The 112,108-nt window shown below is 67.2% G+C and carries 103 protein-coding genes and 2 pseudogenes (1 of these 105 cut by a window edge); 54 read left to right on the top strand and 51 right to left on the bottom strand.

All coding sequences use genetic code 11. The features are described 5' to 3' along the window. The 3 genes from DXK93_RS22320 to DXK93_RS22310 all read right to left on the bottom strand — a co-directional run. A protein-coding gene (locus DXK93_RS22320; protein ID WP_054454785.1) for a tripartite tricarboxylate transporter substrate binding protein crosses the window boundary here: on the bottom strand, positions 1 to 86 show its beginning. 901 nt of this gene lie to the left of the window's left edge; the window shows 86 of its 987 coding nt (coding positions 1–86); the start codon lies at positions 84 to 86; the stop codon falls past the left edge of the window. A gap of 2 nt (positions 87 to 88) precedes the next feature. Next, a complete protein-coding gene (locus DXK93_RS22315) occupies positions 89 to 1,285 on the bottom strand; it encodes a CaiB/BaiF CoA-transferase family protein (protein ID WP_119451138.1) in 1,197 nt (398 codons plus the stop codon). An 89-nt stretch (positions 1,286 to 1,374) separates the two neighbouring features. Continuing rightward, a complete protein-coding gene (locus DXK93_RS22310; RefSeq protein WP_119451137.1) occupies positions 1,375 to 2,313 on the bottom strand; it encodes a hydroxymethylglutaryl-CoA lyase in 939 nt (312 codons plus the stop codon). Between the two features lie 200 nt (positions 2,314 to 2,513). Here DXK93_RS22310 and DXK93_RS22305 point away from each other — a divergent pair, with 200 nt between their 5' ends. Then, a complete protein-coding gene (locus DXK93_RS22305; protein WP_119451136.1) occupies positions 2,514 to 3,242 on the top strand; it encodes an IclR family transcriptional regulator in 729 nt (242 codons plus the stop codon). A gap of 750 nt (positions 3,243 to 3,992) precedes the next feature. Here DXK93_RS22305 and DXK93_RS22300 read toward each other — a convergent pair. After that, positions 3,993 to 4,703: a TetR/AcrR family transcriptional regulator gene (locus tag DXK93_RS22300; protein WP_119451135.1), complete on the bottom strand. Its 711-nt coding sequence runs from the start codon at positions 4,701 to 4,703 to the stop codon at positions 3,993 to 3,995. A 219-nt stretch (positions 4,704 to 4,922) separates the two neighbouring features. Between DXK93_RS22300 and DXK93_RS22295 the strand changes: the two genes are divergently transcribed. From DXK93_RS22295 to DXK93_RS22270, 6 genes are all read left to right on the top strand, one after another. Beyond that, entirely contained in the window at positions 4,923 to 6,182 is a 1,260-nt protein-coding gene (locus DXK93_RS22295; protein WP_119451134.1) for an alpha/beta hydrolase, read from the top strand. Between the two features lie 23 nt (positions 6,183 to 6,205). Next, positions 6,206 to 7,105 (top strand): VOC family protein, encoded by a 900-nt coding sequence (locus DXK93_RS22290; RefSeq protein WP_119451133.1) that lies wholly within the window; start codon positions 6,206 to 6,208, stop codon positions 7,103 to 7,105. Between the two features lie 24 nt (positions 7,106 to 7,129). After that, complete coding sequence (locus DXK93_RS22285; RefSeq protein WP_054456831.1) at positions 7,130 to 8,818, top strand: AMP-binding protein; 1,689 nt, start codon at positions 7,130 to 7,132, stop codon at positions 8,816 to 8,818. Next, entirely contained in the window at positions 8,805 to 9,281 is a 477-nt protein-coding gene (locus DXK93_RS22280; RefSeq protein ID WP_054456830.1) for a thioesterase family protein, read from the top strand. Before DXK93_RS22285 ends, DXK93_RS22280 begins: the two co-directional genes overlap by 14 nt. Continuing rightward, positions 9,278 to 10,426, top strand: a complete 1,149-nt coding sequence (locus DXK93_RS22275) for an FAD-dependent monooxygenase (RefSeq protein ID WP_119451132.1) — start codon at positions 9,278 to 9,280, stop codon at positions 10,424 to 10,426. Before DXK93_RS22280 ends, DXK93_RS22275 begins: the two co-directional genes overlap by 4 nt. A gap of 114 nt (positions 10,427 to 10,540) precedes the next feature. Then, positions 10,541 to 11,515, top strand: coding sequence for a tripartite tricarboxylate transporter substrate binding protein (locus DXK93_RS22270; protein WP_119451131.1), 975 nt, complete (start codon positions 10,541 to 10,543; stop codon positions 11,513 to 11,515). 33 nt (positions 11,516 to 11,548) lie between these two features. Here DXK93_RS22270 and DXK93_RS22265 read toward each other — a convergent pair whose 3' ends face one another. Beyond that, positions 11,549 to 12,460, bottom strand: coding sequence for a LysR family transcriptional regulator (locus tag DXK93_RS22265; protein WP_054456827.1), 912 nt, complete (start codon positions 12,458 to 12,460; stop codon positions 11,549 to 11,551). 118 nt (positions 12,461 to 12,578) lie between these two features. Between DXK93_RS22265 and DXK93_RS22260 the strand changes: the two genes are divergently transcribed. Next, positions 12,579 to 14,000: a M20 family metallopeptidase gene (locus DXK93_RS22260; RefSeq protein WP_119451130.1), complete on the top strand. Its 1,422-nt coding sequence runs from the start codon at positions 12,579 to 12,581 to the stop codon at positions 13,998 to 14,000. A 14-nt stretch (positions 14,001 to 14,014) separates the two neighbouring features. Continuing rightward, on the top strand, positions 14,015 to 14,995 hold the full coding sequence (locus DXK93_RS22255) for a tripartite tricarboxylate transporter substrate binding protein (RefSeq protein ID WP_119451129.1): 981 nt from the start codon (positions 14,015 to 14,017) through the stop codon (positions 14,993 to 14,995). Between the two features lie 23 nt (positions 14,996 to 15,018). Here DXK93_RS22255 and DXK93_RS22250 read toward each other — a convergent pair whose 3' ends face one another. The 3 genes from DXK93_RS22250 to DXK93_RS22240 all read right to left on the bottom strand — a co-directional run bounded on the left by DXK93_RS22250 (position 15,019) and on the right by DXK93_RS22240 (position 18,743). Next, positions 15,019 to 15,573, bottom strand: a complete 555-nt coding sequence (locus tag DXK93_RS22250) for a lipid-binding SYLF domain-containing protein (protein ID WP_233564586.1) — start codon at positions 15,571 to 15,573, stop codon at positions 15,019 to 15,021. A gap of 152 nt (positions 15,574 to 15,725) precedes the next feature. Continuing rightward, entirely contained in the window at positions 15,726 to 18,119 is a 2,394-nt protein-coding gene (locus DXK93_RS22245; protein ID WP_119451127.1) for a catalase, read from the bottom strand. Positions 18,120 to 18,128: 9 nt separating this feature from the next. Then, a complete protein-coding gene (locus DXK93_RS22240; protein WP_054456822.1) occupies positions 18,129 to 18,743 on the bottom strand; it encodes a hypothetical protein in 615 nt (204 codons plus the stop codon). A 288-nt stretch (positions 18,744 to 19,031) separates the two neighbouring features. Between DXK93_RS22240 and DXK93_RS22235 the strand changes: the two genes are divergently transcribed. From DXK93_RS22235 to DXK93_RS22215, 5 genes are all read left to right on the top strand, one after another. Beyond that, a complete protein-coding gene (locus DXK93_RS22235) occupies positions 19,032 to 20,639 on the top strand; it encodes a PepSY domain-containing protein (RefSeq protein ID WP_119451126.1) in 1,608 nt (535 codons plus the stop codon). Beyond that, the gene (locus DXK93_RS22230) at positions 20,636 to 20,986 is read left to right on the top strand and encodes a DUF3325 domain-containing protein (RefSeq protein ID WP_042793406.1); all 351 of its coding nucleotides are present in this window, start codon (positions 20,636 to 20,638) and stop codon (positions 20,984 to 20,986) included. The genes DXK93_RS22235 and DXK93_RS22230 overlap by 4 nt, the downstream gene beginning before the upstream one ends. Before the next feature lie 111 nt (positions 20,987 to 21,097). After that, positions 21,098 to 23,092: a ribonucleoside triphosphate reductase gene (locus DXK93_RS22225; RefSeq protein WP_119451191.1), complete on the top strand. Its 1,995-nt coding sequence runs from the start codon at positions 21,098 to 21,100 to the stop codon at positions 23,090 to 23,092. A 71-nt stretch (positions 23,093 to 23,163) separates the two neighbouring features. Beyond that, positions 23,164 to 23,346 carry an anaerobic ribonucleoside-triphosphate reductase gene (gene nrdD, locus DXK93_RS22220; protein ID WP_054456820.1) on the top strand — a complete coding sequence of 61 codons (183 nt, stop codon included), beginning with the start codon at positions 23,164 to 23,166 and terminating at the stop codon, positions 23,344 to 23,346. Further along, positions 23,312 to 24,124, top strand: a complete 813-nt coding sequence (locus DXK93_RS22215; RefSeq protein ID WP_175160615.1) for an anaerobic ribonucleoside-triphosphate reductase activating protein — start codon at positions 23,312 to 23,314, stop codon at positions 24,122 to 24,124. The genes nrdD and DXK93_RS22215 overlap by 35 nt, the downstream gene beginning before the upstream one ends. Here the strand turns inward: DXK93_RS22215 and DXK93_RS22210 are convergent. Next, positions 24,115 to 25,533: a PLP-dependent aminotransferase family protein gene (locus tag DXK93_RS22210; protein WP_119451125.1), complete on the bottom strand. Its 1,419-nt coding sequence runs from the start codon at positions 25,531 to 25,533 to the stop codon at positions 24,115 to 24,117. The two genes, DXK93_RS22215 and DXK93_RS22210, sit on opposite strands and share 10 nt — an antisense overlap. A 131-nt stretch (positions 25,534 to 25,664) precedes the next feature. Between DXK93_RS22210 and DXK93_RS22205 the strand changes: the two genes are divergently transcribed. The 6 genes from DXK93_RS22205 (at position 25,665) to DXK93_RS22175 (ending at position 33,697) form a co-directional block, all read left to right on the top strand. Further along, positions 25,665 to 26,954, top strand: coding sequence for a hydroxymethylglutaryl-CoA reductase, degradative (locus tag DXK93_RS22205; RefSeq protein ID WP_119451189.1), 1,290 nt, complete (start codon positions 25,665 to 25,667; stop codon positions 26,952 to 26,954). 121 nt (positions 26,955 to 27,075) lie between these two features. Then, positions 27,076 to 27,561, top strand: a complete 486-nt coding sequence (locus DXK93_RS22200; protein ID WP_054456818.1) for a hypothetical protein — start codon at positions 27,076 to 27,078, stop codon at positions 27,559 to 27,561. Continuing rightward, on the top strand, positions 27,558 to 28,946 hold the full coding sequence (locus DXK93_RS22195) for a tripartite tricarboxylate transporter permease (protein WP_119451124.1): 1,389 nt from the start codon (positions 27,558 to 27,560) through the stop codon (positions 28,944 to 28,946). Before DXK93_RS22200 ends, DXK93_RS22195 begins: the two co-directional genes overlap by 4 nt. Before the next feature lie 276 nt (positions 28,947 to 29,222). Then, complete coding sequence (locus tag DXK93_RS22185) at positions 29,223 to 30,380, top strand: nitronate monooxygenase family protein (RefSeq protein WP_054456816.1); 1,158 nt, start codon at positions 29,223 to 29,225, stop codon at positions 30,378 to 30,380. Between the two features lie 81 nt (positions 30,381 to 30,461). Further along, positions 30,462 to 31,127, top strand: a complete 666-nt coding sequence (locus tag DXK93_RS22180) for a TetR/AcrR family transcriptional regulator (protein WP_119451123.1) — start codon at positions 30,462 to 30,464, stop codon at positions 31,125 to 31,127. After that, the gene (locus tag DXK93_RS22175; RefSeq protein ID WP_119451122.1) at positions 31,124 to 33,697 is read left to right on the top strand and encodes a PEP/pyruvate-binding domain-containing protein; all 2,574 of its coding nucleotides are present in this window, start codon (positions 31,124 to 31,126) and stop codon (positions 33,695 to 33,697) included. Before DXK93_RS22180 ends, DXK93_RS22175 begins: the two co-directional genes overlap by 4 nt. 7 nt (positions 33,698 to 33,704) lie before the next feature. Here the strand turns inward: DXK93_RS22175 and DXK93_RS22170 are convergent, their stop codons facing one another. Both DXK93_RS22170 and DXK93_RS22165 read right to left on the bottom strand, forming a co-directional pair. After that, positions 33,705 to 35,177 carry a HAMP domain-containing sensor histidine kinase gene (locus DXK93_RS22170; RefSeq protein WP_119451121.1) on the bottom strand — a complete coding sequence of 491 codons (1,473 nt, stop codon included), beginning with the start codon at positions 35,175 to 35,177 and terminating at the stop codon, positions 33,705 to 33,707. Next, entirely contained in the window at positions 35,174 to 35,902 is a 729-nt protein-coding gene (locus DXK93_RS22165; RefSeq protein WP_054456812.1) for a response regulator transcription factor, read from the bottom strand. Before DXK93_RS22165 ends, DXK93_RS22170 begins: the two co-directional genes overlap by 4 nt. 150 nt (positions 35,903 to 36,052) lie before the next feature. Between DXK93_RS22165 and DXK93_RS22160 the strand changes: the two genes are divergently transcribed. The 5 genes from DXK93_RS22160 to msrA are packed head-to-tail and all read left to right on the top strand — an operon-like array spanning position 36,053 to position 39,116. Then, complete coding sequence (locus DXK93_RS22160) at positions 36,053 to 36,682, top strand: cytochrome b/b6 domain-containing protein (RefSeq protein WP_119451120.1); 630 nt, start codon at positions 36,053 to 36,055, stop codon at positions 36,680 to 36,682. Positions 36,683 to 36,692: 10 nt separating this feature from the next. Next, positions 36,693 to 37,484: a molybdopterin-binding protein gene (locus DXK93_RS22155; RefSeq protein WP_119451119.1), complete on the top strand. Its 792-nt coding sequence runs from the start codon at positions 36,693 to 36,695 to the stop codon at positions 37,482 to 37,484. 42 nt (positions 37,485 to 37,526) lie between these two features. Then, positions 37,527 to 37,856, top strand: coding sequence for a pentapeptide MXKDX repeat protein (locus DXK93_RS22150; protein ID WP_119451118.1), 330 nt, complete (start codon positions 37,527 to 37,529; stop codon positions 37,854 to 37,856). A 35-nt stretch (positions 37,857 to 37,891) separates the two neighbouring features. Further along, complete coding sequence (msrB, locus tag DXK93_RS22145) at positions 37,892 to 38,392, top strand: peptide-methionine (R)-S-oxide reductase MsrB (protein ID WP_119451117.1); 501 nt, start codon at positions 37,892 to 37,894, stop codon at positions 38,390 to 38,392. Between the two features lie 31 nt (positions 38,393 to 38,423). Next, a complete protein-coding gene (msrA, locus tag DXK93_RS22140) occupies positions 38,424 to 39,116 on the top strand; it encodes a peptide-methionine (S)-S-oxide reductase MsrA (protein WP_119451116.1) in 693 nt (230 codons plus the stop codon). A 75-nt stretch (positions 39,117 to 39,191) separates the two neighbouring features. On the opposite strand, the gene DXK93_RS32180 is transcribed toward msrA, so the two are convergent. After that, positions 39,192 to 39,362: a hypothetical protein gene (locus DXK93_RS32180; protein WP_175163740.1), complete on the bottom strand. Its 171-nt coding sequence runs from the start codon at positions 39,360 to 39,362 to the stop codon at positions 39,192 to 39,194. A gap of 265 nt (positions 39,363 to 39,627) precedes the next feature. Beyond that, a pseudogene (locus DXK93_RS22135) lies at positions 39,628 to 39,792 on the bottom strand (nitrilase-related carbon-nitrogen hydrolase); the annotation flags it as partial. Positions 39,793 to 39,976: 184 nt separating this feature from the next. On the opposite strand from DXK93_RS22135, the gene DXK93_RS22130 reads away from it, so the two are divergent. Beyond that, positions 39,977 to 40,984: a LysR family transcriptional regulator gene (locus tag DXK93_RS22130; RefSeq protein ID WP_119451115.1), complete on the top strand. Its 1,008-nt coding sequence runs from the start codon at positions 39,977 to 39,979 to the stop codon at positions 40,982 to 40,984. On the opposite strand, the gene DXK93_RS22125 is transcribed toward DXK93_RS22130, so the two are convergent. Beyond that, a complete protein-coding gene (locus DXK93_RS22125; RefSeq protein WP_119451114.1) occupies positions 40,865 to 41,599 on the bottom strand; it encodes an SDR family oxidoreductase in 735 nt (244 codons plus the stop codon). The two genes, DXK93_RS22130 and DXK93_RS22125, sit on opposite strands and share 120 nt — an antisense overlap. A 200-nt stretch (positions 41,600 to 41,799) precedes the next feature. On the opposite strand from DXK93_RS22125, the gene DXK93_RS32015 reads away from it, so the two are divergent. Both DXK93_RS32015 and DXK93_RS22120 read left to right on the top strand, forming a co-directional pair. Then, positions 41,800 to 41,967 (top strand): hypothetical protein, encoded by a 168-nt coding sequence (locus DXK93_RS32015; RefSeq protein ID WP_156337416.1) that lies wholly within the window; start codon positions 41,800 to 41,802, stop codon positions 41,965 to 41,967. Then, positions 41,964 to 42,464, top strand: coding sequence for a hypothetical protein (locus tag DXK93_RS22120; protein ID WP_054456804.1), 501 nt, complete (start codon positions 41,964 to 41,966; stop codon positions 42,462 to 42,464). Before DXK93_RS32015 ends, DXK93_RS22120 begins: the two co-directional genes overlap by 4 nt. A gap of 26 nt (positions 42,465 to 42,490) precedes the next feature. Here the strand turns inward: DXK93_RS22120 and DXK93_RS22115 are convergent, their stop codons facing one another. Further along, the gene (locus DXK93_RS22115) at positions 42,491 to 43,357 is read right to left on the bottom strand and encodes an AraC family transcriptional regulator (RefSeq protein WP_119451188.1); all 867 of its coding nucleotides are present in this window, start codon (positions 43,355 to 43,357) and stop codon (positions 42,491 to 42,493) included. A 325-nt stretch (positions 43,358 to 43,682) separates the two neighbouring features. Between DXK93_RS22115 and DXK93_RS22110 the strand changes: the two genes are divergently transcribed. Then, complete coding sequence (locus tag DXK93_RS22110) at positions 43,683 to 45,887, top strand: TonB-dependent siderophore receptor (RefSeq protein ID WP_119451187.1); 2,205 nt, start codon at positions 43,683 to 43,685, stop codon at positions 45,885 to 45,887. Between the two features lie 58 nt (positions 45,888 to 45,945). Here DXK93_RS22110 and DXK93_RS22105 read toward each other — a convergent pair whose 3' ends face one another. Further along, positions 45,946 to 46,497: a Dps family protein gene (locus DXK93_RS22105; protein ID WP_013393536.1), complete on the bottom strand. Its 552-nt coding sequence runs from the start codon at positions 46,495 to 46,497 to the stop codon at positions 45,946 to 45,948. A 192-nt stretch (positions 46,498 to 46,689) separates the two neighbouring features. Here DXK93_RS22105 and DXK93_RS22100 point away from each other — a divergent pair, with 192 nt between their 5' ends. After that, entirely contained in the window at positions 46,690 to 47,865 is a 1,176-nt protein-coding gene (locus tag DXK93_RS22100) for an MFS transporter (RefSeq protein ID WP_119451113.1), read from the top strand. A gap of 55 nt (positions 47,866 to 47,920) precedes the next feature. Here DXK93_RS22100 and DXK93_RS22095 read toward each other — a convergent pair whose 3' ends face one another. Both DXK93_RS22095 and DXK93_RS22090 read right to left on the bottom strand, forming a co-directional pair. Continuing rightward, positions 47,921 to 48,133, bottom strand: a complete 213-nt coding sequence (locus DXK93_RS22095) for a YbdD/YjiX family protein (RefSeq protein WP_013393534.1) — start codon at positions 48,131 to 48,133, stop codon at positions 47,921 to 47,923. A gap of 20 nt (positions 48,134 to 48,153) precedes the next feature. Further along, positions 48,154 to 50,235, bottom strand: coding sequence for a carbon starvation CstA family protein (locus tag DXK93_RS22090; protein WP_119451112.1), 2,082 nt, complete (start codon positions 50,233 to 50,235; stop codon positions 48,154 to 48,156). Between the two features lie 315 nt (positions 50,236 to 50,550). Here DXK93_RS22090 and DXK93_RS22085 point away from each other — a divergent pair, with 315 nt between their 5' ends. From DXK93_RS22085 to DXK93_RS22055, 7 genes are all read left to right on the top strand, one after another. After that, positions 50,551 to 51,969, top strand: a complete 1,419-nt coding sequence (locus DXK93_RS22085) for a cache domain-containing protein (protein WP_054456801.1) — start codon at positions 50,551 to 50,553, stop codon at positions 51,967 to 51,969. Further along, positions 51,966 to 52,622 carry a response regulator transcription factor gene (locus DXK93_RS22080; protein ID WP_119451111.1) on the top strand — a complete coding sequence of 219 codons (657 nt, stop codon included), beginning with the start codon at positions 51,966 to 51,968 and terminating at the stop codon, positions 52,620 to 52,622. Before DXK93_RS22085 ends, DXK93_RS22080 begins: the two co-directional genes overlap by 4 nt. Before the next feature lie 161 nt (positions 52,623 to 52,783). Beyond that, entirely contained in the window at positions 52,784 to 53,329 is a 546-nt protein-coding gene (gene folE / locus DXK93_RS22075; RefSeq protein ID WP_119451110.1) for a GTP cyclohydrolase I FolE, read from the top strand. A 229-nt stretch (positions 53,330 to 53,558) separates the two neighbouring features. Continuing rightward, entirely contained in the window at positions 53,559 to 54,587 is a 1,029-nt protein-coding gene (tauA, locus tag DXK93_RS22070) for a taurine ABC transporter substrate-binding protein (RefSeq protein WP_119451109.1), read from the top strand. Positions 54,588 to 54,678: 91 nt separating this feature from the next. Further along, positions 54,679 to 55,512, top strand: a complete 834-nt coding sequence (locus tag DXK93_RS22065; protein ID WP_054456797.1) for a taurine ABC transporter ATP-binding protein — start codon at positions 54,679 to 54,681, stop codon at positions 55,510 to 55,512. Beyond that, the gene (locus DXK93_RS22060; protein WP_054456796.1) at positions 55,505 to 56,332 is read left to right on the top strand and encodes an ABC transporter permease subunit; all 828 of its coding nucleotides are present in this window, start codon (positions 55,505 to 55,507) and stop codon (positions 56,330 to 56,332) included. The genes DXK93_RS22065 and DXK93_RS22060 overlap by 8 nt, the downstream gene beginning before the upstream one ends. 107 nt (positions 56,333 to 56,439) lie before the next feature. Continuing rightward, the gene (locus tag DXK93_RS22055; protein WP_119451108.1) at positions 56,440 to 58,017 is read left to right on the top strand and encodes a PLP-dependent aminotransferase family protein; all 1,578 of its coding nucleotides are present in this window, start codon (positions 56,440 to 56,442) and stop codon (positions 58,015 to 58,017) included. Here DXK93_RS22055 and DXK93_RS22050 read toward each other — a convergent pair. The 11 genes from DXK93_RS22050 to xsc all read right to left on the bottom strand — a co-directional run bounded on the left by DXK93_RS22050 (position 57,997) and on the right by xsc (position 71,047). After that, complete coding sequence (locus DXK93_RS22050) at positions 57,997 to 59,400, bottom strand: FAD-binding oxidoreductase (protein WP_199728321.1); 1,404 nt, start codon at positions 59,398 to 59,400, stop codon at positions 57,997 to 57,999. The genes DXK93_RS22055 and DXK93_RS22050 overlap by 21 nt on opposite strands. A gap of 45 nt (positions 59,401 to 59,445) precedes the next feature. Further along, positions 59,446 to 59,838, bottom strand: coding sequence for a nuclear transport factor 2 family protein (locus DXK93_RS22045; protein ID WP_119451107.1), 393 nt, complete (start codon positions 59,836 to 59,838; stop codon positions 59,446 to 59,448). Between the two features lie 124 nt (positions 59,839 to 59,962). Next, positions 59,963 to 60,934 (bottom strand): GTP-binding protein, encoded by a 972-nt coding sequence (locus DXK93_RS22040; RefSeq protein WP_119451106.1) that lies wholly within the window; start codon positions 60,932 to 60,934, stop codon positions 59,963 to 59,965. 1 nt (position 60,935) lies between these two features. After that, positions 60,936 to 62,591 (bottom strand): amidohydrolase, encoded by a 1,656-nt coding sequence (locus DXK93_RS22035; RefSeq protein ID WP_119451105.1) that lies wholly within the window; start codon positions 62,589 to 62,591, stop codon positions 60,936 to 60,938. A gap of 28 nt (positions 62,592 to 62,619) precedes the next feature. Next, entirely contained in the window at positions 62,620 to 63,642 is a 1,023-nt protein-coding gene (locus DXK93_RS22030) for an ABC transporter ATP-binding protein (protein ID WP_054456790.1), read from the bottom strand. Continuing rightward, entirely contained in the window at positions 63,639 to 64,640 is a 1,002-nt protein-coding gene (locus DXK93_RS22025; RefSeq protein WP_054456789.1) for an ABC transporter ATP-binding protein, read from the bottom strand. The genes DXK93_RS22030 and DXK93_RS22025 overlap by 4 nt, the downstream gene beginning before the upstream one ends. Then, positions 64,637 to 65,539 carry an ABC transporter permease gene (locus DXK93_RS22020; protein ID WP_119451104.1) on the bottom strand — a complete coding sequence of 301 codons (903 nt, stop codon included), beginning with the start codon at positions 65,537 to 65,539 and terminating at the stop codon, positions 64,637 to 64,639. The genes DXK93_RS22025 and DXK93_RS22020 overlap by 4 nt, the downstream gene beginning before the upstream one ends. Further along, positions 65,536 to 66,504 carry an ABC transporter permease gene (locus DXK93_RS22015; protein ID WP_054456787.1) on the bottom strand — a complete coding sequence of 323 codons (969 nt, stop codon included), beginning with the start codon at positions 66,502 to 66,504 and terminating at the stop codon, positions 65,536 to 65,538. Before DXK93_RS22015 ends, DXK93_RS22020 begins: the two co-directional genes overlap by 4 nt. Before the next feature lie 12 nt (positions 66,505 to 66,516). Then, on the bottom strand, positions 66,517 to 68,094 hold the full coding sequence (locus DXK93_RS22010; protein ID WP_054456786.1) for an ABC transporter substrate-binding protein: 1,578 nt from the start codon (positions 68,092 to 68,094) through the stop codon (positions 66,517 to 66,519). 133 nt (positions 68,095 to 68,227) lie between these two features. Then, the gene (locus tag DXK93_RS22005) at positions 68,228 to 69,148 is read right to left on the bottom strand and encodes a bifunctional enoyl-CoA hydratase/phosphate acetyltransferase (protein WP_119451103.1); all 921 of its coding nucleotides are present in this window, start codon (positions 69,146 to 69,148) and stop codon (positions 68,228 to 68,230) included. Between the two features lie 87 nt (positions 69,149 to 69,235). Further along, complete coding sequence (xsc, locus tag DXK93_RS22000) at positions 69,236 to 71,047, bottom strand: sulfoacetaldehyde acetyltransferase (protein ID WP_054456784.1); 1,812 nt, start codon at positions 71,045 to 71,047, stop codon at positions 69,236 to 69,238. A gap of 160 nt (positions 71,048 to 71,207) precedes the next feature. On the opposite strand from xsc, the gene DXK93_RS21995 reads away from it, so the two are divergent. The 6 genes from DXK93_RS21995 to DXK93_RS21975 all read left to right on the top strand — a co-directional run bounded on the left by DXK93_RS21995 (position 71,208) and on the right by DXK93_RS21975 (position 76,514). After that, positions 71,208 to 71,966: an IclR family transcriptional regulator gene (locus DXK93_RS21995; protein ID WP_054456783.1), complete on the top strand. Its 759-nt coding sequence runs from the start codon at positions 71,208 to 71,210 to the stop codon at positions 71,964 to 71,966. A 179-nt stretch (positions 71,967 to 72,145) separates the two neighbouring features. Further along, positions 72,146 to 73,534, top strand: coding sequence for an ATP-dependent RNA helicase DbpA (gene dbpA, locus DXK93_RS21990; RefSeq protein ID WP_119451102.1), 1,389 nt, complete (start codon positions 72,146 to 72,148; stop codon positions 73,532 to 73,534). Between the two features lie 167 nt (positions 73,535 to 73,701). Next, positions 73,702 to 74,109, top strand: a complete 408-nt coding sequence (locus tag DXK93_RS21985; RefSeq protein ID WP_054456781.1) for a DoxX family protein — start codon at positions 73,702 to 73,704, stop codon at positions 74,107 to 74,109. Positions 74,110 to 74,340: 231 nt separating this feature from the next. Further along, positions 74,341 to 74,505: a hypothetical protein gene (locus DXK93_RS32175; RefSeq protein ID WP_166738291.1), complete on the top strand. Its 165-nt coding sequence runs from the start codon at positions 74,341 to 74,343 to the stop codon at positions 74,503 to 74,505. Positions 74,506 to 74,535: 30 nt separating this feature from the next. Then, positions 74,536 to 75,879 carry a BcpO-related WXXGXW repeat protein gene (locus DXK93_RS21980; RefSeq protein ID WP_119451101.1) on the top strand — a complete coding sequence of 448 codons (1,344 nt, stop codon included), beginning with the start codon at positions 74,536 to 74,538 and terminating at the stop codon, positions 75,877 to 75,879. 98 nt (positions 75,880 to 75,977) lie between these two features. After that, positions 75,978 to 76,514 carry a peroxiredoxin gene (locus DXK93_RS21975; protein WP_119451100.1) on the top strand — a complete coding sequence of 179 codons (537 nt, stop codon included), beginning with the start codon at positions 75,978 to 75,980 and terminating at the stop codon, positions 76,512 to 76,514. Between the two features lie 86 nt (positions 76,515 to 76,600). On the opposite strand, the gene DXK93_RS21970 is transcribed toward DXK93_RS21975, so the two are convergent. Beyond that, the gene (locus DXK93_RS21970; protein WP_158598568.1) at positions 76,601 to 81,322 is read right to left on the bottom strand and encodes an Ig-like domain-containing protein; all 4,722 of its coding nucleotides are present in this window, start codon (positions 81,320 to 81,322) and stop codon (positions 76,601 to 76,603) included. A 548-nt stretch (positions 81,323 to 81,870) separates the two neighbouring features. Beyond that, positions 81,871 to 83,319 (bottom strand): CoA transferase, encoded by a 1,449-nt coding sequence (locus DXK93_RS21965; protein WP_119451098.1) that lies wholly within the window; start codon positions 83,317 to 83,319, stop codon positions 81,871 to 81,873. 281 nt (positions 83,320 to 83,600) lie between these two features. Between DXK93_RS21965 and phrB the strand changes: the two genes are divergently transcribed. Further along, positions 83,601 to 85,019, top strand: a complete 1,419-nt coding sequence (phrB, locus tag DXK93_RS21960; RefSeq protein WP_119451097.1) for a deoxyribodipyrimidine photo-lyase — start codon at positions 83,601 to 83,603, stop codon at positions 85,017 to 85,019. Between the two features lie 123 nt (positions 85,020 to 85,142). Further along, positions 85,143 to 86,102 (top strand): PAS domain-containing protein, encoded by a 960-nt coding sequence (locus DXK93_RS21955; protein ID WP_119451096.1) that lies wholly within the window; start codon positions 85,143 to 85,145, stop codon positions 86,100 to 86,102. On the opposite strand, the gene DXK93_RS21950 is transcribed toward DXK93_RS21955, so the two are convergent. Further along, positions 86,062 to 86,397 carry a tetratricopeptide repeat protein gene (locus DXK93_RS21950; protein WP_082401201.1) on the bottom strand — a complete coding sequence of 112 codons (336 nt, stop codon included), beginning with the start codon at positions 86,395 to 86,397 and terminating at the stop codon, positions 86,062 to 86,064. The genes DXK93_RS21955 and DXK93_RS21950 overlap by 41 nt on opposite strands. A 264-nt stretch (positions 86,398 to 86,661) precedes the next feature. Between DXK93_RS21950 and DXK93_RS21945 the strand changes: the two genes are divergently transcribed. Further along, positions 86,662 to 87,867 carry an MFS transporter gene (locus tag DXK93_RS21945; RefSeq protein WP_054456775.1) on the top strand — a complete coding sequence of 402 codons (1,206 nt, stop codon included), beginning with the start codon at positions 86,662 to 86,664 and terminating at the stop codon, positions 87,865 to 87,867. A gap of 9 nt (positions 87,868 to 87,876) precedes the next feature. Next, entirely contained in the window at positions 87,877 to 88,368 is a 492-nt protein-coding gene (locus tag DXK93_RS21940) for a glutathione peroxidase (protein WP_059380299.1), read from the top strand. A gap of 8 nt (positions 88,369 to 88,376) precedes the next feature. Here DXK93_RS21940 and DXK93_RS21935 read toward each other — a convergent pair whose 3' ends face one another. Further along, positions 88,377 to 88,844 carry an Lrp/AsnC family transcriptional regulator gene (locus DXK93_RS21935; protein WP_054456773.1) on the bottom strand — a complete coding sequence of 156 codons (468 nt, stop codon included), beginning with the start codon at positions 88,842 to 88,844 and terminating at the stop codon, positions 88,377 to 88,379. 122 nt (positions 88,845 to 88,966) lie between these two features. On the opposite strand from DXK93_RS21935, the gene DXK93_RS21930 reads away from it, so the two are divergent. The 6 genes from DXK93_RS21930 to DXK93_RS21905 all read left to right on the top strand — a co-directional run bounded on the left by DXK93_RS21930 (position 88,967) and on the right by DXK93_RS21905 (position 93,119). Further along, a complete protein-coding gene (locus DXK93_RS21930) occupies positions 88,967 to 89,872 on the top strand; it encodes a DMT family transporter (protein ID WP_054456772.1) in 906 nt (301 codons plus the stop codon). Positions 89,873 to 90,010: 138 nt separating this feature from the next. Then, entirely contained in the window at positions 90,011 to 90,712 is a 702-nt protein-coding gene (locus DXK93_RS21925) for a glutathione binding-like protein (protein ID WP_119451095.1), read from the top strand. Positions 90,713 to 90,722: 10 nt separating this feature from the next. Continuing rightward, positions 90,723 to 91,187 (top strand): GNAT family N-acetyltransferase, encoded by a 465-nt coding sequence (locus tag DXK93_RS21920; RefSeq protein ID WP_054456770.1) that lies wholly within the window; start codon positions 90,723 to 90,725, stop codon positions 91,185 to 91,187. A 30-nt stretch (positions 91,188 to 91,217) separates the two neighbouring features. Next, on the top strand, positions 91,218 to 91,493 hold the full coding sequence (locus DXK93_RS21915) for a lipoate protein ligase C-terminal domain-containing protein (protein ID WP_013393496.1): 276 nt from the start codon (positions 91,218 to 91,220) through the stop codon (positions 91,491 to 91,493). Further along, positions 91,490 to 92,266, top strand: a complete 777-nt coding sequence (locus DXK93_RS21910; protein ID WP_054456769.1) for a biotin/lipoate A/B protein ligase family protein — start codon at positions 91,490 to 91,492, stop codon at positions 92,264 to 92,266. Before DXK93_RS21915 ends, DXK93_RS21910 begins: the two co-directional genes overlap by 4 nt. Positions 92,267 to 92,300: 34 nt before the next feature. Further along, entirely contained in the window at positions 92,301 to 93,119 is an 819-nt protein-coding gene (locus DXK93_RS21905; protein WP_119451094.1) for an RsiV family protein, read from the top strand. 197 nt (positions 93,120 to 93,316) lie between these two features. Here the strand turns inward: DXK93_RS21905 and DXK93_RS21900 are convergent, their stop codons facing one another. The 17 genes from DXK93_RS21900 to gabT form a co-directional block, all read right to left on the bottom strand. Beyond that, on the bottom strand, positions 93,317 to 94,426 hold the full coding sequence (locus DXK93_RS21900) for a porin (RefSeq protein ID WP_054456767.1): 1,110 nt from the start codon (positions 94,424 to 94,426) through the stop codon (positions 93,317 to 93,319). 351 nt (positions 94,427 to 94,777) lie between these two features. After that, positions 94,778 to 96,067: a Glu/Leu/Phe/Val dehydrogenase gene (locus tag DXK93_RS21895; RefSeq protein ID WP_054456766.1), complete on the bottom strand. Its 1,290-nt coding sequence runs from the start codon at positions 96,065 to 96,067 to the stop codon at positions 94,778 to 94,780. Between the two features lie 297 nt (positions 96,068 to 96,364). Continuing rightward, positions 96,365 to 97,312 carry a formimidoylglutamase gene (hutG, locus tag DXK93_RS21890; protein WP_054456765.1) on the bottom strand — a complete coding sequence of 316 codons (948 nt, stop codon included), beginning with the start codon at positions 97,310 to 97,312 and terminating at the stop codon, positions 96,365 to 96,367. Then, positions 97,309 to 98,067, bottom strand: coding sequence for an amino acid ABC transporter ATP-binding protein (locus tag DXK93_RS21885; protein ID WP_175162966.1), 759 nt, complete (start codon positions 98,065 to 98,067; stop codon positions 97,309 to 97,311). Before DXK93_RS21885 ends, hutG begins: the two co-directional genes overlap by 4 nt. A 47-nt stretch (positions 98,068 to 98,114) precedes the next feature. Next, entirely contained in the window at positions 98,115 to 98,783 is a 669-nt protein-coding gene (locus DXK93_RS21880; RefSeq protein WP_013393489.1) for an amino acid ABC transporter permease, read from the bottom strand. After that, the gene (locus DXK93_RS21875) at positions 98,780 to 99,523 is read right to left on the bottom strand and encodes a transporter substrate-binding domain-containing protein (RefSeq protein WP_119451092.1); all 744 of its coding nucleotides are present in this window, start codon (positions 99,521 to 99,523) and stop codon (positions 98,780 to 98,782) included. Before DXK93_RS21875 ends, DXK93_RS21880 begins: the two co-directional genes overlap by 4 nt. A 74-nt stretch (positions 99,524 to 99,597) precedes the next feature. Beyond that, entirely contained in the window at positions 99,598 to 100,344 is a 747-nt protein-coding gene (locus DXK93_RS21870) for an IclR family transcriptional regulator (protein WP_054456762.1), read from the bottom strand. A gap of 184 nt (positions 100,345 to 100,528) precedes the next feature. Continuing rightward, the gene (locus tag DXK93_RS21865; protein ID WP_233564585.1) at positions 100,529 to 101,881 is read right to left on the bottom strand and encodes an amidase; all 1,353 of its coding nucleotides are present in this window, start codon (positions 101,879 to 101,881) and stop codon (positions 100,529 to 100,531) included. 80 nt (positions 101,882 to 101,961) lie between these two features. Next, positions 101,962 to 102,708: an ABC transporter ATP-binding protein gene (locus DXK93_RS21860; RefSeq protein WP_119451090.1), complete on the bottom strand. Its 747-nt coding sequence runs from the start codon at positions 102,706 to 102,708 to the stop codon at positions 101,962 to 101,964. After that, positions 102,705 to 103,466, bottom strand: coding sequence for an ABC transporter ATP-binding protein (locus DXK93_RS21855; protein ID WP_119451089.1), 762 nt, complete (start codon positions 103,464 to 103,466; stop codon positions 102,705 to 102,707). Before DXK93_RS21855 ends, DXK93_RS21860 begins: the two co-directional genes overlap by 4 nt. After that, the gene (locus DXK93_RS21850; protein ID WP_054456758.1) at positions 103,463 to 104,365 is read right to left on the bottom strand and encodes a branched-chain amino acid ABC transporter permease; all 903 of its coding nucleotides are present in this window, start codon (positions 104,363 to 104,365) and stop codon (positions 103,463 to 103,465) included. The genes DXK93_RS21855 and DXK93_RS21850 overlap by 4 nt, the downstream gene beginning before the upstream one ends. Positions 104,366 to 104,369: 4 nt before the next feature. Then, positions 104,370 to 105,245 (bottom strand): branched-chain amino acid ABC transporter permease, encoded by an 876-nt coding sequence (locus tag DXK93_RS21845; RefSeq protein WP_054456757.1) that lies wholly within the window; start codon positions 105,243 to 105,245, stop codon positions 104,370 to 104,372. 27 nt (positions 105,246 to 105,272) lie between these two features. Further along, positions 105,273 to 106,508 carry an ABC transporter substrate-binding protein gene (locus tag DXK93_RS21840; RefSeq protein ID WP_225588714.1) on the bottom strand — a complete coding sequence of 412 codons (1,236 nt, stop codon included), beginning with the start codon at positions 106,506 to 106,508 and terminating at the stop codon, positions 105,273 to 105,275. Between the two features lie 119 nt (positions 106,509 to 106,627). Next, complete coding sequence (locus tag DXK93_RS21835; protein ID WP_054456755.1) at positions 106,628 to 107,827, bottom strand: CaiB/BaiF CoA-transferase family protein; 1,200 nt, start codon at positions 107,825 to 107,827, stop codon at positions 106,628 to 106,630. Positions 107,828 to 107,856: 29 nt separating this feature from the next. Further along, the gene (locus tag DXK93_RS21830; protein WP_119451088.1) at positions 107,857 to 108,630 is read right to left on the bottom strand and encodes an enoyl-CoA hydratase/isomerase family protein; all 774 of its coding nucleotides are present in this window, start codon (positions 108,628 to 108,630) and stop codon (positions 107,857 to 107,859) included. After that, positions 108,627 to 109,607: an aminopeptidase gene (locus tag DXK93_RS21825; RefSeq protein ID WP_119451087.1), complete on the bottom strand. Its 981-nt coding sequence runs from the start codon at positions 109,605 to 109,607 to the stop codon at positions 108,627 to 108,629. The genes DXK93_RS21830 and DXK93_RS21825 overlap by 4 nt, the downstream gene beginning before the upstream one ends. Positions 109,608 to 109,617: 10 nt before the next feature. Continuing rightward, positions 109,618 to 110,976: a 4-aminobutyrate--2-oxoglutarate transaminase gene (gene gabT, locus DXK93_RS21820; protein ID WP_119451086.1), complete on the bottom strand. Its 1,359-nt coding sequence runs from the start codon at positions 110,974 to 110,976 to the stop codon at positions 109,618 to 109,620. A gap of 164 nt (positions 110,977 to 111,140) precedes the next feature. Between gabT and DXK93_RS21815 the strand changes: the two genes are divergently transcribed. Further along, positions 111,141 to 111,839: a GntR family transcriptional regulator gene (locus DXK93_RS21815; protein WP_054456751.1), complete on the top strand. Its 699-nt coding sequence runs from the start codon at positions 111,141 to 111,143 to the stop codon at positions 111,837 to 111,839. Between the two features lie 44 nt (positions 111,840 to 111,883). Here the strand turns inward: DXK93_RS21815 and DXK93_RS21810 are convergent. Continuing rightward, a pseudogene (locus tag DXK93_RS21810) lies at positions 111,884 to 112,108 on the bottom strand (ankyrin repeat domain-containing protein); the annotation flags it as partial.

The raw sequence follows: 112,108 nt of genomic DNA, 5'->3' as shown, positions 1-112,108 counted from the left end.
TAGGCGGCTGCGGTCTGGGCGCGCAGCGGCAAGGCCGCAGCGCACATCGCCGCGCCCAGGAAAGCGCGGCGGGATAGCGTGATCATGATTAGTCTCCTTGTGTGATTTGCCTTGCTTTCAAGGCTGCGATTTCGTCGTCGCGATAGCCGACGCCGCGCAGCAGCGCGTCGGTGTGTTCGCCCACCGCAGGCGGCTGCAGGCGTATTCCGGGCTGGGCGCCGCCCAGCGTGAAGGGCGCGAGCGGCGCCAGGGACTCGCGCCCGTCCTCCAGGGTGATGGGCGCGAGGCCGCCGGTAGCCGCCAGATGCGGATCGTCGAACAGTTGCTCAGGCCGCGTGATCGGCGCGAAGGGCAACCCTTCATGCTCGAACACCGCCGCCAACTCGGCCGCGCTGCGGTCCGCCAAGTGCGAGCGCAGCTGCGGCATCAGCCAGTCGCGCGCCTGCACGCGGTCGTTGTTGCTGGCCAGGCGCGGATCGGCCAGCAGCTCGGCCAAGCCGAAGGCGCGACAGAAGATGCCCCATTGCTTGTCGCTGACCACGGCCAGGAAGATCTGTTCGCCGCCCTTGACGGTGAACACGTCATAGATGGCCCAGGCCGAGATGCGGCCGGGCATGGGCGCGGCAGCGCGTCCGGTGACGGCGTACTGCATCATGTGCTGCCCCACCAGGAAGACGTTGTTCTCGAACAGCGAGGCCTGCACTTCCGTGCCCTCTCCCGTCTGCTCGCGCTGCGCCAGGGCCGCCATGGCGCCGATGGCGCCGAACATGCCGCCCATGATGTCGTTGACGCTGGCGCCCGCACGCAGCGGATCGCCGGGACGCCCCGTCATATAGGCCAGACCGCCCATCATCTGCACGACTTCATCCAGCGCCGTCCGGTGTTCGTAGGGTCCGGGCAGGAAGCCCTTGTGGCTCACGTAGATCAGGCGGGGATTGCGTTGCTTGAGCGTGGCGTAGTCCAGGCCCAGCTTCTGCATGACGCCGGCCTTGAAGTTCTCGCTCACGATGTCGGCCGAGTCGATCAGGCGCAACGCGGCCTCTATGCCCTCGGGCTGCTTCAGGTCCAGGGCGATGCTCTTCTTGTTGCGGTTGAACATGGGGAAGAAGCCCGCGCCCGAACCCAGCAGCCGGCGCGTGCTGTCGCCGCCTACCGGTTCGACCTTGATGACTTCGGCACCAAGGTCCGCCAGCAGCATGCCGCAGGTAGGACCCATGACCATGTGGGTGAATTCGACGACGCGGATGTTTTCATACGGAAGGCGCGGATGGGCGTGGCTGGACATGGGTGTGGATCTTCTGCAAGTAAGGGCCATTACGGCAAAGGCCGGCCTGGCCGCGTGTATCTAGGTCGTAGGCCTGCGGGAATGGCCGATCAGGCCCGCTGGACGAATCCCTTGGGCAAGCCGGCGTCGGGGGTCATGCCATACAACGGCTCGCCGGGCAGGCCGGCCGCCAGCGGCGCGCGTGCGGCAAGGATTCCATCCAGGTCAATGCCGGTGCGCACGCCCATGGCCTCGAACATGAAGACCAGGTCTTCGGTGACGACGTTGCCGGACGCGCCCGGCGCATAGGGGCATCCGCCCAGGCCGCCCAGCGAACTGTCGAAGGTGCGCACGCCTTCCTCCCAGGCAGCCAGGCAGTTGGCCAGGCCCAGGCCACGCGTGTTGTGCATGTGGGCGGCGCCCGCCTTCTCGCCGATTTCCGCGCGCAGACGGCGGAACAGCCGCCGCACTTGCGCGGGATTGGCATAGCCGACGGTGTCCGACAGCCCCGATTCGTCGGCGCCCGCAGCCACGCATAGCGCCGCCAGGCGGATGACCTCGTCTTCGGGCACCACGCCCTGCAAGGTGCAGCCGAAGGCCGTTGAAATGCCGGCCTCCAGCTTGACCGCGGGAGCCAGTTCATCACGCAGCCTTGCGATCGCCCGGACCTCCTCCACCATTTCCTTGGGCGTCTTGCGCACATTGGCCAGCGAATGCTCACGGCTGGCGGAGACCGGCATCGTCAGCTTGTGGACGCCGGCCCGCAACGCCGCCTCGGCGCCGCGCAGGTTGGGCACCAGCGCCATGACGGTAAGCGCCGGATGGCGCGCCGCATGCCGCACCACCTCGGCAGCATCCGCCATCTGCGGCAGCAGGCGCGCCGGCACGAAGGAAGCCACTTCGATTTCGCGCACGCCAGCCGCGACCAGCGCGTCGATCCAGCGCAGCTTGTCGGCGGTGGGCATGGTCGCCTTGACCGACTGCAAGCCATCGCGCGGACCGACCTCGCTGATCAGGACGTCGGGTTTGCGGTCGTTGGGCTGGGCCATGGTTTTGATATCTCCAATATTCTATCTAATAGAACCACGTTTCTTTAGATAGAATTATTGGATTCACCGACCGTAGCTGTCAAGCGCCAGGTCGTACAGGAAAACCACGAGGCGGGCACCAGGCAGCGCCTACAATGCCGTCATTCGTTCTAAAGGATGGAATATGGTCCCGCCCCGGAATCAACCCCACGGAGCCGCACATGCCGCGTAAAGCCGCCACGGAATCACTGGCCGATACCGATGCCGCCCAAGGCGGCGTGGCTGCGGTAGACCGCGCGCTCAGCCTGATGTCGGTTTATGCGGCCGGCGACAAAGCTCTGTCACTGGGCGAACTGGCCGAGCGCACGCGTCTGTACAAGAGCACGGTCCTGCGACTGCTGGCGTCGCTGGAGCATGCCGGATGGATCCAGCGCCTGGACGATGGCCGCTATGCCCTGGGCGGAGAAATCGCCCGTCTGCACGGCATCTACGCAGCCTCGTTTTCATTGGAAGAGGTGGTCATGCCGGTATTGCGCGACCTGGTCGCGGCAACCGGCGAAAGCGCGGCCTATCACGTCCGCCAGGGCGATGCGCGTCTGTGCCTTTACCGCGTGGATTCGCCGCATCCTGTAAGAGACCACATCCGCGCGGGCGATCTGCTGCCGCTGGACCGCGGCAGCGGCGGACGCGTCCTGACGGCCTACGATCCCCTGCTGGGGCGGGCGCCGGGACCGGACCAGGAACTGCATGCGCGCATCCGCGCCGACGGTTATTTCGCAGCCATGGGCGATCGCCTGGCGGAAGTGGCGGGTATTTCCGCGCCCGTCTTTCTGCTCAATGGCGAAATCGCGGCGGCAGTGACGCTGACCGCGCCCGTCCATCGTTACGTTGCCGCCCATCTGGCAGCGGTACAGGAGGCGGCGCGGCGCCTGACGGGGAAAGTCGGTTAGCGGACCCGGAGCCGGGGCCCCACTGAGGAAGGGTTCTTGAGTCGCCGGCGTCCGGACTGCGGGATTCCGATGCTCGGCCCCGGTGGGGCTGCGCTTCGGATCCCTCCGCCCGGCCACCGGCTCACAGTATCTGCCCATGAACGGGGTTCGAAACTACCGCATTAGACGACTACCAGCCGAGGTGGCCCGGAGCCATCCGAAGCGCAGCCCCATTGGGGCGAGCATCGGAATGGCGCAGGGCTGCCTCGGCGGCGAAAGAACCCTGACACCCGCAAGCTCGAAGCCCTGTCGCTTCGACTTTGTGAGGCTGGGTTCTTGAGTCGCCGGCGTCCGGGCTGCGGGATTCCGATGCTCGCCCCGATGGGGCTGCGCTTCGGATCCCTCCGCCCGGCCACCGGCTCACAGTATCTGCCCATGAACGGGGTTCGAAACCACCGCATTAGGCGACTACAGCCGAGGTGGCCCGGAGCCATCCGAAGCGCAGCCCCATTGGGGCGAGCATCGGAATGGCGCAGGGCTGCCTCGGCGGCTTAAGAACCCCGACATCCGCAAGCTCGAAGCCCGGTCGCTTCGATTTAGTGAGGCGGGGTTCTTGAGTCGCCGGAGTCCGGACTGCGGGATTCCGATGCTCACCCCGGTGGGGCTGCGCTTCGGATCCCTCCGCCCGGCCACCGGCTCACGGCATCTGCCTATGAACGGGGGCTGAAACCAACGCATTAGGCAACTCCCAGCCCGCAGCGGCCACGGCGATCAAGACTGCGGCCCGCCAGGCAGCACCAGCTTTTCCAGGTAGTCCAGATCCTCGCGCACCAACCGCAAGGACTCGCTCACGTCCGGCGAGCGCGGCCGACGGGCAGCGTCGCGCAACAGCGATTGCACCGCCATGTCGGCCATGATGGCCGCGACTTCGGCACGGCTCAGGCGGCCATCGGGCTTGTACCACCACGCCGACCAGTTGCACATACCGATGAGGCTGAAGGCGGCGACGTGCGGATCGACCATGCGGAACTGGCCGTCGCGGATGCCGTTTTCGATGACGCGGCTGAAGTTCTCCAGCACGTTGCGACGCGACGCCTGCACGGCGGCGCGCTGCTTGGGCGTCATGTCGGCTTCGGTCCGGTCGGCCACGCGGAACTCGGCGGTGCGCGACAGGATCAGGTCGGCATGCCGCGTGACCAGCGCGCGCAGCGCCTCGACCGGATCCAGGTCCTCGCGGGTGGCGGTTTCGCCGGCCATTTTCTTGGCCGCGCTCAGCACATCCTCAGTGAGCGAACGCAGGATCTCGTCCTTGCTCTTGAAGTAGTAATAGACCGCGGTGCGGCTCAGGCCCAGCGATTCGGCGATGTCCTGGATGCTGGTGCCACCGCTGCCGCGCTTGATGAATAGCGTGGCCGCGGCGTCGAGTATGGCGGTGCGCAGCGCTTCGCCCTTCAGCGCTCCCTTGGTGCTTGCGTCGTTCACGTTGCGATGTTCCTCGAATGGACCGTCCGGGACGGCCCCGTCCCGAAATTATGGCATGCGCGTTTACGTCTCCAAGCCGCGCCGGCCGGCGTTTTCCCGCGACTGAGTCCCCAATTTTTGACGCGACTGTCAGTTTTTTAAATTTAATTGACACTAAAGTCAAATATTCGTCTAATACGTCAAACCGAGGTCCCAGGACCATCGCCACAGGAGACGAATGTGACTACCGCCGCCCCCTCCAGCCAGATCACCGCAGGCTTTCTCAACACCGATTGGAATCCGCGCGACCTGCCCGCCGGCGCCTCGACCCGCAACGTCGTGCTGCGCACCGCCGACGGCGCCGCCACTTCCGGATCGCTGTACCAGCCGGCCGGCCCCCGTCCCGACACCGTGGTCTGCGTGATGCATCCACGCGAGTTCATGGCCTGCCACTACCTGATCCCCGACATCGTCGGCGCCGGTCTTGCGGCGTGGTCGCAAGGGGCGCGCTCGGTCGGCAACGATCTCAGGCTGGAACACGAACAGGCGCTGCAGGATGTGGCCGCCGGCCTGCGCTTCCTGCGCGAACAGGGCTTCAAGAAAATCGTGCTGCTGGGCAATTCCGGCGGCGCCGGCCTGTATGCGTTCTATGCGCAGCAGGCCGGCCTGCCCGCCGGCGAGCGCGTCGCCCGCACGCCGGGCGGCAAGTCCAGCGGGCTGGATGAACTGGACATGCCCGAAGTACACGGCCTGGTGCTGGTGGGCCCGCACCCGGGCCAGGGCTCGCTGCTGCTGAACTGCATCGATCCGTCCGTCGCCGACGAGAACGACGCGCTGTCGGTAACGCCGGACCTGGATCCGCTGGCGCCCGAGAACGGTTATCGGCCCAAGGGCCAGGCGCGCTATGCGCCGGAGTTCGTCGCCCGCTACCGCCAGGCGCAGCGCGACCGCGTGGCGCGCCTGGACGCGCAGGCGCGGCAGATGATCGCCGACCGCCTCGCGGCCCGCGCCGACGTCAAGAGCGGCGCCGACGCCTCGGCCGAACGCCGGCGCCAGGCCGCGCACACGCCGGTGCTGGTGGTCTGGCGCACCGACGCCGACCTGCGTTGCCTGGACCTCAGCCTGGATCCTTCGGACCGCCACCCGGGCTCGCTCTGGGGCAAGGATCCGTACGCGTCGAACTACGGCGCCGTCGGCTTCGCCCGCTTCTGCACGCCCGAGAGCTGGCTGTCGACCTGGTCCGGCCTGTCTTCCCACGCCAGCATGGCGCGCACCGCCGGCGGCATCAGTCAGCCCACCCTGATCGTCGAATACACGGGCGACCAGGCCTGTTTCCCTTCCGACGTGCGCGCCATCCACGACGCCATCCCCGCGCCGGACAAGACCCACCTGCGCATCCGCGGCGATCACCACGGCCGCGCGCTGGTTGAAGGCGAAGAACCCGGGCGCTACGCGGCCGGCCGCGAACTGGCCGCCTGGCTGCGCCAACGTTTCCTGTAATCCGAATGCCGACGGAGCAAGTCATGACTGCAACTCCCAAGACCCCCGCCCCCCTGCGCCTGCACGGCGTGGACCATACGGCGCGGCCCACCTGGCGCCTGCGCGAAACCGTCGCCTTCTATCGCGACATCCTCGGCCTGCCGCTGGTGCATGTGATCTCGGCGCGCGGCTGGGGTCCCGCCACGCACCCGGACTTCCTGCATTTCTTCTTCGACAGCGGCCAGGGCAGCACCATCGCCTTCTTCTACTACCTGGGTTCCGACGAACCCGAGGCGCTGCGCGGACGCAGCCGCATGCGGCCGCTGCCGGAAGACCACGTGTTCGACGCCACGCATACCGCCTGGCTGGTGGAAAGCGAGGACGAGCTCAAGGCCTGGAAGCAGAAGTTGCAGGATGCCGGGCTGGAAGTCTCGGTCGAAACCCGCCATGAAGTGATCGAATCCATCTACGTGCGCGATCCGAACGGCTATTTCATCGAATTCACGCGCAAGCTGCGGCCGCTGGGCGAAGTCGACTCGATCGACGCCGCCCTGACGCTGCAGGCGGCCATGCAGGCCGAAGCCGATGCGGAATCAGCCGGCGGGCGCATCCAGCACATCGACGACGTCTGGGCGCGCAAGGCGGCGCTGCTGGAAGAGCGGCTGGAGCTGGCGGATGGCGGCGTCGAACCGTCCGTGCGGATCTTCGTGCCGCGCGTCGAAGAGTTTTCATCCCTGGTCGAGGACGCCTCGGGTCGCGAAAACTGCACCGTGGTGCCGGGCGAGCATTTCGACTGCATCGTCTCCGACGGCCCGGTGGAATTCCAGCGCAAGGCCCTGGGACTCAAGCCCGCCGTCTGGTATGGCTTGTTCACCGGCGGCGTCAGCGGCACGATCGACGTACTGGACCGGGACCGCGTGCGGATCTCGGCCGCGCGGCACTGAGACACGGGCCTGGAGGAGACCATCATGCGAGATATACGCCACCCCATAGAGGGCGTGATCTACCACCACCCCGAGCGGGCGCGCCAGTACTTCGCCAGCGGCGCCTGGGAACCTTCGACCGTCGGCGCGGCGCTGCACGCCACCGCCCAGCGCTGCCCCGAGCGCACCGCGCTGATCATCGACGAAGGCAGCCTGAGCTTTCGCGAGCTGGACGAACAGACCGACCGGCTGGCCGCCGCGCTGCTGAAGCTGGGCCTCGCGCCCGCGGACCGCGCCATCTTCCAGATGGGCACCACGCTGGAAACGGCGCTGGCCCTGCTTGCCTGCTACAAGGCGGGGATCGTCCCCGTCTGTTCCCTGCCGCAGCACCGCGAACTGGAGATCGGCCAGTTGTCGCGCCAGACCCGCGCCCGCGGCTATTTCGTGCAGGCCGACTTCGGCAAGTTCGATCTGCCCGCCTTCGCCGCCGGCATGCTGGCCGCCAGCGACACGCTGGAGCACCTGGTCGTGGCGCGCGGCGACTCGCCGCATGGCGTGTCCCTGCACGCGCTGCTGGATGCGATGCCGCTGGCCGAGGCCCGCCTCATCCTCGCCGAGCAAGGACCCGGCTGCGAAGACGTGCTGAGCTTCCAGCTGTCGGGCGGCACGACCGGCATGCCCAAGATCATCCCGCGCTTCCATGCCGAGTACCTGGGCCATTCACTGGCCTGCGCCCGGCGCTACAAGATGCAGGACGACGACCGCATCATCTGGGCCCTGCCCTTGCTGCACAACGCGGCCCAGGTCTATGTGCTGATTCCCGTCATCGCCATGGGCGTTTCCGCGGTGCTGATGCCGCGGGTCGACGTGCCACGCATGCTGGAACTGATCGAGCGCCACCGCGTCACCCGCGCCATGTCCATCGGGCCGATAGCGCCGCAGATCATGGCCTTCGCCGACCTGGCGAACTACGACCTGTCGTCCCTGCGCCTGTTCATCACCATGAGCGCCGCGGACCGGCTTGAAGCGCACCTGAACGTGCCCTGCTCCAACCTGTTCGGCATCACGGAAGGATTGCTGCTGGGCTCGCCCGCCGACGCGTCCGAGTACGAACGGCACCATACGCAAGGCCGCTCGGGCTGTCCCGAGGACGACATCCGCCTGCTCGCGCCCGGCACCGAGGAACCAGTGGCCGAAGGCCAGATGGGCGAACTCTGCTTCCGCGGCCCCGCCACGCTGCCCGGGTTCTTCGACGCTCCCGCGGCCAACGCCTCCGCGTACACCTCGGACGGCTATTACCGCACCGGAGACATGATGACGGCGCGCGTGGTCGATGGCGCAACCTGCTACGCCTTCGAAGGCCGCCTGCGCGACAACATCAACCGCGGCGGCGAGAAGATCGGCTGCGAGGAAGTCGAGGCGCTGGTGGGCGCGCATCCGGCCATTTCCGAAGCGCGCCTGGTGGCCATGCCCGACCCCTTCTATGGCGAAAAAGGCTGCATCTTCATCATCGTCCGGCCCGGCCACACGGCGCCCGGCCTGACGGAGCTGGCGGACTTCCTCACCGGCCAGGGGCTCGCCAAATACAAGTGTCCGGAACGCATCGAGCAGATCGAAGCCTTCCCCGTCACCAAGGTCGGCAAGCTCGACAAGGCGGCCCTGCGCCATAGCGTCGCGGAAATGCTCAACCAGGAAGCCGCCAAGGCCCGGGAGAACGGCAATGACCAGCACTGAATACGTCCTGAGCGAAACGCCTTTCATCGTGCGCCGCCGCGTCAAATGGGGCGACTGCGATCCCGCGGGCGTGGTCTACACCGTCACGTTCGGCGAATACGTGCTGTCGGCCGCCGAACTGTTCTACGGCCACCTGTTCAATGGCACGCCGCAGCGCATCAAGGATGAGCACGGCTTCGGCACGCCGACGCGCGCGCTGTCGTTCGACTTCCAGGCCTCGCTGTGGCCGGACGAGGAATTCGACATGTGCGTCAGGGTCGAGGAAATCCGCACCCGCACCTACACCCTGCACGTCGCCGGCAGCGTGCGGGGCCAGCCCGCGTTCGACGCCAGGCTGACCCCGATCTGCGTGGCGCGCGGCGAACGGCGCGCCATCGAAGTACCCGCCGCGCTGCGCGGCGCGCTGCAGTCATATCGGCAAGCCTGCGCGCAGGCCGAAGCAAACAGGAGTGAAGCCAAATGAAGATCGCTGTCATCGGAGCGGGCCCCGCCGGCCTGTACTTTTCGCTGCTTGCCAAGAAGCATGCGCCGCAGCATGAAATCACCGTTTACGAACGGAACCCGCGCGGCGCCACCTACGGCTGGGGCGTGGTGTTCTCGGACATCGGCCTGGCCTTCCTGCGCGAAGCCGACCCCGAATTCTTCAAGGCCTTCGTCGCGCACCACGAACGCTGCGACTACATGGAGATCATCCACCAAGGCGCCCGCGTCCAGGTCCAGGGCAACCATTTCTCGCGCACGGCCCGCATCGACATGCTGGAAGTCCTGGAAAAAGCCTGCCTGGAGGCCGGCGTCCAGATCCTGCACGAACAGCAGATCGACGACGTGGAGCGGCTGGCCGCGGAAGTGGACATGGTCGTGGCCGCGGACGGCAGCAACAGCGCCGTGCGCAAGCAGTACGCCGAACACTTCCGGCCCAGCTTCGAACGCCGCCGCAACAAGTTCGCCTGGTACGGCACACGCCAGCGCTTTCATCCGGTATCGCTGATCTTCCGCGAAACGGACCACGGTATCTTCATCGCGCACAGCTACCAGTACAGCAAGGACCTCAGCACCTTCCTGGTGGAAGTGGACCCGGACACCTGGCAGCGCGCCGGCCTGGACACGGCCAGCGAGGACGCAAGCCGCCAATATTGCGCCGAGGTGTTCCGCGCCGACCTGGGCGCCAACGAACTGCTGGGCAACCGTTCCCTCTGGTTCGAGGCCAACATCGTGCGCAACGAACGCTGGTCGCATCGCAACATCGTCCTGCTGGGCGATGCGCTGCGCACCGTGCATTTCTCGCTCGGCTCCGGCACCCGCATGGCGATGCAGGATGCGATCGCGCTGCACCATGGGCTCACGCAACATCCCGACGACACGCAGGCCGCGTTCGCGCACTTCGAGGCGCAGCGCCGTCCGGCATCGGCCAACTTCCAGACCGCCGCCGCGCGCAGCCTGGACTGGTACGAGAACGTGGCCGACAAGATGCACCTGGACCCCGTGTCCTTCGCCTACGACTACATGCGCCGCACGGGCCAGGTCAGCCACGACGACCTGCGCCAGCGCGACCCCGGCTTCGCCGCCGCCTACGAGGCGCTGCACCCGGAGGCGGCAGCGGTGTCCTGAGCCACGCACCCTTTTGCTGTAAGTACCCGGCCGCGGCGCATCCGCGCATGCGGCCCCGACGATAAGCGGCGCGGGGAAGCGCCGCAAAAACCATCCATGGAAAGTGGAGGAGACATGAAAAATACTCTCTGGTGCATGGCGCTGACCGGCGCCCTGGCCTGCGCCTCGGCACAGGCCCAATCCGACAAGTACCCCGAACGGCCGGTGCGCATCGTGCTGCCGTATTCGGTGGGCAGCGGCCCCGACGCCGTCGCCCGCATGCTGGGCGAACAGCTCACGGCGGCCTGGAAGCAGCCGCTTATCGTGGAGAACAAGCCCGGCGCCAACGGCTGGCTGGCGATAGGCGAGGTCAAGCGCGCCACGCCCGACGGCTACTCGCTGGCCGTGGTGGACAACACCCACATGACGCTGCAGCCGCAGCTCTACCGCAATCTGCCCTTCGATCCGGTCAAGGATTTCGTCCCTGTGGCGCCGATCTACACCACGCATTTCTTCATGGTGGTGTCGGCCTCGTCCCCCTGGAACAACGTCACCGACCTGATCGCCGCAGCCAAGGCCCAGCCCGGCAAGCTGACCTACGGCACCTGGGGCATGGGCAGCGTGGCGCATGTGGGCACCTCCATGTTCCAGACCGCCACGCAGACCAGCATGACGCACGTGCCTTTCAAGGACCTGGCCCAGCTCTACACGGCGGTGGCCAATGGCGAGGTCGACTGGGCTTTCGGCACGGCCGCCACCGTGCAGAACCTGTACCAGGCCAAGCGGGTCAAGCTGCTGGCGCTGGCGGCGCCGTCCCGCCTCGGTTCCTACGCCGACGTGCCCACGGTCAGCGAGGCCGGCGGCCCCAAGGACTTCGAGTTGAAGACCTGGGTCGCGGCCTTCGCGCCCAAAGGCACGCCGGATGCCGTGGTCAAGCGCATCAACGCCGCCATTGCCCAGGCCGTGGTCACGCCCGCGGTGCGCAAGCGCTTCGAGACCTATGGCTTCGACGCCTGGCCGCAGGATGCCGCCGCGCTGGCCCAGGCCCGCGACGCGGATTCGGCGCGCTTCGCGGCCGTGGTCAAAGAGGCCAATATCTCGCTGGACTGAAGCGCAGTCCCGGGGCCGCCCGCGGCGGCCCCGCTACCCTTCCGGCGCCTTGGGCGTGGCCGTCAGCCGCTGCGCCATGAACTCCAGGAACTCGCGCGCCAGCGCCGGCAAGGTCCGGCCCTGCAAGGTCAGGACCTGGATGCTCCGCTGCCGCATTTCGGGATTGCTGAACGGCACCGCGACCAGGCCTTCGCCGTCGCGCTGTCCGAGCACCGTCAGGTAGCCCGACAGCGCCACGATGTCGCTGCCCGGCAGCATGGGCAGGAAGGCCGCGGAATGATTGGACACGTAGGCCGGCTCGATGTGCAGCCCGGCGTTGGCGCAGGCCGCGTCAAACAGCTGCCGCACCGTAGTGCCATGGTCGCCCAGCGACAGCGGCACCTTGGTCAGGTCGCGCACGCCAAGGCTGCGGCGGCTGGCCAGCGGATGGTTGCGGCACATGACCGCATAGACCGGCGCGCGCACCAGCAGTTCGGTCTTGAGCCGGTCGTCCTGCGCGGTGGTGTAGCGCAGCGCCAGCTGCGACAGGCCCTCCAGGATCTGGCGGCTGACCTCCTCGGGGCGCTCCACGTGCAAATGGAAACGGGCCTCGGGCCTGACCCGCTTGAACTCGGCCATGCACATGGGCAGGAAGCGGTGGGCGAAACCCTCGGTGCAGGCCAGGCGTATGGTCACGTCGCCCAAGTGGCCGCGCTGGCGGATCTCGGTGGTGACGCGCTCGGCTTCCAGGGCGGCGGCATTGGCGTAGGCCGCCAATTGGCGGCCGGCTTCGCTCAGTTCCATGCCGCGCGCCTGCCGCTCGAACAGCGCGATGCCCAGCCCGTCCTCCAGCTTGGCGATCTGCCGGCTGACGGCAGAAGCCGCCACGTGCTGTGCCGCCGCGGCGCCCGCGATGGAACCGCAGCGCGCGACCTCCAGAAAATACCTCAAGCCCAGCGAAATCATGGCGGCCCCTCTTATCCATGCCTTTATGGCAATGAAAGAATGCTAATTATCTAATTGTGGCATGTAGTGAAGCGTAATAACTTTGTGCCTCCCTCTGCATCCCATCCCAGGCACCGAAGTGACACGCGAACAAGCCCTGCTCCAAGCCGTTCAAGCCTACGACAACGGCGACCTGCATGCCGCGCTGGCCCGCCGCGTCGCCTACGCGACGGAAAGCGAAGTGCCCGACCAGGCGCCGGCCCAGCATGCCTACCTGAACGAAGAACTGGTTCCGCTGCTCCAGCAACTGGGCTTCGCCTGTGAGGTGCACCCCAACCCCTCGGGCGCCGACCTGCCCATCCTGGTGGCGCGCCGCAACGAGCAGGCCGGTCTGCCCACGGTGCTGATGTACGGCCACGGCGACGTGGTGCGCGGCAACGCCGCCAAGTGGGAAGCCGGCCGCGATCCCTGGCGCCTGCAGGTCGAAGGCGACCGCTGGTACGGACGCGGCACCGCCGACAACAAGGGCCAGCACAGCATCAATCTGGAAGCCTTGCGCCAGGTCATCGCCGCGCGCGGCGGCAGGCTCGGTTTCAACACGACCTGGCTGATCGAGACCGGCGAGGAAGCGGGCTCCCCCGGACTGGCCGCCTTCTGCGAGGCACAGCGCGAGGCGCTGGCGGCGGATGTCTTCATCGCCAGCGACGGCCCGCGGCTGAGCGCGCAGCGTCCCACCCTGTTCATGGGCTCGCGCGGCGCGGTGAACTTCGAACTGAAACTGCGCGCGCGCGAACGCGGCTACCACTCGGGCAACTGGGGCGGCCTGCTGGCCAACCCCGCCATCGTGCTGGCGCACGCCATCGCCACGCTGGTCGATGCGCGCGGCCGAATCACGGTGCCCGGCCTGCGCCCGCCCCCCATCCCGGAGGCGGTGGCCGGGGCGCTGGCCGACCTGGAAGTCGGCGGCGGCGAAGACGACCCCGACATCAACGCGTGGTGGGGCGAACCCGGGCTGAGCGCGCCCGAAAAAGTGTTCGGCTGGAACAGCCTGGACGTCCTGACCTTTGGCGCCGGCGATCCGGCCAAGCCGGTCAACGCCATACCGCCCGAGGCCGTGGCCTGGTGCCAGCTGCGTTTCGTGGTCGGTACGGACTGGCGCGCGCTGGAAACGCACGTGCGGGAACACCTGCGCGCGGCGGGCTTCGAGGACGTGCAGGTGCGCATCGGCATGCAGGCCGGCGCCACCCGCCTGTCGCCCGACAATCCCTGGGTGCGCTGGGCCGCGGCCTCGCTGGAACGCAGCACCGGCAAGCGGCCGGCGCTGCTGCCCAACCTGGGCGGCTCGCTGCCCAACGACATCTTCGCCGACCAATTGGGACTGCCTACATTGTGGGTGCCGCATTCCTATCCCGCTTGCGCCCAGCACGCGCCCAACGAACACCTGCTGGGCAGCGTCGCCCGCGAGGGGCTGGCCATCATGGCTGGCCTGTACTGGGACCTGGGCGATCAGGGCAGCGCCCCGCGCCAGGCGGCTGCGCGCCCGTCTTCCAACGCCAACTGACCGGAATCTCCGACATGAACGTCAAACTCCGCGCCGCCCTGGCCGCCGCAAGCCTTGCCGCCGCCGCGCATGCGGGCGGCGTCCAAGCCGCCTATCCTGAACAGGCAATCAAGATCGTCGTACCCTTCACGCCGGGCGGAGCGACCGACGCCGTGGCGCGTCTGCTGGCCAACAAGCTGTCCGGCAAGTTCGGCCAGCCGGTCATCGTGGAGAACCGCCCCGGCGCATCCACCGTGATCGGCGCGGAAGCGGCGGCGCGCGCGCAGCCTGACGGCTACACCCTGATGCTGTCGGGCAGCACCACCTATACCGTGCTGCCGGCGCTCAAGCCCGGGCTGCCCTATGACCCGCAAAAGAGCTATGAACACATCGCCATCGTCGCCATGGCGCCCGTGGTGCTGCTGGCCAAGAACGGCCTTGCGGCCAGCACTGCGCAGGAAGCGGCGGCGCTGGCCCGGCAGCAAAGCGCCAAGGGCGGCCTGATGTACGGCACCTTCGGTCCCGGATCCGCGCCACACCTGGCGGGCGAGATGTACGCCGAGGCCGCGGGCGCCAAGATGTTGCCGGTGCCCTACAAGGGCAGCGCGCAGCTGGTCACGGCCATGATAGGCGGCGAGGTCGACCTGGGCGTGGACACCGTGTCTTCCGCCGCGCCGCAGGTCCGCGCCGGCAAGATCCGCGCGCTGGCCGTGACGGGCGAACGCCGCATGCCGCAACTGCCCGACGTGCCGACCTTCGCGGAAGCCGGCATGGCGGACGTTTCTTTCGTGGGCTGGTACGCGCTGGTGGCGCCGGCGCGCACGCCGGCCCCTGTGGTGGATACCCTGAGCCGCGCCGTGGCGGAAATCATGGAGGATCCGCAGGTCCGCAAATCGGTGGCGGACCTGGCGCTGGATCCGGTCTATCTGCCCGGGCCGGCATTCAAGGCGCAGATCACGAAGGAACTGCACACCTTTTCCGAAGTAGCGGCCCGCGCCGGCATCACGCTGGACTAACCGCGGCAGCTTGACGCCTGGCCTCAGTCCGGTTGGGTGCGGGTGATCTTGGACCCTTCCAGGCCCATGCCCGCCATCAGCCCCTGTCCGCCGAATGGCACGGCATAGACATCCTGGCTCAGGGTGGTGGTGGTAATGCTGGCGGCATAGCTGTCATCCACCACGACCAGGCTGGGGCCGGCGCCAAGCGACCAGCCGTCGCTCTGGTCCAGGTATCGCATCGCCGGCTCGTTCATGAAGAACAGCGCATAGCTGAACTCCTGCGCGCCGGCCTGAAGACCGAACGATACGGCCGATATGTTGTAGTAGGCCTGGACCTTGCCGCGACGGATGAGCGCGCCGTCGCCAGTTTCCGCGCCGACCAGCAGGCCGCCCTTCAGAATGCGGGGAAACACCAGCACGCCCACCGCCTTGTTGCCCAGTACACGCGTCTTGGGTTCCTGCTGGTACAGGCGATCCAGCGCACTCTGCGCTTCACGGCTGAGCTCGGCCGCGGACTCCGCCCTGGCCTGCGGCGCCAGGCAGATACAGGCGACCCACAAAAAAAGGCTGGCCCAAAGCCAGCCGCGGATACTCATAGGCAAAACGGACGCGCGACGCATACAGCCCCCTGATCTCGAAAGGAAAAGGACGGCAAGCGCCCGACGCGCTCGCCCCGACTTGCCGGATCAGTATTGGCAGGCGCCGATGCCTTGTCAAGATACACATGCACCTGGCCGCAGCGGCGGCATCAAACCCTGGGCGGCGTGGTCTCCCTTTCCGGGTGGCGATGCCGGCCCAGGGCTTCGATGAAGGCGGTCACGCTCTTAGCGGCGGCCGCCGCGTCCATCCTTAGCAGTCCGCCATCCGCCGTATCGGCGGACAGGCCCGCCGCGGCAAGCAGCTGCACGCCCTCGCCCATGCCCATCAAAGTCTTCCCGTGGCGATAGGCGTCGCGCAGGAACTCCAGCGCGCGTCCGTCCGATTCCAGGCGGGCCACCGCAGCCTCGCCGCCCGCCGCAACCACGCCATCGAACAGCGCCGAAGGATGGTTGTCCAGGGAAGCATCGGCATCCAGCGTGCCGCCCCCGGCAGCCGGGACGGGCCCGATGCGCTGCCCGACGAGCCGCACGATGGCGCCCGCCGCGATCAGCCCCTGGGCTACGGCGGACACGCTCTTGCCATCCGCGCCCTCCGCCACCAGGATTGCGACCTTGCGCGTGGCGATGCCGCCATCCCCAGGGCGCGCGGCCAATGACAATGCCGGCGACACCTCGACTTCCGGCTTGGGCGGACGCTCGATCGCCCGCGGCAAGGGCGCGGGCAAGGCCATGCCCAGCTGGTCGGCCACGCCCTGCGCCAGTTCTTCGGACACGTTGCGCAGCGACGCGACCATGCGCTGGCGCACCGCCGGCACCGTGACCTTGCTTAATTCAAAGGCATAGGCGTCGGCGATGTGGCGTTTTTCCCAGTCTGCCTGACTGTCGTAGAACAGCGTCGCCTGGTTGTAATGCTCGGCGAATTTTTCAGGATGCCCTCGCAGTTCGTCGCCCGTCTCCGGCTCCGGAAACGACACGAAGCCATCCATGCCGGCCTGGAACGGACAGCCGCCGGCAAGCGAGTTGGGCTCGTAGGCCACGCGGCCGCGATGGATGGCCTGGCGATGCATGCCGTCGCGCTGGTTGTTATGCACGGGCGCAAGCGGCGCATTGATCGGGATTTCATGGAAGTTGGGGCCGCCCAGCCGCGAAATCTGCGTGTCCACGTAGGAATGGATGCGCCCGGCCAATAGCGGGTCATTGGTGAAGTCCAGGCCCGGCACGATGTGGGCAGCGCAAAAGGCGACCTGCTCGGTCTCGGCGAAGAAGTTGTCGGGATTGCGGTCCAGCACCATCCGCCCCACCGGCACGACGGGCACCAGTTCCTCCGGCACGATCTTGGTGGCGTCCAGCACGTCGAAGCTGAATCCTTCGGCCTGCTCCTCGGTGAATACCTGCACGCCCAGCTCCCACTGCGGGCCATTGCCGGCGTCGATCGCCTCCCAAAGATCGCGGCGGTGGAAGTCAGGGTCCGCGCCGGATACCTTCACGGCTTCATTCCAGACCTGCGAATGCGTGCCAAGTAGCGGATTCCAATGGAATTTCACCAGCCGCGACTCGCCCGCGGCGTTGACGAAGCGGAAGGTGTGCACGCCAAAGCCCTGCATCATCCGGTAGCTGCGCGGGATGGCACGGTCCGACATCAGCCACATCAGCATGTGGGTGGATTCCGGCATCAGCGACACGAAGTCCCAGAAGGTGTCGTGCGCGGACGCGGCCTGGGGCATGCCATGATGCGGCTCGGGCTTGACGGCGTGCACCAGGTCCGGGAACTTCATCGCGTCCTGGATGAAGAAGACCGGCATGTTGTTGCCGACCAGATCCCAGTTGCCCTCGTCGGTATAGAACTTCACGGCGAAACCGCGCACGTCCCGCGCCGTGTCCTTGGAGCCGCGCTCGCCTGCCACCGTCGAAAAACGCACGAACACCGGCGTGCGCTTGCCGGCTTCGGCGAACAAAGAGGCCGCGGTCAGGTCGGTCAGCGGCTTGTAGCATTCGAAGTAGCCGTGGGCCGCCGAACCGCGCGCATGCACGATGCGCTCGGGAATCCGCTCGTGGTCGAAATGCGTGATCTTCTCGCGCAGGATGAAGTCCTTGAGCAGCGCCGGCCCGCGCAAACCCGCCTTCAGCGAGTGCTGGTTGTCGCTGACGCGCACGCCCTGGTTGGTGGTCAGCATCTGTCCGCTTGAATCCGCACGCACGCGTTCCAGCCGGCCGTCGGCCGCGTTGATGCCGGCCGCGGCCGCGCCCCCGGTCTTGGCCGAGGTCTCGGCTTCGGACAGCGAACTGGCCGTCGCGGAAGGATCCGCTGCCGCGACGTGCGCGCCGGCATAGGGGCACCGCGCCCCTGCTTCACCGTACTCCGCCGCCTTGCCGGCATTGTGGGGAATCGCGGCGGCCGTATCACCCACGGCCGCGGCGCGCTTGAGCGCCGGATGGCTGGGCTTGCCAGCGGGTCCGGACGCGGGGCCGCTGTCCGTATTCAGGTAGGCCGTGTCCACGGCCGCGCCTGCGCCGCCCTTGCCTGCTGCTTTCTTGGCTGGCATCGCAATCTCCTAGTGGCTCAACATCTTGCCGCGCGCCTGTTCGGCCCGCGATGCGCCGATGGCGGTCTCCACCTGCTTGACCTCTTCGGGCGGCGGCAGCACCGCCGGCAATCCCAGCGACTGGATCCACAATTCGCGCGACCAGCCCTGCGTGTGATAAAGGTGGTGGTCCTCGTCGGTGGCCACGGCGTCATACGCCTGCTTCAATACCTTGGCCTCGTCGCCGCTGTGCTGCTCGGCAATCACGCCGATCAGGGACCAGTTCGCGTGGTCCTTGGTCTCGGCCAGCACCACGCATTCGGTGGCGACCAGTTGGGCCGCGTCCGGATCGCCCGCGCTGATCGCCATCTTCATGGCCTTGACCAATGCCTCGCCGATATGGCGCACGACCTGGCGGCCCGGCGGCTGCGCCTGCGGATCCAGCCGCAGCTGCTCGAATACGGTCAATAGCACCCGGCGATGCGTGCGGGTTTCTTCCAGGTAGCCGAGCCATTCCTTTTTCAGGTCCTCGTTCACCGCGCAGGACACGGCGGTTTCATACACGGCCAGGCCGCCTATTTCGGTTTCCAGGGCCTGGTACAGCAATTCCTCGATCTGCGAGGCGTTTGCAGCTTTGCGTTTCATGTGGCGCTCCTCTTTCATGTCTTGCGGGCATCCGCGCATGCCCGCGGCGGATATGCGGATGGAGCGCCTACCCAGCAATCGCCGTGCCCGGCCCGCGCGATGGCAATTGCCTGCGGCAGCTCGGAGCGGATGCCGCTTGCGCGGCAAAAAATACAAGGCCGACGGCAGGGACAACCTCGTCCCCATTTAGACTAGAATTGGAACCATTCTCAATAAAATCAGACCGCCCGGCTCGCGGCGGCGCCAACAAGAAAGAGGCTCGTCCTGAAATCCGGTTTCCGCCTATCCATGGCCTGGCTCCATACCTGGGTCGGCCTGTGGTTTTCCTGGCTGCTGTTCGCCATCTTCCTGACGGGATCGCTGGCCGTCTTCTCCGAACCCATCACGCACTGGATGACGCCCGAGCACCAGGAGGCGGAAGCGCAGGCTGCGCAAAAGGAAAGCGTTCCGGTGGACCGCGCGCGCCGGCTGGAACTGGCGGTGGACTATATGGCGCGCAACCATGCGGGCGCCGGCATGTGGGAAATCTGGCCGGTGGACCGCTTTCACGACAACGGCCTGACGGCCTATTGGTTCGACCAGAACGGCCAGTACGCGGATGCCGAACTCGATCCCGACACGGGCGCCGAACTGGCGGACCACCACGACGCCGAAGGCCGCGCGACGATGGGCGGCACGCATTTCGTGGACTTCCACTACACGCTGCACGACGCCGGCCTGGGGCTGTGGATCGTTGCCTTCGCCAGCATGGCGATGCTGGTCGCGCTGATTTCCGGCGTGGTCACGCACAAGCGCATCTTCAAGGACTTCTTCACCTTCCGCGCCAAGAAGGGCCAACGGTCCTGGCTGGATGCGCACAACGCCGTGGCGGTGCTGACCCTGCCTTTCCAATTCATGATCGCCTACACGGGCATCGTGATTTCGAGCGCGATACTGATGCCCGCCCCCGTCACGGCCACCTACGGCCCGGGTCCCCAGGCCAGCCGCCTTTATCTGGCCGAACTGTCCGGCGAGGAGCGTCCCTCGCGCACGGGTGTGGCGCTGGCCATGCCGGCGCTCGAACCCATCGTGGCCCGCGGCGAACAACTGATCGGGCAGACGGCGCGCGCCATCGTCATCAACAATCCCGAAGATAGCTCCATGCGCATCGGCGTCTACGGCTGGAACGAAGACGCCGACACCTTCCGCAATATCAGCGCCACCACGGGCATGGCGGAGTTCTCCGCCAGCGGCGAACTGCTGCGCCTGCGGCCCGCGGGCGGCGTGCATGGCGGCGCGCCGGCCCTGGCGTTCCAGGTCATGAGCGACCTGCACATGTCCAAGTTCGGCGGACTGGCCGTCAGCTGGCTGTACTTCATCTGCGGCCTGGCGGGCGCGGCCATGATGGGTACGGGCGCGCTGCTGTTCATGGTCAAGCGCCGCGCCAAGCACGGCGACGAATTCGGCAGCGCGACGGCGCGCATGTACCGGCTGATAGAAGGCTTGAACGTGGCCGCGCTGGCCGGGCTGGCGATCGCCTGCATCGGCTACCTCTGGGCCAACCGCCTGCTGCCCGTAGCGCTGGAAAACCGCGCGCTATGGGAGTTGCGCTGCTTCTTCCTGGTGTGGGCGCTGACCCTGGCGCATGCCTGGCTGTGCAGCCCGCGCCGCGCCTGGATCTCGCAACTGGTCCTGCTGTCCGCGCTGTGCCTGCTGCTGCCGGCGCTATCGTTCGTCACATTGGGCGACCATCCGGCAGCGCAGATCGCACGCGGCGATTGGGAGAGCGCGGGCGTCGAACTGACGTCCGCCGCATTCGGCGTACTATCGGGCTGGGCGGCCCTGCTGTTGTGGCGACGGCCCGCATCCGCGCCCATCCGGCGCAATCCCCGCAGTGACGCAGAGGCGGCCGCATGAACACCAACGACCTGTACGCGATTTCCATGGCGCTGCTGCTGACCTATTCAGGCATGGCCTGCCTGAGCCTGGCCATGCCGCGCCATTACGACCAGGTCTGGGGACGCGATCCCTCCGCCGGCCATACCCGCGTGCTGCGCGGCGCCGGCGTGCTGCTGCTGGCGCTGGCGCTACTGCCCTGCGTGGGACTCTGGGGCAACACCGTAGGCGTGGTGGCCTGGCTGGGCTGGCTGTCGGCCGGCGCGCTGCTCTGGGTCGGCATGCTGTCGTGGGCGCCGCGTCCGGCAGCCCGTACCGCGGCGCTGGCCGTGGCGATATCCCTGGCCGGGGTCGGCATCGGCTTCTGAAGCGCAGGTTTGACGCGCATCAAGCAAGCCTGATATCCAGGCGGTGCCGGGCGGCGCCCGCACCATATGTGGTGGTAGAGTTTTCACACCCTACTACATATGGTGTCAGTCATGCATATCCAGCACATCCTCAAGCGCGACGGCCGGGTCGCGGAGTTCGACCGCGACAAGATCGCCCAAGCCATGGCGGCGGCCGGCAACAGCACGGGAGAACTGGACCTGGCGGGCGCGCAGGCCTTGACCGACACCGTCATCGCCGCACTGGAAGACAACCCCTGCCCGGGCGTCGAGACCATCCAGAACCGCGTGGAAGAAGCCCTGGTGCAGGCCGGCCATTGGCGCACTGCGCGCGCCTACATCGTGCACCGCGAACAGCACGCCCGGCTGCGCGCGCTGCGCCACACGCTGGTGGACGTGGAAAGCGCGATGGAGGAATACCTGGACCAGCGCGACTGGCGCGTCAATGCCAACGCCAACCAGGGCTACAGCCTGGGCGGCCTGATCCTGAACGTGGCCGGCAAGGTCACCGCCAACTACTGGCTGTCCAACGTATTCGCGCCCGAGGCGGGCCGCGCCCATCGCGAAGGCGACATCCACATCCATGACCTGGACATGCTGAGCGGCTATTGCGCCGGCTGGTCACTGCGCCAGCTGTTGACCGAAGGCTTCAACGGCATCCCCGGCAAGGTCGAAGCCACGCCGCCACGCCACATGTCCGCGGCCATCGGCCAGATCGTCAACTTCCTGGGTACGTTGCAAAACGAATGGGCCGGCGCGCAGGCATTCAGCTCCTTCGACACCTACATGGCGCCCTTCATCCGCCGCGACGCCATGACGTACGCGGACGTGAAGCAGTCCATGCAGGAACTCATCTACAACCTGAACGTGCCCAGCCGCTGGGGCACGCAGACGCCCTTCACCAACCTCACGTTCGACTGGACCTGCCCGCCGGACCTGAAGGACCAGATCCCGTATATCGGCGGCGAGGAAATGCCCTTCTCCTACGGCGACCTGCAGACCGAGATGGACATGATCAACCGCGCCTACATCGAAGTCATGATGGCTGGCGACGCCAAGGGCCGCGTGTTCACTTTCCCCATCCCGACCTACAACATCACGCCCGACTTCGACTGGGACCACCCCAACACCGAGCGCCTGTTCGAGATGACAGCGCGCTACGGCCTGCCCTATTTCCAGAACTTCCTGAACTCGGACCTGGAGCCGCACATGGTGCGCTCGATGTGCTGCCGCCTCCAGCTGGACCTGCGCGAACTGCTCAAGCGCGGCAACGGCCTGTTCGGATCGGCCGAGCAGACGGGGTCGGTCGGCGTGGTGACGGTCAATTGCGCGCGCCTGGGCTACACCTGCCGCGGCGACGAAGCACGGCTGATGCAGCGGCTGGACCACCTGCTGGAACTGGGCCGCGACGTGTTGGAAACCAAGCGCAAGGTGGTGCAGCGCTATATCGATCAAGGCCTCTACCCCTATACCCGCCGCTACCTGGGCACCTTGCGCAATCACTTCAGCACGCTGGGCGTGAACGGCATCAACGAGATGGTCCGCAACTTCACGGCCGACGCCGAGGACATCACCACCGCCGCGGGCCATGCCCTGGCCGTGCGCTTGCTGGACCGCGTGCGCGACCGCATGACCGCGTTCCAGGAAGAGACCGGCCACCTGTACAACCTGGAAGCCACGCCCGCCGAAGGCACCACCTACCGCTTCGCCCGCGAAGACAGGAAGCGCTATCCCGCCATCCTGCAGGCGGGCAGCGAGACGCAGCCCTACTACACCAATTCCAGCCAGCTGCCGGTCGGCCACACCGACGATCCTTTCCATGCGCTGGAACTGCAGGAAACGCTGCAGGGCAAGTACACCGGCGGCACCGTGCTGCATCTGTACATGAACGAAGCGGTTTCTTCTTCCGCCGCGTGCAAGCAGCTGGTGCGCCGCGCGCTGTCGAACTTCCGGCTGCCCTACATCACGGTCACGCCGACCTTCTCCATCTGCCCCAACCATGGCTATTTGGCGGGGCACCATGAGTTCTGCCCGAAATGCGATGCCGAACTGCTGGCCAAGCAAGCGGCATGCTGCACCCCGGCCTAGGACCTGTAAACGACAGGCCCCGGACCGGACCGCCGGGCAACCGCCCGGCATCCACTCCATAAGGAACCGCCATGCAAACCTTGATCGCTCCCGAAGTCACCACCGCTCCCGCCGCGCAATTGGACGACAGCCAGCGCGTGCGCTGCGAGATCTGGACCCGCGTCATGGGCTACCACCGCCCCGTCACTTCCTTCAACACCGGCAAACAGGGCGAATTCAATGAACGCCGCTTCTTCGTCGAACGCCGCGCCTGAGGGCGCCACGCGAGCCGCCGCGTCAGCCACGGGCTGCGGCCCGGGCACGCGGCGGCTGACGGCGCGCCCGGCCTACCCGGCCGCGCCGCAACCGGTGGCCCAGCCCTTGCCCCGGCATTCGCATGCCGTCGGCGGGCTGGTGCCGTTTTCCACCGTGGACTGGCCCGGGCAACTGGCGGCGGTCGTATTCATTTCGGGCTGCCCCTGGCGCTGCCACTATTGCCATAACGTCGAGCTCCAGACCCGCGCCGCCCGCTACGACTGGCGCGAGGTCCGCGCCTTCCTGGAGACGCGCAAGGGCCTGCTCGACGCCATTGTTTTCTCCGGCGGCGAGCCCTTGAGCGAACCGCGCCTGCCGCAGATGATCCGCGACGTCAGGCGCATGGGCTACCGCGTCGGCATGCATACCGCCGGCATCTATCCGCTACGCCTGGCCGACGTGCTGCGCCATCTGGACTGGATCGGCCTGGACATCAAGGCCGACGCCCAGGGCTATGACGACATCACCGGCCGCCGCGATTCACAGCGCCCCGCGCTGGCCTGCCTGACGCAACTGCTGGCGGCCGACATCGACTTCGAGTGCCGCATCACCTGGCACCCGGACTGGCTGGACGAAACCCGGCTGCTGACCCTGGCCCGCGAGCTGGCGCGTCGCGGCGTGCGCCGCTTTGCCGTGCAAGGCGCGCGCCGCTCGCCCGATGCGCCGCCGGTACGCGCGCTAAGCTCGCCGGCCCTGGCGCTGCTGATGCAATGGTTCGAGGAGTTCTCCTATCGCTGAGCCAGGTGCTGCCGCATGGTGGCCAGAAAACGAGGCGATCCCACCGCGCCCACGTTGCAGCGGGACCACGGCGACACCGCCGTGGGATCCACGCTGAACACGCGTCCCGGCGCCATGGTGACCTTCTCGGGTATCAAATCGGCCGCCAGCTTGAGGGAGTCCTCTACACCCGGAAAAGTCGACCACAGGTACAGCGAACTGGTCGGCCGGGTGTATACCCCGGCGCCGAGCGCGTCCAGCACCTGCAAGGCATGGCCGGTCGCCGCCTCCAGCCGCTGGCGCAGCCTGACCAGATGCCGTTCGTAGTGCCCTTCGCGCAGCATCACGTCCACCATGCGTTCGCAATACTCTGAGCTGCTGACATGCACCAGCGCCTTCAGGTCGGCCAGATCGCTGGCCAGGGCCGCGTTGCATGCGATAAAGCCCACCCGCAGCGCAGCTGAAAAGGACTTTGAAAAACTGCCTATGTAGATCGTGCGTTCCAGCTGATCCAGCGCCGACAGGCGCACGGCCGAGGTGGGCTTGAAATCGGCCAGCGGATCGTTCTCTACCACCGTCAGGTTGTAGCGTTCGGATAGTTGCAGGACCTTGTAGGCCTTGGCGAGCGAGATGTCCGAGCCAGTGGGGTTGTGCGCCAGCGACTGGGTGAAGAACAAGCGCGGCTTTTCGCGTTGCAGCAGCGCTTCCAGTGCAGCCACGTCGGGGCCGTCCGCCAGGCGCGGCACGCCCAGCATGCGCGCGCCGGCCAGCTTCAGTTTGCCGAACAGAGGGTAGTAGCCGGGGTTGTCCACCAGCACGGCCGCGCCCGGCGGCACGAAATAGCGGATCACCAGATCCATGGCTTCGTTCGCCCCATGTGTCAGCACCAATTGCGGCGGCGCCGCGTTGATGCCCACGTCGCCCAGTTTGCGCACCAGGCTCTCGCGTAGCGGCGCATAGCCGAAGCGGCTGCCGTATCGGAACAAGGCGCCCAACCCGGTGCGCACCACCTTCTGGTGATAGCGGTCCATGCGCATGTCCGCCAGCCATTCCACGGGCGGAAAGCCGTCCCCCACGGCCACGGCGTCGGGCTGGGTCTTGAGCTGTTCGCGCATCAGCCAAACGATGTCCATGGCGCGGCTCAACTGCCCTGGCTCTTCTTCCGCAGCCTGGCGCGCGAACTTCGTCTCCAGCACGAAAAAGCCCGAGCCCCGCCGCGGTTCCACCAAGCCTTGCGCCACCAGCATTTCAAACGCCACCACCACCGTGTTCTTCGCATAGCGATGCAACTGCGCCAGTTCGCGCAGGGACGGCAGCTTGTCGCCCGGCCGGTAGAGGCCATCGGCAATCTGCTGGCCGATCAACTTGGCCAGGCTTTCGGCGATGGGCGCGGCGCGCTGGGGCCTGCCGCCGGTGTGTGCTGCTTCCACGCGCGTCTTCCTGTTGGCTGGACTATCAGAATTGGTGCAGTGCAATGGTACTGTTTGCCAAAACTGTACCTCTCAATAGCGGTACAGTTTACCTAGAATCAGGCCACTTGATTCTTATACGGAGACACCTCATCGTGGCCGATTCACGCCTGCCCAACTTCCGCGCCCTGACCCCCGCGCAACGCCTGACAACCATCGCCGACGCCGCCGCGCTCACGCCCGCGGAGCGCGCGCTGCTTGCCCAACCGGGCGCGCTTGGTCTGGACCGCGCCGACGGCATGATCGAGAACGTCATCGGTTCGTTCGAGCTGCCGCTGGGCGTAGCCGGCAATTTCCAGGTCAATGGCCGCGACGTGCTGGTGCCCATGGCGGTCGAAGAGCCCTCGGTGGTGGCGGCCGCATCCTACATGGCCAAGCTGGCGCGCGAATGCGGCGGCTTCGAAACCTCCAGTACCCGCCCGCTGATGCGCGCGCAGGTGCAGGTGCTGGGACTGGGCGACCCGCAAGGGGCGCGCCTGGCGTTGCTGCGCGAGCGCGAACGCATCGTCGCGCTGGCCAACAGCCGCGACAAGGTGCTGATCGAGCTGGGCGGCGGCTGCCAGGACATCGAGGTCCATGTATTCCCCGACACGCCGCGCGGTCCCATGATCGTGATGCATCTGATCGTGGACGTGCGCGACGCCATGGGCGCCAATACGGTCAATACCATGGCCGAGGCCGTGGCGCCGCTGGTCGAACAAATCACCGGCGGCTCGGTCCGGCTGCGCATCCTGTCCAACCTGGCGGACCTGCGCCTGGCCCGCGCCCGCGTGCGTCTCACGCCGCAAGTCCTGGACACCAAAGAGCGCAGCGGCGCCGAGATCATCGAGGGCGTGCTGGACGCCTACACCTTCGCCGCCGTCGATCCCTACCGCGCCGCCACGCACAACAAGGGCATCATGAACGGCATCGACCCCGTCATCGTTGCCACCGGCAACGATTGGCGCGCGGTCGAAGCCGGCGCCCACGCCTATGCCAGCCGCTCGGGACGCTACACCTCGCTGACGCAATGGGAGAAAGACAATTCGGGCGCGCTGGTCGGCACGATAGAAATGCCGATGCCGGTGGGCCTGGTGGGCGGCGCGACCAAGACGCATCCGCTGGCGCAGGTAGCGCTGAAGATCATGGACCTGCGCTCCGCCCAGGAATTGGGCGAAATCGCCGTGGCTGTGGGCCTGGCGCAGAACCTGGGCGCGCTGCGCGCGCTGGCCACCGAAGGCATACAGCGCGGCCATATGGCCTTGCACGCCCGCAATATCGCGCTGGTGGCCGGCGCGACGGGCGCGGAGATCGACGCGGTCGCCAAGCGCATGGCGGCGGAAAAAGACGTCCGCACCGACCGCGCGCTGGCCTTGCTGGAGGAACTGCGCAACCCGCGATGAGTTTGTCCCGCAAGGTCAGGCGGCTTTGCATGCAGCGACAGGCGCCCCTCGCGGGCCCTGGACAACGACAGAGGCGGCGCACGGACTCCCCGGATGCCGCCCGACCACAGAGGAGAGAGACATGAAACCAAGCACCCCGGCGCCCTCCTGGCGCCTGGCGGAAGTCTGGAGCGACACGGTGGATCTGCGCCAGTTGGCCTGGGCCATCGGCCTCGGCATCGTCATCAGCGTGGCGGGCTTCTACGCCGCCAGCCGCTGGCTGCGCGGCATCGTGGCATCGCCCGAACTTGCGCACGCCTACGCCATGCTGGCCGGCCTGGCCGGCTGCGTGCTGGCGGGCGTGATCTGCGCCCGGCTGTTTCCGCCCAAGCGCGAAGTCATCGAACACAGCGCCGCCCATGATCCTGCCTGGCGCGCCGAAGTCCTGGCTGAACTGGCCGAGCAACCGGGCGGCCTGGGCTCCCTGGCGGACCTGCCTGAACCCACCAAGCGCGAACTGAAGGAACTGGGTCTGTACGAACTGTTCGCCGAAGCCGCCGCCCAACCCGCGCAACCGCAACCCGCCGCGGCAGCGCAGGCCGGCCCAAGCAAGGAGGCGCTGGCATGAGCGACCCCATCCTGCTTGAACAAATCATGGTGGCCGCCGCGATGGGGCTTTTGGGCGCGGTGGTGTTCGCGGCCATCGGCCTGGTGTCCGGCACCGACGAAACCACCACGCTGGCGCCGCTGACCCTGCTGGTGGTGCTGCTGGGCGTGCCGCCCGCTGGCGTATTCACTTTCTTCCTGGCCGGCGCGGTCGCCAAACACATGACGCACGCAGTGCCCACGGCCCTGCTCGGCATCCCGGGCGACACGCTGGCCACGCCGCTGCTGCAGGACGCGAACATGCTGCGCAAGCTGGGCGTGCCGCACATCGCTCTGCGCAAGATGGTGTCCGGCGCCATCGTCGCGGCCTTCGTCGCCGTGCCCCTGGCCGTGCTGTTCGCGGTGCTGCTGGCTCCGTTCGGCGCCGCCATCACCAAGTCCGCGCCCTGGATCTTCCTGGCCGCCGCGGTGCTGATCGCCTATTTCTCGGCCGGACGCTGGGCCGCCGTGGCGCTGCTGGTGCCCTTCGTGGTGGTCATCATCGCGCTGCAAAGCCTCACGGCCAAGTACGGCGTCAAGCTGAGCATCAGTTACTTCCTGGGCATCGCCATCGGCCCGTTGATCGCGGATCTGTTCACGGTGATCTCGCCCCAGGGCCGCTCGCGCATGATGCGCGACAAGGTGCGCACGTTCTCGCTGGCGCCCGACGTCAAGGGCTGGTCGGGCTATTTTCCCAACCCGCTGAAGGTCATGGACCGCACGCAGACGCGCTGGACCCTGGCCACGGCCGCGATCTCCAGCGCCACTTTCGTGTTCAGTCCCGTGGCCATGACCGTGGTGCTGGGGGAACTGGTCGGCTCGCGCATCAAGCATGCCTACCACCGCCTGACGACGGTGCTGAGCGCGCGCAACGGCGTGACCGAGGCCACCTACATCGCCGAGGCGCTGATCCCGCTGATCGCCTTCGGCCTGCCGCTAAGCCCGGTTGCCGCCGGCCCGGCCGCGCCGCTCTTCAACGCGCCGCCGCGCTTCACGGTGGATGCCGCATCGGGCCAGACCCACAACCTGCACAATCTGCTCAACCACTGGGAATTCCTGGGTTACGGCATGCTGGCGGTGCTGCTGGCCGCGGTCGTGTCCTATCCGTTCGCGATGAATTTCGCACGCCGCGCCGCGCTCTTCGTGTCGCGCAAGGTCAGCCATGAAGCCATCATCGCCACCTTCGTAGGCCTGATCATCGTCATCAGCATCTGGGAAGGCCAGTTCCTCGGCCTGCTGGTGATCCTGACCATGGGCTTGATCGGCGGCCTGCTGTCGCGCCTGTTCGGCTTCAATACGGGCGTGCAGTTCATGGGCTATTACACCGCCGTGCTGTCGGTGCCGGCAATCGTCAAGCTGCTAGGCTAATGGCCCCCACGCCGCGCCCCTGCGGGGCTAGCTGCCCCCCGTGGGGGCTGGCCCACCTTGGGGCGGCCCAGCGGTGGGCCTGCGCCTGGGAGGACCCCCACGCCGCGCCCCTGCGGGGCTAGCTGCCCCCCGAGGGGGCTGGCCCACCTTGGGGCGGCCCGGCGGTGGGCCTGCGCCTAAGCCGGGCCCTCCATTGTTCGCCGCTTGATCCTGCGCAAGGCGACGCGAACTCCCTTGCTCTAGCCTCTTTCCACTTGAAAAGAGGAAAGACTCATCATGACGTGGTTCAAATCACTCACCCTCGCCGGACGCGAATTGCTGCCCATTGTCCAGGGCGGCATGGGCGTCGGCGTATCCGCCCATCGCCTGGCCGGCGCGGTCGCCAGCCAGAACGCCATGGGCACCATCGCCAGTGTGGATTTGCGCCACCACCATCCCGACCTGCTGGAAAAAACCGAACGCTGCCATGATCGCGACGTCATCGACAGCGCCAACCAGGTCGCGCTGGACCGCGAGGTACGCGCCGCGCTGGACACCGCGCAAGGCCGCGGCCTGGTGGCCGTGAACGTCATGAAGGCGGTGCGCGACCATCCCGCCCTGGTGCGCCAGGCCTGCGAAAGCGGCGCCCACGCCATCGTGATGGGCGCGGGCCTGCCGCTGGACCTGCCCGAGATGACGGCCGACTACCCGAAGGTAGCGCTGGTGCCCATTCTGTCCGAGGCGCGCGGCGTGGCGGTGGTGCTGAAGAAATGGATGAAAAAGGGCCGCATGGCCGATGCCGTGGTGATCGAACACCCTGGCTACGCCGGCGGCCATCTGGGCGCGGCCCGGCTGGATGACGTGCACAGCGAGCGCTTCGACTTCCAGCATGTGCTGGCCGATTGCCACAAGCTGTTCCAGGAACTGGCGCTGGGTTCGGATGCGCCCCGCCTGATCGTGGCGGGCGGCGTGGGCAGCCACGAGCAGGTGCGCCATTGGCTGGCCAACGGCGCCGACGGCGTGCAGGTCGGCACGGCCTTTGCCGTCACCAGCGAAGGCGACGCGCATGAGAACTTCAAGCGGGTGCTGATTGACGCCGACCCGGACAAGCTGGCCGAATTCACCAGCGTGGCCGGCCTGCCCGCCCGCGCCGTGGAAACGCCCTGGCTGACGCGCTATCTGCGGCAGGAAAAGACCCTGCAAGCCAACACCCGCTGCGATGCGCGCCGCTGCAGCCAGCGCATGGACTGCCTGACGCAATGCGGATTGCGCGACGGCCTGGCGCGCTTCGGACAATTCTGCATCGACCTGAAACTGGCGGCCGCCATGCGCGGCGAGGTCAGCCGCGGCCTGTTCTTCCGCGGCGCGTCCAAGCTGCCGTTCGGCAGCGCCATGCGCTCGGTGCGTGAATTGATGGACTACCTGCTGCACGGCGAGATGCCCGCCTCCGCCTGAAACAGGTCGGCCCAAACGCGGGGGCTTCCTAAAATAATTGAACGACGTACAATATTATTCGTCGTTCGATTATTTCCGCCCATGGATACCTCCGCCCTATCTCCATCCGAATCCGCCGCACCCGAAGCCGCCGCACCCGAAGCCGGACGCCGCGAACGCAAGCGCTTGCAGACCCTGGACCACCTGGCGCAAACCGCCTGGCGCCTGTTCGAGACCCTGGGCTATGACGTGGTCACCATGGAACAGATCGCCGCGCAGGCGGATGTTTCCAAGGGCACGCTGTACAACCATTTTCCGGTCAAGGAAGCCCTGCTTGCGCACCGCTTCCATGGCGAACTGGCGGCAAGCCAGCGGGAACTGCAGCCCGCGCTGCGCGCCCTGCCCACCCTCGCACAGCGCCTGACGCGGATACTGCATGCTTCGGCACATTGGTCCGAATCGCATCGGACCTATCTGGGGCCGTACTTGCGCTACCGGCTATCCACGCTGCAGCCCGGCGCGCGCGACGACGGCCGCTACCCACGCAGCGGCATGCAGGCGCTGTACACCGCGCTGATCGAAGAGGCGCAGGCGGCAGGCCAGGCGCGGACCGATCTGGACGCCGGACAACTGGCCCATCAGCTGCAATTCCTGTACCTGGGCGCGATGCTGCGCTGGCTGGACCAGCCCCGCAGCAGCCTGAAGGCAGAGTTCGATGCCGCCATCAGCCTCTTCGTGCGCGGCGTGACGCCCGAGGCGGCGGCATGAGCGCCGCCGCGCTGGACTGGGCCGCCGCCGCCCTGGCCGGCCCGCAAGCGGCCGGCGGCAAGGGCTGGCAGCTGGGCCGCATGTCGCAACTGGGCGTGCCGGTGCCCGACGGCTTCGTGCTGCCGGCAGCGTTGAGCCTGGCTCGCGAACCGGGCCAGGCATTGCCGCCCGCTGTCGCCCAGGCGTTGCGCGATGAACTGGCCGCGCGCGGCTGGCTCGAACGGCCGCTGGCCTTGCGCTCGTCCGCGCCACAGGAAGATTCCGCGGGCGCCTCGTTCGCGGGGATCCATCTTTCCTGCCTGAACGTGCGCGGCGCGGATGCGGCGATCGACGCGGTCCGGCAGGTCTGGGATTCGCAATGGACGCCGCAGGCCTGCGCCTACCGGCAGAAGCTCGGCTTGAACCCGGCCGGAATGGCCGTGGTCGTCATGCCGCTGATCGACGCGGTCGCCTCGGGCATCGCTTTCACCCTCGATCCCGTGTCGGGGCGGCATGACGAGATGGTCATCCACGCCAACTGGGGCTTGGGCGAGTCGCTGGTCGACGGCGCGGCGCAAGGCGACGAATACCGCCTGCGCGAAGACTATCTGCGCCAGGCTTGGCCGCTGGCCGGCCGGCGCATCGGCGCCAAGCGCCACGCCAGCCAGGCCGCGGAAGGCGCCAGCACCTTGCTTGCTCCGACGCCGGCCGCGCGCGCTGCCCAGGCCGTGCTGAGCGACGCGCAGGCCGAAACCCTGGGCGATATCGTGCGCGACGCGGCGCGCGCGCTGGACTATGCCGGCGGCGGCTACGACATCGAATGGGTCTGGGATGGGCGGCGCTTCTGGATCGTGCAGGCCCGTCCCATCACCGCGGCGGCGCGCCACACCTATCCGGCGCTGCGCGCGCAGCCAGCCTATTGGTCGCGCGGCAACACCCGCGAAGTGCTGCCGCTGGCCATGTCGGCGCTGGAATGGGATACGGGGCGCGTCATGGCGCAGCGCATGCTGACCACGGGCTTTGAACTGAGCGGCTATTCCACCCTGCCGGGCGTGCGGCTGGCGGCGCTGTTCCAGGGCCGGGTCTATCTGGACGCCTCGGTCATCCAATGGCTGGGTTACGACGCGCTGGGCGTGCCGCCGAAAGCCATGAACGCGCTGCTGGGCGGTCCCCAGCCCGAAATCGCAGTGACGCCCCTGACGCTGGCGCAACGCCTGCGGCATGGCGCGCGCATCCTGCGCTACCTGCGCCGCGCAGCCCCCTTGCGCAAGCAGGCGGAACAGGACCTGCCGCGCCTGTTCGCCCGCGCCCAGGCCTGGCTGGACGAGCCCGCGCCCGCGTCCAACGCCGCGCTGGGCGCGCGCCTGCGGGAACAGTTCCACACGGTGCTGGCGGCGGATCAATTGTTCTTCCTGCAGGGCTCGGGCGGCGGCGCGCTGCACAAGCTGCTGGAACTGGTGGAGAAAGCCTGCCCGGGCGAAGGCCATGCGCTCACGGCCGCGTTGATGGCTGGCGGCGAACCCAGCGTGACCGCGGCGCAAAGCTATGCCCTCATGGCGTTGGCCAAGCTGGCCGCCGGCGACGCAAGCGTGATGGAGTGGCTGCGCGATCCCCAGCGCGACAGCGCCGGCTGGCAGCGCGCCTTGCCGGATGGAGCTCCCTTCAAGCAAGCCTTCGCGGACTTCCTGCGCCAATACGGCCATCGCGCCGTTTATGAAACCTATCTGCGCAACCCGCGCTGGCGCGAGGACCCCGGCTATCTGCTGGACAGCGTGCTGCAGTTGACCGACGCCGACCCTGCCGCGTTGCGCGCCCGGCAGGACAGCGCCGCAAGCCAGGCCCGGTTGCGCCTGCGCGCGGCGCTACCTTTCTGGCAGCGCCCGCTGATCGCCCGTCTGCTGGCCGCTGCCCGCATCGAGGGCAGGCAGCGCGAGGCCGCGCGCAGCGTACTGGTGGCCTATCTTGCCGCCGCGCGCCAGAACGCCTTGGCGCTGGGGCGCCGCTACGTCCACGCCGACGGCCTGGCCGCCGCGGACGACATCTTCCACCTGAATGCGGCCGAACTCTTCGCCCTGGCCGACGCCAGGCTGACGCCCGCCGCCGCGGGCCGCCGCGCCGCCCTGCGCCGCGCTCAATTGGAGTCCTGGGCCGCGGCCCCCGATCAGGACGTCATCGCCGAAGATGCCGCAGGCGCCGCCACGGACATGCCGCCCCCCGCGCCTGCCGATGCCGGCGCCGCCGGATCCTGGCGCGGCACGCCTGCCGCGGGCGGCCGTGCGCGGGCCGGCGCTTTCGTCGCCCGCTCGCCCTCCGAAGGACTGGCCATGCCGGCCGGCGGCATCCTGGTCGCCGCGTCCACCGACCCGGCCTGGACGCCGCTGTTCCTGCGGGCCGGGGCCCTGGTCATGGAGGCGGGTGGCTACCTGTCGCACGGCGCCATCGTGGCGCGCGAGTTCGGCATACCGGCTATCGTCAATGTGCAAGGCATCATGCGGCAGGTCGCCACAGGCGACGTCCTGGAAGTGGACGCGTCGCGCGGCACGGTGCGGCGGCTGGCAGCCGCTTCCAGCCTGGGCGCATCCGACTCGTAGAAGCCCGCTAGCGCGCCGCGGCCAGGTCGAACTGGAACACCGCGCCCGATCCGGCGCGGTCCACAAGCCTGATCTCGCTGTGGTGCAGCTGCAGGATGCGCTGCACGATCACCAGCCCCAGCCCGCCGCCGTCGCCAGGGCCTCGATTCAAGGCGCTGGCCCGCGTGAAAAGTCCCGCGCGCAGCGCCTGCGGAATGCCCTCGCCCGTGTCGCTGACCTGCACCTGCACCAGGTCATGCGCGCTGCCCAGCCGCAGTTCGATCAGGCCGCCGGGCGGGCTGTGGCGGATGGCGTTGTCCAGCAGGTTGGTCAGCACGCGTTCGATCAGCCCAAGGTCCGCGCGCACCGGCGGCAGTTCGCGCGGGATGTCGGTGGTCAGGCGTTGCTGGCGCGCCTCGGCCGCCAGCTCGAACTTCTGGATCACGTCCTGCACCAATTCCGGCAACGAAAAGGTCTCGGGCTCCAGCCGCACCAGCCCGGACTCCAGCCGCGCCAGTTCGAAGAGTTCCTGCGCCAGGCGGCCGACCTTGCGGCTCTGGGCCAGCGCAATGTCCAGGTAGCGGCGGCGCTCGTCCGGGTCCAGCGTCTGGTCCTTCAACCTCAGGGTTTCCAGATAGCCGTGCAGCGAGGTCAGCGGCGTGCGCAGATCGTGCGAGATGTTGGCGACCAGGTCGCGCCGCTGCTGGTCCTGCCGGGTCAGTTCGCGCCATTGGTCGGATATGCGCTTGCCCATCTGCACGAAGCTGCGCCGCAGCACCGCGATCTCGTCGCCATTGCGCTCCGAGGCGTCGCCCGGACGCTCCAGCGCGGCCAGGGCCTGCCCGTCGTCGCCGTCGAAGGCGCGCACCGCGCGCGTCAGCCCGCGCAGCGGCCGCGTGATCAAGGCGAACGCCGCCAGGCCAGCCACCAGGCCCAGCAGCGCGACCAGCGCGATCGACCACAAGGTCGTGCGCAGCACGGAGCTGCGCGACACGGCCATCGCCAGCGCGTCGTGCGCCTGCCCCTGCAACACCACGTAGACGTAGCCCTTGTCCTGCCCGCCCACGCGCACCGGCGCGGCGCTGAAGACTTTCTGCGCGTCCAGGCTGCGCGGGTCGTCGCCGGTGATGGGCAGCATCTCGCCGGCCAACAGGCGCTTGACCGGCCCCAGGTCGACACGCTCGCGCTTGATCTGGCCGGCGGGCGCGGCATCGCCCACGATGTGGCCGTCGTTGGACAGCAAGTAGACCTCGACCGCCGGATTCACCGCCATCAGCATGTCGAACAGCGAGCGCACCGCAGCGGGCTTCCAGCCGTTGGTGTCCATCAATTCGTTGGCGCCGGCGATATGCTGCGCCAGTCCGCTGGACAGGCGCTGGACCACCTCCTGCTCGTAGCGGGAATTGGCCGCGATCTGCAGCCAGGCCGAGGCGCCGCAGCTGGCGAGCAACAGCAACGCAAACACGGCGGACAGCCGTTGGGTAAGCGTGAACCGCTTCATGATGCGCCTCCCGCGCCGCCCGGCCCCGCGGCGAATTTATAGCCCTTGCCCCAGACCGTCAGAATGCGCTGCGGATCCGACGGGTCCGCTTCGATCTTCACCCGCAGCCGATTGATGTGGGTATTGACCGTGTGTTCATAGCCTTCGTGCTGATAGCCCCATACCTGGTTCAGCAGATCCATGCGCGAAAAAACCTTGTCCGGGTGCCGCGCGAAGAAATGCAGCAGATCGAACTCGCGCGGGGTCAGGTCCAGCCGGCGGCCGTCGACCTCGGCCGTGCGCGCCACCGGGTCGATGGCCACGCCGTGCAGGGCCAGGCTGCCGGCGTCGATGCGCGCGTTGCGCTCAAGCGCGTCGCTGCGGCGCAGGAGCGCCCGCACCCGCGCCACCAGTTCCAGCATCGAGAACGGCTTGGCCAGGTAGTCGTCCGCGCCCAGTTCCAGGCCCAGGATACGGTGCACTTCGCTGGAGCGCGCGCTGGTGATGATGATGGGCGTATAGCGCGCCATGGCGCGGGCGCGCTTGCAGATTTCAAGGCCATCGATGCCGGGCAACATCAGGTCCAGCACCAGGGCGTCCCAGCCGCCTTCCTCCAGCCTGCGCATGCCTTCGTTGCCGTCGGCGGCATGCTCGACCGCGTAGCCTTCGTCCCGCAGATGCAGGCGCAGCAGTTCGGCGATGTGGGCGTCGTCTTCGACGATGAGTACGCGTCGGGGCGTGTCCATGGGCAGCAAACTCTAAAGGGGTTATGCGCCTATTGTCGCCAATCCGCGCCGCCGAGTTATCACAATTAATTTAAGTTTGCGTGAGGACTTCGGTATCGGCCCCGGGGAAGAATGGCTCCAACGACAACAAGCCCCCCCCGGAGTCCCGCCATGCTGGCCCCTCCCGCAAGCCACGACGTTCCGGCCCCGCCGGCCAATGTACCCATCCATCCCGGCTGGCTGCGCGCCATGCACTGGCTCAACGCCCTGGCCGTGGTGGTCATGGTAATGAGCGGCTGGCGCATCTACAACGCCTCGCCCTTGTTCGACTTCGTGTTTCCACGGGAGATCACGCTGGGCGGCTGGCTGGGCGGCGCCCTGCAATGGCATTTCGCCGGCATGTGGCTGCTGTTCTTCAACGGCATCCTGTACCTGGCCATGAATCTGGTCACCGGCCGCCTCTGGCGCAAGTTCTTCCCCTTGAGCATCCGCGGCATTGCCGCCGACCTGGGCGCGGCGCTGCGCGGCAAGCTCGCCCACGCCGATCCGCGCCGCTACAACCAGGTGCAGCGGCTGGCTTATCTGTTCGTGATGCTCGACATCGCGGTGCTGGTGCTTTCCGGACTGGTGCTGTGGAAGTCGGTGCAGTTCGAACTGCTGCGCGAACTGATGGGCGGTTACGAGACCGCGCGCCGCGTGCACTTCATTGCCATGGCCTTGCTGACGGCGTTCGTGGCGGTCCACCTGGTGATGGTTGCATTGGTGCCGCGCAGCCTGATCGCCATGATCCGCGGCAAATAAGGAGCCATCCGTGAACAAGCACAAGCGCCCCTCCCTGCCCGGCCTGGACGGCCCGGCCATCCTCAAGGAAGCCGGCAGGATCCTGGAAAAGCGGGTCGAACAGCCCTCGCGCCGCGCCTTCCTGCGCAGCAGCCTGACCCTGGGCGGACTGGCCATGCTGTCGGGCTGCTCGCTGTCGGACGACGAAAGCGTAGAGAAAGCGCTGACCGCGGTTTCGCGCTTCAACGACCGGGTGCAGGGCTGGATCTTCGACCCCGACCAGTTGGCGCCGACCTATCCCGAATCGATGATCACGCGGCCCTTCCCCTTCAATGCCTACTACGGCATTGACGAGGTGCGGCATGTGGACGAGGAATCGTTCCGCCTGGAAGTCAGCGGACTGGTCGCAGACAAGCGCCGCTGGCGGCTGGAGGAACTGCGCGCCATGGCGCAGATCGACCAGGTGACGCGGCACATCTGCGTCGAAGGCTGGAGCGCCATCGGCAAATGGGGCGGCGTGCCGTTCTCCGCCTTCCTCAAGCGCGTGGGCGCGGACCTGAGCGCCAGGTACGTGGGCTTCAAGTGCGCCGACGACTACTACACCAGCATCGACATGCCCACCGCATTGCACCCCCAGACCATCCTGGCGCTGACCTATGACGGCCAGACGCTGCCCCCAGAGTACGGCTTCCCCATGAAGCTGCGCATGCCTACCAAGCTTGGCTACAAGAACCCCAAGCACATACAGGCAATTTTCGTCACCAACACCTACCCGGGCGGTTACTGGGAGGACCAGGGCTACAACTGGTTCGGCGGCAGCTAGGTGGAATCTTTCACGCTTTCACTCTCCATAAAGGAACGCATCATGAAGAAAATCGCTACCACCGCCGCGCTGTCCCTGTGCCTGGCTTTCGGCGCCGCGGCAGTCCATGCCGCCGACAGCATGAGCAAGGACGCCATGGGCGGCGGCTCGATGGCCAAGGACGGAATGGCCAAGAGCGGGATGTCCAAGGATTCCATGTCCAAGGACGGCATGTCGAAGGAAGGCATGTCGAAGGATTCGATGTCCAAGAACAGCATGTCGAAGGACTCGATGTCCAAGGATGGCATGTCAAAGGATGGCATGTCCAAGGATTCGATGTCCAAGGACGGCATGTCGAAAGGCGGCATGTCCAAGGATGGCATGAAGCAATAGCGCCCACCCGGCCCGCCCCTGATCCGGAGCATGTCATGAAACTAGACCGCAGGCATTTCCTGGGCCTGGGCAGCGCGGCGGCCATCGCCGCCGGCCTGGCCCCGGTCCTGGCGGCGCGCGGCGGCCCGGCCGCCGCCGCCCAGGCCTTCCCCTACACGCTAAGCGACGCGCAATGGCGCGAACGGCTCACGCGCGAACAATACGAAGTGCTGCGCCGCGAAGGCACCGAGCGTCCCTACTCCAGCCCGCTGGACAAGGAGTATCGCAAGGGCGCCTACGCCTGCGCCGGCTGCGCCCATCCGCTGTTCTCTTCTTCCACCAAGTTCGACAGCGGCACCGGCTGGCCCAGCTTCTGGCAGCCGCTGGACGGCGCCGTGGGCGAAACCAAGGACCGCAGCTTCGGCATGACGCGCGTCGCCGTGCATTGCGCCAATTGCGGCGGCCATCTGGGCCACGTCTTCGACGACGGCCCGCGCCCGACAGGTCTACGCTACTGCATGAATGGCGTGGCCCTGGCGTTCACCCCGCAGGCCTAAATCCCGGCCGCCCCATCCATCAGGAGACACCATGTCCGCCACCCACCTGCCCCGCAAACTCTGCGCCGCGCTGGCCGCCGCCTGCGGCCTGCTGGGCGCCGCCCCGGCCAGCGCCGCGGAAACCGCCTTCATCATTCCGCCCCCGGCCATGGACCAGCCCGCCGCCGCCGCACCGCAAAAAGCCGTCATCGCCGGCGGCTGCTTCTGGGGCGTGCAAGCCGTGTTCCAGCACGTCAAGGGGGTCAGCTCCGCCGTCTCCGGCTACGCCGGCGGCCAGGCGTCCACCGCCAATTACGACACCGTCAGCGGCGGGCGCAGCGGCCACGCCGAAGCGGTCGAGATCACCTACGACCCCGCCCAGGTCAGCTACGGCCAGCTGCTGCAGATCTATTTCTCGGTGGCCCACGATCCCACCCAGCTCAACCGCCAGGGTCCGGACAGCGGTACCCAATACCGTTCAACGGTCTTTCCTGCGGACGACGGCCAGCGCAAAGTGGCCGAAGCCTACATCGCGCAGCTGAATAAGACAGGTGTGTACCCCAAGGCGCTTGCCACGACGATAGAACCGCTGAAAGCCTTCTATCCTGCCGAGGACTACCACCAGGACTATCTCGTGCGCCATCCGTACAGCATGTACATCATGGTCAACGACGTGCCCAAGGTCGAAAACCTGGCCAAGACGTTTCCGCAGCAGTATCGGGACAAGCCTGTGCTGGTGAACTGAAGACGATAAATGGAGCCGGCCGCGCTGAATAAAGTCGGCCGCGCTCTAAACCCTTGCGTAGCAACGAAGGCTCGCTTACGGAGCCTTTATCTCCTTCTTTTCCGCTTTCTCCTTTTTTTCTCCATCGTAATGGGACTTGATGGCGAGAAACATGCCCGTGCCCAACACCAGAAGCTTGAACGTACCGAAGACTACAGGGACCCAAAAATTCATCATTTCCTCAAAACGCTGCTTCAGCAGCTTCATTTACGACTCGCGGGCCAGGCAACGACAAACGAACTCAGCGCCGCCGAGCGCTATCAGCAGGTACCGCAAATAGGAACCGGAGATTTTTCCCCATGCCTTCCTCTGACGGTTGCTTAAAAATGGCAACGCAAAAAGAGGTTGGAAATGGGCAGAGCGAGCGCCATACGCCCTGCAAACAATCGGAGTTTACCGTCGAACTTCTCGCAACTTGCTGCACCGGAAACTGCTACGTATCCGCGACCGTATCAGTTCGGCCACGGCGGCTCATGCCTGTCCCGTACATCGCCATGCGCAGTAGCGGCATGTAGTTTTCCCAGCAGATCACGGCACCCAGTTTTCCGCGGGGTGTATCGAACACGGGCATGGTGGAGCCGTCGCCATAGCCCCAGATCAACCGTTCCACGACGGTCGGCATCAATTTGCGTTGCTTGCTGCGCCAGCCGAGCCCAGCACCAGCGCATGCGGTTCGATGCCTTCGGGGTGTCATGCCTGCCCGCGGCCTGAACTGGCCAAGGGCGCCCGCTATGCCTGAACCGCCCGTCTTGGACCGGAAGTACACTCGGCAGCAGACAGCCACCTGCACACAGGCCCACCCGGCACAACCCCGTACCCACATGTTCCAACTACGACAGCTGAAGATCTTCGTCGCGGCGATGGAAACGTTGAGCTTCACGAAAGCCGCCAAACAGGTGCATCTGTCGCAACCCAGCGTTACGGAACAGATACGGGCGCTGGAAGAGAGCGTCGGCCAGGCGCTCTTCATCCGCCAGAACAATCGCCTGCAACCCACCCCGGCCGCAGAGAGACTGGCCATTCGAGCACGCGAATTGCTTGCCCGGGCCGATGACGCCTTCCGGGAAGTTCGCGACAACGTCGACGATTCAGGAGGCACGATCCGGGTCGCCGCGCCGCAGACCTTGTGCACCAGTGTGCTGGTTCCGCAACTGTTGCGCTTTGCCGGCATGCACCCCGGAACGCAGGTTGCAGTTCAAGAAAGAAACTCCCTGGCGACGGCTCAGGCGGTGCTCGATGGGACGGCCGACCTCGGTCTGGTGCACGGATGGCCGGCAAGCGACGCCAAGCTCCGGGCGCAAGCCATTGCGCGGGACATGCCGGTGGTCGTAATGCCCCCTGGGCATCCGCTATCCGAGGCTGTAGACATCAAGGCCGACGCGCTTGCCGCATTCCCGCTGGTCGTCACGATGGACGGCTGCCGATACCGGGAATACCTGGAGGCCGTGTTGCAGGAAGCCCCGGTGCAGCCGCGTATCCGCGGTGTCGCCGACAGCGTACCGGCCCTGATACAGATGGTGTCCGCGGGCCTTGGGGTATCGATCCTGCCGCGGATGGCCATGGATCCCGCAGCGACAACCGCTTGCGTCCGGTGGCGGCCGTTGTCGACCGCGGGAGCAGGTCTTCCCATCTGCCTGCTCACCTTGCACCGGACGCCTACGCGCCAGGTGGCCGCCTTCATCGAGATGATCCGCCTCGCGGTGACTGGCTCAGACCAGCCGATGGCCGCCATCGACATGAAGCACGGTGCCGGTGGTGTAGCCATTGCCGATCAGGAAGCCGATGGCATCGGCGATATCGCTGCCGGCGCCGACCCGGCCCACCGGTAGCCGCTCGGCCATCGATGCCAAAAGCGGTCCGCTGTCGGCGCCGGCTACGTCATTCCAGATGGGCGTATCCACCCAGCCCGGCGATACGGCATTGATCCGCAGCGGCGCAAGCTCGACCGCCATGGCGCGCACGACACCCTCCAACGCGGCATTGATCGCCGCCACGGCGATGCCCTTCGGCCGGGGCCGGTAGGCGGCAATGCCCGACGTCAGGGTGATGGAACCGTGCGCCGGCATGCGCGGGGCGCCATGTTTGGCCAGCAGGATGGGCGCGACGACCTTGGAGCGGATGGCTTGGTCCAGCGCGTCCAGCGAGAGTTGCGGCAGTAGCTCGTAGGCGCCGCGTATGTCGGCAGCCGTGCAGACCAGATGATCCACCGGGCCTGATTCTTCAAACAGCCGCTGCACTTGCGCTTCACTCGTCACATCCGCCTGGTGCAGGCGAGGCGCGCCAAACGCGCGCAACTGCTCGCGCGCCGCGTCGAGCTTGTCGCGGGACCTGCCCACGATCAGTACCTCGCAGTGCATGCCCAGCAATCGCTCGCTGACGGCCAACCCCATGCCCGAGCTACCGCCGACCACCACCACCCGTTGTCCTGCAAGACCATTGTCCATGCTCATTTCCTTGAAACACGTGTTTGGAGCAGGCGATGGTGGCGCTACGAAGTGCCGGGCGCCAGCAGGAATGTCCGATCGGGGTATCGGCTTGCCCGATGCGGGCGTGTCCAGGTTCCGGCGCTTTGCGTGAATGACGAAAACGGAAAAGCAATGCTGCATCCTGCGCCATCGGCCGCGGCGCGACGCTGGGCGGTATCATGCTGGCCAAGACCGGCGTTGCCGGCACCCAATTGTCGGCAGGCGGAATTGCCGCCATCGCGATGGCGTTCGCGCTGCGGCAACGGTTTCCGGCAACAGCCGGAAGCTGCGATGCCCGCCAATCGCGGGCCTGCCGGCAAACGAGTCCAGGAGAAGTACAGCAGTGAACGATACCCACATACCGGAAACGGAAACCCCCGAAGACCGCAAAGAACAGCTGCCCACGCTGTGGCGCGACGATGGCTGGACCGCCAGGATCATCAAGAACGAGGAAGACGACGGCTGGGCCGTGGAAATGACCATGGACGGCGAGGCCGAGCCGGCCCTGGTCGGTCCATGGACCATGGGCCGCGACAAGAAAAACCCCAAGCCGCTCGACTCCCCGGCCTTCATCACCCTGGTCAAGACCGCCCGGGAAGTCCTGCGCCGCCACGAGCAGCAACTGCACGCGACGCTACACAAAAGCGTGAAGATCGACGCCGCCGCCGGCCGCCTGACCGTCAAGCTGGATATCGTTCCCGACGAAGACGAGCCGTATGCCGTGTTGAGCGCCTACGACGAATCCGGCGAACAATTGGCCCAGACCCATGTCGCGCCTACGTACAAGCTGAGCGTGCAGCGCGCCTCGGAGTGGGCCAGCGGCGGCTTCGGCAAGCACGGCTGACCTGAAACCCCGGCCTCGGCCGCGCCTTAGCGCCGCGCGCGGACCTGCCCCGGCGGCACGCCGAAGCGGCGCCGGAATGCGGTGGCGAAGTTGGCTGCGCTGCCGTAGCCGGCGATGCAAGCCGCTTGCGCGACGCTGATGCCATCGCGCTCCAGCGCCAACCGCGCGCGCGACAGCCTGCCCTCGCGCAGGTATTGCGCCACCGTGGTGCCCCACATGGCGCGAAAGTGCCGCTGCAGCGTGTTCACGCTGACGCACGCCCGCGCGGCAATTTCCGCCAGCGGCAAGGCATCGGCGCCGCCCTGATCTATCCATTCCCGCAACGCGGCCATGCGGCGGCGGTCGCGCGGGCTGAGCGGCGCGGCCTCCTCGGCGGCCGTGCCGTGCGCATGCGCCAGCGCCTCGACCACGATGTCGAGCGCGCGCGACTTCTGGTACAGGCGCCACAAAGGCGGCGGCAGCACGGGCGGACGCAACATCTGCTGCGCGGCGGCCACGGCCTGGTCCGATGCCTTCCAGGTCTGCAACGCCAGATGGCGCTGCGCGAACGCGCGCAGCGCCAGTCCCTCTTCGCCGGGAAGATGCCGATCCAGCCATTGCGGCTGCAAGGTCAGCATCACCGTGCGCTCGATATGGCCACGGCATGACTCGCGCAGGAAGGCGTCCGGCCGCAGCGCGGAAAGCATCACCCCTTGCACGCTACCATCGGCGCCGGGTCCCAGGGTGAGCCTGTGTTCCCCCAGCGTCACGTTCACGCGGCCGCCGACCACCAGGGCCAGGTGCAGGCCTGGCCGCACCGCCGCCCGCATGCGCGCGCCTTGCAGATCGCGCGCGTCCAGCCGCCACAACACCATGCCCGGGTCCAGTTCGGCCAGGTCAGACCAGCCTTCCATGACGGTCTGCGCGCGCGCAGGGACCACAGGCGCCATCCCGTAATGGACGACCCGATGTGCTGATTCCGCAACGGCTACGCGCCGAAGCTCGTCCATGCCGGATTCCGGAGGATTGGCGATGCCGCAAAGCATTGTGGTGCCGGCGCAAAACCCGGCGTGCACTCCTGCTGACATAATTCTGAACGCTTCAAATAGAAATCGTTCTCAATTAAATCATGCACATCCGGCTTTGGGTTGAGCATCTGCGGCGGGCGTTGTGAAAACCCCACCCTGCCCGCCCGGTCCGCATGCTGCGTTGCCTGTGGAGTAGAACTTCGTGCTGTCCCTGTCCAACCAACGCCTGAACTACGCCGCAGCGGCGCTGTTCTGCGCGCTTCATACCGCCGGCGCCACCGCGCAGACGACCTCGACGCAGGATGATCACATCCAGCAGTTCCCCACCGTGCAGGTGCTCGGCACCGCCGAAGAGGAAGTGAAGGAAGCGCTGGGCGTCTCGGTGATCACGGCCGAGGAAATCGCCCGCCGTCCTCCCACCAACGACCTGTCCGACATCATCCGGCGCGAACCTGGGGTCAACCTGACCGGCAACAGCGCCAGCGGCTCACGCGGCAATAGCCGGCAGGTCGACATCCGCGGCATGGGGCCGGAAAACACCTTGATCTTGATCGACGGCAAGCCCGCCACCTCCCGCAACGCCATCCGCTATGGCTGGAGCGGAGACCGCGACACCCGCGGCGACACCAACTGGGTGCCCGCCGAGGAAGTCGAGCGCATCGAAGTATTGCGCGGCCCCGCCGCCGCGCGCTATGGCTCGGGCGCGATGGGCGGGGTGGTGAACATCATCACCAAGCGGCCCACGGACAAGCTCAGCGGTTCGCTGACCTACTATCTGAACCAGCCCGAGAACAGCGACGAAGGCAATACCAACCGGGTCGGCATTCGCCTGAGCGGCCCCATCAGCGACACCCTCAGCTTCCGGCTCTATGGCAACTACAACAAGACCAACCCCGACGCCCGCAACATCAACGCCGGCCGCTCGCTGCTCAACGGCGACGGCCAGGCGGAATCGGCCGGCCGCGAAGGCGTGATCAACCAGGACCTGAATACGGTCTTCTCCTGGCGTCCCGACAACCGCAACACGCTGGACCTGGAAGCCGCCTTCAGCCGCCAGGGCAACCTCTATGCCGGCGACACGATGCTGAACTCCACCACCAAGTTCACCGACAGCCTGTACGGCAAAGAAACCAACGTGCTCTACCGCGAGAGCCTGAGCCTGACGCATCGCGGCACCTGGGACTGGGGTACCTCGCGCGCCTCGATGGGCTATGACTACACCCGCAACGCGCGCCAGAACGAAGGCCTGGCCGGCAGCGGCGAAGGCAGCCCGATGGACCTGGGCTGGTCCACCTCGCGCTTGAAGAACCTGCGCGCGGCGGGCGAGGTCAACGTCCCGTTCAAGCTCGGCTTCGAGCAGGTCGCGACGGTAGGCGTGGAATGGCTGCGCGAATCCCTGGACGATCCCGCCAGCCTGCGCCAGACCTACACGGGCGGCGTCATCGGCGGCGTGGCACCTGGCAACCGCGATCCCAAGACCACGCAGAACAGCTACGCGCTGTTCGTCGAGGACAATATCGAGGCCGGGGAACGCACCACCCTGACGCCGGGCGTACGCCTGGACCACAACGAGAAGTTCGGCAACAACTGGAGCCCCAGCCTGAATGCCGCCTACAAGGTCACAGAGGCCTTCAGGCTCAAGGGCGGCATCGCGCGGGCGTACAAGGCGCCGAACCTGTACCAGTCGAATCCGAACTACCTGATGTACAGCCGCGGCTTCGGCTGCCTGGCCTCGCAGGCCAATCAGAACGGCTGCTACCTGGTGGGCAATGAAAACCTGTCGCCCGAAACCAGCGTCAACAAGGAAATCGGCTTCGAGTACGACCCCGGCAGCTGGCGCATGAGCGCGGCCTACTTCCGCAACGACTACAAGAACAAGATCGTGGCCGGCACGGACATCGCCTATCGCCTGGCCAACGGCGCGCGCGTGCTGCAATGGAGCAACTCGGGCAAGGCCGTGGTCGAGGGGCTGGAAGGCAATCTCTTCATTCCGCTGGCGCCCAGCCTGGACTGGAACACCAACTTCACCTACATGATCCAGAGCGAAAGCAAGGACAATGGCCAGCCGCTGAGCATCATCCCGAAGTACACGATCAATTCCACGCTGGATTGGTTCGCCACGGAAAAGCTGTCGTTCCAGGCCAACCTGACCTACTACGGCAAGCAGGAAGCCCCGACGTTGAACCCGCGCCGCGGCGAAACCATCACGGGCCAGGGGTTGCAAAGCGTCAGCCCCTACGCCCTGGTCGGGTTGAGCACGGGCTACGAGCTCAACAAGAACCTGCGCTTGCGCGTCGGCGTCAGCAACCTGCTGGACAAGAAGCTCTACCGCGAAGGCAACGCGGGCGAAGCGGGCGCCGCCACCTATAACGAACCGGGCCGCGCCTACTACGCGACGGTCACCGCGTCGTTCTAAGGCGGGCAAGCCAGCCGCGCGGCCCGGTGGACAGGGCGCGCGGGGCTCGCCTGCGGCCTCAATGGCCGGTCGAATCCCCTTCCCGGCTGGCTTCGAAAAGGAACCAGGTGCGCCGTTCGGTCTCGTCGATCCAGTTCTCGATCAGGCTGGAGCTGGCGATGTCGCGGTGCTCGTCGGTGATGTTGTGCGCTTCGCGCAGCGCCGCGGCCAGGACCTTGTTGTCCTCGCGCAGCTCGGCCAGCATATCCAGCGGCTGCACGTAGTCCGCGTCGTTATCCGAGATGCGCTGCGAACGCGCGATGTGGCCGATGGAACGCAGCGTCGTGCCGCCGATCTTGCGGATGCGTTCGGCGATGGGATCCGTCATGGCGAACAGCTGGTCGCCCTGCTCGTCCAGCAGCAGGTGGTAGTCGCGGAAATGGGGGCCGCTGACGTGCCAATGAAAGTTCTTGGTCTTGAGATACAGCGCGAACACGTCGGCGAGTATCTGGTTCAGCGCGGCGGAAATATCCCTGGTGGCCGCCGACGCCAGGTCGGTCGGCGTCGCCAGCGGGCGCTTGCGCCGCTCTTTCAGGGCTTTGGTGGTCTTCTCATCCAGTTTCTTGGCCATGGGTCGCAACTCCTAGGAATGATGGTGAAAACACACGCGCGGCGCGAGGCTTGCTTGCGCCGCGACTTCGCTAGCGTAAATCCGCACGCGTTCTTTTGCCAATGTCCGGGATCAAGGCGCCCTCCCTTCTGAAATCCGGTCCGGCTAGGAGTATGCTACGGCGCGTCAATTCAGCCGGATCCCTCCATCGCTATGCGCGGCAACCCCGACCCCAGGCAAGGCGCCATCGCCCTGCACGGGTTTTACTTCCTGTATTACGGCCTGCAGGGAGTCAGCATCCCCTTTCTGCCCCTGTGGTTCGCCAGCCGCGGACTGGATCCCGCCGTCATCGGCCTGATCGTCGCCACGTCCTTCCTGCCCAAGATCCTGTCCACGCCCGTGGTCGCCCACGTCGCCGACCAGACCGGCCGCGCCCATGCGCTGATTGCGGCGGCGCTGGCGGCATCGCTGGCGCTGTTCGTCTGCTATCCGTTCAGCAGCGCGCCCGGCTTGCTGTTGGCCATCACGCTGCTGCTCAATGCCGTGTTCCCGGCGGTGCTGCCGCTGATGGACCGCATGGCCATCGCCAGCGGTCGGGGCCAGGGGAGTTCCTACACCGTCATGCGCGCCTGCGGCTCGCTGGGTTTTGCCGTGGTCACCCTGGCGGGCGGCTACCTGATCAAGACGTTCGACGCCGACTGGGTGATGTGGCTGTCCATCGTCCTCATCATCGCCTGCCTGGCCTGCGTGCGGCTGCTGCCTCGGGCGGCGCGCCCCGCTGCGGGCGAAGCGCCCGCGCCGGCGGTCCGCCTGCCCATGCTCGAAGTCCTGCGCGACCGCCCGCTGCTGATGTGCATCGCTGCGGCCTCGCTGGTCCAGGCCAGCAACGGCTTCCTCTATTCCTATTCCACGCTGTACTGGACCGCCAGCGGCCTGTCGACCGCGTTGATTTCCATGCTGTGGGTGGTAGGCGTTGCCAGCGAGGTCCTGTTCTTCTTCCTTGCTCCCCGCATCCTGGCCCGCACGGGCGCGCAATGGCTGATCCTGGCGTCCGCCGTCATGACCGCGATCCGCTGGGCCGGTCTGTCCGCCACCACCGATCCGGCGCTGATCGCGGGCCTGCAACTGCTGCAGTGCTTCACGCTGGCGGGCAATAACGCAGCGATCATGTGGTACATCACGCGCCACGTGCCCGCCGCCATCAAGACGTCGGCCATCGCGCTCTACGCGCTGCTGTCGGGAGGGATCTTCATGTTCGCCAGCATCCAGTTGGGCGGCGCGTTGTACCGCAGCTATGCGCCGGGGGGATTTCTGGTGATGTCGCTGTGCGCGATCGGGGCGGTGCCTTTGGCGGTCTACGCTGAAAGGGTACGCAGAAAGTCGGTATAACCCGTCGCCGCCTGCGCCCAACGAAAAAAAGGCCTCGCAAGCGAGGCCTTTCCTGTCAGCAGCAACCGATCCGCTTCTTCCCGCCATAACGCGCGTCCTGGCGCTCGCGGAAGAATGCTTCGTAAGTCATCGGCTCCTGGTCAGGGTGCGTGCGCCGCATGTGCGCCACATACGTCTCGTAGTCCGGCACGCCGACCATCAGCCGGAGCGTCTGCCCCAGGTAGCGGCCGGCGGCGCCGGCCGCGGAACTCATGTTGGTGAACAGCATGCGTCGTCTCCCTGTTGCGCTCAGTCCGCGCCGGCGGCGGCCGGCAGCGTTTCGTACGGCATTTCGCGGGCGGTGGGCTTGTTCTCGTTACGCGCGCGCTGCACCGAACGCAGGCCGAACACCACGATGCTCACCACCACGAAGATGAAGATCGCGCACAGGCCGGCGTTGATGTAGTCGTTGAAGACCACGCGCGACATTTCGCCCAGGGACTTGGCCGGAGCCAGGACCTTGCCTTCGGCGATGGCCGCGTTGTACTTGTCGGCATGGGCCAGGAAGCTCACGCGCGGGTCGGAGTGGAACAGCTTCTGCCAGCCGGCGGTCAGCGTGCATGCCAGCAGCCACAGGGTCGGCAGCACCGTGACCCAGGCGTAGCGGTCACGCTTCATCTTGAACAGCACCACGGTGCCCAGCGTCAGCGCAATCGCGGCCAGCATCTGGTTGGCGATGCCGAACAGCGGCCACAGCGTGTTGATGCCGCCCAGCGGATCGACCACGCCCTGATACAGGAAGTAGCCCCAGGCCGCCACGCACAGGCCGGTGGCAATCAGGTTGGCAGGCAGCGAGTCAGTGCGCTTGAGCGACGGGGCGAAGGTGCCCAGCAGGTCTTGCAGCATGAAACGGCCCGCACGGGTGCCGGCGTCGACAGCGGTCAGGATGAAGAGCGCTTCGAACAGGATGGCGAAGTGGTACCAGAAGGCCATCATGCCCGGGCCGCCGATGGCCTGGTGCAGGATGTGCGCCATGCCCACGGCCAGCGTCGGAGCGCCGCCGGCGCGCGAGATGATGGTGCTTTCGCCCACGTCCTTGGCGGTCTGGATCAGGTCCGCGGGCGTCACCACGAAGCCCCAGCTGGAGACCACCTGGGCCACCTGGTCGGGCGTGGTGCCGATCACGGCCGCCGGGCTGTTCATGGCGTAGTAGATGCCCGGCTCGATCACGCAAGCCGCCACCAGCGCCATGATGGCCACGAAGGATTCCATCAGCATGCCGCCGTAACCGATGTAGCGGGCCTGGGTTTCGTTCTCGATCAGCTTGGGCGTGGTGCCCGAGGAGATCAGGGCGTGGAAGCCCGACACCGCGCCGCAGGCGATGGTGATGAAGAGGAACGGGAACAGGTTGCCCGACCACACCGGACCGGTGCCGTCGACGAACTGGGTCAGCGCGGGCATCTTCAGCTCGGGCGCGACCACGACGATGCCGATGGCCAGGCCGACGATGGTGCCGATCTTCAGGAAGGTCGACAGGTAGTCGCGCGGGGCCAGCAGCAGCCACACCGGCAGCACCGAAGCGATGAAGCCGTAGATGATCAGGATCCAGGTCAGGCCCTTGCCGTCGAAGTCGAACATGGGGCCGATCACCGGGTGCGCGGCCACGTCCTGGCCGAAGGTGATGGCGGCCATCAGGCCGACGAAGCCGATGATGGACACTTCGCCGATCTTGCCCGGGCGGATGTAGCGCAGGTACACGCCCATGAACAGCGCGATGGGAATGGTCGCGGCCACCGTGAAGGTGCCCCAGGGCGAATGCGTCAGCGCCTTGACCACGATCAGCGCCAGCACGGCCAGGATGATGACCATGATCATGAAGGCGCCGAACAGCGCGATCACGCCCGGGATCTTGCCCAGCTCGGACTTGACCAGGTCCCCCAGCGAACGGCCGTCGCGGCGGGTCGAGATGAAGAGGATCGTGAAGTCCTGCACGGCGCCGGCGAACACCACGCCGGCCAGGATCCACAGCATGCCCGGCAGATAGCCCATCTGCGCGGCCAGCACCGGGCCCACCAGCGGGCCAGCGCCAGCGATGGCGGCGAAGTGGTGGCCGAACAGCACGTGCTTGTTGGTGGGCACGTAGTCCAGGCCGTCGTTGTGCTTCCAGGCCGGCGTCATGCGCGTCGGATCCAGCTGGAACACGTTCTTGGCGATGAAGCGGCTGTAATAACGGTATGCGATCAAATACACGCATACGGCGGCGATCACCACCCATAGCGCATTGATGGTCTCCCCTCTGGCCAGCGCCACGGTGCCCAGCGCGAACGCGCCCAGTACCGCAACCGCCAGCCAGACCAGGTGCTGACCCAGTCCCTTACTGCTGGTTTGCATAAGTGCTCCTCTAGCCTCCCGCCATGCTTTTGGCGTGAAACGCTTTTATCGTCCCGCGGAAGGCAGACTCATTGTTGTGGGGTGGCGGACGCGCGCGCGTCCACGCAGCGCCGTGTCGACGCGGACGCTAGTATTTCGTTTTGACTACGCAGCAACAAGCGCGAAACTACGCAATTCCACTACGTGTTACTACGCAATGCGCCGCAGCATGATTTGGCGAAAACCGTAAAATCACGACTGAAATTTCCCGATCCTGACTGCGGCAAGCAAAATGCTGCGTCGCAATATTCGCGTTCGCGCTGATACAAATCCTTCATGAAGCTGCGCCTGAAAATCCTGCTGCTCGCCGCGGTGCCCTTGCTGGTGGCCGTCGCCGCCATCACGGTGGCCGTCTACGTGCAGGGCCTGCAGCTGGCGCAGCGCGAAAAGCAGGTCGTGGAAAACGCCTGGCTGGCCAGCAAGGAAGGCGAGCTGCGCCACTACGTCAACCTGGCCTACAGCGCCATCGCCCCCCTGCAGGCGGCGGCCGACGATGACGCCACCCGCCAGCGCGCGCTGGACCTGCTGGCGCAGATGGAATTCGGCCACGACGGCTACTTTTTCGTCTACGACCTGAAGGGCAGGAACCTGATGCACCCGCGCCAGCCGGAGCTGGTTGGGCAGGACCTTTGGGAACTGCGCGACACCAAGGGCCAGCCCGTCATCCAGAATCTGCTGACCGCCGCCCGGCGCGGCGGCCAGGACGGCGAAGCGGTGCACTACCTTTGGGAAAAGCCGTCCACCCACCAGACCGAGGAAAAGCTGGGCTACGTGGTGGTGCTGGAGCGCTGGGGCTGGATGCTGGGCACCGGCATCTACCTGGACGACGTGCAGCAGGCGCTGGAGCGCATCGACGCCGCCGCCCAGGCCAATATCCGCAGCATGTTCGCCTGGGTGGCCGGGATTGCCGCCGTGTCCATCCTGGGCGTGGCGGCCTGCGGCCTGGCCTTGAACATCAGCGACCACCGCCAGTCCGACGCCAAGCTGCGGCTGATGGCGCGCCAGCTGGTGCGTTCGCAGGAAGACGAGCGCGCACGGCTCTCGCGCGAGCTGCATGACGGCATCAGCCAGGTGCTGGTGTCGATCAAGCTGTCGCTGGAAGCGGCGCGGGAACGGCTGCGGCAGACGCTGCCGGACGAGCCACGCGTCCTCGCTCATATCGACACCCCCTTGGGCGGCGCGCTGGACCGATTGAATACCGCCGTGGGCGAAGTCCGCCGCATTTCGCACAACCTGCGGCCGACGCTGCTGGACGACCTGGGCCTGCCGGCCGCACTCGAACATCTGGGCCGGGAATTCGCCATTCCCAGCCAGGATGGCGCCCCGCCTCTGGCCGTGCGCCTGCACACCGCCGGGCAGCCGGTGAAGCTGCCCGAGGCCTATGCCACCGCCCTGTTCCGGGTCACCCAGGAAGCCCTGACCAACGTCATCCGCCACGCCGGCGCCACCCGCGCCGACATGACGCTGGCTTATTCGCCACGCGACCTGCGCCTGACCATCGCCGACGACGGCCGCGGCTTCGACTATGCCGAGGTGCAGCAGGATCCGCGCCGCGGCATCGGCCTGCGCAATATGCGCGAACGCATGAACGCGCTGTCCGGCACGCTGACTTTCCGCTCCACTTCCCACGGCACGGTGCTGCAGGCCTGGCTGCCGCTGCCCGCCGCCCCTCTCCCCGCGAGTTCCGACGCATGAACCACAAGCCCGACGCCATCCGGCTGCTGCTGATCGACGACCACCCGCTGGTGCGGGACGGGCTGCGGCTGCGCCTGGAAACCGTGCCGCAACTGCGGGTGGTGGGCGAAGCCGGCAACGCCGCCGCCGCCCAGGCCTTCCTGGCCGCCTGCCTGGCCGAGGACCTGCAAGGAGGCACCTTGCCGCACCTGGCGCTGATGGACCTGAACATGCCCGGCGTGGGCGGGCTGGAATTGACCGCCCTGCTGCACGAGCGCTACCCGCAGATCGCGGTGCTGGTGCTGTCCATGCACGACAACCCCGAATACATGGTGCAGGCGGTCAAGGCCGGCGCGCGCGGCTATCTGCTGAAGGACGAACCGGCGCATGAGATCGTCACCGCCATCGACGCGGTCATGGCAGGCCGCAGCTATTTCAGCGCTGCGGTCGCGGTGCGCCTGTCGCAGGCCACGGCGCCGGCCACCATGCTGACGCAGCGCGAACGCGACGTGCTGCGCCACATCGCCAGCGGCGAGGCCAACAAGCAGATCGCGCAGGCGCTGGGACTGTCGGTGCGCACGGTGGAGACCCATCGCCTGAACATCAAGCGCAAGCTGGGCATAGACGGCCAGGCCGAGCTGATCAAGTACGCGGTCGAGAACCGCGGGATGTAGCCCCCACGCCGCGCACGCTACGCGTGCTTGCTGCCCCCCGAGGGGGCTGTTTCCCCTTGGGGCGGCCCGGCGGGGAAACCCTTCTTGTGGCCTGAGGTAGACTTGCAGCACTACGCTACACAGTAAAGCGCCGCAACCAGCGCCGCCCCCAGGAGTCCCCGATGTCATTGGAAAAGAACTACACCGCCATTCTTCAAGAACTAGGGGAAGATCCGTCCCGCGAAGGGCTGGCCGATACGCCCGCCCGCGCCGCCAAGGCCATGCGCCACCTGTGCCGCGGCTACGGCCAGAACCTGGACGAAATCGTCAACGGCGCGCTGTTCACCTCCGACACGCGCGAGATCGTGCTGGTCAAGAACATCGAGCTGTACTCGCTCTGCGAACACCACATGCTGCCCTTCATCGGCAAGGCGCACGTGGCCTACCTGCCCAACGGCAAGGTGCTGGGTCTGTCCAAGGTCGCCCGCATCGTCGAAATGTACGCGCGCCGCCTGCAGATCCAGGAAAACCTCAGCCGCCAGGTGGCCGAAGCCGTGCAGTCGGTGACCGGCGCCGCCGGCGTGGCCGTGGTGATCGAGGCCCAGCACATGTGCATGATGATGCGCGGCGTGGAAAAGCAGAACTCGTCCATGGTCACCTCGGTCATGCTGGGCGAATTCCACGACAATCCGTCGACCCGGGCCGAGTTCCTGAGCCTCATCCGCTAGGCCGATCCCCCTCTCCCCCTTTTGGCGCATATCGCGGGCCGCCTCGCCGGCCGCACCCCGCCGCGCCGGCCGCGCCAGGACTGGCGTTGCCGGCGCGGCGGGCGGGCCCGGGCCTTTTTGGCTCCTACTGATTAGGGCATCTGGCCCTAGCGTTCTGGCTCCATCCGGGCAAACTGGCTCCAGCATGCCGGTCGCGCCGGAGCGCGGCCGTTCCCTCCCGGAGATCTCCATGAACGCGATATTCCGCCTCATCCGCCGCTGCACCCTGGCCGGCCTGGCCGCCGCGCTGTTGGCCGCTCCCGCCTATGCCCAGACCAAGCTGGTGGTCGGCTACCAGTTGATCGTGGGGCCATTCCTGACGGCCATCGCCGACGGCAGTTTCGACAAGGCCTTGAAGGACGCCGGCTACCAGGTGGACTGGCGCCAGTTCACCTCCGGCGGCGACATCTCCACCGCGCTGGCCTCCGGCAATGTGCCGGTCGGCGTGCTGGGCTCCACCGGCATCACCGCGGCCGCCACCCGCGGCGTCGACATGGAGCTGTTCTGGATCCTGGACAACATCGGCAAATCCGAGGCGCTGGTGGCGCGCAACGGTTCCGGCATCAACAGCACGGCGGACCTGAAGGGCAAGCGCGTCGCCACGCCCTTCGTGTCCACCTCGCACTTCCATCTGCTGGTCGGGCTGGAACAGGTCTGGAAGATCAATCCGCGCGACGTGCGCATCCTGAACATGCAGCCGCCGCAGATCGTGGCCGCCTGGCAGCGCGGCGACATCGACGCGGCCTACGTCTGGCCGCCCGCCCTGACCGAGATCGCCAAGAGCGGCAAGATCATTGCCGACTCGGAACAGATCGGCAAAGCCAGCGTGCCAACCTTCGACGGCATCGTGGTCGATCGCGCCTGGGCCGCCAAGAATCCGAAGTTCATGGCCGCCTTCACCAGCGTTTTGGCCAAGTCCTATGCGGACTACCGCGCCAACAGCGCCAAGTGGACCGCCGATTCCCCGCAGGTCAAGAGCATCGTCAAGCTGATCGGCGGCAAGCCCGAGGACATGGTCGAAGCGCTCCAGCTGCTGGTCTTCCCGACCGTGCAGGAACAGGCCTCCAATGTCTGGCTGGGCGGCGGCAAGGAATCGGGCGCCGCGCGCGCCTTCGCGGCCAGCGCCCAATTCCTGAAGGACCAGAAGCAGATCGACCGCGCCCTGGCCGACTACAGCCCGCACGTCACCGACAAGTACGCCAAGGCGGCCGAGAAGTAAGGAGCGCTTGCGGCCAAGGCGGCCCGTCCGGCGCCGCCTGCCCAGCGCCACGCAGGGCTGCGCGCAGCCCGTCGCAACCAGGGGAGCCGGCATGACCATGCAGTCCTCGTCCGCCACGCATAGCCTGTGCGCGGAAAAAGTAAGCGTCACCTACCCCGGCCTGCACGAAAGCGGTCCGGTCATCGCGTTGCAGAACGTCAACCTGACCATCCAGCCTGGCGAGTTCGTCGTGGCGCTGGGCGCCTCGGGCTGCGGCAAGACCACCTTGCTCAGCCTGCTGGCCGGCTTCCTGTCGCCCACCGAGGGCGAGATCACGCTGGGCGGCCGGCCTATCGTGGGTCCCGGCGCCGACCGCGGCGTGGTGTTCCAGAAGCATGCCCTGCTGCCCTGGTTGAACGTGCTGGAGAACACCGAGTTCGGCCTGAAGCTGCAAGGCGTGGACAAGGAAACCCGCCGCGCCCGCGCGCGCCGCAATCTGGAGCTGGTGGGCCTGCAGGACTTCCACCGCCACATGATCTACCAGCTGTCCGGCGGCATGCAGCAGCGCGTGGGCATCGCGCGCGCGCTGACCTGCAACCCCGCCATGCTGCTGATGGACGAACCCATGGCGGCGCTGGACGCGCTGACGCGCGAGACCATCCAGGAGCTGCTGCTGGATATCTGGCGGCAGACCAACAAGATGTTCTTCTTCATCACGCACAGCGTCGAAGAAGCGCTGTTTCTGGGTTCGCGGCTGATCGTCATGTCGCCCCGCCCGGGCCGCATCACGCATACCTTCACGCCGGACTTCAACCGGCGCTACCTGGAGACCCGCGATGGCCGCAGCATCAAATCCAGTCCCGACTTCATCGCCATGCGCGAACAAGTCCTCGGCATCATCTATGGCGACGAGCGAGCCTCCTCCCCCCAAGGCTTCCATGGCTAGCAGCCGCCCGGGACACAAGCCCGCCGCGCCGGGCAAGGTCTACGGCGCGCCGGGCGCGGGCTACAGCGGCCACATCAGCCTGATCACCAGCCTGGCGCTCATCGGGCTATGGTTCCTGGTGACCAGCGCCGGCTGGGTGCGGCCATTGTTCCTGCCCTCGCCCCTGGCGGTGTACGACAAGTTCGTCTCGGCCATGACCGACGGCGTGGCCAACTCCACGCTGACCGAACATGCGCTGGCCAGCCTGTCGCGGGTGTTCGGGGCCTTCTTCCTGGCCTGCGTGACCGCCATTCCCGTCGGCATCCTGATGGGCGTGAACCGGTACGCGCGCGGCATCTTCGATCCGCCCATCGAGTTCTACCGCCCGCTGCCGCCGCTGGCCTATCTGCCGCTCATCATCATCTGGTTCGGCATCGGCGAATTCCCCAAGGTCCTGCTGATCTACCTGGCGATCTTCGCGCCCATGGCGATCGCGGCGCGCGCCGGTGTGCGCTCGGTGTCGATCGAACAGATCCACGCGGCCTACGCCATGGGCGGCACGCCTGCGCAGGTGGTCTGGCACGTGATCCTGAAGGCCGCCATGCCGGAGATCTTCACGGGCATGCGCATCGGCATCGGCGTGGGCTGGACCACGCTGGTGGCCGCCGAAATGGTGGCCGCCGACCGCGGCCTGGGCTTCATGGTGCTGAACGCCGCCCAGTTCCTGGCCAGCGACACCGTCATCATGGGCATCATCGTGATCGGCGTGTTCGCCTTCGCCTTCGACCTGCTGGTCCGTTATCTGGAGAAGTTCGCCATTCCGTGGAAGGGACGGGTCTGAAACGCGCCCGGGCAATCCCTCATTTCGTCCCCCATCCGGCTCCTCTATCCTCAAGAGCGGCGCCTGCGCAGCGGCTACCGGCTGCGCGGCCTAGACAAGGAGCCGTCATGTCCAGCCAGGCCTCGATGCTCAAGCCTGTGTTGTGGGAGCGCCTGTTCGAACGCGAAAGCGCGCCCAACCTCAGCCTGCAGGGCTGCGTGCGCCAGATGCTGGTGTCCGCCATCCTCAGCGGCCACCTGCCGCCGGGCACGCCGGTGCCGTCCAGCCGGCATCTGGCCGACCAGCTGCGCATCGCGCGCAACACCGTCGTGTTCGCCTACCAGCAACTGGTGAGCGAGGGTTATCTGGTGTCGCGCGAACGCAGCGGCCACTTCGTCAGCGACACGGTCATGCGCGGCCATTCCGGTCCGGCTGCCGACGCCCCGCCCGCCGACGGCGGCGAGCCGGACGTGCGCTGGGACGAAAGGCTGCGCTTCCGCCCGTCCCGGCAACGCAACATCACCAAGCCGCGCGACTGGCAGAAGCAGCCCTATCCCTTTGTCTACGCCCAGTTCGACCAGGACCTGTTCCCCACCGCGGAATGGCGCGAATGCTGCATCAAGGCGCTGTCGGTGCTGGACATCCGCAGCTGGGCGCCGGACCTGATCACCCACGACGACCCCGCACTGATCGAGCAGATCCGCACCCAGGTGCTGCCCCGCCGCGGCGTCTGGGCCGACGCCGAGGAAATCGTCATCACCGTGGGTGCGCAGCATGCGCTTTACCTGCTGGCCGACCTGCTGGTCAACGAGGACACGGTGGTCGGCATGGAAGATCCCGGCTACCCCGACGCCCGCAACATCTTCGCCAGCCACACGCGCAACCTGCTGCCGCTGCCGGTGGACGAACAAGGGCTATGCACCGGCACCCATCTGCTGGGCTGCGACTACCTCTTCGTCACGCCGGGCCACCAGTGCCCCACCACGGTCACGCTATCTCCGGAGCGCCGCCAGAACCTGCTGACGCTGGCGCGCCAGGCCGACAGCCTGATCATCGAGGACGACTTCGAAAGCGAAAGCCGCTGGGGCGAAGGCGCGATTCCCGCCTTGAAGAGCCTGGACCGCGACGGCCGCGTGATCTACGTGGGCAGCCTGGCCAAGTCCTTCGCGCCCGGCCTGCGCATCGGCTACATCGTGGCGCCACGCGAACTCACCGCGGAACTGCGCGCCCTGCGCCGGCTCATGCTGCGCCACCCTTCGGCCTACATCCAGCGGGCGTTTTCGCTGTTCATTTCGCTGGGGCACCACCATTCGCTGCTGCGCAGGCAATCGCAGGCCTACCAGGAGCGCGGCACCGAACTGGCCCGCGCGCTGGCGCGGCACCTGCCCGATTTCAAGGTCATACCCATTACCGGATCCTCGTCCTGCTGGCTGCAAGGCCCGCCCTGGCTCAACGCCTGCGAGCTATCCGAGGCCGCGCTGGCCGAGGGCGTGGTGGTGGAACCCGGCGACGTCTTCTTCATGAACGGAGCCGACGCGCCGCGCAACTTCCTGCGGGTCGGCTTCACATCGATCCGGCCGGAACACATCGAGCCGGGGATTGCCCGACTGGCCAAGGTGGTCGACCGCTACCGCGGCCGCGCCGCGGACGGCAAGCAGGCCCCGCAGGGCCCGGACTTGCACGCGCTAGAGCACTTCGTCTCTTAGGTAGTACCAGCGGTACAGCAGGCCCTGGCCCAGCCTGCGGAACGGCGCGAACATATGCCCCGGCAAGGGCGAGTCGTAGATCGGCAGGTCCCAGGCCACGCCGTCCTTGCCCATCATGCGTTGCGCCAGGCGCTTGCCCGCGTGGGCCGAGAACGCCACGCCATTGCCCCCGTAGCCGAAGGCGTAATAGACCGGCTGCGCCGGGTCGGGCTGGGTCACGCGCGGCATCATGTCGTGGCTCACGTCCACCCAGCCCCACCAGGAATAGTCCACGTCCACGCCCGCCAGCGTGGGGAACTTGCGCGCCAGCCCTTCGCGCAGCAGAGCCAGATGGCGCGGATGCTGCGCGTCGGCGCCGCGCAGCGCGCTGCGGCTGCCGATCTGCATGCGGCCGTCGGGCAGCAGGCGGTAATAGAAGCGCAGGGTTCGCGTGTCGGTGATGAACACCGTGCTTTTGAGGCCCGCTGCATCGCGTTCCGCCGGCGTCAGCACCCGCGTCACCAGCGAGTTCGACAGCACCGGCATGATGCGGTTGTCCAGCAAACGGTTGACGCCCTGCGCGGTATAGCCGCCAGTGGCGAACGCCACGCGCCGCGCGCGCACGTAGCCGTTGGGAGTCTGCAGCCGCACACCGCCATTCTCGGCGCGCCAGCCCAGCACCGGGCTGCCCGGATGGATGCGCACGCCCAGGGCCCGCGCCTGCCGCATATAGCCATAGGCGAGCTTCAACGGATGCACGCCCACGCCATCCGGCTCGTGCATCGCGCCCACCGCCTCGCGGTCGTACACGTAGCGTTCGCGCAATTCCTCCCGGCTCAACATCCGGGCGTCATAGCCGAACACCTCGCGCATCACGCGGGCTTCGTTTTCCAGGAACGCCATCTTCTTCTGGCGGTGCGCCGTGTACAGATGGCCGCCAGGTTGCGCGTCGCAATCCACCTGGGCCACCAGGCTCTTCCAATATTCGAAGCCTTCGCGGATCTCGGCGTCCAGACGCTTGGCGGTCGCCAGGCCCCAGCGCGCTATCCATTGCGAACGGTACAGGCGTCCGGACGCATTCTGTCCCTGTCCGCCGTTGCGGCTGGTGCAGCCCCACACCGCGCGATTGGCCTCGAGCACCACGGCCTTCACGCCGAAGTCGCGCGCCAGCGTCAACGCCGCCGACAGCCCGGTAAAGCCCGAGCCCACGATCACCACATCGGCGTCGATATCGCCGTTGACAGGGCCGTCATCCTCGGGCGGTTCGCCGGCGGTCGCGACCCAGTAGGTGGGCGCGTAGTCCTGCCCGCGGCCGGGCGGGGACACCAGCGGATCGTAGGCCGGGTTGTAGGCGCTGATCGCCGTCCGGCCAGCGGGGGCCGGACCTACAGGTTGGAAGGACATTTGAGTATCCATGCTGCGTTCCGGTTGCTGGATGCGGGTGCGTGTTCAACCGCGGGCCGGCAATACCGGGCGCTGCTTGCGGTAGGCATTCTTCACGCGGATCTTGCCGTCCCGGAAGGTGAAGACGTCCACCATGTCCGCCTCCACGCGGGAGCCGTCGGCGGCGGTGCCGGTAAAGGTCGATTGGGACACGCCGCGGTCGCCTGCGACCCAATGCGTGCCGTTCTGCCACTGCGCATCGGGGAAATTCGCCCAGGCCGCCGCGAAGGCCGCCCGCACCGCCTCGCGGCCTTCGTGCCGCGCGCCCCATCGCTCGGGGCCGGCCACGGTCTCGAACACGCAGTCGTCGCTCATGAAGGACATCAAGGCGTCGATATCGTGGCGGTTCCAGGCCGCCGCGAATTCGGCCAGCATGTCCGCGGTGACGGTCTTCTGCATTGCATACCTCCGGTAGACGCGGGCGCAAAGCGCGCCAGCATTCAAGATCCAAGGTAAGTGAGGCACCAGGCAGGGTCTAGAACCAGAAGCGGGGAATCGCTTGCACCAGATGCTTGCTCGCCCTTCAAGCCGCCGCCGGCGCCAGCCAGGCGTCGACGTCCGCGGGCTCAACGGCGCCGCGCATGCCGATCAGCACCAGCGACGGCTCGTCCAGATCCTCGGGCGGCCTGGCCTGCGTGTCGTAGCGCACGCGCCGGCCCGCCAGTTGCACCAGCACCAGGCCGTGGCGATCGGTGCGCACCCAGCCCTTTGCCCGCAGCAGCTGCCTGGGCGCGTCGCGCAACCGGCTGGCGAGCCGGTCGGCGTCCAGCAGCGCGGGCGCGCGCCACAGCCAGCTCTGGAATGGATGGTCGGGGTCGTCGGGCATCGCGGCGTGGACGTGTCCCGCATGGTTGCAAGCGCCGCTGGCGCATGCCTGCGCAAGGCCGCAAGACCCGCCTTCGCCCAGCAGATGGCGCAGGTCCACGCGCCCTTCGCGCGTCTCGACCATCGCGGCCCCGCATGTCGCCGCTTGCAGCCATGAACGCAACGACGCCAGTTCGGCGGCGGACGCCAGATCGGTCTTGTTCAACACCAGCAGATCCGCAGCCTTGAGCTGGCGTTCCACGGTATCGGCCAGCAAGGGATCCGCCGCCAGCGTGCGCACGTTCGCGGCATCTGCCAGCACCACCACGCCCTCAAGCTGCAGCATGGGATCCGACATGCCGACCTGCGCGATGCGGCCCGGATCCGACACGCCGCTGGCCTCGATCACGATCCATTCCGGCAAGGGGTCCAGCGCCAGCACGCGCGCCAGGGCATCGTCCAGGCCGCCCGCCATGGAACAGCAGACGCAGCCGTTGGCCAGCCTGATCACCTGGTCGCTGCGCTGCGCGATCAGCCCGGCATCGATATCGACCGGGCCGAAGTCATTGACCAGGACCGCCGCGCGGCGCTGGCTGCGGGACAACACATGATTGAGCAAGCTGGTCTTGCCCGCGCCCAGGAATCCGCCCACCACGGTCAGCGCAATTCGCGGTGCGCCATGGGCCGCCATCTCAGGCTTCCCGCAGTGGCAAGGGTCTGCCGCCGATCACGGTGCCCAGTACGCGCACGTCCTTCAGCTTCTCGGGCGCCACCTCCAGCGGATCGTCCTGCAGCACGCAGAAGTCCGCATGCTTGCCGACCTCGATGGAGCCGACGAGATGGTCCAGGTGCAAGGTGTAGGCCGCGCCCAGCGTGACCGCATGCAAGGCCTGCTCCACACCGATGCGTTCGGACTCCCCCAGCACCTTGCCCGACGAAGTCTGGCGGTTCACGGCGCACCAGGCCGTGAATAGCGGTCCCAGCGGCGTGATGGGCGCATCCGAATGGATGGAGAACGGCACGCCGGCGCGCGCCGCCGAGGCGCAGGCGTCCATGCGCCTGGCGCGATCCGGCCCCATGGTCAGGGCGTGATGGGCGTCGCCCCAGTAGAAGATGTGGTTGGCAAAGAGATTGGCGCACATGCCCAGGCTGGCCATGCGCCGGAACTGGGCCGCGTCGGCCATCTGGCAATGCTGCAAGGTATGGCGGTGATCGCGCCGCGGGCTGCGGCGCAAGGCGCGATCCACCGCGTCGATCGCAAGCTCGGTGGCTTCGTCGCCATTGGTGTGTATGTGCAGTTGCACGCCGGCGTCGTGGTAGGTCTGGACCATTGCGTCCAGCTCGGCCGGCGCGATCACCCAGATGCCGTTGGGCGCGCCGTTGTAGTAGCCGGGCCAGCGCAACCGGGCGGTAAAGCCCTGGATCGAACCGTCCACCACCAGCTTGACCATGCCCAGATGCAGCTTGTCGTTGTTCAGGCGCCGGGCCTCGGCCAGCTTGGCCAGGCAGCGCTGCGGATCGCCCGCGTAGGTCAGCGCGGACGCGGCCGGCACGATGCGCACGGGATAGTCCGGTTCGGCGGTGATGCGAGCCAGCGTCGCCAGACCCTCGTCGCCCAGTTCATTGACCAGGTCCGTGGCCGTGGTGACGCCCGCCCACTGCGCCACCTTGCCGAACATGCGCAGGCCCTCTTCCGATACGCCCACGGTGCGGAATGGACTGCCGATCAGGCGCATGACGGGGAACATCGCGGCGAATTCGCAGAGTTCGCCGCTGGGCCGTCCGTCTTCCATGCGCGTCACGCCCTCGATGTCGGTATCGCGGTCTATGCCGGCGCGCGCCAGCATGGGCGTGTTCACGTTCATCAGGTGCATGCTGGCATGCATGACCACCACGGGCCGCTCGGCGGACACCGCGTCCAGGTCCTGCACGCGCATGCGCGCGCCTTCGAAGAAGATCGGGTCGAAGCCCCAGCCTATCAGCGTCTCGCCGGCCGCCAGGACGCGTTCGGCCTCGCGCAGCCGCGCGGCCACCGCATCGAAACTCTTCAAGCCTTCCCACAGCCTGCCATCGGGTCCGCGCCGGTCGTAGAAGCCCACGTACACGAACTTCCACATTCCGCCTTCCGGCAGATGGCAATGCCCTTCGACCAGGCCTGGCATGAGCACTCTGTCCGCATAGCGCTCGTCGAGGTCGGCCGGACCCCAGCCCGCCAGTTCCTCGCGGCTGCCCACTCCCAGGACGCGGCCCTCGCGCACCGCCACGTGCGTGGCGCGGGGCTGCATCGGGTTCATGGTCAGGATGCTGCGCGCGGCATAGATCGTGGTTCGGGCGCGGGATTCGGTCATCTGTCTGTCCTTCTATCGGAGGGTGGGCTCATCCCTGCAGCGGCGACGCCAGGACGCCATCGCGGGATTCGACGAAATGGCAGGCCACGCGGTGGCCCGGCGCGACTTCGCGCAAGCCGGGTTCGCGCGTGGTACAGAGCGGCTGCGCGGCCGGACAGCGTCCGGCAAAACGGCAGCCCGGCGGCGGATCGACCGGACTGGGCGGATCGCCCGCCAGCCGCACGCGGCGCGCGGCCAGCTCGCGCCCGCCCTTCACGGTCGGCACCGCCGACATCAGGGCGACGCTGTAGGGATGCAGCGGCCGCGTGAAGAAGGCGTTGCGGGTGGCCTGCTCGATGATCTTGCCCAGGTACATGACGGCGATGTCGTCGCAGATGTGCTCCACCACCGCCATGTCGTGCGAGATGAACAGGAACGACTGGCCCTGCTCGCGTTGAATGCGCCGCAGCAGGTTCAGGATCTGCGCGCGGATGGCGATATCCAGCGCGGACACCGGTTCGTCGCAGACGATCAGGTCCGGCGCACTGGCCAGCGCCCGCGCCACGTTCAGCCGCTGCCGCTGGCCGCCGGAAAACTGGTGCGGAAACAGTTGCCGCTGCTCCGGGCGCAGGCCCACCAGTTCGAACATGCGGGCCACGCGCGCCTCGCGTCCGCCGGGCGGATCGATGCCCATCAGGTCCAGCGGCGCACGCACGATGTCGCCCGCCCGCTGGCGCGGATTGAGCGAGGAATACGGATCCTGGAACACCAGCTGCACGCGGCGGCGCATGCGGCGCAGGGCGGAGCCGTTCAGCGCCGTCATGTCCGTACCGTCGAAGTGGATGGAGCCCGCGGTCGGGTCCGCCAGCCGCAGCACGGACAAGGCCGTGGTGGTTTTGCCCGAACCGGACTCGCCCACGATCGCCAGCGTGCGGCCGCGCTGCAGCTCGAAGGACACGCCGTCCACGGCCTTCACGACCACCGGCTTGCCGTCGCGGCCACGCCCGCCGATGGGAAAATGCACGGCAAGATCGCGCACGGACAGCAAGGCGGAAGATTGCGGTGACGTCATTGCGCGGTCTCCGGATACAGCCAACAGGCGACTTCCTGCCCCTCGCCTACACGGGTCAGGGGCGGAAACGCGTCGCGGCAGCGCGCCATGGCCTGCCCGCAACGTTCCATGAAGGGGCAGCCCGCGCCGCGCTCCCAGATCGAAGGCACCACGCCGGGAATCTCCGGCAGGTCCGGGCGCACGTCGTCGGGCTCGCGGTCCAGCTCCGGCAGACAGGCGATCAGCCCCTGGGTATAGGGATGGCGGGGCTGCGCCAGGATCTCGCGCACGCCGCCCTGCTCCACCACCCGTCCGCCGTACATGACCACGACCCGGTCGGCCATCTCCGACACCGCGCCCATGTCATGCGTGATCAGCAGCACCGCGGTGCCGCGCCGCGCCTGCTGTTCGCGCAGCAGGTCGAAGATCTGCGCCTGAACCGTCACGTCCAGCGCCGTGGTCGGCTCGTCGGCGATCAGCACATCCGGATCGCAGGCCAGCGCGATGGCGATCATCACGCGCTGCCGCATGCCGCCGGACATCTGGTGCGGATAATCGTCCACGCGCCGCTCCGGCAAGGGGATGCCCACCGACTTCAGCATTTCGATGGCGCGCTCGCGCGCCTGGCTCTTGCTCAGGCCCTGATGCAGCCGCAGGGGCTCCGCGATCTGGTCGCCGACCGTATACACGGGATTCAGCGCCGTCATGGGCTCCTGGAAGATCATGGAGATCTTGTTGCCGCGCACCTGGCGCATGGCCTCCTCGTCGCGGCCGGCCAGGTCGTCGCCGCGCAGGCGCACGCAGCCCCCGCCGATGCGCCCCGGCGCTGGTATCAGCCGCATGATGGCCAGCGCCGTCATGCTCTTGCCGCAGCCGGACTCGCCCACCAGGCACAGGGTTTCGCCGGGGTTCAAGTCGAAGCTCACCGCGCTCAGCACCTCGGCGACACGGCCGCGCGACTGGAACTCGAGGCTCAGGCTGTCGACCTCCAGCACGGGCGCCTGCAGCGCGGCGTTCATGCCCGCCCCCGCGAGTTCGGGTTGAGCGCGTCGTTCAACCCGTCGCCGATCAGGCTGACGGCCAGCACGGTCACGAAGATGGCGGCGCCCGGCAGGGTCACCGCCCACCACGCGGTCAGGATGTAGGGGCGATTGCTGCCTATCATCAAGCCCCAGCTCATGATGTTGGGGTCGCCCAGCCCCAGGAACGACAGGCCCGCCTCGAACAGGATCGCCGTGCCTATCGCCAGCGTCGCCGACACGATCAGCGGCGCCAGCGCGTTGGGCAGGATCACGCGCCAGATGATGCGCGCGTCGCCCGCGCCTATCACCCTCTCGGCCAGCACGTACTCGCGGCGCTTGAGGCGCAGGAACTCGCCGCGCGCCAGCCGCGCCGTGCCCGGCCAGCTGACCACGCCGATGGCGATGGCGATGGTCGCCAGCGACGGCGAAAACAGCGTAACCAGCACCATGGCGAACAGCAGGGTCGGCAGCACCTGGAAGAATTCAGTGATGCGCATCAGGGTTTCGTCGATCCACCCGCCGTAATAGCCCGCCAGCGCGCCGACCGTCAGCCCGATGGCCATGGACAGCACGGCCGCCACCACGCCGACCAGCAAGGTGGCTCGGCCTCCATAGACCATGCCGGTCAATACGTCCCGTCCAAGGTAGTCGGTGCCCAGCAGCGCGTCCGCGCCCGGCGGCGTCATGGGAGCGCCGGCGATCTCGAAGGGATCCGCCTCCATGATCATGGGCCCAAAGAGCGTCACGGCCAGAATGGCGGCCAGCAGCAGCACGCCTGCCAGCGCCGCGGGATTGCGCGCGAATACCCGCAAGGCCTCGTACGACGGACGGGCCGGCGGCCGCGCCGCCTGGCCTTGCATGGCGGCGATGGATACGGCGGGAGGAGTCTGGCTCATGAGGTCTTGATCCTGGGATCGATCAGGCGATAGGCCAGATCGGTAAGCTGATTCATCACGACCACCAGCAGCGAGGCGAACAGCAGGATGCCCAGCAGCGTGGGATAGTCGCGCCTGAGCACGGAGTCGAACGCCAGCCGGCCCAGCCCGGGCCAGTTGAAGACCGTCTCGACCAGGATCGCGCCGGCCAGCACGTTGCCGAACTGCAGGCCCAGCATGGTCACCACCGGCAGCACGCCGTTGCGCAGCGCGTGCTTGTAGAGCACGGAGCGTTCCGGCAAGCCCTTGGCGCGCGCGGTGCGGATGTAGTCGGCCGACAGCGCCTCCATGACGCTGGCGCGCGCCAGCCGGCTGTACTGCGCGAGGTAGACGAAGGCCAGGGTGAAGGCCGGCAGCACCAGGTGATGCAGCACGTCCAGCACACCCGCCCAGCCGTCCTGCGGCCCGCCGGCGGAACGCATGTCCGACACCGGGAAGATCGGCAGCGCCGAGGCGAACAGGATGATAAGGATGATGCCCGTCCAGAACACCGGCGCGGAGTAGCCCACCACCGACAACAGCGTGATGCCTTGCGACAGCGGCCCATTGGGCTTGCGCGCGGCCAGCGTGCCCAGCAGCGTGCCGGCCAGGAACGCGCTCAGCACCGAGGTCACCACCAGCAGCAGCGTGGCAGGCACGCGGTCCCAGATCAGCTGCGCCACCGGCACGTTGAAGAAATAGGAATAGCCCAGGTCGCCCCGCAGCACCTGCATCAGGTAGATGCCCAGTTGCGTCAGGAAGGGCTTATCCAGCCCGTACTGCGCGCGCAGCTGCGCACGCAGTTCTTCGCTGATGCCGCCCATGGAGCCCGCAATGGTCTCGACCGGATCGCCCGGCGAGATGTGGATCAGCAGGAAATTCAGCGTCACCACGGCCAGCAGCAGCACCAGCGCATAGGCAAGGCGGCGCAAGAGATAGCGCGTCATGGCGGCTCCACCCTACTGCAGGTAGGTGTCGTCCATGGGCGATATAACGCCCCAGATGCCGTCCGGCAGGCCGTGCACCTTCTTCAGCGACAGGGTGTGGTACGGAATGACCGTGAGGAAGTCGATGGGCACGTCGGCCGTGACCAGGCGCTGGAATTCGGCGTACAGCGCGCGGCGCTTGTCCGCGTCGGTTTCGGTGCCGGCCTGTTCCAGCAGTTCGTCCACCTTGGGGTTGGAATAGGACTGCGTGTTGGTCCAGATGATGTCGCGGATATTGCTGGACAGGTAGGTGCGGTGCACGCCGATCACCGGATCGCCCCAGTTGAAGACGATGTCCGTGGTCATGTCGAAATCCTTGCCGGCGATGCGCTTGGCCCAGGTCGGGAAATCAGGCGAGGCGCGAACCTGCACCGCGATGCCGACCTTCTTCAACTGACTGCGCAGGTATTCCGCCACGTTCTTGCCCTGCACGTCGGAACCCGGCATGTAGTCCACCGTCAGCGACAGGCGTTCGCCTTTGGCGTCCTTCTTGTAGCCTGCCTCTTCCAGCAGTTGCTCGGATTTCTTCAGGTCCAGCGGATACTTCGCCACATCCTGCGTGGCAAACGGGCTGGTGCCGATGATAGGCCCGTCGGCGGGCTTGGCGAAGCCCGCGTTCAGCGCCTTGGTGATGAAGCCCTTGTCGGTGGCATAGGCGATGGCCTGCCGCACCCGCACGTCGTTCAAGGGCTTGCGCGCCGTATTGAAAGCCAGCCAGCTCAGGGCGCCTATGCCCTCATAGCCCTTGCTGGTCATGACGATGGCGGAATTTTCCTTGGCGCGCCGCAGGATGGTGGGCTCGGTCATGAAGGGCAACACGCCGATGTCGCCGCGCTCCAACCCGATCAGCAGATTGGTGGCGTCGGGATTGATCTTCACCACGATCCGGTCCAGGTAGGGCTTGCCGGGCAGGAAGAACTTGTCGAACTTCTCCAGCACGATTTCCTGGCCCGGCTTGAATTCCTTGAACTTGAACGGACCCGATCCGACCACGTCGGCCGAGTTGCGCGGATGGCTCTTGAGGTCCTGTCCATCGTCGTAGATGTGCTTGGGCAGCACCGGCATCAGGGCCGGCGACAGCGCCAGCAGGATGGCCGGATGGGGCTTGCTCATGCGCAGCACCACGGTGTAGGGATCCGGCGTGTCCACGGCCTCGACAGGCGCGAACATGGTCTGGAACGGATGGTTCTTCTTGACCGCCATGACCGAGAACGCCACGTCGGCCGAAGTCACTGGCTTGCCGTCATGGAATACCGCATCTTTGCGCAGATGCAGGGTCAGCGACTTGCCGTCCGGCGCCAGTTCCCAGGACTGCGCCAGATAGGGATGCGGCTTCCATTCGGCGTCGTAGCGCAGCAGGCTGGCGAACAGCTGCGTGCTGGGCAAGGCGGTTGCGATGCCCGACTGCACCGCGCCGTTCAGATGCCGCGGCACCTGCGTCGACCCTATCACCAACGTACCGCCGGACTTGGGCGCGTCCGCAGCCATGGCCCCGCCCGCAAGGGCCAACGCCGTCAGTATCGTGGTCAGGCATTTTTTTGCGCTGCGCATGTTCTACCCCTTGATGTCCAGTGTCACGAGCCATTCATCGGATGGCCTTGGGGCTAGCGTATCCAGCCTGCTGGTCCAGGCTTAGTACCAAACCGCCGGACTTTTTGGAGCCAGCCCCGCGGACGGTCAGGATTCAGGCTGCCAGCGCCCGCGCGTACAGCGAAGCGACTGCGCAACTGTTGACGCGGGCCTGCATGGAATCGGAGCGGCTGGTCAGCAGCACAGGCACGCGCGTACCCAGCACCAGTCCGGCGGTACCTGCGCCGGCCAGCCAGGTCAGCTCTTTGTAGAGCATGTTGCCGGCCTCGATATCGGGCACCAGCAGGATGTCGGCATCGCCCGCCACGCGCGAGACGATGCCCTTCTGATCGGCTGCCTCGCGCGAGATGGCGTTGTCGAAGGCCAAGGGGCCGTCGATCTCGCCGCCGCGGATCTGCTGGCGGTCCGCCATCTTCGACAGGGCCGCCGCGTCCAGCGTGGCGGGCATGGAAGGATTGACGGACTCCGTAGCGCACAGCACCGCGAGCTTGGGGCGGTCCACGCCCAGCGCGCGCGCCAGGTCGATGGCGTTCTGCGCGATGTCGGCTTTCTCCTGCAATGTGGGCGCAATGTTGACGGCCGCGTCGGTCAGGATGAAAAGCTTGGGGTACGCCGCCACCGCCATCACGAAGGCGTGGCTGATGCGCCGATCGGTGCGCAGGCCGGCGTCGCGCGCCACCACGGCCGACATGAAGTGGTCCGTGTGCAGGCTGCCCTTCATCAGCATGCGCACCGCGCCGTCCCGGGCCAGCGCCGCCGCCGCGCGCGCGGCCTGGCACTCGTCATCCGGCGTGTCGAACACTTCCACTTCGTTGTCGCGCAGCCCCAGTTCCGCCATCAGGACGCGCAGCCTGGCGGCCGGGCCGACCAGCACCGGTTCGATGTAGCCGGCGTCGCGCGCCTGCACGGCCGCGCCCAGGCTGGTCGGGCACAGCGGATACGCTACCGCAGTGCGCAAGCGGCCGGCCGACAGCGCGGCATTGCGCAGCGGCTCGAACAAGCGATCGCTTTCCATTTCTGTCTGCTCCTGCCGCGGAGATCCGCGGCGCCTGGCGGAAGAAATCCGGCGCGGCCGCCGCCACGCCGGACGCACGCTGCGCGATCAGCGCTTGGCCGGATCGATCGACAGCGGCACCTCGCCCGGATGGAAAGGCTGGTTCACGTACTGCTTGTACTTGTCCAGGAAGCGTACCGGCTGCTTGAGCGCGTCGCGGCGGAACGGGTCGCCCAGTTCCTGGCTGACCATCATCTCCAGCACGGTGGTCTTGCCTTCGGACTGCGCCTTGCATGCGGCCTGCAAGGCGGCGCCCACCTGGTCGGCATGCTCCACCCTGATGCCTTCCGCGCCCATGGCCCGCGCCAACTCCGAAAAGTTCGGGTTCTTCAGGTTGCTGCCGACGAAGCGGCGGCCGTAGAAGTCCACCTGGTTCTTCTTTTCCGCGCCCCATTGGCCGTTGTGGAACACCACGGCCGTCACCGGTATCTTCTCGCGCACGCAGGTCAGCAATTCCTGGAAGCTCATGCACCAGGCGCCGTCGCCCACGTAGGCCACGGCCGGACGGTCGGGCCGGCCGAGCTTCGCGCCGATCAGCGCCGGCAAGGCGTAGCCGCAATTGCCGAAGCTCATGGCGGCCAGCATGGAGTTCGGCTCGTCGAAGCGCAGATAGCTGTTGGACACCGAGCAGATGTTGCCGATGTCGGTGGACACCATGACATGCTTGGGCATGGCGCGTTCCAGCTCGCGCAGCATGCGGCGCGGATGCATGCGGCCGCCGCCGTGCTCGATGATGTCCAGGCTCCAGTCGTCTCGTTCGTGCGACCAGCTGTCCAGTTCCTTTTCCCATTCGGCCTTCTGCGCCGCGATCTGTTCGGCGCGGCCACCTTTGGTGGCGGCGCAAGCGATCTCGCGTCCCCGCAATTTGCCCGCCAGCGCCGCAGCCGCCGGCTTGGCATCGCCGCAGATGCCCACCGACACCGGACGCACCAGGCCCAGCATGCGGTGGTCGGCGTCCACCTGGATGATGCGCGCGCCCTGCGGCCAGTAGTCCAGCCCGTGCTGCGGCAAGGTGCCGAAGGGTCCCAGGCGCGTGCCCAGCGCCAGCACCACGTCGGCCTGCGACAGCAGCTTCATGCCGGCCTTGGCGCCCTGGTAGCCCAAGGGGCCGCACCACAGCGGGTGGCTGGCGGGGAATGCGTCGTTGTGCAGGTAGCTGGTGACCACCGGCGCGCCCAGCAGTTCGGCCAGAGCCACGCATTCGGCCTGCCCTTCCGAGAACAGCACGCCGCCACCCGCCACAATGACGGGGAACTTGGCCTGCGCCAGCATTTGCGCAGCCGCCTCCAGGTCCTCTTCCGAGCCCGGACCGCGGCGGATGCGGCGCGGTTCCGGAATGGCCACGTCGATCTCGCCGTAGAAATAGTCGCGCGGGATGTTCAACTGCGTCGGACCGCGCTCGGCCAGCGCATTGTCGAAGGCCTTGGCGGTGAATTCCGCCATGCGGTCGGGCCGGTTCACATGGGCCTGGTACTTGGTGATGCGCGAGAAGATCGGCAACTGCTCGGTTTCCTGGAAGCCGCCCAGCCCCATGCCCGCGGTGCCGGTCTCGGGCGTGATGGCCACGACCGGGCTATGCGCCCAGTACGCCGCCGCCACGCCGGTCACGAAATTGGTGATACCGGGGCCGTTCTGCGCGATGCAGACGCCGTGGCGCCCCGTCACGCGCGAGTAGCCGTCGGCCATGTGCGCGGCGCCCTGCTCGTGCACCGTCGGCACGAAGCGGATGCCGGCCGCCGGGAACAGGTCCAGCGCGTCCATGAAGGCCGAGCCGACGATGCCGAATACGTCCTTGACGCCCTGCGCGACCAGCGTTTCCACAAACGCTTCGCTGGGGGTCATGTGTTGCTTGCTGCTCATGGTCTCTCTCCTGGCAGGCCGGCGGTGTCGGATTGCATCTGGGCCGGCATGATCCGATACTGCAGCAGAAACCTGCCCGTTCCCAGCCCATGGCGTTTCATTTTCTGCAAAATCCGTGCGACGATGCGCAGCAAGCCGCCGAATCTTCAATTATTGAAAGATGAAAGACGAATCCTCCGCAGCGCTGCGCGCGCTGACCCTGCTGGAACAGGTCGCCCGCTCGGGGCAGCCGGTATCGCTGGCTGCGCTGACGGACGCCACCGGCCTGCCCAAGCCCTCCGTGCTGCGCATCCTGTCGCGGCTGGTCGACGCCGGCATGCTGCTGCGCGAGCCCGCCGGCAAAAGTTACGTCAGCGGCCCGCGCCTGAGCGCGCTGGCACGTGAAACCCTGCTGAATTCACCCTTGCGCGGCGAACGCCACCGCATCCTGGACAGCCTGGTCGACGAAATCGGCGAAACCTGCAACTGCACCATGCTGGACGGCGACGAGGTCATCTACCTGGACCGCGTCGAAACCGCCTGGCCGCTGCGGGTGAACCTGCAATCGGGCTCGCGCGTGCCGCTGCATTGCTCGGCCAGCGGCAAACTGTTCCTGGCCCACATGCGGCGCGAGGCGCGCCAGCGGCTGCTGGCCGCGGCGCCCTTGCCGCGCTACACGCCCAACACGCTGTGCGACGTGGCCGCGCTGGAACAGGAACTGCGCACCATCAAGAAGGAAGGCGCGAGCTTCGACCGCGAGGAATTCCTGCTGGGCATCGTCTGCATGGCGGTGCCCATTCTGCATGGCACGCGCGCCATCGCCGCGGTCGCCTTGCACGCACCGGTGGCCCGGCTGTCCATCGAAGGCGCGCGCGCCTGGTTGCCGCGCATGCAAGAGGCCGCCCGGGCGCTGGCCGGCACCTACGGGCCTGACGCCTAGCGGCCGGCGGCTCCCGCCCGCCCAGGGGCGCGTCTGGAATGCTATGTTCCGCCTTTGTTGCAAGGGCCATCGGCCGCAGGCATTACACTCTTGGGCGTACGCGCGCCTGCCTCATGACGCAGCCGCCCCTTCCTTTTGCCGCCAGGCCGATGCCGGGCAGAAAGCGACACTCTTCTATCGTGACCGACACTTCCTTTACCTCCCTGCCCCTGCTGCCCGCCCTGCTCGACAACCTGAAGAGCCTGGGCTTCGAGCAGATGACACCCATCCAGGCCCAGAGCCTGCCGCTCATCCTGGAAGGCCGCGACCTCATTGCGCAAGCCAAGACCGGCAGCGGCAAGACCGCGGCCTTCGGCCTGGGCGTGCTGCAGAAGCTCGATCCCGCGCGCTTGACCCCACAGGCACTGCTGGTCTGCCCCACGCGCGAACTGGCGGACCAGGTCGCACAGGAGTTGCGCCGGCTGGCCCGCCAGATCGCCAACGTCAAGATCCTGACCCTGTGCGGCGGCGCCGCCGCCCGTCCCCAAGCCGAATCGCTGGCGCGCGGCGCGCACCTGGTGGTGGGTACGCCCGGCCGGATCCAGGATCACCTGGAGCGCGGCAGCCTGGACCTGTCGGGCCTGAACACCCTGGTGCTGGACGAGGCCGACCGCATGGTCGACATGGGCTTTTATGACGATATCGTGGCCATCGCCTCGCATTGCCCGACCAAGCGCCAGACGCTGCTGTTCTCGGCAACATATCCCGACAACATCCGCAAGCTCAGCGCCCGCTTCCTGCGCAATCCCGCCGAGGTCAAGGTCGAGGCGCAGCATGACGCCAGCCGCATCGAGCAGATCTTCTACGAAATCGACGAAAAGGACCGGCTCGACGCAGTGACGCGCCTGCTGGCGCACTTCCGCCCCGAATCCACGCTGGCCTTCTGCAACACCAAGATCCGCAGCCACGACCTGGTGGAACGGCTGCAGGCCGAAGGCATCAGCGCCCAGGCCCTGAACGGCGACCTGGAACAGCGCGAGCGCGATGAAATCCTGATCCAGTTCGCCAACCGCAGCTGCGCCGTGCTGGTGGCCACCGACGTGGCGGCGCGCGGCCTGGACATCCAGAACCTGGGCGCCGTGATCAACGTCGACGTGACCAAGGACACCGAGGTCCACGTGCACCGCATCGGCCGCAGCGGCCGCGGCGAACAAAAGGGCCTGGCGCTGAGCTTGTGCTCGCCCGAGGAGATGCGCTGGGCCAACCTGATCGAGCAGTATCAGGGCGCGCCGCTGGTGTGGGGCGACATCAAGGCCTTGCGGCCCAAGGCCGATCGTCCCTTGCGCGCGCCCATGATCACGCTGTGCATCCAGGGCGGCAAGAAGGACAAGCTGCGCCCGGGCGACCTGCTGGGCGCGCTGACCGGCGACGGCGGCCTGACGTTCGAGCAGGTTGGCAAGATCAACATCACCGAATTCAACTCCTATGTGGCGCTGGACCGGCAGATCGCCAAGCAGGCGTTCTCGCGTCTGTCCAACAGCAATATCAAGGGCCGGCGCTTCCGCATGCGCTATCTGGAAGAGTTCTGAGTGTCGGCGGGCGACAAAAACTTGATGGTTTTGCTCGGGTTTTGCAATAATGGCGCGGCCTGCCCCGGCGGCCGCCCTGCCCGCGATCACCGGGGCGCGGAACCAAAGGCTCGCGCCCTGTTCCAACGGCCGCGGTCCCCTTTCAACCAATAGATGAGAAACTCACCATGATCAAATCCGACGACACCGGCAAGCTGATCCTGCGCCTGACCCTCGGTATTCTGATTCTGCTGCATGGCCTGTTCAAACTGACCGGCGGCGGCGTCGGCGGCATCAGCGGCATGCTGTCCTCGCACGGCCTGCCCGGCTTCCTCGCCTATGGCGCCTACGTCGGCGAAATCCTCGCCCCCGTGCTGCTCATCGTCGGCATCTACACCCGCCTGGGCGGTTTGCTGATCGCCATCAACATGGTCGTCGCCATCCTGCTGGCCCACTCCGGCCAGATCAGCAGCATGACCAACAACGGCGGCTGGGCGCTGGAACTGCAAGGCATGTTCCTGTTCACCGGCCTGGCCATCGCCTTCATGGGCGCGGGCCGCTTCAGCCTCGCCGGTAACGGCGGCCGCTGGAACTGACAGCCGTAACACGGCGCTACGCGCTATGAGGGGGTCGCCGAGGCGGCCCCTTTTCTTTTGCGCGGACATTGATACGAACGACATCGACGGTCACGCAGGCGCAAATATCCGTCACCGGAAAGCTGTTTCGGAACGATTACAGTGCAGAACCGTGGAGACCGGCCTGTGGCCTAATCCTGACGAGCGCAAAAAAGGCGTGAACCACGCCAGGCGCTCGGCAGGAGTCGCAAAATGAAGAAAAGCCTATTGCTGATGCTGGCCATGACCAGCGCCTTGACCGGTTGCGTGGTCGTACCCGCCAGGCCCGCGCACTATCGTCCCGCGCCGGTCTACTACACGCCGCATTATTACTACCCGGCGTATCCAGCCCCCCATTACTACTATCGTGGCTATTGATCCGCGCGCCCGTTGCGCCAAGGAAAAACCATGAATACCTGTTCCCGGATCCTGCGCCCGCGCCCTCTGGCCGCGGCTGTCCTGATGGCTGCCTGTGCCAGCGTGGCGGCGCAGACCTATGAGCCGCCGCCGGCGCCCGCCGCGCCCGTCTATGACGACGGCGATCCCGCCAACGCCAACCTGGCGCTGGTGGACCGCAGCCCCCAGCCGCCCCCGCCCTTACCCGTCTATGTCCAGCCGCCAGCGCCCGCCGACGGCTATATGTGGGTGCCGGGCTACTGGAGCCTGAACCGCTACGGGTTTTTCTGGGTACCCGGCGCATGGGTGCTCGCGCCCTATGCCGGCGCGCTCTGGACACCCGGTTATTGGGGCTTCAGCAATGGCATCTACCTCTGGACCCCCGGCTATTGGGGTCCACACGTGGGCTTCTATGGCGGAATCAACTACGGCTTTGGCTACAACGGCCTGGGCTATGTGGGCGGTTACTGGAAGCGCGACCGCTTCTACTACAACCGTTCCGTCACGAACGTGAACGTCACGCGCGTGACCAATGTCTATAACCACACCGTGGTCGTGAACAACGTGGACAACCGCCGCGTCAGCTACCACGGCGGCCCATCCGGCATCCGGCGCAACGCGGACCCGCGCGAACTTGCCGCGCGCAAGGACCGCCATTCTCCGCAGACCGACATACAGCGCGGCTACGCGCGCGACGCCGGCAATAACCGGGCTCAGTTCTACGACCACAACAAGGGCCGGCCGCCCCAGGCCTACGTGGACCATCAATCCAATGGCCGGCCGCATGAAGGCCAGCGTCCGGACAATGGACGCGACGGACGCGACCGCGGCCAGGACAACAACGGGCGCGATAACCGCGGCGGCGCTGACCGGAACAACGCGGACCACGGCGACATGCAACGCGGACGCGATATGTCTGCCGGGCAGACAGGCCGCCCCCAGCAGCCGCAGGGGCAACAGGCGCGAGAGCAACAGCAGCGCGATCAGCAGGCGCGTCAGCAACAGCAACGTGACCAACAGGCCCAGCAGCAGGAACGCCAGCAACAGCAACGCGACCAGCAGGCCCAGCAACAGGCGCGTCAGCAACAGCAACGTGACCAACAGGCCCAGCAGCAGGAACGCCAGCAGCAGCAACGCGACCAGCAGGCGCGTCAACAGCAGCAGCGCGACCAGCAGGCCCAGCAGCAGGCGCGTCAACAACAGCAGCGCGACCAGCAGGCCCAGCAGCAGGCGCGTCAACAACAGCAGCGCGACCAGCAGGCCCAGCAGCAGGCGCGTCAACAACAGCAGCGCGACCAACCGCGCGGAGACGGCAATGGCAACGGGAATGGCCGCGGCGGCTCCGGACGCGACTAGGACGGGCGACGCCGCCGCGCCGCTTACTGGACCCTCGCCTCCTGCACGGCTACAGTAGACCCGTTGCCGCGCGGCCCCTGAAATTCCTGGAGATTCCGATGAAGCGCATTGCCCCCTGGTTACTCCTCTGCGGCCTGCTGGCCGGTCCCTCGGCCCAGGCCGCGCTGGACGTGGGCGCGCCCGCCCCGGACTTCAGCACCCAGGCATCGCTGGGCGGCAAGGTCTACACGTTCTCGCTGAGCGAGGCGCTCAAGCAAGGTCCGGTGGTCTTGTATTTCTTCCCCGCCGCGTTCACCCAGGGCTGCACGATAGAGGCGCACAACTTCGCCGAAGCCACCGATGATTACAAGTCCCTGGGCGCTACCGTCATCGGTGTGTCGACCGACAATATCGACACCTTGAACAAGTTCTCGGTCAGCGAATGCCGCGGCAAGTTCGCGGTAGCGGCCGACGGCGATGGCAAGATCATGAAGGCCTACGACGCGGTCCACGACAAGCGTCCCGAGTACGCGCAGCGCATCTCCTACGTGATCTCGCCGCAAGGCAAGATCCTGTATGAATACACCGACATGAATCCGGACTCCCACGTGGCCAACACCATGCGCGCACTGCGCGACTGGAAGGCCAAGCAGTAGGCGGCGCTGGCGGGCATGCGCCGCTACTGTTCGGCCGCAAGTCCGTTCATGACGGCAGTCCCGCATGTATCCGCGCACATGCCTGCTCATTGCCATGGCCGCGGCGGGATCGTACTCGACGATATGAACTCCACGCGCACGGTCTTGCCCCCGTCCGCCGCGATTGCCCTCGCGGTAAGCACGGCGATACCTGGAGCGCCTGGCGCGCGCAGTTCCATCGTGGCAACGCCATTGCTATCCGTACTGCTGGTTGCCGAGGCCAGCGTGCCGAGGTTGGTCCGCCAGTTGACCGTGACGCCCGCGACCTCCAGATTGCCGTTGGCATCCTTCACCGTCGCCTTAAGGATCAGCTTTTCCTGACCGTCAGCCCGGGCAGAGGTCTTGCTGCTGGCCAAGGAAGCGACGCGGGCGGTTATCGGATCAGCGGTCAATGCCACGCGGAAGGCACGGCCCGAATCGTCTGCGCCCGTCTTGGCAGTCACCGTGGCCTGCCCCGCGAGCTTTCCCGCCGTCAGCACAACCGTGGCCTCGCCCTTGGCGTTGGTCCTGGTGGATGACGCCTCCAGCGTGCCAAGATCGGTGCTCCAGTTGACCACGTGGCCTGCGCCTCCTGAATTGCCGTTGCCGTCCAGCACTACCGCCGTGAAGATCACGGTATCGCGGGCATTGGCCACGATGCTGGTCTTGCTGGCCGAAGCGCTGCCGACGCGGGTGCGGGGCGTGGCGGCCGCAAAGGTCACGCTGGCTGTCCGGCCCGCATCCCGCCCAGGGGCCATGGCGGTGACATTCACGCTGCCGGCAACCTTCGGCGCGGTCAATACCATTGTGGCCTTGCCGGTCTCATCGGTGCTGCTGGCAGTTGCGGCCAACCTGCCGCCGGAAGTGGTCCAATTGACGGGAATGTCGAGCGGCCTCGGCGTGCCGTTGACGTCCCACCTCATCATCGCATTGCCGTGTGCGTCCTGTACCGTGGCCGTAAATCTCACCGTATCTGCGCCATCGGCGACGCCATTGGTCTTGTTTTGCGTAAGCACGACCACGCGGGCGGTGGCGGGATCGGCCACGAAGGGACCCACGCGCAAGATCTTGCCCGGATCCGCCGCCCCTGCCTTGGCCGTGGCGACAACTTCACCGGCGGTGGTGGACACCAGCTTGACAAGAGCCTCGCCAGTGACGTCGCTAACGCTTGTCGCGCTAGCAAGGCTGCCCAGGCTGGTGGTCCAGTCGACCGTCGCCCCGGCCACGCGATTGCCCATGGCGTCTTTCACGTGGGCCCTGAGGATAATGGCGTCTACGCCATTGGCCCGTACCGGCGAGCTATTGCTACTGAACGCCCAACTAACCACTCGGGCGCTGGAAGCGTCGGCCGTAAAGGCTATCGTGGCAGTCTGGCCCGCGTCGCCGCCCGCGGCCCGGGCGTTGACGGTCGACGTGCCCACCGCAGTCGGCGCGGTCAATACAGCCGAGGCCTGGCTGTTGGCGTCGGTCTTGCTGACCGTCGCAGCCAGCGTGCCCAGACTGGCGCCCCAGTTGACCGGGACGCCCGCGCCCACCGGATTGCCCTTGGCGTCCGCAACCGTGGCCGTGAAGGTCACGGTATCCGTGCCATCGGCCAAGCCGCTCGTCTTGCTCGCCGCGACTGTCGCCACACGGGCGGTCGACGCGTCGGCCATGAAGGTGATAGACACCACCTGCCCCGCATCGCCGCCCGCAGCCTTGGCGGTAACCGTCGCGACGCCCGTGGAAGTCGGCGCGATCAGGACGGCCGAGGTTTCGCTCTTGCTATCGGTCGTGGTGGCCGCCGGGAGCTGGCCCAGACTTGTACTCCAGTTGACGGTAACACCTGCGCCCACCCGATTGCCTTGCTTGTCGACGACGACGGCCCGGAGGGTCACGGTATCGGCGCCGTTAGCCACCGCGTCGGTCTTGCTCGCGGCCAGCTCGATGACGTGGGCGCTGGAGGCGTCAGCGATGAAATCGACGGCGGCGGTCTTGCCGGGATCTCCGCCGGCGCTCTTCGCCTGGCGGGCCGGCGCGCACTTGGCGGTAACAGTCGCCGCTCCGGTCGCGGTAGGCGCGGTCAGGACGACGGTGGCCTGGCTGCTGGCATTGGTGATACTGGAAGCGCCTATCGAGCCCCGATCGGCGCTCCAGTTGACGACGATGCCCGCCCCCAACGGATTGCCTCTGCCATCATCGATCGTGGCCGTGAGTGTGACGGTGTCAGTGCCGTTGGCCAGGCCGGTGGTCTTGCTTGGGCTTAGCGCGGCCACGCGGGCCCTCAGTTCGTCTGCCGCGAAGACGGCTGACGCGGTCTTGCCGGCATCGCCATCCGCCGCCCGGGCCGTGACGGTTGCCGTGCCGGGAACGATCGGCGCGATCAGCAAGGCGGAAGCCTGGCCGCTGGCGTTGGTGACGCTGGTAGCGGCGAGCGTCCCAAGACTGGCGCTCCAGTTGACGGTGACGCCCGCCCCCACCGGATTGCCGCGGCCGTCTTCAACCATGGCGGTGAAAACCACGGCATCCGCGCCATTGGCCGTGCCCCTGGCCTGGCTGGGCGTGAGCTGGACGACGCGCGCGTTAGCGACATCCGCGACGAACGCGACCGCGGCGGTCTTGCCCGGGTCGCCGCTTGCGGCCCTGGCGGTGACGGTCGCCGCGCCAGCCGCGGTCGGCGCGGTCAGTACGACCGTGGCCTGGCTGCTCGCGTCCGTGTTGCTGGAAGCGGCGCCCAGCGTGCCCAAGCTGGCGCCCCAGTTGACGGCGACGCCCGCTCCCACCGGATTGCCTCGGCCATCCGCGACGGTGGCGGTGAAGGTCACCGTGTCCAGGCCATCGGCCAGGGCGGTGGTCTTGCTTGGCGTGAGCCGCAGCACCTGGGCATCGGATGCATCGAGCAGGAATGCGACGGATCCCGTCTTGCCCGGATCCTCGGCTCCGGCCCTGGCGGTGATGGCCGCAAGGCCTGGAACAGTGGCGGACAGCAGTTCCGCCACGGCAATGCCGCTCGCGTCGGTATTGCTGCTGTTACTGGAAAGCCGCCCGCCGGTGGCGGTCCAGTTCACCGCGACGCCCGCGCCCACTGCGTTGCCCTTGCCGTCCTTGACTGTCGCCTTCAATACAGTCTTGTCCCTGCCGTTTGCAAGAATGGACGCGGGCTGCGCAACGAGCAGCGCCACGCTGGCCGTGCCCGGCGCTTCGAGGAACTCTGCCTCGCTCCTGCCCTTGAACCCTTGCGCCTCGATTGCCTCGACCCCGATCGTGCCCGAGACAGTGCTGCTGACCAGGGCGTACGCCACGCCATCGGCATCGGTGCGGTCCGAAGACTCCCGGATCGTGCCGGCCCCCTGCAGTACCCATGTGACGGTGCGCCCCCCCATGGGTTCGGCCTGGACGCCGCGAACCTGGGCCGTGAATCGGACGCTGTCCACGCCGTCCGCCATGGCGGCGGCCTTGGAACGCGCGACGCTGACGCTGAGCGGGTTGACGCTCACGGTCATGACGTTGGACCTGATCTTGCGGCCGTGCACATCCGTAGCGGACGCCATCAGCTGATAGCTGTTGATGCCGCCGCTGCGGTAGTCGGGCAGCATCAGCGATGCGGACGCGCCGCCGCTGTATGGCATCGCAAACGGCGCCGCGGAACCGGACCATTCGATCCGGGGCGCGGCATCCGCGCCCGTCAGCGTTACCGGAAAGCTGAGGGCCGTCCGAGGATATCCGGAAGCAGCCGCCGGCAGCTGTATCGTCATGGGATCGTTCTTCTTGTATTCCAGGACGATTTCGTTGTTGCGTTCGACCAGATCCATGCGCATGCCGGCCAGCTTGCGGCTGCGCGCGACTTCACCCGGCTGCAACTGCTTGGCCAAAGGCACGCCAAGCGCGTACTTCAGGCCCAGCTTGAAGCTGGTGTCGGACTGCCCGCCCTGCCCCATGCGATGGTCCAGGCCCAGCGTGACCAGCGGCGCCGGCGTATAGGAAACGCCCAGGGTCCAGGCGCTGGGATTTCTTTGCCGGTTGCTGGCGCCAAACAGCCCGACCTCGTCGCCGTAGTACTTCTCGAACATCAGCTTGCCGCCCAACTGCGGATACTGCGGCAGATAGCCTTCGGTCCGGATGTCCCAGCCGCTGGCCGGGCGTTCCTGATAGTCCCGCGCATCGGGCGAACGCTTCCAGTCGCTCAGCCGGAAATAGCCGTTCATGCTGAGCTTCAGATAATCCGCCCACCATTCGCCGCCCAGACCCAGGCGCCGATGGCCGCGCGACACGTCCTGGTCCAGGAATGCGTTGACGCCAGCCATGTAGCCATCGCCGAAATGGCGGTAGCCCAGCCCGAGGTTGACCGTGGTCCGATATGACTCTTGCAGCAGATTGGTCCGGCGCGCGCCGAATTGGGAAAAAATCAGACTCGTCCCGGAATCGCGCAGCGGGAACAACATATCCAGAGCGCCGCCATGGAAGCTGCCCAGCAGGTCCAGCCTGGCCGTGCCGAACTGGCGCAGCCAGCTTTCCGCCGCTTGCTGGGCTGCACCGATGGCCTTGCCGCTGGCCGTCGACCTGGCGTCCGCGCTCGCCATTTGGTTGGGATTGGCGGGCAAGGGGCGTCCCTCCAGATCGGGCGCGGGATCCATGCCGCCGGGGATAGGCGCGCTGGCCGCGGCCGCGCTTGGATCCTTCGCCCGCGCCCGGTCCTGAACGGCAATGCTGGCGGATGCGGCGCGGCCTTCGGCGTCGGGGAGCGGCTTGCGGTGTTCGCCGGCTAGCGGCGCGGCGCAGCCCTGGAACAGGAGCAAACTGGAAAGCGCCACGCACAGCGCCTTTCTGACTTGGCGCGCAGCCGCTATGCACCAAGCGTGTGCCTTGGATGGCTTCAGCATCGTCATGACCTTGTCTGAAAGGAATCCCGCGGGCGGGAGATGCGCCGGCCAGGCAAAGTCGCCAAGCTACTGAACTGCGGCGTCGGCGGATCCGTTCTGAGCCACATCCAGGACGAAGTCCTGCGCGCACTCCCAGCGACTACACCCGGGGATTCTGGTTGTTACTTAACAATGACAAAATATGACGACATGCTATTTATATGACTGTTGATATCAATATGTAATTTATTGATTCCATAACAGAAAACCCGATAGCTGCGCATGGCGGTATCGGGCGGGCTTGCGTGGGAAGAGATGGAAGCGCCTCAGCCATGGCTGGACGCAAGAAGTGCAGGCAGAGCGCCGGCCACAGGCTCCGGGGCCGTGCTGAGGCGCTTACATGAAAATCAGACAGAACCGCAGATGAAACCGCGGCCCTTGCTTGGAGACGCGCTGCTTCCAGCCAGACGCCGGCGGCGCGCAGGCTTGAGCGGGTGTTTCTAGTTGAATGGCCAGACCGGCGGATGCGTGCCGGGCGGGCTGGACGGACGCGTCCAGCGGGCCGGCGTATCGGAGAACTGAGCGGCGTGGCGCAGAGCCACCAGTTCGCCAAAGCCGGAGGGCTCGGTTTCCAGCAGGCCCTCGAAACCCGGCATCGGACAGGCCAGGCCGCCCTCGACACGGCCCAGGCCGCGCAGCCAATGCGCGGTCTGCGCCAGCGACACGCGCACATGCCAGCTGCCGCCTTCGGTCATTTGGCGCGCCAGCGCGGCTTGCGCGCCAAACGCCATCAGGTAGCCCGAGGCATGGTCCAGGATCTGCATGGGCATGGGCTTGGGCGTGTCCTGGCCCGCGGCCTGCGCCTCGGCGTGGTTGAAGCCCGTAGCGGTCTGCACCAGGGAATCGAAGCCGCGGCGGCCGGCCCAGGGACCTTTGTCGCCATAGGCGGTCAAGGACACGTAGACAATGCCCGGACGGATGCGCGCCGCGTCCTGCGGGCCGAAGCCCAGCGCGGCCAGGCCGCCGGGGCGGTAGCCCTGCACGAACACGTGCGCGCTGCGCAGCAGGTTGCCCAGCGCGATGCGGCCGTCGGCCGTATCCAGATCGGCCAGCACCGACAGCTTGCCGCGGCTGGTATCGATGATGTTGTCGATGTTGGGCAGATGCGGGGAATTGAGCAGCATCACATCGGCGCCGTACGCCGCCAGCGCCCGTCCGCAGACCGGGCCGGCGATGATGCGGGTCAGGTCCAGCACGCGGATGTCCTTGAGCGGCCGGGCGCCATTGCCGTACTTGGGCAAGGGACGCGGATCGGCTTCGCCGATGCGCTCGATGGTCAGCAGGGGCTGCGCGGCCACCGCCAGGGCTTGGGGGTGGCGGTCCCATTCGTCGAAGCTGCGCATGGCGGCCACGGGCAGGCCCGCGTCGGCGGCCACCTGTTCGAAGTCCAGGGCCTTCCAGCGGCTCAAGGCGCGCTCGACCATCGCGCGGGTAGTGTCTTCGCCGGCCGGACAGCCCAGCAGCGCCAGCGCGCCATCGCGGTGATGAGCGAAATTGGCATGGATTCGGACCCAGCCGCCGTCGCCGCAGCGGTACAGCCCGGTGATGGGGTCCCAGGGATTGGGCGTGATGCCGTTGATGGTGTAGTGGCTGCGGCATTCCTGCGCGGCGTGCAGCATGTCGACGCCGACCTGCTGCCTGGCGCCGCCGCGCAGATTCCAGATCTCCGCGGCGGCCAGCGCGGCCGCGGCCATGCTGGTCTGCGCCGCCATGCCGACAGCGAAGGACGATGGGAGTACCGGATCGGCGCCAGTCAACACCACATGGTCCAGCGATTCGCCGGGCAGATCCACCGAGCGCCAGAGTTTTTGCAAGACGTCGCGGGACGCGTTGCCTGCGGGTGTGCGGCCCCTCAGAAAAGACGGGCGTAGGTCCATCAGATTTCCCATAGCGTTCATCTTGCTCTAGTCGTTTATTTGAATTACAGGACGGGGACCAGGCGGCGTCAATATCCGCGGCGCGCCAGCGTGTTTCATGGTTTGACCGCAAAGCGGCGCAATCCGGCCGCGCCGGCCGCTTTCCCCCGCGAGGCCCGCGGCGCCAGCCGGCGCAAGCCAGGACACATCTACTCGTAGTTTTTACATCGTCTTCCAAGGCCGGTCTGCCGGCGCGTCCGCGCGGCGGGCGCAATATAGAATGCCAGCCTCGCCGCCCCTGCCCTGGACCACCCATGAACACGCTGCTTTGGCTGCGCACCGACCTGCGCGCGCATGACAACCCTGCCCTGGCCGCGGCCGCCGAAGCCGGCACGGTCACCGCCCTGTTCCTGGCCGCGCCCGGCCAATGGCGGCAGCACGGCGACGCGCCGGCCAAGGTGGATTTCTGGCTGCGCAATCTGCGCGAACTGTCTCGCGAACTCGGCCGCCTGGGCATTCCGTTGCGGCTGCTGACGGTGCATGACTGGAGCGAGGCGCCGGACGCGCTGGCCGCTTTCTGCCGCGACCACGCCATCGGCCAGGTCCACGCCAACGCCGAATGGGCCGTCAACGAACGCCGCCGCGATGCCGCGGTCGCCGCCAGCCTGCGAGCCCTGGGCGTGGACTGGACCCTGCATCATGGCGCTTCGCTGCTGCGGCCCGGCACGGTGCTGACCGGCAAGGGCGAGTGCTACCGCGTCTATACCCCATACGCGCGGGCCTGCCGCGAACGGCTGCGCACGGCGCCGCTGCGCGCCCTGCCCGCCCCGCGCGCGCAGACCCCGCCGCCCTGGCCGGCGGATCCGCTGCCCGCGGCCTTCGAGGGTTTCGCTGCGCCCGCCGAGCCTGTGCGCGCGCTCTGGCCCGCTGGCGAGGACGCGGCCAGCGAACGCCTCGAAGCCTTTGCCGACGGCGTCATCGACGCCTACCAGGAAGAACGCGATTTTCCCTCGCTGCCCGCCACCAGCTGCCTGTCGCCCTATCTGGCGGCGGGGGTGCTGTCGCCGGGCCAGGCCTTGCGCGCGGCGCAGGCCGCAAACCACGGGGAAATAGAGGGCGGGAAGCGCGGCGCCGCCACCTGGATCAACGAATTGCTGTGGCGCGAGTTCTATCAGCATCTATTGGCCGCCTACCCGGCGCTGTCCATGCACCAGCCCATGAAGCCGGAGACCGCCGCGGTGCCGTGGCGCGACGCGCCTGAGGACCTGCATGCCTGGCAGCAGGGCCAGACCGGCATTCCCATCGTCGACGCGGCCATGCGGCAGTTGCTGGCGCTGGGCTGGATGCACAACCGCCTGCGCATGGTGACGGCCATGTTCCTGTCCAAGAACCTGCTGATCGATTGGCGGCTGGGCGAAGCCTGGTTCATGGCGCAGCTGGTGGACGGCGATCTCGCCGCCAACAACGGCGGCTGGCAATGGAGCGCGTCCACGGGCGCGGACGCCGTGCCCTACTTCCGCATCTTCAATCCGCTGTCGCAGTCGCGCAAGTTCGATCCGGACGGCGTGTTCCTGCGCGAATGGCTGCCGGAACTGGCGCATCTGGACGGCCGCGCCATCCATGATCCCAGCCCGATGGAGCGCGCCGCCGCCGGCTATCCGCTGCCCATTGTCGACCTGGCCCAGAGCCGGTTGCGCGCGCTGGAGGCGTTCAGCGGGCTGCCGCCGGCCTGAGACGCTGGCCGCGAGCGGGAACGACGTCGGCCCCGCTTGACCTAGGTCAACGCCGCTTCCGTCCGCGTCCCGGATGATCGGTCTACGACATTCCGCCAACGCCGATCGCAGGACGACACAGCCATGCGCGACCATCCGCAGGTCCACGACCAGGAATACACGCTGCACGACGAGCAGTGCCTCATCACCCGCACCGACGCGCGCGGCCGCATCATCTACGCCAATCCGGCGTTCCTGGAGGTCAGCGGCTACACGCAGGCGGATCTGATGGGCAAGGGCCATGACACCATGCGGCATCCCGACATGCCGCTGGCCGCCTACGACGACTTGTGGCGCACGATACAGCGGGGCCAGTCATGGACGGGCGTGATCAAGAACCGGCGCAAGCATGGCGGCCACTATTGGTCGCTGGCCAGCATCACCCCGGTGGTGGAGCGAGGCGTCACCGTCTGCTATGCCTGCGTGCGCGTCAAACCAACGCGCGCCCAGATCGACACCGCGGACAGCGCCTACCGGCGCCTGCGCACCGGCATTACCGGCGGCTTGCGGTTGCGCGCGGGGCGGATCCTGCCCGGAGGCCCGCTGGCGCGTCTGCGCGACTGGCGGGCGTCGGGCATACGCGCGCGCATGCTGGCCTGGGCGGGACTTTCGTCCGCGCTGTTCCTGGCCGCCGGCGGCTTCGCGCTGCATGGCATGGCGGCCAACCTGAATATCGAGCAACTGGCCTTGGCCACGGCAGTGCTGGCCGCTGGCGTCTGCCTGATCTTCGCATCGGGTTGGGCCTATGGCCGCTCCCTGTCCGGCCTGTTGGCCACGGCCACCGACTTCACGCGGCAGATCGCGGCCGGCAATCTGGGCACGCCGCTGGCGCCGGGCAATCCGGACGATGAGATCGGCGCATTAAGATTTTCGCTGGAGGCCACGCGCAGGAATCTGGTCGGCCTGGCCCGCGACGTGCACACCGGCATAGCGGATGCGCCTGGGACGGTTGCGCAGCGGGCCGAAACCGAGGAGCTGCGCCACGCCATCGAGGTATTCCGGCTCACGCGTGCCCAGCCGCAGCCTCCTTGTCCAAGCGCTTGATGAACACCTGCAACTCCTTCACCACCTGCTGATCGCCGCGCGCCTGCGCGGCCTGCAGGCCCGATTCCCAGGCGGCGCGCGCGCCGCTCTTGTCGCCCTGTCCCAGGCACGCCTTGCCCAGCCATTTCCAGGCCACCGAATAGGCGGGATCGAATGCCAGCGCCGCGCGCAGATGGGGCTCGGCATCGGCGAAGCAATCCTGCTCCGCGTAGGCCTTTCCCAGCGAAAAACGCAGCAGCATGTTGTCCGTGCCCTTGGCCAGCATCGCCTCCAGGCGTTCAATCATTCCTTCCATTGCCGATTTCTCCTACAGCGCGCGCATTTGGATCTGATGGACATGATAGGACGGCTGCGGCGAAACCCGCCCAATGGCCCCGCGCCGCGCAAGCCCTTGGCGACGTCGCGGCCGGTCCGGACCAAAGGCCCGCGTCGCGTCAATTTAAGGGTATACCCTTATTCAGAATAGGGCTTTCCCCCGACGCTTGCGCGGCGCTGCCCTAGAATTCCGCCCTTGCCTTCTCTTTGCGCCGGCGCCTTCCTTTCGTCCCGGCCCTGTCCCATGCCCCTGCACCTTATCGCGCTGGCCGCCGCCGCTTTCGGCATCGGCACCAGCGAGTTCGTCATCATGGGCCTGCTGCCCAACGTCGCCGCCGACCTGCAAGTCAGCATTGACGTCGCAGGCCTGCTGATCACCGGTTACGCCATGGGCGTGGTGATCGGCGCGCCCATCATGGCCATCCTCACCGCCAGGCTGCCGCGCAAGGCCACGCTGATCGGCCTGGCCAGCACCTTCGTGGTGGGCAACCTGCTGTGCGCGCTGGCGCCGAACTACGCGCTGCTGATGGCGGCGCGCGTGTTCACCGCCTTCTGCCATGGCGCTTTCTTCGGCCTGGGAGCCGTGGTGGCCGCGGACCTGGTGCCGCGCAACCAGCGCGCCAGCGCCATTGCGCTGATGTTCACCGGCCTGACGCTGGCCAACGTGCTGGGCGTGCCGCTGGGCACGGCGCTGGGCCAGGTGGCCGGATGGCGCTCGACTTTCTGGGTGGTCAGCGGCATCGGTTTGCTGGCCGTGGCCGCGCTGGCCGCCTGGCTGCCGGCCCGCATCCCCATGCAGCCCGGCAACATCCTGCGCGAATTCAAGGTGCTGCGCGACGTGCGCGTGGTCTGGCCGCTGGCCGCCAGCGTGCTGGCCTCCGCGGCGCTGTTCTGTGTGCTGACGTACATCGCGCCGCTCTTGCGCGAAGTGACCGGCGTGTCCGAACGCGGCGTCACCGGCGTGCTGCTGCTCTTCGGCGTGGCGCTGACCGTGGGCAGCACCCTGGGTGGCAAGCTGGGCGACCGCAACCTGGAAGTGTCGCTTCGCCGCATTTTCATCGGCCTGCTGCTGGTCTTCCTGGCGCTCAGCCAGGCCATCCACGCGCTGGCGCCCATGCTGGTCATGACCTTCATCTGGGGCGTGCTGGGCTTTGCCGTCGTGCCTTTGCTGCAGACGCTGATCGTGGACCAGGCGGCCGACGCGCCCAACCTGGCGTCGACCCTCAATCAGGGCGCCTTCAACCTGGGCAATGCGGGCGGCGCCTGGCTGGGCAGCGTGGCGCTGGGCCACGGCCTGCCGCTGACAGACCTGCCCTGGATGTCGGCCGGCATCACCGCCGCCGTCCTGCTGCTGACCTTGTGGGGTACGCGCTACTACGGCCGCGATGCCGGGGCTACACTCGCTGGACAACAAGCCGGCGCGCTGACGCCCTCGCGTTCGGACGCCTAAGGAGCCCGCATGAGCACCCTCTACGATTTTTCCGCCCGCGCCATCGACGGCACGGAACAGTCCCTGGACACGTACCGCGGCCGCGTGCTGCTGGTGGTGAACGTGGCCTCCAAATGCGGCTTCACGCCGCAGTACGCCGGCCTGGAAGAACTCTACCGCTCGTTCCACGACGATGGTTTCGCGGTGCTGGGTTTTCCTTGCGACCAGTTCGGCCACCAGGAACCCGGCGACGAAGCCGAAATCCGCAATTTCTGCAGCACGCAGTACGACATCACCTTTCCGCTCTACGCCAAGATCAACGTCAACGGCGAGGACGCCCACCCGCTCTACCGCTGGCTCAAGGGCGAGAAGCCCGGCGTCTTCGGCACCGAGGGCATCAAGTGGAACTTCACCAAGTTCCTGGTGGGCCGCGACGGCCAGGTCATCAAGCGCTACGCGCCCACCGACACCCCGGCCGGCATCAAGGACGACATCGAAAAGGCGCTGTCCGCGCCGGTCTGAGCCGCGCGTCAGCGCAGCGGCGGCAGCCGGCGGCGCACCGTGTGGGACTTGACGATGGCGGTATTGGTTTCCGCAAATTCGGTCACGCGCTCCAGGATGCCGTCCAGATGCGAGATCGAGCGCAGCACCACGCGGGCGATGAAGCAATCGTCGCCCGTCACCTTGTCGCATTCCACGAATTCCGGAATCTGCTGGATCAGGCCTTCCACGTGGCGCAGCTGCCCGGGCAAGGGGCGGATGCGGACGATGGCCTCCAGCGCGTAGCCCAACGCGACCGGGTCCACGTCCAGGGTGTAGGCCCGGATCACGCCCGATTCTTCCAGCCGCCGCAGGCGGTCCGCGACGCTGGGCGCGGACATCCCGACCTGGCGCGCCAGGTCGGCCGTGGTGGTGCGCGCATTGGTGGTCAGCATCTCCACCAGGCGGCGGTCGATACCGTCCAGGACCGGGTTTTCACTTTTTAGGTCGTTTTGCATAAATTCCACCTAAACAAAGGTTTCGGAATCGATTCACCACATCAACATCATATAACCAGCTTGATCCGCCTGGGATAATTTCTCCATCGAATATCGTGGCCGCAAGGCCCTGGAGAACCCTCATGAATCCCTCATCAGAACGCGTGGGCCTGGCCCAGATGGCCGCGGCGATGACCCTGTCCGGCACCCTCGGCGTGTTTGTGCTGGAGTCGGGGCAAAGCGCCTGGAACGTGGTCTTCTTCCGCTGCGTGTTCGGCGCCCTCTCCCTGTTTGTGTATTGCTGGGCGCGCGGCCTGCTCAAGCCGGGCCTGTTCACCGCCCGCACGCTGATGCTGGCCCTGGCCGCGGGCGCCGCGCTGGTGCTGAACTGGGTGCTGCTGTTTTCCGCCTATCGGCTGGCGTCCATTTCGCTGGCCACCGCGGTCTACAACGTGCAGCCCTTCTTCCTGATCGGCCTGGGCGTGCTGTTCCTGGGCGAGCGGCCCACGCGCGGCAAGCTGGCCTGGTCGGTGCTGGCCTTCGCCGGCCTGATGCTGGTGCTGCGCCTGTCCGAAGCTGGCGGCGCGGACGGCCGCGCCTATCTGTCGGGGCTGATGCTGGGGCTGGGCGCGGCGGCGCTCTATGGCGTCACCGCCATCATCGTCAAGCGGCTCAAGCACATTCCGCCGCAGGTGCTGGCGCTGGTGCAGGTGACGCTGGGCGCGGTGATGCTGCTGCCCATGGCGGACTTCAACGCCCTGCCCGCCGCGCCGCTGCAATGGGGCTACCTGGTGGCCCTGGGGCTGATCCACACCTGCCTGATGTACATCCTGATGTATTCGGCCATCCAGAAGCTGCCTACCACGTCCACCGCCGCATTGAGCTTCATCTATCCTGCCGTCGCGATCCTGCTGGACTTCATGGTCTACGGCCACCGCATGGACGCCACGCAGATCGCGGGCGTGGCCATGATCTTCCTGGCGGCGGCGGGCGTAAGCCTGAACTGGAGCTGGCGCCTGCCGGGGCGGCCGCGCGCGGGCACGGCCTGAACGCGGGCCGCTGCCAGGGCAAGCCCCCGGGGCAAACCCGTACCCGCCCCCCGGTTATTGGGGCCGGCGCGAAGCCGGCCCCGCTATCATGGCCTTTCCCTGCGCCGGCCGCCGCCGGCGCGACGCACAGGACATCCCATGATCGATCTCTACTACTGGACCACCCCCAACGGCCACAAGATCACGCTGTTCCTCGAAGAAACCGGCCTGCCCTACAAGATCCATCCGGTGAACATCAGCCGCGGCGATCAGTTCAAGCCCGAGTTCCTGGCCATTGCCCCGAACAACCGCATTCCCGCCATCGTCGACCAGGCCCCGGCCGGCGGCGGCGCGCCGATCTCGCTGTTCGAGTCGGGCGCCATCCTGCTGTATCTGGCCGAGAAAACCGGCCGATTCCTGCCCGCCGACGTGCGCGGCCGCGCTGAAGTGTCGCAGTGGCTCTTCTGGCAGATGGGCGGCCTGGGTCCCATGGCCGGCCAGAACCACCACTTTTCCGGCTACGCGCAAGAGCGCATCCCTTACGCCATCGACCGCTACGTCAAGGAAACGAACCGCCTCTACGGCGTGCTGAACAAGCGCCTGGCGGACCGCGAGTTCGTCGCCGGCGACTATTCCATCGCCGACATGGCGGCCTATCCCTGGATCGTGCCGCACGCCAAGCAGGGGCAGGACCTGAACGAGTTCCCGCACCTCAAGCGCTGGTTCGACGCCATCGCGGCCCGCCCCGCCACGCAGCGCGCCTATGCCCTGGCCGACACCATCAACACGGCGCCGTCCATCAGCGACGAGGAATCGCGCCGCATCCTGTTCGGCCAGACCGCCCAGAACACCACCCGCTGAAGGAGCCGCCATGCCCGACCCGCAACTGGTTTTCCGCCGCGCGCGCCTGGGGGATCTGCCGGCCATCGTCGCCCTGCTGGCCGACGATGAACTCGGCGCCACGCGCGAGAATCCCGCGCTGCCGCTGGACCCGCGCTATGCTGCCGCCTTTGCCGCAATCGGCCAGGACCCCAATCAATTCCTGGCCGTGGTCGAGCAGGACTCGAACCTGGTCGGCTGTTTGCAGTTATCGTTCATACCCGGCCTGTCGCGGCTGGGCCAATGGCGCGGACAGATCGAGAGCGTGCGCATCGCCTCGTCGTCGCGCGGCGCGGGCCTCGGACGCAAGATGTTCGAATGGGCGATCGAGCAATGCCGCATCCAGGGCTGCAGCCTGGTGCAGCTGACCACGGACCGCGCCCGGCCCGACGCGCGCAGGTTCTATGAAAGCCTGGGCTTCAAAGCCAGCCATGACGGCATGAAGCTCAGCCTGTAGTTTTTGGTACTGATACAGCAAGGAGCGCCCATGCATGGCGAATACAAAGTCCCCGGCGGCAAACTGGTCGTCGCGGATCTGGAAGTGCGCGACGGCCGCCTGGCCGACGTGCGCATCAGCGGCGACTTTTTTCTTGAGCCGCCCGAGGCGCTGGACGCCATCAATAGCGGCCTGAACGGCCTGCCGGCCGACGCCGGCGAACTGGAACTGGCGCTGGCCGTGCAATCGGCCCTGCCCGCCGATGCCGAAATGTTCGGCTTCTCGGCCGAGGCCGTTGCCGTGGTGCTGCGGAGGGCGCTGGCATGACGCGCACCGACTGGAACGACTACGACTGGCAGCTGATCCATGAAGGGCCGCAGGACCCGGTGCTGCACATGGCGCTGGACGCCGTCATCACCGACGAGGTCGGCGCCGGCCTGCGTCCGCCCACGCTGCGCATCTGGGAATGGGCCGCGCCCGCGGTCGTGATCGGCCGCTTCCAATCCTTGAAGAACGAAGTCGACCCCGAAGGCGCGCGCCGCCATGGCATCCAGGTCGTGCGGCGCGTGAGCGGCGGCGGCGCGATGTTCATGGAACCCGGCAACTCCATCACCTATTCGCTCAGCGCCCCCCAGGCGCTGGTGCATGGCATGAGCTTCCAGGAGTCCTACGCCTTCCTGGACGCCTGGGTGCTGACCGCCCTGCAGGGCCTGGGCATCAAGGCCTGGTACCAGCCGCTCAACGACATCGCCTCGGACATCGGCAAGATCGGCGGCGCGGCGCAGGCCCGCCGCGGCGGCGCAGTGCTGCACCATGTCACCATGTCCTACGACATCGACGCGGATAAAATGGTCGAGGTCCTGCGCATCGGCCGCGAAAAACTGTCCGACAAAGGCACCACCAGCGCCAAGAAGCGCGTCGATCCCCTGCGCACCCAGACCGGGCTGGCGCGGGAAGTGATCATCGACCGCATGGTGGAAACTTTTGCCGGCCTGCACCGTCTGACCCCCGGGCAGATAGGCAGCGACACGCTGGCGCGTGCGCAGGCGCAGGCGGCCGAGAAGTTCGCCACGCCCGAGTGGACCGGCGTGGTGCCCTGAACGGCCGCGCCCCGATTTTCTGGAGGTAGTTTCAATGCGTCGCACATTCACGCCGCAAGGCGCGATAAGCGGTCTCATCCTGGGCGCGGCCCTGCTGGCTTTGGCGGGCTGCGGCAGTACGCCGCCCGCGGACATCACCCTGGCCACGCAGGCTCCGGCCTCGGCGTCCACGCCGGAAAAAGTCGGCGACCTGTCCACCGAGCGCATCAAGTGGGCGTCCAGCAAGCCGGGCTGCGAGGGCGATTGCCCCCGCATCGAAATCGACAGCGTCGCGTTTCCCGGCATCCCCAAGCTGACCGCGCTGGTGGACCACGTGCTGGCCTACATGACCGGCACCGACGCCAACCGCCGCGGCCCCTACGACACGCTGTCCGAATACACGCAGTATTTCTGGTCGGTGGCCCGCCCGCGCGACGCCACTTATTTCAAGGCCAGCGTGAAGGACACGGTGGGTGACATCGTGGCCGTCGAACTGCATACCGAGCAGTTCCTCACCGGCGCGGCGCACGGCATTCCGGCCACCCAGTACCTGAACTGGGAACGCAGCCGCGGCCGGGTGATGAGCCTGGAAGAAGCCTTGATACCGGGCCGCCATCCGCAATACGTGGCGGCGCTGCGCCAGGCGCATGCCAAGTGGCTGGCCGGCAATCCGGATGCGCGCCGCGATCCGACGGCTTACAACAAGATGTGGCCGTTCCAGGAAAGCGATAACTATGCGCTGACGCGCGAGGGCATCGTGGTCAAGTACGACGCCTATTCCATCGCGCCGTACTCGCATGGCGAACCCGAGCTGAACATTCCGTATTCGGAACTGCGCGGGATCCTGAAGCCTGAGCTGCTGCCGGCTTCATAAGCCGCCCCTGGAAACGCCCGCGGCCTGCGCGGGCGCTCCCTGCGGCAGCAAGCCGGGGTTCGGTTGAGCGGACTGAGGATGGAGCTAGGGAGGTGGCCGCTTTTTTCGCGTCTGTGGCCGGGTAAGACGCCCAGTCCGCTCAGTGCAACCGCGGCGGCAGGGCGGCGCCCAAGCGCCGCCCATGCGCGCCTCTCGTCTTAGAAGCGGTGACGCACGCCCACCATGGCCACGGTGCTCTTCACGCCGTCGGTGAACGCGAAGTTGGTGGCATACGAACCCAAGGCGTACAGGTTGGTGCGCTTGGACAGGTTGTAGGTGTAGCCCAGGCTGTAGATGTTCATGGTGGCGTCGTCGCCGGTCAGCTTGGTGCTGTCGGTGTCGGCGCGCTGCCACGAAGCCAGGATGTTGCTGGCGCCGCCGATCGGCACGCTCAGGCCCACCAGGTAGGAATTGGCCTTGAAGCCCGACACCGCCACGTTGGTGCCAAAGCCCTTGGCCGTGGGGCTGCCGCTGCCGAAGGCATTGGCGCCCTGGCCGGTGAACCAGCCGTCACGCGTCTGGCCGTAGGCCAGCGCCAGCTTCAGCACTTCGAAGTCGTACGAACCGCCGATCATCCACGATTTGGGCGTGGCGTCGGTGTTCAACTGGTTCGCGGGGTTCAGCTGGTCATACGTCAGCGCCACGTTCACCGGGCCGCTGACATAGCGCAGACCGGTCGTGATGGCGCGGGTGTTGTCGGCGGTCTTGAAGCCGGTCTGCGCGGTGGTCGTGTCGGAGGCATTGAACGAGTAGCCGATGCCGAACTGCAGGCCGCTGAACGACGGCGTCGAGTACTGCACCATGTTGTCGTAGCGGACCGTGTTGGCGGCGCTGAAGGCCACGCCGACGTTGGCCTGGCCGTAGCTGCCGCCGAACGGATCGATCGCGGCGAAGTACTTCGAGGCGATGTTGGTCTGACGACCCAGTTCCAGAAGGCCCCACGAGGTGCTCTTCAGGCCGATGGTGGCTTGGCGGCCGAACAGGCGGCTGTTCTGGCCCGACGTGCCGTTGGCCGAGTTGAAGCCGCTTTCCAGCGTGAACACGGCGCTCAGGCCGTCGCCCAGGTCCTCGGCGCCGCGCAGGCCCCAACGCGAACCGCTGGACACGCCATTGACCATGCCAACCTTGGACTCATGGTAACCATCGCCCTTGATGCGCTGGTAGCCGATACCCGTATCGATCAGGCCATAGAGCGTCACCGAGGTTTCCGCTTGCGCCGTTGCGCCGAACGCGGCCAGCATGGCGGTGACGAACAAAGTCTTTTTCATTGCAAATTCCCATTGATTGAACAGACATGCGCATCCGGGCTGGCACGCATCGCGTGCGGCGCGCTCGGCGCATGGCAGGAACGAATTCTAGGGACGCAATGTGTCAGTTCTTGTAACGCAAGCTGGGAAATTCCCTAGGCCGCAAAAAAGTGAGGGGGATGTGGCGTCCTGCCGACAGCCCCCACGTAGGGCGCGGCGCCCGCAGGCCTGCAATGTCGGTGTGCTATCCATGCGCGCAACGTGATGCGCTTGCAGCCACGCAAATGGAAATCGCCCCTTGCGGGGCGATTTCCGTTTTTGTCTCCTGCCCTCCTCGGCGTGACGTCCGGGGACGCCCCGCCGTATCGGGTATCAGGGGTACAGGCCGCGCACCTGGCGCGCTTGCAGGATGCGCGTGCAAGCGACGATGAACGCCGCCGTGCGCAGGGTGACCTTGTGTTCCTTGGCCACTTGCGACACCGACGCGTAGGCTTCGCGCATCAGGCGCTCCAGGCGCTGGTTGATCTCGTCCTCGCTCCAGAAGAAGCTGGAGAAGTCCTGCACCCATTCGAAGTAGCTGACCGTCACGCCGCCGGCATTGGCCAGCACGTCCGGCACCACGTAGACGCCATGTTCGGCCAGGATGTCGTCGGCTTCCGGCGTGGTCGGGCCGTTGGCGCCTTCCACGACGATCTTCGCGCGCACCTTGGCGGCGTTGTCGACGGTGATCTGGCTTTCCAGGGCGGCCGGGATCAGGAATTCGGTTTCCAGCGTCCAGAACTCGTTCTTGTCCATCGCCTGGCCGCCGGAGAAGCCACCCACGCCGCCATGTTGCGACACGTAGGACAGCAGCTTGTGCACGTCCAGGCCCGCGGGATTGTGGACGGTGCCGGTGTGGTCCTGCGCGGCGATGACCTTGGCGCCGGCTTCATGGAACAGGCGGGCGGCGGTGCCGCCCACGTTGCCGAAGCCCTGCACCACCACGCGCGCCTTGGACACGTCGATGTTGAGATCGCGCGCGGCTTCGCAGCCCACCACGAACACGCCGCGGCCGGTGGCTTCCACGCGGCCCAGGCTGCCGCCCAGCGCGATCGGCTTGCCGGTGACCACGCCGGTGGCGGTGGCGCCTTCGTTCATGGAGTACGTGTCCATCATCCAGGCCATGGTCTGGGCGTTGGTGTTCACGTCAGGCGCCGGGATGTCCTTGGACGGTCCGATGATGACGCCGATTTCCGAGGTGTAGCGGCGCGTCATGCGCTCGAGTTCGGAGGCCGACAGCTTGCGCGGATCGACGCGCACGCCGCCCTTGGCGCCGCCGTAAGGCAGGTTCACCGCAGCGTTCTTGATCGACATCCAGGCTGCCAGCGCCATCACTTCGGAGAGCGTGACGTCCTGGTGGAAACGCACGCCGCCCTTGCCGGGGCCGCGCGAGGTGTTGTGCTGGACGCGGTAGCCCTCGAAGTGGGCAATGCTGCCGTTGTCGAGTTCGATCGGCACATCGACGATCAGGGAACGCTTCGGGCGCTTCAGGGTCTCGACCCAACGCGCCAGCGAACCAAGATACGGGGTGACCCGGTCGACTTGTTGCAGATAGTTGCCCCAGGGGCCGAGGTCCTCGGCGTTCAGATAAGACGGCAATGCGTGGGTGGGAGTTTGAGACATGAGCTGGCTCTCCTGACAAAGTTGCGCCATTTTATCCACGAAAGTTATAGCGTCCCCATTTAAAACGAAAATATTTTAATTGGGGACATATAACTGTTGCGGCGGTTGAACGGGCCGCAAACCCAAGCCTGATGCTGCCCTTATCCTAAGCCGCCAAATCGGCAGCGTCCAGCCTGCCAGCCATAAGCTGCAAGCCCTGCCGCCCGCCATAAGGGGGATGAAAAACGGGGCGGTTTCCTCCCAGGAAACCGCCCCGTATGGTCCTGCCCCCATCCGAAGGATGAGACGCCGGTCCGCTCAATCGTTCAACAACTGCCAGGCCAGGCGGGCAGCCGCCCGCGCGCCGTGGCCGTCCACGTCAAACCGCGGGTTGAACTCCGCCATGTCGGCCAGGCGCAGCTTGCCGCTGGCCTTGACCCGCAGCACGATTTCCTCGATCACCGCCAGCGGCACCCCATAGGGCGCCGGCGCCGACACCCCGGGCATGACCGCCGCGGGCAGCACGTCCAGGTCTATGGTCAGGTAGACGTGCCGGGCCCGGGCCAGCAAGGCGTCGACGTTGGCCAGGCGCGCGGCCAGATGGCGCTCCTGCATGTCGCGGTCCTCGACCCAGACCGCGCCGACTTCGGCGGCGCGTGCGTACAGCGCCGGCGTATTGGCCAGCCGCGATACGCCCAGGCAGGCGTATTGCAGGGCCCGGCCGCGTTCCTCGCAATAGCGCGAGATCTGGTCGAAGGGCGTGCCGGAACTGCCGGGCCGCCCGGTACGCAGGTCGAAGTGCGCGTCCAGATTCAGCACCAGCACGGGTTCCGTGTCGCCGCGGGCGTCCAGCCAGCGCGCCAGGCCCTGGAAGCTGCCCCAGGCGATCTCATGGCCGCCGCCCAGCACCAGCGGGCGTGCGCCCTGCTCCATCAGTTCCGCCACGCGCAGGCCGAGTTGCTCCTGCGCGTCCTCCAGCCGGTCGCCCTCGCAGGCCACGTCGCCCGCGTCCAGCAAACGCGTGAGGCCGTGGGCCGGCAGGCCCGCCAGGAACTTGCGGATGGCCGACGGGCCTTCGGCCGCGCCGATGCGGCCCTGGTTGCGGGCCACGCCGGCATCGCAGGCAAAGCCCAGCAGCACCGCCTCGCCCTTGCGGGCTTGGCCACTGGCCGCTTCGACGATATGCGCCAGGCGGCGCGTGTCGCCCTGTTCGGCGCTGTCGTCGCGGGCCTTCCAGAGACTTGGGTCGAATTGCGCCACGCTCATGCCGCCCCCTGCCCCGCGTTCAGCACCGCCTGCAGGAACTCGCGGGTGCGCGGCTCCCGCGGCTGCGTGAAGATCACGTCGGGCGAACCGGATTCCAGGATCACGCCGCCGTCCATCACCGCCACCACGTCGGCCACGTCACGGGCGAAGCCCATTTCGTGCGTGACCACCATCATGGTCATGCCTTCCTTGGCCAGCAGCTTCATGACCTGCAGCACTTCGCCCACCAGCTCCGGATCCAGCGCAGAGGTCGGCTCGTCGAACAGCATGACCTTGGGCTGCATGGCCAGCGCGCGGGCGATGGCCACGCGCTGCTTCTGCCCGCCGGACAGGCTGGCCGGCATGGCCGACATCTTCTGGCCCAGGCCGACCTTGTCCAGCAGGTCCGCCGCCAGCGCATGCGCTTCTTCGCGGCCCATGCCGCGCAGCTTGCGCGGACCGACCGTCACGTTGTCCAGCACCGACAGGTGGGGGAACAGGTTGAAGCCCTGGAACACCATGCCCACCTGCATGCGCAGCTGGTTCAGCTCGGCCTCGGGCAACAGCTCGCCGTGGTCCAGCAGGGTCTGGCCGCAGATGTCGATGGTGCCGGTCTGCGCCACTTCCAGGCCGTTGCAGCAGCGCAGCAAGGTGCTCTTGCCCGAGCCGCTGGGCCCGATCACCACCACCACCTGGGACGGCAGCACGTCGAAGTCGATGCCGCGCAAGACCTCGTGGTCGCCGTAGGACTTGCGCAGGCCGCGGATGCGGATCATTTCTTGCGGGTCCGCGGCCCGGGTCGTAGCGGAGTTCATTGCGGAGTTCATTGCACCATCCCTCCCGCGCGCAGGCGGTGTTCAACCTTGCGCAGCACCAGCATGGTGGCCGTGGTCAGGATCAGATAAATCAGCGCCACCACCAGATAGGTTTCCAGCGAGCGATAGGACACGCTGATGATCTTCTGGCCTTCATGCATCAGGTCATGGATCGTCAAGAGCGACACCAGGGCAGAGTTCTTGATCAGCGCGATGAATTCATTGCCCAGCGGCGGGATCATGCGCACCACGGCCTGCGGCAGCACGATGATGCGCATGGCCTGGCCGGACGACATGCCCAGCGAGCGCGCCGCTTCGGTCTGGCCGCGGTCCACCGACTGGATCGCGCCGCGCACGATTTCGGACACGTACGCGCCCGAGTACATGCCCAGGCCCAGCACGCCGCAGGCGAACGCCGGCAGGGTGATGCCGAAATGCGGCAGGCCGAAGAACCAGATGAACAGCTGCACCAGCAAGGGCGTGCCGCGGAACAGCAGCAAATAAACGCTGCACAGGTTGTAGATGACGTAGCGCTTGGGGTTCAGGCGTCCCACGCCCACCAGCAGGCCGATGACGCAGGCCAGCAGCAAGGCGCCCGCGGTCACCTCGACGGTGACCACGGCGCCATTGATCAGCGCGCCGAAGTCGGCAAAGACGGGAGAAAAATCCAGGTTCATTTCGCGGGGGCCTCGAACCACTTGTTGACGATGGCCTGGTAGCTGCCGTCGGCCTTGAGCTTCTGCAGCGCGGCGTTCAGCTCGCGGGTCAGCTCCGGCTTGTTCTTGGGCACGGCGATGCCGTAGTCCTCGGTGGTGATCTGGTCGTTCAGCACCGTCAGGTCCGGCGTGCTCTGGGCGAACAGCTTGGCGGCGGGCTTGCCGGTCACGGCGGCTTCGGCGCGGCCGATCTGCACCAGGTTGAACATCTCCTGGTTCTTCTCGACTTCCACGCGCTGCACCGCCGGGTAGTGTTCCTTCAGGTAGTTGACCGACTTGGTGCCCACCTGCACCGACACCTTGCGGCCGTCCAGGTCCTTCAGGGTCTTGACCGGGCCGTCCTTCTTGGTCATCACGACCAGGCCGCCCGCGTAGTACGGATCGGTGAAGTCCACCACCTTGGCGCGTTCGGGCGTGATGTAGATGGCGGACACGGCAATGTCGGCGCGGCCGGCCTGCAGCGCGGGAATCAGGCCCTTGAAGTCGATGTCGATCCATTCGACCTTCTTGCCCATGGCGCCGGCCAGGGCTTCCACCAGTTCGATGTCGAAGCCGGTGCGCTTGCCGTCCTTGACGAACTCCATCGGCGGGAAGGTCGCGTCGGTGACGGCGCGGATGGTGTCCTGGGCAAACGCCGGGGCGGCGCTCCAGGCGAGGCCCAGCGTCAGGGCGGCGGTCAGCAGTGTGCGGCGAGTGGTCATGGTGGGTCCTCTATGGAATATGGATACGGCAGTCGGGTGTCTACGGGTACGGCGTGGAATGGAAGAAGGCGGTCTTAATGAGCTTGCAGCTTCGCCGAGATGCGCCGGGCCGCGGCCACGGTCATTTCGGTCAATGCCTCGGGCCGCTGGGCGGCCCGGGTCGACGGCGCCATCAGCGTGATCGAGGCCACGGCCTGGTTGGCGCGTTGAAAAATGGGGACGCTGACGCCCCAGACGCCGGCATCGACTTCGCTGTCGGTGACGGCATAGCCCTGGGTGCGGATGGCTTCCAGTTCGTGGCCCAGCCGGCCGGCGTCCACATCGGCCTCGGCCGCCAGATACGCCAACGCGGCCTGCTGTCGGGCAAGCGGCATGAAAGCCAGCAGCGACTTGGCCGAGGCGCCGCGCGCCAGCGGCAGGCCGCGCCCCTTGGTGAAGGAACAGCGCAGCGGATGCTGGCTCTCGATCATGTCCAGGCACACGGCCTGATCCTTGACCGCCACCAGCAGGCCTATGGTTTCGCCAGAAGCGGCGGCCAGCGCGGCCATGTCGGGCTGCGCTTCATGGATCAGGAACGAGGATTGGTCAAAGCCCCAGGCCAACTGCACGCACAGCGGGCCGGGACCGTACTCGCCATCGTGCTCGGCGACGAAGCCCCAGCGCTTGAGCAGCGCCACCTGGCGGTAGAGGGTGCTTTGCGCCAGGCCGGTCTGCTCGGCCAGCGCGGCGATGCTGAGGGGGCCGTCGTGCCTGGCCAGGGTGGCCAGCACATACAGCACGCGATCCGCGCCTGCCCCGACTGATAGATCCGCTTTCAACATTTGGCTCCAAGCTAACGGAGCGCAGATTATCAATTTATGGCTCTTACCCTGCTTTTTATTCCCGAATACTGAGAATGAATAGGGAAAACCCCAGAGCCCAGACGCAAAAAAAGCGCCCGAAGGCGCCAAAGCATCCGCCGCGCCCCGGCGGCGCACGGCGGCGCAAGCCGCGGCCAGAGGCCGGTCAGGGCTGGTGCGCGGTCGACCCCAGGATGCGCTCGGCGCAACGCGCCCAGTACAGCAGCCGCGCGTCCTCCTTCACGAAGCCGACCATCTGGAAGCCCAGCGGCAGGCCATTGGGGCCGCGCGCCACCGGCAAGGTGATGGACGGGTTGTGCAGCAGCGACCAGATGCGGATGAAGGCGGAGCTGCCGGTGGAGCTGGCCGGCGGCGCCTCGCCCAGCGTGGACGGCATGGCCACTGCGTCGACTTCGCGCGCAACGTCGTAGAACGCCCGGCGGCATGCGTCGGCGGCATCCAGCGCCCCCGCGTACTCGGCCGCGGACAGGCCCTCGCCCATCGTCAGGTACTCGATCAGCCCGGGATCGCACAGCGCCGCATGATCGCGCTTGATGGCGGCGTACTCGCGCGCCAGGTCGTAGGCCATGATCACGTCCTGCGCCTCGCCCATGGTGTCGAAGGCTGCGGGCATGGCCAGTTCCGTGACCTTGACGCCTGCGGCCGACAAGGCGCGCAGATTGGCCTCGAAGCTTTCGCGCATGCAGGGCTCGGTGTCGGCCCAGTCCTTCGGCCGCCAAACGCCCAGGCGGAAATCGCTGCGCAATGTGGAGGCCGGATCGAACCGGGGATCGCCGGTAAACGCCCGCATGAACAAGGCCGCGTCGTCGACCGAACGCGAGATCGGCCCGATCACGTCCAGCACCCGCGAATAACGCCGGATCGCCACGTAGGGAATGGCGTCCAGCGTGGGCTTGAAGCCCACCGCGCCGCAGAACGCCGAGGGCCGCAGAATCGAACCCGCCGTCTGCGTGCCGATGGACAGCGGCGCCATGAAATCGGCAACGGCCGCCGCCGAACCGGCCGAGGACGCGGCCGGCGTACGGGTCAGGTCATGCGGATTACGCGCAGGCCCCGGCAGCATGATGGCGTGGCGCGACACGGTGTTCTTGCCCAGCACGTTGAACCCCAGCTCATGCGCCTGCGTCACCACGGGCGCGTCGGCCTCGGGCTGGCGGCCGGGGAAGATCTCGGGGTCGCCCAATTCGGTGGGCATGGCCGCCGTGTCGATGGTGTCCTTGATGCCCAGCGGCACGCCGTCCAGCGCGCGCCGCCGGCCGTGGCGGTCCCATTCACGGGCGCGGGCCAGCGCGCCCTCGGCGTCCACCCGGACCCAGGCCTTGACGCCGCCGTTGCGCTCTTCGATGCGGTCCAGGCAGGCGCGCGCCCAGGCTTCGCAGGTCAGCGTGCCCTGCTCCAGCGCGGCCAGGCCCTGGGTGGCGGTCAAGGCGGCGATGGCGTCGGGCGCCGGGCGGCGCGCAACGGACGCCGGGGAAACCATGGCTTCGGAATTAGGCAAGATACGGCTCCTGCAAAGGGATATGGGAATAGGAATTTGCCATCCCGCCGGCGGCTGCCGGCGGGATGGCTCTGGCGGTTTCAAGCGGGGATGCTGCCGCTGGGCGGACGGTCCGCGCCCGCGTGGCCGCCCCGTCCTATGTACAGATCGCTCATATGCTGGTTGGCCAGCAGCGCCTGCCCCGTGTCGGTCAGCACGATGCGGCCGGAATCCAGGATGTAGCCGCGGTCGCTGAACGCCAGCGCCTGGCGCGCGCGCTGCTCCACCATCAGCACGCCCACGCCGATCTGCGGCAGCCGCCGCACTTCGGCGAACACCTGCTCGGTCAACGCCGGCGACAAGGCGGCGGACGGTTCGTCCAGCACCATCAGGCGCGGCGAGGACATCAGCGCCCGGGCGAAGGCCAGTTGCTGGCGTTCGCCGCCGGACAGGTTCTCGGCGTGGGTCTTGCGCCGCCCGGCCAGCGCCGGGAACAGCTCGAACATGTCGCGGATGCGCTTTTCACGCGCCTGCACGTGTTCCACCACCTGCAGGTTCTCCAGCACGGTCAGCGCGCCGAACACATTGCGCACCTGCGGCACATAGGAGATACCGATGCGCACGCGCTCCTCGACCGGCAGCGTGAGCAGGTCGCGGCCGTCAAAGGCCATGGTGCCGGCGATGCGCGGCAACAGGCCCATCACCGCCTTGACCAGCGTGGACTTGCCCGCGCCGTTGGTGCCGGCGATGGTAACGATCTCGCGCGGCGCCACGTGCATGTCGATGCCGGACACGATATCGACCTCGCCGTAGCCGCCGGACAGGCCTTGCATGACGAGCTGGCTCATATCACTCCCCCCATGTACGCCTCGCGCACCTGTTCATTGGCCAGGACGCTGTCGGGCGTGCCTTCGGCGATGACGCGGCCTCGGTCCATGACGTACATGCGCGGCACGATGCGCGACAGCTCTTCCAGGTTGTGTTCGATGATGGCGACGGTCAGGCCGCGCTGGTTCAGTTCCACGATGCGCGCCGACAGCTCCTCGATCAGCACCGGGTTGACGCCGGCGAACGGCTCGTCCAGCAGGATGCAGCGCGGCTCCAGCATCAAGAGCCGTCCCAGCTCCAGCAGCTTCTTCTGGCCGCCCGACAGTTTCCCGGCGGGCTCGTCCGCGACCCGCGACAGGTTCAGGAAGGCCAGCAGATCATGCACGCGCTCGGCGTTGCGCGCCTCTTCGCGGGCCACCTCACGGCGGGCGAACACCAGCGCCGCCAGCTTTTCGCCGCGCTGGTCCGGCGCCGCCGCCATCATGTTGTCGAAGACCGTCAGCTGGCTGAACTCGCGCGGCACCTGGAAGGTACGGGCCAGGCCCCGGCGCACGCGCTGGTGCACGGCCACGCCCGTGATGTCCTCGTCCGCGAAGCGCACGGACCCGGAACTGGGCGGGATGTAGCCCGTGACCACCGAGAACAGCGTGCTCTTGCCCGCGCCGTTGGTGCCTATCACCCCCACCATTTCACCCTTGCGCACTTCCAGCGACACGTCGTCCAGCGCCTTGAAGCCGCCGAAGCTGGCGCTCAGCCCTTTGATGCAAAGCAGCGTCATGCCTTTCTCCTGCGCGTAGTGCCCGCGTTGCCGAAAATGCCCTGGGGCCGGTATAGCACCACGCAGATGAGCGCCAGGCCGATGACGCCAATGCGCACGCTGGCCATCTGCACCTCCGAGATGCCGCCGACGAAGTCCCGCACGAAGCGCGAACCTTCCAGGAATCCGACCAGCAGCACCGTGCCGGCCACCACGCCACTCAAGCGCCCCACTCCGCCCAGGATGATGGCGATCCAGATGTAGAAGGTGATCAGCGGCACGAACTGCTCGGGGCTGATGAAGGTCAGGTAGTGCGCCTGGAAGGCGCCCGCCAGGCCGGCCAGGCCCGCGCCCAGCATCAGCGAACGGGTCTTGAAGCGGGCCGGGTCCTTGCCCAGCGCCCGCACCGCGACTTCGTTGTCCCGCACCGCCTCGATCACGCGGCCAAACGGGCTGCGTATCACCAGATGGATGAGGAACAACGCGCCGGCGTTGACCGCCAGAAGCAGCAGCATGATCCACAGGTCCACCGTCTGCGGCGAGGCCCAGCCCGCGAACAGCCGCGGGATGCCTGGCAGGCCGTGCATCCCGCGCGTCAGCCATTCCTCGGTCTGCAGCATCATGCGCACCGACTCCGAGAAGCCCAGCGTCACGATGGCAAGGTAGTCGCTGCCCAGCCGCAAGGCGATCATGCCCAGCGGCCACGCGGCCAGCGCCGCGAAGGCCGCGGCCGCCGCCATGGAGATGGGGATGGGCACGCCCTTGAGCGACAGCAGGGCCGAGGTATAGGCGCCGATGGCGAAGAAGCCGACGTGGCCGAAGTTGATCAGTCCGGTGAACCCGTAATGCAGCGACAGGCCGAAGGCCAGCAGCATGTAGATCAGGATCCCGATGGCGATAGCAATCAGATAGGCTTCCATGATTTCACCTCGCCGCCATCGGACGGCCGAAGATGCCCTGGGGACGCAGCAGCAGCACGCACAGCAGCACCGCGAAGGCGAACACGATCTTGTAGGCAGGTCCCACCACCAGGCTGGCGATTTCCTGCGCAATGCTGAACACCATGATCCCGACGATGGCGCCCACCGGATTGCCGATGCCGCCCAGGATCACGGCCGCGAACATGGGCATCAACAGTTCCCAGCCCAGTTCGGGGATCACCACTGCCTTGATGCCCAGCAGCACGCCGCCCAGCCCGCAATAGGCGCCCGCGATGCTCCACAGCGTGATCATCACGCGCCGTCCGCGTATGCCGCTGGCCGCGGCCAGCTCCGGGTTGTCGGCCACCGCCCGCATGCGCCGCCCGGTGGGCGTCATGTGCATCAACGCGAACACCAGCGCCAGCGCCGCCACCGCCGTGCCGACGATGTAGAGATCGGTAGGCAAAATGCGCACGCCGCCGAAATTCCAGGCGCGCGTAAGCGGCAGGTCGAAGGTGTACTGGTCCTGCCCGGCGAAGAAGGTGATCGTGCTGCGCAGCGCGAACGCCACGCCGATGGACGCGATCAGGCGCGACACGTTGGAGCGCGACTCCAGCGGCCGGAACACCCAGGCATAGAAGAACAGGCTGACCAGGGTGGTGCCGGCGACGGCGGCCAGGCCGCCCGCCAGCATCGAGCCGCCGGCCAGCGCCTGCGTGAAGACGGCGGCGTAGGCGCCCAACGTCATGTAGTCGCCGCTGGCGGCATTGGGAAAGCGGGCGATGCCGAACACCAGCGTGATCGCCAGTGCCGGCAAGGCCAGCAGCATCCCGATCACAACGCCGTTGATCCCGGCGTTGATGACGGTGATTGCATCCATACTTGTGTTCCCCTAGTGTTTTTATCGTCAGACTTTGCCGGCGATGACTTCATTGAGCACCAGCTTGCCGTCGCGGATGTCGAAGACGCCAAAGTCCGGCACGGTCTCGCCCTGCTTGCCGAAGTCCAGGCGCGAGGATGCGCCGTCGTAGTCCACCGGCTTGCCTGCGCGCAGCAGCGCCTGGCCTTGCGCAAAACCGCTGACCTTTTCACCGCCGCCCTGCGCGGTCACGGCGCGGATCTTGCCGTTGATGGCGGCCACGTCCGCGGTGGCCCCCGCCGCCTCGATCGCCAGCGCCAGCGTGATCACCATGTCGTAGGACTGCGAAGCAAAGATGTCCGGCTCGCGCTTGGTGCGCTTGCGGAATTCTGCGGCGAAGGTCTTGTACGCCTGGTGCTCGTGGGCCGCGACGTTGGAGATCGAGATGATGCCCTCGGTGGCTTCCTTGCCCAGCGCCTTCACCAGGTCTTCGTTGGCGGTCCAGCCGGGCATGATGAACTTGCAGTCCTGGCCGGTCTGGAACCACTCCTTCAGGATGATGGTGGCGTCGGGCCGGTAAGCGCTCAGCGAGATCACGTCGGGCTTGGACGCCAGCACCTTCGTCAGCTCGGTGCGGTAGGTGGTCTGGTTGGGTTCGTAGATGGTGAAGGCGCTGACCTTGCCGCCCTTCTCCTGCCAGGCATCACGAAAGTAGTTTGCCTGCCCCACGAAGGTGGAGTTATTGAAAGCCATGACCGCCGGCCGCTTGAAGCCGCGCTGGCGCGCCACTTCCGCAAAGGCGCGGCCGAACACGGCGTTGGACGCCTGGAACATCCAGGCCAGCCCCTGCTTGTTCTCGGTCAGCATTTCCGGCGCGCCGCAGGTGTTCATGGTGATGAGGCCCGCGGCATTGGTGATGGGCATGGCGGCCAGGCCCACCGACGACGGCCAGATGCCCACCACCGCCTCGACCTTGTTGATCTCGATCAGCTTCTTCACGGCCAGCACGGCGGCGTCGGGCTTGGTCTGGTCGTCTTCGGCGTAGAGCTGGATCTTGCGGCCGGCGGCGCCGCCGGCGGCGTTGACCTCGTCGATGGCGATCTTGATGGCTTCCAGCATGGCCGGCCCGTAGGGGCCGCCGACGCCGGTGATGGAATTGAGCGCCCCCAGGCGGAACGGCTGGGCCGACTGCGCCCGGACCAGGGAGGGCGCGGCGGCGCAGGCGGCCAGCGCGGCGCTGGCCGCGATAAAGCCGCGGCGGGAGAGATGGATGGGCTGTGTCATGAAGGTTCCTTGCGGCGTGAACATCTTTGTTCAACTTCGAATAGCCGCCGGCGTCAGCAACGCCGGCGTCCCCTTGTAGCTTGGATGCGACTTCGATACTGCCTGCTGCGGTTTGCCTGCTACGCGATGACTCCTCGGGCGCGCATGCCTGCAATTCTGTCTTCCGCCACGCCAAAGCGGCGCAGCACCTCGTCGGTGTGCTGGCCCATCAGCGGCGCCGCCGTGCGCAAGGCGCCTGGCGTTTTGGAAAATTTGGTTGGAATGCCGATGGTCTTCATCTTGCCCAGCGCGGGATGGTCCAGTTCCTGCACCATGCCGCGCGCCAGGTAATGCGGGTCCTGCATGGCCTGGCCGAAATCGTTGATCGGACCGCAGGGCACGGACGCCCGTTCGCAGCGCTCGATCCATTCGGCCGCGTCGGCGCGCGCAAACTCCGCTTCCAATATGGGTTCCAGCTCGGCAATGTGGGTCAGCCGGTCGGAGTTGGTGATGAAGCGCGGATCGGTGATCAGTTCAGGCCGTTCCAGCACGTCCGCGCACAGGCGTTCCCAGGTGCGCTGGTTGGCCGCGCCTATCATGATGTAGCCCTGGCGCGTGTTGAACGCCTGATATGGCGCCGACACGCGGTGCCGGCTGCCGGTGCCTTCCGGCACCGTGCCGTCGGCAAAATAGGCGGCGGCTTCCCAGACGAACCAGGGCAGTCCGCACTCGGCCAGCGCGATGTCGATGTGCTGGCCCTCGCCCGTCTTCATCTGGTGGATGCAGGCGGCCAGGATGGCGTAGACCGCGGTCAGTCCCGCCCCCACGTCATAGATGGCGATGCCCGACTTCAGGGGCCGCCCGCCGGGTTCGCCCGTCATGCTCATGATGCCGCTCATGCCCTGGGCCACCAGGTCGAAGCCGCCCTTGCCCGCGTAGGGTCCGGAATGGCCGTAGCCGGAGATGGAGCAATACACCAGGCGCGGATTGATGCGCGACAGCGTTTCGTAGTCCACGCCCAGCGACTTGGTCACGCCCACGCGGTAGTTCTCCACCACCACGTCGGCCCAGCGCGCCAGCTCGTACAGCACCTCGCGGGCCTCGGGGTCCTTCAGGTTCAGCGCCACGCCCTGCTTGTTGCGGTTGATCTGGGCGAAACAGGTGGATTCGCCGTTCACATAGGGGCCCATTTCACGGGAGTCGTCGCCGGCGCCGGTCTTCTCGACCTTGATGACCTCGGCGCCCAGGTCGGCCAGCACCATGGTGCAATACGGCCCGGCCATGATCTGCGAAAGATCCAGGATCTTGATGCCGGCAAGGGGGGATGCAGCTTGAGTCATATGCGGTCCGTCTTGGGTCGGTGGCCGGATCAGCGGCCGATGAATTCAGGAATGCGCTTGGCGGCGAAGGCTTCGCGGCCGCGCCGGTAGTCCTCGGTGCCGAAGCATTCGTAGGCTTCGCTGCGTTCGTCCGGAGTCAATGCGCGTCCTTCGCGCAGCTGGCCCACGAAGCGCTTGTGCCAGCGGTTGACCAGCGGCGCCGCCGCGGCGATGCGGCGGGCGGTCGCGTAGGTCTGTTCCGCCACGCGCTCGTCATCCACCACGCGGGTCAGCAGACCCTTGGACATGGCCTCATCGGCGCCGAAGATGTTTCCTTCCAGCAGGATTTCCAGCACGCGCGCAGCGCCCACCACGCGGATCAGGTCGGCCAGTTCCTGGTGGTCCACGGTCAGGCCGATGCGATTCACCGGGATGCCGTAGCGGCTGTTGCGCCCGCCGATGCGGATGTCGCACAGGGCGGCCAGCTCCAGCCCGCCGCCCACGCACACGCCTTCGATGCAGGCCACGGTGGGGTGGCGCAGGTGCTTGAGCGTGTCGGTCATGGACAGGGTGAAGAGCGCGTACTCGGCCGCCTGCGCGGCGCCGTCGCGGTCTTCCTCGAAGCCGCCGATGTCGCTGCCGGCGCAGAAAGCGCCGCCCGCGCCGCGCAGCACCACGCAGCGCACGGCGTCGTCGGCGTCGAGCTCGCGCATGACCCGGCCGAATTCCCGGTACATGTCCAGCGTGAACGCGTTGCGCTTTTCAGGGCGGTTCATCAGCACGGTGGCCACGCCGTCGGCGTCGCGGCTCAGGTCTATGCTCATGCCGCGTCCTCCAGGCGCAGTTCGGTGCCCTTGAGCACCACCCTGCCGTCCAGTTCCAGCGTGGCGTCGGTGACGATGGTGTCGTAGTGCGCCGCCGCCTTGACGGTGCCGCCGATGTAGGCGCTGGTGCCCAGCGCCAGCTGGATCGAGCCGTAGACCGATTCGTCGGACAGCATGGTGCCGTCCAGCTGGCAGCGCGGGTTCATGCCTACGCCCAGCTCGCCCAGGTTGTAGACCAGCGGATCGTTGAAGCTGGCCAGCAGATCGCGGAACTGGCGCGCCACCGCGCCGCCCTCGATCGCCACCGCCATGCCCTTTTCCATATGGATGCGCACGGGTTCGTCGCGGATCAGCGAGACGCCGGGGATGCTGGCGTTGACCACGATCACGCCTTCGGCCGTGCCTTCCACCGGCGCCAGGCTGGACTCCAGGCAATAGCCCGCCGAAATGTCGGTGGTGTTGGCAAAGCCGTGCAGCGCGCGGCCGCGGCGGCCGGCGATGCTCATGGTCACGTCGGTGCCGAGTTCGCTGGTGACGCGGGCGGTGTCGGCGCGGGTCAGCGCGTCGGCCAGCCCCTGGATCTGCGGGCGCAACGCATCGAAATCGCAGTCCCAGCCTTCGGCCAGGAAGAAATCGGGCAGGTGTGATTCGGGCAGCACGATCACGCCGACCCCGGCGCGCGTGGCCTGCTGGCGCGCATCGGTGTGCGCGGCATTGGCGCGGGTCAGCGCGATGACCAGGTCGGCCGCCTGCATGGCCTGGGCCACCACCGGCGACAACTGCCGGCCGTGGCGCGCGGAGCCGGCGATCTGCAGCAGATGCAGGCCGGCGCCCGCCTCGTCCACCGCAATGGCCAGGGGCTCGACGTTATGGTGGGTATGCAGGTCATACAGCACCAGCACGTCCATGCCCGGCTTGGCCGCGCCCAGCTGGCTGACCACCTTGCGCGCGTTCTTCAGTTTCAACAATGTATGCATGGCGCGCTCCTCAAGCCGCTTGCGACGCGCGGGCGTCGGCGATGCGCTGGGCGTCGGCCACCGCGCGTCCGAGGATGTCCAGGCCGCGGGCCAGTTCCTCGTCGGTAATGGAAAGCGGCGCCAGGAAGCGGATCACGTTGCCGTAAAAGCCCGCCTTCACCAGCACCAGCCCGCCCTGGTAGGCGGCCTGCACGATGTGGGCCGCCAGGTCGCCAGCGGGACTGTCGTCGCCCGCGCCGCGCACGACTTCGAACGCCACCATGGCGCCCAGGCCGCGCACGTCGCCGACGATGCCGTACTGGCCGGCCCAGTCCGCAAAGCGTGTGCGCACCCGGCTGCCCAGGTCGCTGGCTCGCGCCGCGTAGTCTTCGCGCCGCATGACGGCAATGCTGGCGAGCGCCGCGGCGCACGCCAGCGGGTTGCCGCCATAGGTGCCGCCCAGGCCTCCCACGGCGGGCGCGTCCATCAGGTCGGCGCGCCCCACCAGCGCCGCTATCGGCAGCCCCCCGCCCATGGACTTGGCCAGGGTGTAAAGGTCGGCCTCGATGCCGGCATGCTGGGTGGCGAACCATTCACCGGTGCGGCAGAAACCAGACTGGATCTCGTCGGCGATCAGCACGATGCCGTGTTGGGTGCAGTAGGCGCGCAGCGCCTGCAGGAAGGCGGGCGGCGCGGCATGGAAACCGCCCTCGCCCTGCACCGGCTCGATGATCACCGCGGCGACCTGCTCCGGCGTGACCTCGGTTTCGACCAGGCGGCGGAATTCGTTGAAGGCGGCCTCGGCGCATTCGGCTTCGGTCAGCCCCGAGCGGTAGCGCACCGGGAACGGCGCGCGATAGACCTCGGATGCGAAGGGACCGAACCCGGTCTTGTAGGCGGGCGCCTTGGCGGTCAGGGACAGCGCCATGTAGGTGCGGCCGTGGAAGGCGTTCTCGAAGGCCACCACCGCCTGCCGGCCGGTGGCGCGGCGCGCCACCTTGATGGCGTTTTCGACGGCCTCGGCGCCAGTCGTCTGCAGCATGGCCTTCTTGGGCCAGGATCCCGGGACCAGGCCGACCAGCGTCTCGGCCAGCTCGATGTATTCCGGATACATGACGATGTTGAAGCAGGTGTGCAGGTAGCGCGCCGCCTGCGCCTGGACGGCGGCCACCACCTCGGGGTGCGCATGTCCTACGTTCAGGGTGCCGATGCCGCCGGCGAAATCGATGTACGCGTTGCCGTCCAGGTCGGTCAGCGTGGCGCCGCGGGCAGCGGCCGCGAACACCGGAGGGCCATTGGCCACGCCCAGCGCGACCGCGGCATTGCGCCGGGCCAGATACGCCTGGCACTGCGGGCCGGGAAGTTGAGGGGACTGCGCGGCGTCTTTCATTGCCCAGGGCTCCTTGGATGAGTGGGTACGGCGACGAAGTGAAGCCACTATATTCTTGTGCGTTTTATTGTGTCAATGCTGATTTACAACTACGCATTCTAAATTGTGCACAATCTTGCGTTCAAATTGTGATATGCTTTGCCCCACTCAACCCAGGTGCCTACATGCCCACTAAACGCGCGACTGCCTCTGCTGACGCCGCCGCCCCCGAAACACGCAAGGCGGCCTCCACCCACGAAGTCATACTGGATATGCGGGAACGCATTGCGTCGCAGGCCTTGCTGCCCGGCACCCGCGTGCCGGAAGAAGACCTGGCGCAGGCCTATGACATCCCGCGCGCCAAGGCGCGCGAAGTGCTGGCGACGCTGGAAGACCGCGCGCTGGTGGAACGGGTGCCCAACAAGGGCGCCGTGGTGGCCCTGGTCGACATGGAAACCACTTATCGCCTGTATCAGGTGCGCGAAGCCCTGGATGGACTGGCGGTGCGGCTGGCCATGGCCAACGCCACGCCCGCCGACTGGGAAGCGATGCAGGCCCTGCTGGGCGAGCCCTTCGAACAAAGCCTGAAAAGCGGCGACATCGAGGCGCACGTGGCCACGATCGAGCAGTTCCGCAACCACATCAAGGAACTGGCGCGCAATCCGGTGCTGAGCGACATGATCGAGCGCATCTACGACCGCACCCGCGTGTCGATGCGCCGCGTGGCCCTGCTGCCGGGCCGCTCAGAGATGGGGATCAAGCAATACCGCGCCCTGCTGGACGCCATGGTGCGCGGCGACGGCGACGAGGCCGAACGCTGCGTGCGCGAATTGAACGGCAGCGCCCGCGACTACATCGAGCGCTACAAGAACTACGTGATCTGAATCGGGCCGGCCCCTTGCGGGCCGGCCTTGGGCAAGCCCGCGCCTCAGGGCGCGGCGGGCTCGTCGTAGTTGTTGAGCTTCACGCCCGAAACGCCCTGGACCGCGGAAGACGCGGCCGGGGCTTTCTTTTCTGCGGCGGGAGCCTGCGCGGCTGCCGCGCCCTGCTCCGGACTGGTCGGCGCGCCCGCTGCCGCGCCCGTTGTCGTCCCCGCCGCCTCGGCGCCTTCTTCGGCCGGCCGCGCCGCCCGCAGCTTGCGGCGGGTTTCTTC

It is taken from the genome of Achromobacter sp. K91, from assembly GCF_003576205.1.
Lineage (GTDB): Bacteria > Pseudomonadota > Gammaproteobacteria > Burkholderiales > Burkholderiaceae_B > Achromobacter > Achromobacter aegrifaciens.
This window is presented reverse-complemented; position numbering and strand designations above follow the sequence as displayed.

What these genes read in the sequence shown, in the direction of transcription:
- DXK93_RS22250 (WP_233564586.1), bottom strand. Translation starts at nt 15,573, where the DNA reads ATGAGTATCCGCGGCTGGCTTTGGGCCAGCCTTTTTTTGTGGGTCGCC.
- DXK93_RS21920 (WP_054456770.1), top strand. Translation starts at nt 90,723, where the DNA reads ATGCCCGACCCGCAACTGGTTTTCCGCCGCGCGCGCCTGGGGGATCTG.
- DXK93_RS21955 (WP_119451096.1), top strand. Translation starts at nt 85,143, where the DNA reads ATGCGCGACCATCCGCAGGTCCACGACCAGGAATACACGCTGCACGAC.
- DXK93_RS22170 (WP_119451121.1), bottom strand. Translation starts at nt 35,177, where the DNA reads ATGAAGCGGTTCACGCTTACCCAACGGCTGTCCGCCGTGTTTGCGTTG.
- DXK93_RS21850 (WP_054456758.1), bottom strand. Translation starts at nt 104,365, where the DNA reads ATGGAAGCCTATCTGATTGCTATCGCCATCGGGATCCTGATCTACATG.
- DXK93_RS22185 (WP_054456816.1), top strand. Translation starts at nt 29,223, where the DNA reads ATGACGTGGTTCAAATCACTCACCCTCGCCGGACGCGAATTGCTGCCC.
- folE (WP_119451110.1), top strand. Translation starts at nt 52,784, where the DNA reads ATGTCATTGGAAAAGAACTACACCGCCATTCTTCAAGAACTAGGGGAA.
- DXK93_RS22015 (WP_054456787.1), bottom strand. Translation starts at nt 66,504, where the DNA reads ATGACGCGCTATCTCTTGCGCCGCCTTGCCTATGCGCTGGTGCTGCTG.
- xsc (WP_054456784.1), bottom strand. Translation starts at nt 71,047, where the DNA reads ATGAGCAGCAAGCAACACATGACCCCCAGCGAAGCGTTTGTGGAAACG.
- DXK93_RS21980 (WP_119451101.1), top strand. Translation starts at nt 74,536, where the DNA reads ATGAATACCTGTTCCCGGATCCTGCGCCCGCGCCCTCTGGCCGCGGCT.
- DXK93_RS22230 (WP_042793406.1), top strand. Translation starts at nt 20,636, where the DNA reads ATGAACACCAACGACCTGTACGCGATTTCCATGGCGCTGCTGCTGACC.
- DXK93_RS22025 (WP_054456789.1), bottom strand. Translation starts at nt 64,640, where the DNA reads ATGAACGCCGCGCTGCAGGCGCCCGTGCTGGAGGTCGACAGCCTGAGC.
- DXK93_RS22270 (WP_119451131.1), top strand. Translation starts at nt 10,541, where the DNA reads ATGAAAAATACTCTCTGGTGCATGGCGCTGACCGGCGCCCTGGCCTGC.
- gabT (WP_119451086.1), bottom strand. Translation starts at nt 110,976, where the DNA reads ATGAAAGACGCCGCGCAGTCCCCTCAACTTCCCGGCCCGCAGTGCCAG.
- DXK93_RS22240 (WP_054456822.1), bottom strand. Translation starts at nt 18,743, where the DNA reads ATGAAACGCAAAGCTGCAAACGCCTCGCAGATCGAGGAATTGCTGTAC.
- DXK93_RS22175 (WP_119451122.1), top strand. Translation starts at nt 31,124, where the DNA reads ATGAGCGCCGCCGCGCTGGACTGGGCCGCCGCCGCCCTGGCCGGCCCG.
- DXK93_RS22305 (WP_119451136.1), top strand. Translation starts at nt 2,514, where the DNA reads ATGCCGCGTAAAGCCGCCACGGAATCACTGGCCGATACCGATGCCGCC.
- nrdD (WP_054456820.1), top strand. Translation starts at nt 23,164, where the DNA reads ATGCAAACCTTGATCGCTCCCGAAGTCACCACCGCTCCCGCCGCGCAA.
- DXK93_RS22275 (WP_119451132.1), top strand. Translation starts at nt 9,278, where the DNA reads ATGAAGATCGCTGTCATCGGAGCGGGCCCCGCCGGCCTGTACTTTTCG.
- msrB (WP_119451117.1), top strand. Translation starts at nt 37,892, where the DNA reads ATGAAACTAGACCGCAGGCATTTCCTGGGCCTGGGCAGCGCGGCGGCC.
- DXK93_RS22045 (WP_119451107.1), bottom strand. Translation starts at nt 59,838, where the DNA reads ATGCAGAAGACCGTCACCGCGGACATGCTGGCCGAATTCGCGGCGGCC.
- DXK93_RS21845 (WP_054456757.1), bottom strand. Translation starts at nt 105,245, where the DNA reads ATGGATGCAATCACCGTCATCAACGCCGGGATCAACGGCGTTGTGATC.
- DXK93_RS22030 (WP_054456790.1), bottom strand. Translation starts at nt 63,642, where the DNA reads ATGACGTCACCGCAATCTTCCGCCTTGCTGTCCGTGCGCGATCTTGCC.
- DXK93_RS22060 (WP_054456796.1), top strand. Translation starts at nt 55,505, where the DNA reads ATGGCTAGCAGCCGCCCGGGACACAAGCCCGCCGCGCCGGGCAAGGTC.
- DXK93_RS22055 (WP_119451108.1), top strand. Translation starts at nt 56,440, where the DNA reads ATGTCCAGCCAGGCCTCGATGCTCAAGCCTGTGTTGTGGGAGCGCCTG.
- DXK93_RS22100 (WP_119451113.1), top strand. Translation starts at nt 46,690, where the DNA reads ATGCGCGGCAACCCCGACCCCAGGCAAGGCGCCATCGCCCTGCACGGG.
- DXK93_RS21930 (WP_054456772.1), top strand. Translation starts at nt 88,967, where the DNA reads ATGAATCCCTCATCAGAACGCGTGGGCCTGGCCCAGATGGCCGCGGCG.
- DXK93_RS22125 (WP_119451114.1), bottom strand. Translation starts at nt 41,599, where the DNA reads ATGGACAATGGTCTTGCAGGACAACGGGTGGTGGTGGTCGGCGGTAGC.
- DXK93_RS21860 (WP_119451090.1), bottom strand. Translation starts at nt 102,708, where the DNA reads ATGAGCCAGCTCGTCATGCAAGGCCTGTCCGGCGGCTACGGCGAGGTC.
- DXK93_RS22005 (WP_119451103.1), bottom strand. Translation starts at nt 69,148, where the DNA reads ATGGAAAGCGATCGCTTGTTCGAGCCGCTGCGCAATGCCGCGCTGTCG.
- DXK93_RS21830 (WP_119451088.1), bottom strand. Translation starts at nt 108,630, where the DNA reads ATGAGCATAGACCTGAGCCGCGACGCCGACGGCGTGGCCACCGTGCTG.
- hutG (WP_054456765.1), bottom strand. Translation starts at nt 97,312, where the DNA reads ATGAGCGTGGCGCAATTCGACCCAAGTCTCTGGAAGGCCCGCGACGAC.
- DXK93_RS21945 (WP_054456775.1), top strand. Translation starts at nt 86,662, where the DNA reads ATGCCCCTGCACCTTATCGCGCTGGCCGCCGCCGCTTTCGGCATCGGC.
- DXK93_RS22105 (WP_013393536.1), bottom strand. Translation starts at nt 46,497, where the DNA reads ATGGCCAAGAAACTGGATGAGAAGACCACCAAAGCCCTGAAAGAGCGG.
- DXK93_RS21880 (WP_013393489.1), bottom strand. Translation starts at nt 98,783, where the DNA reads ATGAACCTGGATTTTTCTCCCGTCTTTGCCGACTTCGGCGCGCTGATC.
- DXK93_RS22130 (WP_119451115.1), top strand. Translation starts at nt 39,977, where the DNA reads ATGTTCCAACTACGACAGCTGAAGATCTTCGTCGCGGCGATGGAAACG.
- DXK93_RS22080 (WP_119451111.1), top strand. Translation starts at nt 51,966, where the DNA reads ATGAACCACAAGCCCGACGCCATCCGGCTGCTGCTGATCGACGACCAC.
- DXK93_RS22040 (WP_119451106.1), bottom strand. Translation starts at nt 60,934, where the DNA reads ATGGCGGCCCATGGCGCACCGCGAATTGCGCTGACCGTGGTGGGCGGA.
- DXK93_RS22095 (WP_013393534.1), bottom strand. Translation starts at nt 48,133, where the DNA reads ATGCTGTTCACCAACATGAGTTCCGCGGCCGGCGCCGCCGGCCGCTAC.
- tauA (WP_119451109.1), top strand. Translation starts at nt 53,559, where the DNA reads ATGAACGCGATATTCCGCCTCATCCGCCGCTGCACCCTGGCCGGCCTG.
- DXK93_RS22315 (WP_119451138.1), bottom strand. Translation starts at nt 1,285, where the DNA reads ATGTCCAGCCACGCCCATCCGCGCCTTCCGTATGAAAACATCCGCGTC.
- DXK93_RS21915 (WP_013393496.1), top strand. Translation starts at nt 91,218, where the DNA reads ATGCATGGCGAATACAAAGTCCCCGGCGGCAAACTGGTCGTCGCGGAT.
- DXK93_RS21995 (WP_054456783.1), top strand. Translation starts at nt 71,208, where the DNA reads ATGAAAGACGAATCCTCCGCAGCGCTGCGCGCGCTGACCCTGCTGGAA.
- DXK93_RS22085 (WP_054456801.1), top strand. Translation starts at nt 50,551, where the DNA reads ATGAAGCTGCGCCTGAAAATCCTGCTGCTCGCCGCGGTGCCCTTGCTG.
- DXK93_RS32015 (WP_156337416.1), top strand. Translation starts at nt 41,800, where the DNA reads ATGCTGGCCAAGACCGGCGTTGCCGGCACCCAATTGTCGGCAGGCGGA.
- DXK93_RS21855 (WP_119451089.1), bottom strand. Translation starts at nt 103,466, where the DNA reads ATGACGCTGCTTTGCATCAAAGGGCTGAGCGCCAGCTTCGGCGGCTTC.
- DXK93_RS21900 (WP_054456767.1), bottom strand. Translation starts at nt 94,426, where the DNA reads ATGAAAAAGACTTTGTTCGTCACCGCCATGCTGGCCGCGTTCGGCGCA.
- DXK93_RS21840 (WP_225588714.1), bottom strand. Translation starts at nt 106,508, where the DNA reads ATGACACAGCCCATCCATCTCTCCCGCCGCGGCTTTATCGCGGCCAGC.
- DXK93_RS22280 (WP_054456830.1), top strand. Translation starts at nt 8,805, where the DNA reads ATGACCAGCACTGAATACGTCCTGAGCGAAACGCCTTTCATCGTGCGC.
- DXK93_RS22050 (WP_199728321.1), bottom strand. Translation starts at nt 59,400, where the DNA reads ATGTCCTTCCAACCTGTAGGTCCGGCCCCCGCTGGCCGGACGGCGATC.
- DXK93_RS22035 (WP_119451105.1), bottom strand. Translation starts at nt 62,591, where the DNA reads ATGACCGAATCCCGCGCCCGAACCACGATCTATGCCGCGCGCAGCATC.
- DXK93_RS22195 (WP_119451124.1), top strand. Translation starts at nt 27,558, where the DNA reads ATGAGCGACCCCATCCTGCTTGAACAAATCATGGTGGCCGCCGCGATG.
- DXK93_RS21815 (WP_054456751.1), top strand. Translation starts at nt 111,141, where the DNA reads ATGCCCACTAAACGCGCGACTGCCTCTGCTGACGCCGCCGCCCCCGAA.
- DXK93_RS21985 (WP_054456781.1), top strand. Translation starts at nt 73,702, where the DNA reads ATGATCAAATCCGACGACACCGGCAAGCTGATCCTGCGCCTGACCCTC.
- DXK93_RS21895 (WP_054456766.1), bottom strand. Translation starts at nt 96,067, where the DNA reads ATGTCTCAAACTCCCACCCACGCATTGCCGTCTTATCTGAACGCCGAG.
- DXK93_RS22150 (WP_119451118.1), top strand. Translation starts at nt 37,527, where the DNA reads ATGAAGAAAATCGCTACCACCGCCGCGCTGTCCCTGTGCCTGGCTTTC.
- DXK93_RS22065 (WP_054456797.1), top strand. Translation starts at nt 54,679, where the DNA reads ATGACCATGCAGTCCTCGTCCGCCACGCATAGCCTGTGCGCGGAAAAA.
- DXK93_RS21935 (WP_054456773.1), bottom strand. Translation starts at nt 88,844, where the DNA reads ATGCAAAACGACCTAAAAAGTGAAAACCCGGTCCTGGACGGTATCGAC.
- DXK93_RS22245 (WP_119451127.1), bottom strand. Translation starts at nt 18,119, where the DNA reads ATGCCAGCCAAGAAAGCAGCAGGCAAGGGCGGCGCAGGCGCGGCCGTG.
- DXK93_RS22215 (WP_175160615.1), top strand. Translation starts at nt 23,312, where the DNA reads ATGAACGCCGCTTCTTCGTCGAACGCCGCGCCTGAGGGCGCCACGCGA.
- DXK93_RS22290 (WP_119451133.1), top strand. Translation starts at nt 6,206, where the DNA reads ATGACTGCAACTCCCAAGACCCCCGCCCCCCTGCGCCTGCACGGCGTG.
- msrA (WP_119451116.1), top strand. Translation starts at nt 38,424, where the DNA reads ATGTCCGCCACCCACCTGCCCCGCAAACTCTGCGCCGCGCTGGCCGCC.
- DXK93_RS21910 (WP_054456769.1), top strand. Translation starts at nt 91,490, where the DNA reads ATGACGCGCACCGACTGGAACGACTACGACTGGCAGCTGATCCATGAA.
- phrB (WP_119451097.1), top strand. Translation starts at nt 83,601, where the DNA reads ATGAACACGCTGCTTTGGCTGCGCACCGACCTGCGCGCGCATGACAAC.
- DXK93_RS22265 (WP_054456827.1), bottom strand. Translation starts at nt 12,460, where the DNA reads ATGATTTCGCTGGGCTTGAGGTATTTTCTGGAGGTCGCGCGCTGCGGT.
- DXK93_RS21870 (WP_054456762.1), bottom strand. Translation starts at nt 100,344, where the DNA reads ATGTTGAAAGCGGATCTATCAGTCGGGGCAGGCGCGGATCGCGTGCTG.
- DXK93_RS22010 (WP_054456786.1), bottom strand. Translation starts at nt 68,094, where the DNA reads ATGCGCAGCGCAAAAAAATGCCTGACCACGATACTGACGGCGTTGGCC.
- DXK93_RS21950 (WP_082401201.1), bottom strand. Translation starts at nt 86,397, where the DNA reads ATGGAAGGAATGATTGAACGCCTGGAGGCGATGCTGGCCAAGGGCACG.
- DXK93_RS22160 (WP_119451120.1), top strand. Translation starts at nt 36,053, where the DNA reads ATGCTGGCCCCTCCCGCAAGCCACGACGTTCCGGCCCCGCCGGCCAAT.
- DXK93_RS32175 (WP_166738291.1), top strand. Translation starts at nt 74,341, where the DNA reads ATGAAGAAAAGCCTATTGCTGATGCTGGCCATGACCAGCGCCTTGACC.
- DXK93_RS21940 (WP_059380299.1), top strand. Translation starts at nt 87,877, where the DNA reads ATGAGCACCCTCTACGATTTTTCCGCCCGCGCCATCGACGGCACGGAA.
- DXK93_RS21825 (WP_119451087.1), bottom strand. Translation starts at nt 109,607, where the DNA reads ATGCATACATTGTTGAAACTGAAGAACGCGCGCAAGGTGGTCAGCCAG.
- DXK93_RS22310 (WP_119451137.1), bottom strand. Translation starts at nt 2,313, where the DNA reads ATGGCCCAGCCCAACGACCGCAAACCCGACGTCCTGATCAGCGAGGTC.
- DXK93_RS22180 (WP_119451123.1), top strand. Translation starts at nt 30,462, where the DNA reads ATGGATACCTCCGCCCTATCTCCATCCGAATCCGCCGCACCCGAAGCC.
- DXK93_RS22255 (WP_119451129.1), top strand. Translation starts at nt 14,015, where the DNA reads ATGAACGTCAAACTCCGCGCCGCCCTGGCCGCCGCAAGCCTTGCCGCC.
- DXK93_RS21965 (WP_119451098.1), bottom strand. Translation starts at nt 83,319, where the DNA reads ATGGGAAATCTGATGGACCTACGCCCGTCTTTTCTGAGGGGCCGCACA.
- DXK93_RS21975 (WP_119451100.1), top strand. Translation starts at nt 75,978, where the DNA reads ATGAAGCGCATTGCCCCCTGGTTACTCCTCTGCGGCCTGCTGGCCGGT.
- DXK93_RS22115 (WP_119451188.1), bottom strand. Translation starts at nt 43,357, where the DNA reads ATGGAAGGCTGGTCTGACCTGGCCGAACTGGACCCGGGCATGGTGTTG.
- DXK93_RS22165 (WP_054456812.1), bottom strand. Translation starts at nt 35,902, where the DNA reads ATGGACACGCCCCGACGCGTACTCATCGTCGAAGACGACGCCCACATC.
- DXK93_RS22090 (WP_119451112.1), bottom strand. Translation starts at nt 50,235, where the DNA reads ATGCAAACCAGCAGTAAGGGACTGGGTCAGCACCTGGTCTGGCTGGCG.
- DXK93_RS21835 (WP_054456755.1), bottom strand. Translation starts at nt 107,827, where the DNA reads ATGACTCAAGCTGCATCCCCCCTTGCCGGCATCAAGATCCTGGATCTT.
- DXK93_RS22200 (WP_054456818.1), top strand. Translation starts at nt 27,076, where the DNA reads ATGAAACCAAGCACCCCGGCGCCCTCCTGGCGCCTGGCGGAAGTCTGG.
- DXK93_RS32180 (WP_175163740.1), bottom strand. Translation starts at nt 39,362, where the DNA reads ATGAAGCTGCTGAAGCAGCGTTTTGAGGAAATGATGAATTTTTGGGTC.
- DXK93_RS22225 (WP_119451191.1), top strand. Translation starts at nt 21,098, where the DNA reads ATGCATATCCAGCACATCCTCAAGCGCGACGGCCGGGTCGCGGAGTTC.
- DXK93_RS22020 (WP_119451104.1), bottom strand. Translation starts at nt 65,539, where the DNA reads ATGAGCCAGACTCCTCCCGCCGTATCCATCGCCGCCATGCAAGGCCAG.
- DXK93_RS21925 (WP_119451095.1), top strand. Translation starts at nt 90,011, where the DNA reads ATGATCGATCTCTACTACTGGACCACCCCCAACGGCCACAAGATCACG.
- DXK93_RS21885 (WP_175162966.1), bottom strand. Translation starts at nt 98,067, where the DNA reads ATGATCCGCATCCGCGGCCTGCGCAAGTCCTACGGCGACCACGAGGTC.
- DXK93_RS22235 (WP_119451126.1), top strand. Translation starts at nt 19,032, where the DNA reads ATGGCCTGGCTCCATACCTGGGTCGGCCTGTGGTTTTCCTGGCTGCTG.
- DXK93_RS21875 (WP_119451092.1), bottom strand. Translation starts at nt 99,523, where the DNA reads ATGACCACTCGCCGCACACTGCTGACCGCCGCCCTGACGCTGGGCCTC.
- DXK93_RS22285 (WP_054456831.1), top strand. Translation starts at nt 7,130, where the DNA reads ATGCGAGATATACGCCACCCCATAGAGGGCGTGATCTACCACCACCCC.
- DXK93_RS21905 (WP_119451094.1), top strand. Translation starts at nt 92,301, where the DNA reads ATGCGTCGCACATTCACGCCGCAAGGCGCGATAAGCGGTCTCATCCTG.